Raw genomic sequence first — 108,595 nt, 5'->3', positions numbered from 1 at the left:
CGGATCCGGCTCGGGGCGTACATGCCTGAACTCGTCGATGAGTGGTGCGGGTTCATGCCCGGATCTCCGGACAGTCCGGGACGTATTGACGCGTCGGTACATATGGCGTGGGACTTGTTGAAGGCGCCGCGGTCGGGGCGTGCGATGGGTTCTGCGGTAGGGGTGTCGACGTCGCAGGTTCCGGGTGTGGTGGGTCCGGTACGGCTGGGCCTGTACTGATACCACCACCGTTAATGATCACCCGATTACTGTGTGTTTGTGGCTAGTTCCTCCTGGCCGCCCCAGGGCCCCGGCCGCCCAGCCGACCCGAGCGGCCGGGGCCCACCCCCACCCACCCGCAGGAGGGGCCAACCAGTGCCCGACATCATCACCGCGGACCCTCACCGCGCCCTCACCCACCTCGACCCCGACACCGAATACACCATCACCGTGAGCGCCTGCCGCTACGGCCAGTGCTCCAAGCCCGCCACCACCACCGCCCGCACCGCCCCCGACGGCATCAAGCGGCTGCCGAAACCAGCCCACTTGACGGAACACGGCAAGCACACGAAGACGTCGTTCGCCGTCGAGTTCGACGCCGTCAAGGGCGTTGATGCCAAGCATGGTGATCACGGCTACGAAGTCACGGTCACGTTGAAGGGCGGCGGCGAAGCCAAGGGCATCACCGTCGGAAAGCTCGACTTCACCACCCCCGACAGGCCGTTCGCCACCCTGACCGGCGCCCAGGCCGGGACCGTCTACACGGTGAGCGTGAAGGCAGACGGCGACGGCACCAAAACGAAAACATCCGACCCCGCCACCCTCGACGTGACCACGCACGCCAACGACACGTACGGCGCGGGCGGATACGGCGACACCCCGTACGGAGGCACCGATGGCTGAAGAGCTGCCGAACGAGCCCAAGCTGCCAGCGAAGGGCGATAAGGACTGGGATTCCACTCTCAACGCCTACCTGACGTGGCTGACCGGCCTCGCAAAGGCCGCCGCCACGCAGACGGACATGGACAACGTCCTGGCCCGGCTGCACGGCATCGAAAACTATGCGGGAGCTCCCCGCAAGCTCGACATCGCCCGCCTGGAGCTGAACAAGACCTCCGCCACCGCGTTTACCGCCGTCTGGAACATCACGAGTGGCGCGGACCCGAAGAAGGGCGACAGCGGATACAAGATCACTGTCACCCCGGCCGGGCCGAAGGTCGAAAAGGTGACGAAGAAAGACTCGGCCACGGTCCAGGCCGCTGTCACCGGTTGCACGTCGGGCACCGAGTACACGTTCACGGTCTCCTCCTTCGGCACCCCGCCGAACTTCACGGACTCCGACCCAGTCCATAAGACGATCACCCCCGCCTGACATCAGGAGACCGCTATGACCTCAGACAAGGCTTTCGACGACGCACTTGACCGCCACGTCAACGACACCGGCGACCCGCACTTCGCCGCCGACTACCTCAAGGAAGCCAAGGCCAAGACCGACTATCTCGCCAAGGCCGACGCCGCCAAGGACTACGCGAAAAAGTCAGACCTCGACCCATACGCGAAGACCGAACAGATCCAACAGCTGCTGTCCCTCTACGCCAAGTCCGCCGACGTAGCGTCCAAGGGCGACCTGCAGACGGTGCTCAACAAGCTGGAAGCGCTCGACGCACGACTCCAGGGCCTGGAGAACTACAGCGAACTGCCCGAACAGATCGCTATCAGCCGCCCGGGTATCAAGAGCGTCACTGCTACCTCGTTCACTGCAGAGTGGCAGCACGCTCTCGGCACGAACACTCATCGCGGTGACCAGGGCTACACGCTGACCGTGACCCCGACCGGACCCAAGATCGGGAAGATCGTCCGCAGCGAAACGGGCTTCAACACGGATGTAACGGTGACGGGCTGCACGACCGGCACCGAGTACACGCTCACCATCACCGCACTGGGCACGCCGCCGAACTATCTCGATGCCAAGCCCGTGCAGCTGAAGGCGACCCCGAAGTGAGCGGCGCACGCGATCCGATCACGGATCACCTCGCCGATCACAACAACCCGCACCAGGTGACCGCCGCCCAGATCGATGCGGTCACCCACACGGAGCTGGCCAAGATCCTCGCCGACTACGCGAAGATCAACGACGTCGTCGCGAAGCTCCTCACGTACACGCCGATGCTCACGTTCATCCAGCACGTGGCTGACCATGCGAACCCGCACCACGTGACCGTGCAGGAAACCGGCGGCATCAGCATCCAGACCGGGGACGCCCGCTACGTCCTCAAGGGACGCCCCCTCACCGTCCCGCAGAACATCACCGCCCACGGCGCGGTGAAGGACCATGAGTTCGCGGTGCAGTGGGCGTCTGTGGTGGGTGTGGACCCCTCCAAGGGCTCCAACGGGTACACGGTCACGCTCACCCCGGCCGGGCCGGCTGTTTCCGCAGTCGACGTCACCAGCCCGGCCACGCCGTTCGTCACCGTCACCGGCGCAGCGCCGGGCACCACATACACAGTGCACGTGGTCGCCAAGGGCGACGGCACCGACCGCACCGACTCCGGCGAGGGCACCGCCACGATCACCACCAGCATGACGAAGCCCGCCGCACCGGCAGCGCCCCGCCTCGCCGGTGTGACCGCCACCCCGAACATGGTCGAGCTGAAGTGGGACGCCTACCCACACCCCGACACGATCACCGCCCTCAGGTGGGAGTGCGACGGGCAGGGCAACGGCTGGCCCATCAAGGAAACCGTTGCGAAGGACGCCACCGGCGCAACCTGTAAGCCTTTGACGGCCTTTAGGTCGGGGAAGGTCAGCTTCGCCCTGTACGCGGTCAACGGGATTCTCGACTCCGAGTCGTCGCCGGTGCTGACGATCGTGTTCCCCGAAACCCCGTCGAAGCCGGTCGCGACGTCGACCGGGCCGGGCGAGGCCACCGTGACGTGGACGTCCGGGAAGAAAGACACGACGGGCTATGACATCGAGCGCCGTAAGGACGGCGGCTCGTGGACCACCGTCCAGCACGCCACGAAGGACACGATCAGCTTCAAGAACAGTGATCTGCCGGCCGGTGACTACTACTACCGGATCACCGCGCTGAACGGCGATTCCACGATGGTGTGGTCGCTGCAGTCCGACAAGGTCACCGTCACCCCCGGGCGTACCCCGACACCGGAAATGCCGGTCGTGAAGGATGGGACGGTTACGCGCTCCGCGTTCACCGTCGACTGGGCCAAGGTGTCCGGGACCTCGTATGCGGCGTGGGCGATGCGCTCCGACGGCGTCGGAAGCAAGATTCAGGGCCAGGTCAGTGTGGAGCACGCCAAGGCGGAAGCGGCGTTCACCGGTCTGGAAGTCGCCACTGCCTACGACGTCACCCTGACCGCCACCGCCTCGGGGATGTCGCCGTCGCTGCCTGTGGTGGCGAAGAACATTTCGACGGCCCCGGCGGAGGGCTGACGCTGGGTCCGGCCCCGGGGCATCTCTTCGGCGAAGGGATGCCCCGGTGCCGTGCCGTGCTGCGCAGTGCTGTGCCACCAACCCACCGGTATCACGCAGAGTGTTCAATGCCGGATGAGCGTGGCCCACCTCAAGACTGTTTGATCACAACAAACACTCTCAGCGAATTGCGCTCTCAGCTCGGGGTTCTACGATCAATTCATGATCAATTCTTGTGAGGACTCCACAAGGCGAGTGTGTGCGGTAACACTCCAAGACCATTACCCTCAGTCGCATGGTGCTGTCGTACGCCGCCCTCCACGCCGCCCTGGCCCTCGCCCTGGCCCGCGTACTGCGCGTCCTCTCACACGACACCATCACCAACCGGCTACGCGAAACGCTCCTCACCCGACAGGTCGCCAAGACCCGCCTGGTCATGCCCGAGCGCACCGATACCGCAGCCCTCATCGACACCGCCCAAAAACGCGGCCTGTACGGCTTCCTCACCTGCGCCTGGTGTGCCGGCTTCTGGCTCACCGCAGCCGCCGTGCCCGTGCTCTGGACCTTGTCCGGCATTACTCCCGGCCCTTGGACCAGCCTTCCCACATGGGCCTGGTACGCGCTGACCGTGCTGGCCGTCTCCGAACTCACCGGCCTCATCGCCCGCCACCACCAGCCCGGCGACAAGAAGTAGAGGGGGTCTGGTTGTGGCGTTGCCGCGCCTGTCATTCCGTACCCGCACCCAGCCCGCGCAGCGCGCCACTCGCGCCCTCATCGCCTCCGCCGCACTGATCGACCAGAAGTCCATCCGCACCGCTGTGCGCCCCCAGGACTGGCAACACAAGGTGTGGGCCTACTACGACCAGGTCGGCCCGCTCAGGTTCGGTATCGACTGGAAAGCCAAAGCCTGCTCCCGGGCCCGCCTCTACATCGGCCGCGAAGACCCCACCGGCAACGGCGACCCCGAACCCGCCGACGACGATCCGCGACTGGACAGCATCCTCGCCACGCTCGCCGGAGGGCAGGCCGGGCAGTCCGAACTCCTCACCCGGATGTCCACCCACCTCGCCCTCCCGGGCGAAACGTTCCTCGTCGGCTGGGACGACTCCCAGTCCGGCACCGCGCAGTGGCGGGCCGTCTGCTCGGACGAGATCACCGTCCGCGCCGGACGCACCCTCCTTCAGGTCGGTGAGACCGAACGCATCGAGCTCGACCCCGAAGCTTCCATGGTCGCCCGCATCTGGCGCCCGCACCCGCGACAGAACTGGCAGGCCGATTCGCCCACGCGCGCCCTGCAGACCGACCTGGCGAAACTCTGCGCCCTAGACCAGCGCGTGTTGGCGGAAGTCGACTCCCGCCTCGCAGGCAACGGCATGCTCATCGTCCCCGAGTCCGCGACCGTTCTGCCCGCAAGCCCGCAGCAGGCAGCGGAGGACGTTCACGACGACCCGTTCATCGCCGAGATGACCCGCGCCATGGTCACCCCGATGAACAACCGCGAGGACGCCTCCGCCGTCGTCCCCATCGTCGTACGCGTCGACGATGCCGCTACCGGAAAGTTCGAACACCTCCGCTTCTCCACACCCTTCGACGAACGCACCGCGGAACTCGCCGAAATGGCCCTGCGGAAACTCGCCCTCGGCATGGACGTCCCACCCGAAATCATCCTCGGCATGGCCGACGTCAACCACTGGACCGGCTGGCTCCTGAACCGGCAGGCCGTAGACCTGCACGTCAAGCCGGAACTCTCCCTGATCTGCCACGCACTGACCGAAGCGTTCCTCGCGCCGATGCTCCTCGAAGCGGGCATTGATCCCGACGGCTACGTACTCGCAGCGAACACGCAAGATCTCACCGACCAGTCCACCACCATCGAAGAGGCCCAAACCCTCTACGACAAGGGCCTCATCTCCCGCGAAGCCCTCCTGCGCGAACGCGGATTCGGCGAGAGCGACTACCCCACCACCAAAGAACGCCGCGACCAACTGCTGTGGGACCTCGCCCACATCCCCCAACTTGCCCCACTCGTCCTGAACGAGTTCGGCATCGATACCTCTACGGCCCCCGCTGACGGGCCCGGCAGCGTCCAGGTGGAGCGGGCAGCAGAGGACGGCGGGCAGCTCCCGGACCGGGAGAACCGGGAGCTGCCCGACCAGCCCAGCAGGCCACCCGAACTCGAGGACGGCACCAACAAGCCGTCCGGCTATGCCGTCCTCGCCGACATGGCCGTCCTCCACGCCCTGGAGAAGGCCGGCGAGCGCAGACGGCACCGTCCTGGCGCACCGGCCACGCTGGGCCGGATGCCATCACACGATGTGCACACCGTGTGGTCGCCGAAGCACGACCAGGTCGACGACCTGTTGTCGGGAGTGTGGGACACGGTCCGTGACCGGCTTCCCCGCACGGTCGTCGACACCTTGGACGCCTACACCCGGCACCTGCTCGTCTCCGGCCTGCCGCACCGACGGCGCGCCCTGCACGCCGCGCTCAAGCAGGCCGGGCATGCGGCATGAGCGACGACCAGGCCCTTGACCGGGCGCACCGGAAAATCGGCCGCACCGAAACCACGCTGGCCAGGGCCGCCCGGCAGCTGGTGGGCACCTACCTGCAGCGCGCCCCCGACACGCTCTCTCTCCATGAGTGGACCGGAACTCCCGACGGCACCTTCGCCACCAGCCTGCCGCTTCTGGCCGCCACCCACGGCGCCGCCTCATGGGAAGACGGCGTCGACACATACATGCTTCCGCCGCTGGGCGCCGCCTACGACGAGCAGTACACGGAGCAGACCGCGGGCATGAGCCCGGACACCTCCAGGCCCCTGTTCCTCGCCCAGGTACGCAAGCGTCTGGCCGAGTCGGAACTTCCCGACCGGATCGCCGCCGCCCTGCGCGCACTGCTGGCCATGCCGCGCACCGCCAAGCGCGAGGAACAGCTCCTCGCACTGCTCAACGTCGAAGCCTGGGCGGGGTGGATCAACGCAACAGCCGTCACCGAATCGGTCGCCGGATACAACGCCGCCACCTTGGACGGGGCAACGGCGTGGCAGAAGCTCACCGGGATCCGCTCGCAGTCCCAGTGGCGCTCCACGATGGACGGCCGCACCCGCGCCGCGCACCGGATGGCGAACTACCAGACCGTACCCACCGGCACCCCGTTCCTGGTGGGCGGGGAAATGCTCCGCTACCCCGGAGATCCCAACGGCTCACCCGGGACCACGATCCACTGCCGGTGCGTGCTGCTGGAACTCGACAAGGACTCCCCACTCCTCCTGCCCTCTCCGGGCGGGTCTTCCCGAAGAAGGTGACCCATTTTGGCCACAGCACTTGAGTCCCAGGTCATCGAATACTGGGAAGGACCCTTGGGCCGCGTCGACCGCAACAGCGCTGACGGGCGCCGCCTGGCCGCCCAGAGCACACTCGACGCACGCCCGCTGCCCGTGCCGCTGTACTGGCAGGAGAAGGCCGCCCCCGGACACGACGGAGCCATCGCCATCGGGTTGATCGACCACCTTGAGTACCGGGAGGCATCGGACGGCTCCGGAGACACGGTGGTGTGGGGGGCGGGCCGCTACGACCCGATGGACGCACAGGCGCAGGCCGTTGCCTCGAAGGTGGAGCGCGGCTATCTCGGCTGGGCATCGCTGGATCTGGACCCGTCCGCGTTCGAGATCGACGAGGACGAGGACGGGCAGCTGGTGGAAGTGTTCACCGGCTGGAAGGTCGCCGGAGCCACCCTGGTCGGACACCCCGCCTTCGCGGAAGGGGACCGGATCCGCTCCCGCCGCCCCACCGACGACGACCAAGACGAAGACCAGGACGACGACGGCGCCCGGGGCGACACAGACGACGACAACGACGGCGATGATTCCGACGATTCGAAAGACAAGCCCCGAGTGGCGTCTAAGAATCCAAGGCCCAAGAAGAAGACGGCTGCCAGTGCAACACATGCCCTGATCGCCGCCGCCAGCCCCCGCACGCCCGTGGCCCCGCCGAAGGCATGGTTCGACGACCCACAGCTCACCGAACCCACCGGCATCACAGTCACCGACGACGGCCGCGTATTCGGGCATCTCGCCGACTGGCGGCGCGCTCACGTCTCCAACGGCCGCTACGCACCCCGCAGTTCAAGCGGCTACCAGTTCTTTCACCTGGGCAGTGTCCTCACCGAGGAAGGCGACACCCTCCCCGTCGGAACCATCTGCCTCGACACCCCGCACGCCGACATCCCCCTGTCCGCACACCGGGCATCCGCCCACTACGCCGACACCGGCAACGCGGTTGCCATCGTGCGTGCCGGAGAAGACGCGCACGGCATCTGGCTCGCCGGAGCCCTCACCCCCGAAGCGGACGAGCAGATGGCCGCGAAGCTACGCCGCTCCCCACTGTCGGGGGACTGGAGGGAAGTCGGCGGCCACACCGAACTCATCGCCGCCCTCGCCACGAACAACCCGGCCATCAAGATTCCACGCCAGCGGGCCTACGCGTACGGCACCAGCCAGCGCCTCACCACGTTCATCTCCACCGCCTGGCGGCCCGCGCCCACGACGACGGCGACCGTGGACACCAAGGCCCTCGCCGCGGAACTCCTCGAGGAAATGGACGCCCTGGCCGCACGCCGCCACACTGCCGCCACGCTGGCCGCACAGGTCCGCCAGACCGAAGCCGCATGGCAGAAAGCCCGCGTGGACGCCGCCCTGAAGCTCGGAGGAAACCTCTGATGGGCTGCTGCGGATCCTCACCCCGGTACACCACCCGCGTCACCCAGGGCGGAGAGACCGAGACCGTCACCCACGACGGACGCCCCGTCAAATACCGGGTGACGTTCCACGACGGCTCCAAGTCCGTCTTCGACACCTGGCAGCAAGCCGACGCCGCTATCGCGATGGCCGGCACCGGATCGTGGGAACCCTTCGACCCCGGGAACAACAGCTGATGACAGGCGCCGTCCTGTGCCGTCCGGCCGTGTGGCTGCCGCCGCACACGATCAGCCGGGAACAGACCCTCGCCCTCGCCGACGTCATGCACGCCGATCATCCGCAGCATGCGTTGGCGGCGCGGCTGATCGGCAATACGGGTGTGCGGAAGCGGCATCTGATCAGGCCGCTCTATCAGACGCTGCGCCATGACGGGGTGGAGGAACGTACGCGGGTCTTTACCGAGACGGCGAAGACGCAGCTGCCCCAGCTGGTGACTGATGCTCTCGCCAGCGCGGGGGTGGGCGCCGATGAGGTGTCGGCGATCGTGTTCGTGTCGTGTACCGGGTTCACGATGCCGCCACTCACCGCCTGGATGATCAACAATCTGGGCTTCCGGCCCGACACCACGCAAATCCCGATCGCTCAACTCGGGTGCGCGGCTGGTGGGGCCGCGATCAACCGCGCCCACGACTACGCGAACGCGCACCCCGGCTCTCACGTCCTGGTCGTCGCCGTCGAATTCTGCTCCCTCGTCTACCAGCCATCAGACATCGACGTCGGGTCGCTGCTCTCGGACGGACTGTTCGGCGACGCCATGGCCGCCTGCGTGGTCCGCGGTGACGGCAACGGGCGCGGCATGCGCCTCGTACGCGGCGCCGCCCACCTCGTTCCCGACACCGAAGACTGGATCAGCTACAAGGTCAAGGACACCGGCTGGCACTTCCAGCTCGACAAGCGGGTGCCCGGCACCATGTCGATGCTCGCCCCCATGCTCCACACGTTGGCCCAGGCCGAGCAGTGGGATGCGACGAAGCTCGACTACTACGTCATCCATGCCGGCGGCCCGCGCATCCTCGACGACTTGTGTTTCCACCTGAACGTGGATCCTGAGGCGTTCGCGAACTCCCGTGCCACGTTGGAGAGCTGCGGGAACATCGCCTCCTGCGTGGTGCTGGCGACCGCTGCCCGCCTCTTCGACGATCCCCCGGCCGATGGTGCGCGGGGCCTGTTGGCCGGGTTCGGTCCCGGCATCACCGCCGAAGCTTCCCTCTCCCTCTGGCAGGACGCATGAACACTTCTCCTCCCACGCTGCGTCTCGGCGACAACACCGTTGGCCGTATCGGCTACGGCGCCATGCACTTGACCGGCCCCGGCATGTGGGGGCCGCCCGCCGACCACGAAGCGGCTATCCGTCTCCTCAGGTATGCGGTGCATGAGGCGGGGGTGACGTTCATTGATACCGCCGACTCCTACGGGCCCGGCTACAACGAAGAACTCATCCGCAAGGCCCTGCACCCGTACCCCGAGCAGCTGGTGATCGCCACGAAGGGCGGCATGCTCCGCACCGGCCCAGACGACTGGGTCCACTCCGATGACCGGGCCCCCTACATTCAGGCCCTCGGACGCCCCGAATACCTCCGCCAACAAGTCGAGGTCAGTCTGCTGCGCCTGGGCGTCGAGACGATCGACCTGTACCAGCTGCACCGCATCGACCCGCTCGTTCCGCTGGAGGAGCAGTTCGGTGTCCTGGTCGAGTTGCAGCGGGCAGGGAAGATCCGCCACATCGGCTTGTCCGGTCAGCCTGACGTGCCGCCCGATCAGCTGGATGTGGCGGCGCATCACGCGGACATCGTGGCAGTGGAGTGCCTGTTCAACCTCGCCGACCAGAACGCCCGCCCCACCCTCAACTACGCGGTCGACAACGGGATCGTGTTCATCCCGTGGTTCCCCCTCGGGCACGGCGAACTCATCGGCCATCTCGAAGAGATCGCCCCGTACTTCGGGGTGAACGCCGCACCCCTCGCCCTGGCCTGGCTGCTGCGGGTGGCACCGAACACGCTGCTGATCCCCGGGACTACGTCGATCGCGCATCTCGACGACAACATGCGCGCTTTCGCCGTCGACCTGTCGGAGGCGGACTGGCAGCGCGTTGAGGCCCATTGCGCGAAGTTCGCCCCGTGGCGCCCCACCACCGCTACGGAGGCCTGACATGCACCCCAACGCGCTGACCCTCGCCGCCGTCTACGCCGACCTGACCGGCATCGAACCGTTCCTCGACCCCGATGTTGTGCTGCACCGGGTCGACGGCCACACGTTGACCGGCATCAAGGCCGTCGTGACGCACGAGAAGGCGCTGATGCGCCTGTCGAAGAACACCATGCGCATCACCGTCGACCACCTCACCGCAGGCAAGCACTTCGGCACGATGACCGGCACCCTCACCGCCGACCTTCCCGACCGCATCAACGTGCCGGTATGCGGCCTGTGGCGCTTCAGGGACGGGCTGATTGTTGAGCACTGGGAAAACGCCTACACCGGCACCCCGCTCATCACCTGAACGCACCGCCCGGTTCCTTAACGGAACAGAGTGCGCCCTGAACCTGGCCGAACTCACCGCCGCGCTCTTCACCGCGGCGACCACACCAAGACAAGGAGAACCATCGTGGACAGCATCAACTGGGACACCGCCATCGCAGTCGTGGTCGGACTCATCCTGTGGGATCTGATCCAGGCCGGATTCAAGGCCGGGCTCCGGCATCTGCCCGCCAGGAAGCCGGCAGAGCGCGTCGCGCCGACGTCTGGTGACGTCGACGCGTAAGACCCGGCAGAGACAGCCCCCTTGAACACCGGCAGTGTTCAAGGGGGCTGGGCTACCATCAACATCATCTGGCGGGACCCGACATGTGAGCGGGCTTCTTGCCCCATAACTGAACGTGTAGCGCGGGACCCGACTACGTGAGCGGCGCTCTTGCAACCCCCCACCACACCCCGACATGCGGGTGTGGTCGACGTTGCAGGAGACGACCCGCATGACCGTGAATATCCGGGATCTGCTCGGAAAGCTCGCCGAAGCCGACGACGCCGCACAGGCCCTCCACGACCAGCTGTCCGCAGCCGATGACCTCGAAGCCGTTCAGAAGTCGGCGACGGAAGCGTTCAAGGCGCTGCATGAGGCTGACGGCGACCGTACGGATGCCGAGCTGGTGGAGCTTGAGCAGCTTGCCAACATCATCAAGTCCGTCACCAACCGGCGTGTAGAGGCTGCCGCCCGCGCGGACCGGATCCGGAGTCTGGCCGAAGAAGTCGAGCAGGCCTCTACCCCGGCCCCGAACGCACCCACCACTCCCCCGGCGCCGGATCCGGTCACCGAAGACGCTCCGGCTGCTGACGCTGCGCCTGCCGAGACCACGCCGGTTGCCGATGAGCGGGTGCCGGTCGCGGCCGCGTCGAAGGCGGCGGTTCCGTTCGGGCGGATGCGCAACGACGACGTGAAGACCGGCACCGTTGTGGAAACCGGCTGGTCGATGATCGCCGCCGCTGACATTCCCAACACCCCGGCAGGCCAGCGCCTCACCGACCTGACGGCGGTTGCCGAGGCGGCGCAGAACCGGATGACTGCTCTGGGCCGTATCCCGTCGGGCAGTTCGGGCGTCCATATCGCGCAGTTCACGTTGGACCGGGATCCGTCGCTGGTGACGGACGGATCGTCGGATGCGGAGACGTGGAAGACGATCGAGCACGCCACCAACGAGCGGCGTCTCACGAACGGTTCGCTGATCGCCGCCACCGGTGTGGGGGGCGCACCGGCCACCGACATCTGGTGTTCTCCGAGCGAGACGATCTATACCCTGTGCCCCGACCTCGCGTCGCTGGATGGCATCGTGGACGTTCCGGCGATCACTGTGCGCCGGGGCGGGCTGCGCTGGCCGATCACCCCGTCCTTCACGGACGTGTACACGCAGCTGGGCGGCGGTATCTGGGACTGGGGCGACCTTCCCATGTCGGACCCGTCGAAGGGCCCGAACCCGGGTGGACTCCTCAAGGACCGCCCGGAGCCCGGCAAGACGCTCTTCGACCCGAAGAAGACGAAGCAGGAGAAGGACCAGGCGCGGGCTGATAATCCGAAGCCTTGCCTCGAAATCCCCTGTCCGGAATGGGCAGAGTGCAGGCTTACGCCCCGAGGTCTGTGTATTAAGACCGATATCATGCTTAATCACACGTGGCCCGAGCTGATCCGTGAGTGGATCGCCCGCCTGTTGGTCGCTCACCAGCACCTGATCAACGCGGACACTCTGGCCCGGATGGAAGCGAAGATCCCCGCATCGGAGATCTATAAGTTCGCTGCCGCCGTCGACCGCCAGCAGGCCCTGCTCAAGGGGCAGACCGGCCGGCAGATCGACCCCAAGACCGGCCACCTCGAAGACGCCGCCAAGCCTGCCGCAGAGCCGATCCCGTTCTCCGCCGGGCAGGCTGCCTACGGGCCGGGCGCGACGGCCGGACTGCTGGGTGCGATCGAGGTCATGGTTGAGGACATGCGGTACAAGCACCGCCTGTCCCGCGGCTCGACGCTGGAAGCGGTCATGCCGTACTGGCTGCCCGGCATCATCCGCTCCGACCTGGCCAAGCGGACCGGCGTTGACCTGATCGACGTACCGGATTCCCGGATCAACGCCTGGTTCACCTCGCGCGGTATCCGCCCGCAGTACGTGTACGACTGGCAGAACATCGACCCGAAGGCCACCACCTGGCCCTCCACCGCGAAGATCATGTTGTACACGGCCGGGTACTTCATCCAGGCCCGCCAGGACATCCTGAATCTCGACGGTGGGATCTACGACTCCACCCTTCTCGGGCAGAACAAGATGATCTCCCTGTTCACGGAAGAGGCGTACTGCTTGCAGACGCGCTGCGGTGACGCGCGGATGCTGCAGATCGATCTCTGCCCGAACGGCATGACGGGCGGACCCGACAACGCCGCCCTGATCTGCCCCGCAGCCTGACCCCCACCTCTAGGCCGGGGCCCCGCCTCATCGTGCATGCCACCTCCCCCCGTGGTGGCGAGGCGGGGCCCCTCCCCGAGAAGGAGGGGGTGAACACGCTGTGACAACACCACCGGCCGGACTCGACGAAATCAGTCTTGCCCCGGCCCCGCCCCGCCGCTTCGGCCTCTACTCCGCCGCTACCGTCATCGACGACGCCAAGCTGAAGCTGAACCGCGACTACTGGTGGTCTACCGACACGTGTGCCACCGGAGGTCTGTGGCCCGCGCCGTGCATCGACCCCACAGTGCCGGTCCCGGACCGCAAACTCACCCCCGGCATCGACCACAACTTCGGCCGCCCCTTCATCGCCTACGCCGGAATCGAATGTGACCGGGTCGGGTTCACCGATGCCGGCCCGCGTGCGGCGGCCCGTCTCGCTGCGTCCGAACAGACGCTGGTGGAACGGGCGTTGTGGACCGGGGATGCGGGCGCTTATCCGCATCTCGGTGAGGGCGCCGAGGACATCACGTCGTGGGCGACGATCGGCAAGGACAAGCCGCTCGGTGAACAGCTCGCCGCCGCCCTCGGACTGCTGGAGTACGCGGGCGCTGCCGCGTCGTCGGGGCAGCTGGTCATCCACGCCCCGCGCATCCTCATTCCGATCCTCGCGGAAAACATGCTGACCGTCCGCGAAGGCAACCGGCTCACCACCCCCGCCGGAAGCGTCTGGGCGTTCGGCGGCGGCTACACCGCCCCAAGCCAAGGCCACGACCTCGCCCTGTACGCGACCGGACCGGTCACCGTACGCCGCGGCCCCATCGTGCCTCTCGAGCCGCCGGGCGGCATCGATTTCCGCACCAACCTGGCGATGGCCATCCATGAGCGGGCCTTCCAGGTGGCGTTCGACTGCCCGCACTTCAAGGTCACCCTCACCAACCCGTACCCGATCGTCCCCGGCCCCGCGCCGACCGGCTTGAAGGTCGTGCCGCATCCCGGAAACGAACAGCACCAGCTGGATGCCAGCTGGGATCCAGTACCCGGCGCGGACTACTACACGGTCACGATCACCCCCACCAAGAAGGAAGGCCCCGGCGATGGCTGAGGTTTCATGCTTTGCCCCCGTCCGGGGCCGGCGTCTGCGCGCCACCCGGCTGACCAAGTGCGGCAACGTCGACTACGGCGACCTCACCACCGTGGTCACCAAGGGCGTCATCACCGTCAAGTACAGCTTCGAGATCGACGAGGGCGAAGACATCCTCGTCAAGAACTTCGCCGGTGAGACCTGCGTCGCGGACCCGGCGTGCCCGCAAATCAAGTGGATCAACGTGGAGATCGCGTTCTGCAACATCGATCCCACGCTGGTGCAGATGATGAACCCGACCTGGGTCCTGGAACGGGACGGCAAGGGCAACATCATCGGCTTCCGCGTCGACCAGAACGTGTCCTGCGACCGTGGCGCGGCCATCGAGGTGTGGACGGGCATGAAGTCGTCGGCGAAGTGTGTCGATGGTGAGGGCAATGTCGGCGGCAAGTACGGTTACCTGCTGCTTCCTTGGGTGACCGGCGGTACCCCCAGTGACATTGAGATCGGTAACGAGGCCGTCAGCTTCACGCTCACCGGGAAGTCAAAGGTAGATGCAGGTTGGGGCGTTGGACCGTACAACGTGCTGCTGGGCGCGGATGACAAGCCGGGCCCGCTCCTCGCCCCCGTCTCACCGACACAGCCCATGATCATGTTCGAGACGAACGTCGAGCCTCCGGAACCCAAGTGCGGGGCGCAGCCCCTGCACAAGGACACCCATCCCCTGGATCCGCCGACCGGCCTGAAGGCCACCCCCACCACCGGCAGCGAAGCAACGAGCCTGTCGGTCGAGTGGAATCCCGTCACCTCCGCCGAAACGTATGAGGTCACCGCAGAGGAGACTCACTGATGCCCACCGTCATCGTCGACGCGCCCACCACCAAGACGGCGATCCCGGATTTGAAGCCGGGCACCAACTACACCATCAAGCTGAAGGCCCACAGCAAGAACCGGGCCGACTCCGCCGAGGTGAAGACCACGGCCGACACCAAGAGCCTGCCGAAGCTGACCACTCCGGTGCCGGTGGCGAAGGGCACGCCGACGACGGCCGCCTTCGCCGCCGAATGGCCTGCCGTCCCGGATGCGGATGCGATGAAGGGCGATGCCGGGTACACGGTCACCGTTGCTCCGGACGACGGCCGGGTTGTCTCCAAGGTCGACGTCACCACTCCGGGCAAGCCGTCGGTCAGCGTCACCGGGGCGAAGGCGGATACCTCGTACACGGTGAAGGTCACCGCCCTCGGGGACCTCAAGCAGCACTCGGACTCCGATGAGGGGTCGGTGGCGGTCAAGACCGCGAAGCTGACCAAGCTGACTGGCCCGGATGCGGCGCAGATCGTGAAGGACGCGGAGCCGGAAGCCACAAAGCTTTCGGTGAAGTGGCCCAAGGTCGAGCACGCCAAGGCGGACGCGGCCGGGTACACGGTCATCTGCGGCACCAAGACAGAGCCCACTACACCGGTCGGCACCTACAAGTGGACCGGCACAACCGAACATCCCAAGGGCGAGTTCACCGGCCTTACCGCCAAGACCGAGTACACCGTCACCGTCACCCCGAAGTCCGGGGCAGGCGGTTACAGCGACGGGGACCCGGTCAAGGCAAAGACGCCAATCAAGACGGCGGACAGCTGACCGGCTGTGGCTGAGGCGATCGTCCCGGACGAGGACAACCAGTGGTGCGGCTGGACCGCAGACACCACATGCGCGAAACCTGATGAGTTTTTGCCGCAGGTGTGGGCCAGTGCGCTCGCCACCGCTGTAGAGATCATCTGGGCCTTGTCCGGGCGGCGCTTCGGCCAGTGCGCGGTTGCCCTGCGTCCGTGCAAGCGGTGCTGCGGCAACCCGTGCTCCACCTGTCCCGGGACCGGGTACTGGGGTTCCGGGACAGGTTGGATCCCTGCGCTGGTGGGCGGTGAGTGGTTCAACTTCCGCTGCCAGCAGTGCGACCGCGACGCATGCGACTGTGCGGCCGTCGTCTCCAAAATCGTGCTGCCGGGCCCGGCCGGTGAGATTGCCGCCGTGTGGGTCGACGGCATCAAACTTCCCGACGACGGCTCCGCGTACCGGCTCTACGACAAGCAGACCCTGGTGCGCTGTGACGGCCGTGAGTGGCCGACCTGCCAGGACCTCACCAAGTCCTATACCGAGTACGGGACATGGGCGGTCATCTACCTGCGCGGAGAGCCCGTACCGCCGGGCGGCCAGCGGGCGGTGGGGATTCTCGCCCAGCAGCTGGCGAAGGCCTGCGCCAAGGGCAAGTGCGACATCCCCTTCAACGTCACGCAGGTCACCCGTGACGGCGTGTCCTGGGAAATCGACCCCGCCCAGTTCTATGCCGAAGGCAAGACCGGCATTTCGGGGGTCGATCAGTGGCTGTCCGCCGTCAACCCGAAGCGGCAACTGCGCAAGCCCGGCGTCTACAGCCCCGACATCACCCCCGCCGGACGCGTCGAAACGTGGCCGAGTGCCGGATACGGCAGGTGGATGCGATGACCGGTCTGCCCCCACCCCTGAAATCCGACCGGCCGCTCTCTCGGATCGGCCGGATCCTCGCGCACCTGGTCACCTGCGCCTGCACCATGTTCACCAGGGCCGGGTTCGAAGTCTGCGAATGCTGCCTGCGCCATCAGGCCGATCTGCTGCCGATGGACGGATGCGGCTGCCCCTGCCCCGACCAGTCCAAAGACGGCCACCTGTGGGGACGGGTGCAGTCCATCTCCCCCCAAGACGCCTCCGGCACCGGACTGGGCCTCATCTCCGCGGACAACTGCCCCTCCGGCACGCTGAACGTCGTCATGGAAATCGGCGTGCACCGCTGCATTGCCCTCACCGAAGACGGCTCCGCACCCCCGTGTGACGTCCTCTCACAAGAGGCCTACGACTTCCTCGCGGACGAGGAACTGCTGCGCATGGCGGTGTTCTGCTGCAACGTCGAAGACCTTCCCGGCGAATACCAGCTCCGCGCCGACGCATGGCGGCCCGTGGGCCCGGCCGGCGGGTGCGCGGGCGGCGTGCTGACGGTGATCGCTACGGGTGAGGCGAATCTGATCCTGCCCCCGCTGGTGCGAGGAGTACCCCATGCCTGACCAGACCATGCCGTTGGCCAAGCCCGTGGACCGGGTCACCGTCCGTATCCGCATCCCGTACGCGGGCGCCCCGCCGGTCGGCACGGTGCTCACCAACTGGCCACTGACGCTCGCGAACCGGGCCGCGCTCGAACTCGGCCTGGTCGAAGAGATCCGGGAGGTCTGATGCCGGTCCGGGTGGTCATCAACGAGGCGGAACTGGGGCGGCTGCTGACCGCGCCCGGTTCGCCGCTTGTGACGGCGGTACGCACTGCCGGGAAGCGCGTGGAATCCCAGGCGAAGGTGAACGCTCCGGTGAACAACGGCCGTCTGCGGGCGTCGATCCGGTCGACGACGGTCGCGGTCCCGGGGCGGATCACGGCGCGGATCGGCACCGATCTTCCGTACGCGATCTATCAGGAGAAGGGGACCGGTGTGTATGCGGGCCGGGGCCCCATCCGGCCGCGGCGTTCCCAGTTTCTGCGGTTCAAGCCGAAGGGTTCCAAGGGGTTCGTCTATGCCCGGCAGGTGCGTGGAACACCGCCGGTGAGGTTCCTGGAGCGGGCGCTGCGGACGGCTTCGCCCTGGCCAGTCGTTTCCTCAGGCAACCGTTAATCGTTGCCTGAGGCGACCGCCGAGCCGGGAGGAACCCATATGCCCACCACCGACACCACCACCGCCCCGCTGTCCTTCACCACCCCCAAGAAGGACCAGAAGAACACCCCCAGCCCCATCACCTTCGACTGGGACGGACGCACCGTCACCGCACGCTGCCCCAAGAAGGCCATGTGGGCGCGCCTGGCCACCTGCGCGGCCCCAGGCTCCTCCGACGCGGAAAAGGCCTACGCCTTCGGCGTGTTCGGCGACGTATGCCTCTCCGGCGCCGATGCCGCGTGGCTCGAAAGCCGCCTGCGTGACCTCGATGACGACCTCGACTACGAGGACGTCTCCAAGGTCATCAACACGCTCATCGAAACCTGGTCCCCGGACGTCAACCGCGCCTTCGCCGCCATGGGATCCGAAGCCCCCGGACCCAACCGCGCTCAGCGCCGCACAAAGAAGGCGTGACCACCCCCGATGACGCTGCCCCCACCGAACCCGCATGGCCCCCGCACACCGGGTTCCTCGCCATCGATGTCGACGCAGAACCATACGGTCTGCCCGAACAGCCGGCGGACTGGTGGATCGGCGTGCTCTCCACCAGCGACTGGTGGGCCATCGCCCAGAAGGTGGACGGGTTCGACACCTGGTGTCTGCGCCTGGCCGACGTGGACGACGCCTTCGACCTCGACGACGTCCACGCCATCACCCTCGCTCTCGCGGAGCACGTGTGTGCACTGTCCTGGCCTGCGGCGGTACGTCTCGCGGCAAGCATCCGCGCCCAGTGGCTCCACTTCGACCCATGGGTGGCCACCGAGTGCGGTGGCACCGACCCCCTCACCATGCCGGTCCGGCGGGTGCTGGCCCTCATGTGGCATCTGCTGCGCGCCACCGTTGAGCCCGACAAGGACGGCAAGACCGAGCAGGGCATCGCGCGGCTCGAATCCCAGGTATGGGCTCCCCTCGCCCTGCCTGACAGCACAGACCTACTCGATGACCTGTCCGTCCCGGACCCGGCCGAAGAGGCAGCTTTCAGCGCCGCGATGAACCAGATGGCAGCACTGACCCGCACCTAGACCACGATCAGGAAGGAGAATCCCGGTGGCGCTCGCGACGGCGTTCGTGGAAATCCTGGCCGACACCCGAAGACTGCGCCCCCAGCTGCAGGCACAGATGCGCGCCGCCGGAACCGCCGCTACCCGCTCTTTCGACACGGCCACCCGCGCCGGAATGACAGCTGCGGCCACGACCGCGGCCACGACGTTCGGGTCCCGCCTCGGCCGGGACACCGCAACCCGTGCCGCTACCGCCGGGCGCACTGCGGCGACGGGCTTCGGATCGTCCATGCGCACCGGCCTCACCCACGCCGGAACCGCTATCGCGACCGGCCTTTCCGGCGCATGGAACACGGCCACCATGACGGCCCGCACTGCTGGCGCGCAGATCGCAAGCGCCCTCGGGACGGCTGCGTCGACGGTGCGTCAGCGCTGGTCTGCTGTCGGCACGGCCATGGCCACCGAGATCAACAAGGGGCCTTCGGCGGCGGCGAAGGCCGGATCTGCGATCAGCCGGAACCTGTCTCTCCCGGCGGCTGTTGCGACGGCCGGGATCATCGCGATGTCCTCGAACTTCGAGGCCGGTATGAACCGGGTGAAGGCGGTCACCAACGCCACCGGTCCCGAGTTCACTCAGCTCAACAACCTCGCCAAACAGCTCGGCGCCACTACGAAGTTCTCTGCGTCTGAAGCCGCCGACGCCATGGGCTTTTTGGGCATGGCCGGGTTGAAGACGAACCAGATCATGGCCGCGATGCCGTCCACGCTGCAGTTGGCTGCTGCCGCACAGATGGACCTCGGCCAGGCGGCCGACATCACGTCGAACATCATGACCGGCTATGGCTTCAAGGCCGAACAGCTCGGACGCGTCAACGACGTGCTCGCCAAGACCATGTCGAACGCCAACGTCGACATTTCGATGCTCGGCGAATCGTTCAAGTATGTCGGGCCCATCGCGAAACAGGCGGGCCTGGAATTCTCCGACACGGCCGCCCTGATCGGCCTGTTCGGCAACGCGGGCATTCAAGGCTCTATGGCCGGAACCAGCCTCAGGAACGTGCTGCTGGGTCTGCAGTCGGCCCCGGCGAAGGTGACGACCCAGCTCGACAAGCTCGGTGTCTCGCTGACCGACTCGTCGGGGAAGATGCGCCCGATGATCGACGTCATCTACGACATGGCCAAGGCCGGAATCACCGGCGCGCAGGCCACGAAGATGTTCGGAACCCGGGGCGGCCCCCAGCTTGCGGCCCTCCTGGATCAGGGGTTGCCCGCGATCAACAGGATGCGCGACGCGACCCGCGACAGCGAGGGTTCCGCGAAACGCATGGCCGACACCATGAACCAGGGCGCCAAGGGCGGCATGACCGCACTGAAGTCGGCGGCCGAAGGTCTGGCCATCTCGATCGGCGAGTCCGGGCTGCTGTCTGCGTTCACGAAGGTTGTCGGCGGCCTGACGACGTTCGTGCGGTGGATGACCCGGCTGCCCGATCCGGTCAAGGCAGCCGCATCCGGGTTCCTGGTGTTCACGGCCGTACTCGGCCCTGTCATCCTCATCGCAGCGAAGATCGCGTCTGCGATCGCGGTCCTGAAGGCCGCGTTCATCGCCCTGGGGATCACCGTCAAGGGCGTGCTGATCTCGACCGGGATCGGGGCGCTCCTCGTCGCGATCGGTGTCGCGATCTACTTTGTGTGGACTCGCACCACATGGCTGCAGACAGCCTGGTCAAAGATCGTTTCAGTGGCAAAGTCCGTAGGTTCGGCTTTCGCGTCGATCGGCCGGGCAATCTGGTCCGGTCTGAAGGCCGCCTTCGACTGGATCGTGGAGAACTGGCCGCTGGTGGTCTCCGTGATCCTCGGCCCCCTCGGCATTCTGATCTCCATCGTGACCGGCAACTGGGACAAGCTGAAGGCGCAGACCGCCAAAGCCTTCCAGGCCATCGCAGGGTTGGCGAGGAAACTGCCGGGCTGGATCTGGGACGGCCTGAAGGCCATCGGCGGATACGCCGCACAGTTCGGCTCCCTGATCGGCGAGTGGACTGCGGCGGGGTGGGCGAGGCTCCGCGGCTTCGTCACCGCCCTGCCCGGCATCATCGCCGGCTGGGCTACAACCGCCTGGTCTGCGATCAAGGAAGCTGCGCCGAGGATCGCATCCGCTGTGTGGGAATGGGTCCTCACCGCCACCAGACGCCTGGGCGAAGCGGCTGTCGACATCGGCAGGGCGGTCGCCGACTGGGCACCGCAGGCCGCCCGCTGGCTGCGCGACAAGGCCATGGACATCGCCGTCGCGGTCGCCATGTGGGAGATCGAGGCGGCCCGCACCATCCGCGGCAAGGCCGCCGGGATCGCTTCGGCCGTGGCCGCATGGATTCCCGGCGCCGTCACAGAGCTGGCGAAGTTCACCGTCCGCGCCCCCGGCCTGGTCACCAGCTGGGTGGGGTCCATCACCGCAGCAGCGGCAGGCAAGGCCATGGAGATCGGCGCCGCCGTACAGGACTGGGTGGAGCAAGCGGCAGTACGGCTCGCGGAGTTCGTGTCGAAGGTGCCCGGGGTGATCGCAAGGTGGGCGCAGTCCGCCGCCGACGCGATCAGTCAGGCAGCACCGAAGATCGCCGAGAAGATCACCGAATGGATGCAGTCCGCGACAGACAAGCTCGTCGAGTGGACGGACAAGCTGCCCGACATCGTCAAGGGCTGGACCGATGCCCTCACCCGCAAGATGAGCGAGTGGGCCAACGAGATCCCCAACATCGTCAACGGCTGGGCCGATTCCCTGCAGGCGAAGCTCGTCGAGTTCATCGAGAAAATCCCCGAGTGGATCGGGAGCCTCTTCAAGTCAGACACGGAGAGCCCCGAAGCCAAGAACGCCGGAAGCAGCGCCGGTAAGGCCGTCGGCGACGGCGTGAAGGAGGCCGTCTCAACGTTCAGTTGGGGCGAAATCCTCATGAAAATCGTGATGGCATTCGCGTCGCTTCCGATCCAGCTGATGCAGGCCGGCGGCCAGGCCGCCTGGGCGTTGATCACGTCGATGATGCAGGTCATGGGGCAGCTGCCGGGAATGATCGGCCAGGTGCTGATGTCACTGGGCCCGCTGTTGTGGCAGCTGATGCAGTCCGCGTGGCAGTTGGCCGTCAGCGCGGTATCGGCCGGGGTGTCGATGGTCGTCGACTTCGTCAGCAAGCTGCCCTCCCGCATGTCGCAGATTCTGTCGTCGCTGGGCAGCATGATCGGCAGCCTCCTGCGCTCGGCCTGGCAGATCGGCTACACGGTGGTTTCGTCGAAGGTCACCGAGATCGTCAATTTCGTCAAGCGCCTGCCCACCATGATCACCGGTGCTCTGTCCGGCCTGGGAAGCGCCTTGTCGGGGCTGATGACCCGCGCCTGGGACGCAGCGAAACGCACCGTAACCTCCGCCATCACCTGGATCGTCGACAAGGTCAAGCAGCTCCCCGGACAGCTCGCCAGCATCGCCGGTCAAGCCGCCCGCTCACTGATCGACGGCGTGAAGAACCTCATCCCCTCCGCCCTCCGGAGCTTCATTCCCGGACTCGCACGCGGCGCGATCGTTACCGGCCCTACCTACGCCCTCATCGGCGAAGCCGGGCCCGAAGTCGTCATTCCGCTCTCCGCCTCCAAGCGCTCCAGACGCCAGGAACTGATGGAACAGTCCGGCCTCACCAAGGAAGCAGGCCAGATGAACCCTCGGACTGGCACACGTATCGATGTGGGCGGTATCCACATCCACACCCCGGCCCGCGATCCCGAAGCAGTCGCCATGGCCGCCGTCGCCCGCCTCGCCCGAGCCATCTAAAGGGAGCCGCCGTATGTATCCCGGATACCTGGCACTTGGCGGCGTACCCATCGTCGACAACGCCATGGCCAAACGGCTGGCGAAGCAAGCCGGCATCGGCGGATTCTGGAAATGCGCTCCGTGCCCCGCCCCCGGCAGCGACATGCTCGCCGACCCACCATGGTGGGACAAGGCAGTCCCCGCATCCAAAGAGTTCCTCGGGTTTTGGTGTCTGGAGATGACGGGCATCGACCGTGCCCCCTTCGAGCGGTCCGTGACCAGACTCGCTCACGCCGGGAGTGCGCTCGGCCCGTTGCGCATCGGTGAGCGGGAAATCGGACTGAAGCTGCGGGCCCTGGCCGCATCCGATGCCGGCATGTCGTACGGCATGTCGTGGCTGGCCTGGCAGATGAGCAACAGCGACCGCAACCCGGACACCAGTTGCGGGGGATGCGCCGGTTCCACTGCCCGCATCCTCGCCTATTGCCCCGACCCCTCGGCTTCAGCGCAGGAGCAGCGGCGTGCGTATCTGACCCTGTATGACGTGGGGCTGCTGGACTGGCCTAGCAGTCCGGAGTATCGGTATCTGTCCACCGGAGCATGTGAGGGCAGCGGCAGGCCTGTCACCGCCGAGTTCGAGATCGTTCTGGTGGCCGGGCGTCCGTGGCTGTACGCCGAACCCGTCACCCTCGCCGACCAGATGGGGTTTGTGACGCCGACCAGGTGGCCGTGTCAGGGGTGGGTGGCGCATCAGCCGGGGGTGACCGGCAATCCGATTGACTGCACGATTTCGGTGATGGACGAGTGCGTGCAGTGGACCCCGGCCGACTCCGGGATGTGCACGATTGCCGCGTCGTGCAACACGAGCCGGTCCAATGTGCTGGGGCCTGATCAGTCGACCGGTACCGGCACCACCACTTTGGGCTGGGACCTGTATTTGGCGGAGCGCACCCTCATTGACGATGACATGTCGGACCCGGAGCGGTGGACGGCCGCGTACGGGCCTGTACCGGAACGGGTTGATGATGGGCGCGCCCCGGCCGGGACGGCTCTGGAGTGGAAGGCGTGGGCGGTCGCCGAGTCGAAGACGAAAGTCGCCTACGACGGAAAAGCCCTCTACAAGGTAGAAGCGTGGCTGAAGACGTCGGTGAAGCCGTCCGACCGGGACAACGTCTTCCACACTGGGCTGGCCGGACATGACGAGAAGGGCGACTGGTGTAACACGGTCGGTCAGAACGCCTATTCGCGTCAGCACTACTGCGCGGCCTCGGGGAGGCTCGATGCGTCCTCGGAGTACCGCAAGTTCACCGGCTATCTGCGGGGCTGGGCGGAGCAGGGCACCAGTGGGCCGTCGGCGGATCCGAACAGTCCTGGCCAGATGCACAAGAACGTGCGCACCATCGGCCTGTTGTCGTATGTGCTGTACCAGTCGACTGCGACGGACGGGGCCGCCCGGATCGGGCGCTTCAGGGTGGCTGCCATCCCCAACCCGGCGAAGATGGCCATCCGGGAAGGCCGCATCGGCGTGGTCGGGGCATCAGCTGGGGCGGTCGTGCAGTGGAAGCACCCCACGATGCCCGGATGGCCCGTACGCCCCGGACATGCCGTCGACTTCCATTCGGAGTTGGGGAAAGCCCCGGATGCGATCGCGCAGATCATGTTCAAGGACGCCGACGGCAACAACGTCGGATCCGCCACCGGTCAGCCTGGCACGGGCACCGTGTCCGGGACGGCTCCGGCGGGGGCCGTGTATGCGATGCCGGAAGTCATCCTGCGCGCGAAAGTGCCGGACTGGCAGCCGGTAGGGAAGGCCGAACTCCTCGCCGTCCCGCCATCCCCTCTGCCGGGCGCATCGTGTGACCCGGACCCGTCCGCCCCGGTGCATACGGCGCCGCCGATGCTGCCCGTGCCGACGGATCCGGCCGCCTGCATCGCCACCCTCACCCCCGCCTACGCCACCACCGGCAAGGCCACGCCGGTCATGTCGACACACACCCGCTTCGCCCCGACGATCACCATCACCACCGGAGCGAAACCGGCACGGAAACTGTCCATCCGTATCTACCGGTCCAAGCCCGGCGCCACCTGCACGCCGGAAACACTCGACGAGTGTGATCTGGCCGCCACGTTCGGCGTCCCCTACCTCGGCGCCGGAACCACCCTGGTCATGGACGGGCGGGCGGGCTGCATCACCAAGACCTGCGCGGACGGCTCCGTGGACGAGAACGTGCCGGTCTACAACGACGCCGGACGCCCCATCCGCGAGTTGCCCACCTTCAGTGCGGCTGAAGCGTGGTGTGTGGTCGCGGTCGCCGACCGGGGTTCGATCGTCGACCCCGAGGCCGTGACCGCCATCGTTGATGTGTCGGCCTCGGCGATCTGGGAGGCCGCCTGATGCCCCGCGCTCTCGGATGCCCAGACACATACACGGTCGTCCTGCACTACCGGGGCGGCCCCGCTGCTGGGGTCGCGGCCGTCATCGCCGATCCGGCCGTCATCAAGTGGACGCGCACCCTCGACGACATCTCCCGCTGCGAAATCCTGCTCACGAAACCGGTCTGCGGCCCACTACGAAAGGCACTGGATCCGGCGACCGTCGTCAACCCGGAATGGGCGTACGAGATCACCCTGTACCGGGGAGATGAGGACCAGCCCGTCTGGTGCGGGCCACTCGTCGACTACCAGGAAACCCGCACCAGCCTGAAACTCACCGCAGACGACATGCTGGCCTGGCTGAAAGTCCGCCCCGTACCCCTCGACTACCGCTACACCGGCGCATCAGCACTCGACGCCACCGACCTCGCGGTATGGCTCATGCACGAGGCCTACGCCCTCGACGACCCCGCCGCGTTGGCATTCATCAAGCCCACCCCCGCCGGCATCCCCGCCACACGCCGGGGTCAGGCGTGGTGTGAGTACGCGTGGGACGGCGTCCACTCCCTCGCACAGCACCACATCGACCTCACCACCGTGGCCCGCACCATCCTCATCGGCCCCGAACAACACTCCGTACTCGGCCGCGTCCTGCGTTTGACCGAAGAAGACTTCACCGGCAGCGACAGCAGCAGCGGCCTCGTCCTGGAACGCGACGGCTACACCGCCGCCACCATGTACACCGCGAAAGCTCAAGGGTTGCAGGGAGTTGCCTCGGCGGTAGAGGACAAGCTCCCCGAAATCCCCCCGGATGACCGGGACTTCGAGCACGAATACACCTACGTCACACCCAAGCCAGACGGCCGCACCGTGAACGCCTCCACCCCGGCAAACGTCGCCACCGTCGGAGGAACCGAAACCGGCTGGCGCGGACTCGTCTGGCAGCTCAAATCCATGTCCGGCACCCGCCTCATCGACGAAGTCACCCTCACCGCACAACGGGGCCTGGCCCGCGGCCGGCACCCGCACTATCTGCGCATGTCCGGGCAGCGGCTGCATGCCCGATCCCCCGTCGCCATGGACGAGTTGATCCCCGGGGCGCGGATCGCCCTGTATCTGGATGAGACGTGGATCCGCCCCGCCCTCACCCCGCTACGCCTGACCGATGTGGTGGTCACCTTCGACGAGAACGGGGAACGGGTGGAGATCACCGCGGAGCCAGTATCGGTGAACGTCGAGGACCCCACCGACGAGACCGCCGCAGCCGACAACGACGCCCAGGACGAGGAGGACCAGCGGTGGCACGCGCCGAATCCCTAGCCGGAACCCCCGACGAACTCGCCCTCCCCGACCGCCTCAAAGAGCTACAGGAGCGGTTGGACAGTCTCGAGAATCCGGATACCGCAGTCCTGGGTGGCGGGTTCATCATCACCACGGACGAAAACAACCCCGGCGTCGTCAACTTGGAGACCGCCGACGGGAAGAAGCACCAGCTGTTCCCCCCGTTGGTGACCACCGACCAGATCAAGGAACTGTTCGCGGCGGTCACGCCGACCGTGGTCGACTTCCACCTGGCACGCGGCATGGGCTCCATCACGAAGGTGGGCAACCGGGTGTGGTTGTCCGGGCATTGCGAGCCCATCAACGCTCCTGGCTGGCACACCGGTAAGACGCCGTTGGCTGTGGTGCCGGAGGAGTACCGGCCCGAACAGCGGGTGCGGTTCGCGGTCGCCTGCCAAGCCTGGCCCAACCGACCCCCGACTACCCGTATTGATGTGGAGCCGGACGGGCGGATCTTCTGCTACTCCCAACCGGCCCTGAATACGAAGGTCGGCAAGGAGGACGTGTGGACGCGAGGCGACACCACATCTAGGGGTCACAGCCACAACCTGGGAGGCGCCAACCCCGGTAACAGCGGCAGCACAGCTGCACCTGAGCTACCGGCTCACACCCACACGATCGGCCATGGTCACAGCATCAGCGGCGGCGACCACTCCCACGGCTTCGACCGCCCCTCCACCAAGCCCTTCGTCCAAACCGTCTCCGTCGTCCAGGACGAATCACGCTACCCGAACTGGGTGGACCTCGACGGCGCCACATGGACCCTCACCCCAGCGACCGCAGAAGCCCGATAGGAGGGATGCATACCGATGCGTGGCTGTATCTCGAACGATTTCACGCTGGCCCAGGGCCGTCTCCTCGGCCTCGCCGGTCCCGTCAAGGCCGTGCGTTCGCCGGGAACGCCGTCGGGCCTGTACCGCGACCCGCTGGGCTTGCGCGTTGCCGCCGAGCCGGCCGGTGGCATCACCAGCGTCACCGGCTCGCAATCGACGGCGTCCGGGCCGAGGGTCGATGCCGGCGGCTGGTGGACGGTCCCAGCCCCCACGGTGACGGTCAAGAATCCGTCCGCGTCCCGGCCGTTCATGGTGTCGGGAACATGGTCCCTGTCGTGGTCGGCGACGGTACCGAAGACGCAGGGCGAGATCCGTATGCACGCGGATCCGGCCCTGTACCCGTTCACGCGGCCCGCGCTGGTGTCGCGGTGGCGGCCGGGTTCGATCGGCGTTCCCACGGTGTGGGCGGGCGCCATGTGCTGGCCGGTGACGGAGTGGCTGAACGGCGGGGAAACGCTGCGCCTGTACCTGAACCCGCAGGTCTGCAACGACCTGTACGTCCCGTTGGGCCTGGATTACTGCCGGGTGGTGTTCAACGGGATCGCTACGGCCCCCGACGACACGAGCAAGCGGGACAAGCGGATCGGTGAGGCGATCACGGGCGCGGCCGGGGCAACCGTTGAGGCCGCGATCACCGGCGCGTCCGGTGCCACTGTCCACGATGTTGTTGAGAACTGGAGCAAGCCGTGAAGGAAACCCCCACGCTCAAGATCCCGTATCTGACGGGCGATGACCCGAAGACCAACTGGGTGCCGTACTGGAAGCAGTTGGCCGACAAGCTCGAAGTGCTCTTCGGCCAGAAGCAGGCCGAGACGACGAAGTATGTTGCGTGCAAGCTGGGGACCGGCCCGGAGACCGGCTCCGCGTGGGTGACGCTGCCGCTCACCAAGATCGCAGGAACATCCGGGTTCACCGTCGGCGCCGACGCCATCACCGTTGTCGAGGCTGGCGTCTACCAGATGATGACCACTGCCACGGTCCGGGACAACCGGGTGGGCTCCTCGTATCTGCGCATCGGCGGTACCTCTAACACCTGGGGTGGCGTCCGGCTGAACAACACCGGTTCCATGCTGATGAACAACGTCACCGCCGCCGAGAAGATCGCCGCCGGGCAGAAGGTCTCTGTCCAGTACGCGCAGAACGGCATCATCGAGAACGGCGGCTACTTCCACATGGTGCGCCTCGGAGACCTTCCCTGATGGGCGTCCCGATCATCCCCGACAAGTGCCTGCAGCCCATGCTCGGGGTGGGTACCGAGAACGAGCTGGACGTGCGGATTGGTGACGGCGTCCGGCCGCCGCATCCGCCCGCTCAGGTCGGCGTCTACCTCGACCCCGACCTAGGGTTGTGGGCGGCACCGGCAGCGGTGACCGCGCACGGGCAGAAGACCGACACCACCAGCACCGGCACCCTCGCGGCCGGTAAGTCGATCGCCTACGGCGCCACACAGTTGAGCTTCACGAACTCTCACGCCGGAACACTGCTGGTGTCCGGCACCTACTGGGTGCACCTGCAGATGCAGCGCCAAGGCGATATCGACTCGTGGGGGCAGATCCTTGCCCGCGCCGCCATCCAAGAGAGCAGCGTTCCGACGACGGGGCCGGTCGTGGATACGTGTACGGGGATCACCGAGTGGTGGGAAACATCGTTCACGCTGCCGTTCCGCACGACCGTCCCACCGACCGGGAAGGTCACCGTGTACGGCCGGGTGTGGGCCGACTCGAAGGCATCCGGGCCGTGGGCCATCAAGCAGGCCCGCCGTGTCTTGTCCTTGACCGCTGTCACCGTCAAGGGCGGGTGAAGTCATGGCCGACGAAGTCTCGTACAACCCGGACCTGTTCGCGGTCACCAATGAGGGCGATCTGAAAGTCAGCGCCCAGCAACGCAAATGGCCCTACCCCGGCATCCCCCTCGCCGAGGGCAACGGCCTCAAGTACGACCAGGACGGCCTGTTCGTCGATCTGCCGGCCACCGTCTACGGCATGTCGTACATCCAGCATGCGGCCGATCTGTCGGGGCCGGTCGACATCCCCACGGGTGGGGCTCACGATCTGGGGCCGAAGATTCCCGCTCAGGTGTGGCGGAACCCGGGTACGCGTCCGGCCGTCGTGTCGGGCGGCTGGTCCGCGGTCATCCCCTACACGGTGACCGGCGCAACTGCCTGGTCGGGGACGACGGAGCTGCGCATGTCCGTGGCAGGCCATCCGACAACGGATCCGATCGCCCTCGCTTCGGCGAACGAAGGACTGGTCGGTGTCCTTGCGGCGTATGTACCGGTGCAGTTGGAAGTGCCGCCGGGCGGATCGTTCTCCAACGAGGTCGTGACCTGCTACGTGTCCAACACCAGCGGGGCGACGATCACCATCGACTGGACCGTCATGTTCGCCGCCCACATCCTCGAAGGGCTCACTTCCTGATGGTTTCCATGAACTGCTACGGCAAGTCGCTGACCTACAAGGACGGCGTCCTTGACGTGAAGGGTCCGACTCAGGCGGTGTGGCCGGGCAAGCAGCCGTTGAACGCCGCGAACGGCACGCACGTCGATGACGGCGGGGGTGTGTGGTCGTGGGACTACCAGATGCGGCCCATGAGCCCTGCCCGCTCCGCCCCGGACTGGGAGTTCATCAACATCGAGGGCGCCTACGCGGTGGGCGACAAACGGTACTGGCTGGGCCCCAACTATCCGTGGAACATCCATAACCCGTCGACGACCAGTGAACTGGTGGTCGTCGGCAACTGTGCGGCGAACGGCATTGCCCGCGGGTTGAAGCTCGGCGGATGGGCCGAGCCCATGTTCTGGGTGGACGAGAACCCGCCGCCATCTGCCGGGTCGAACTGGCCGCGCCTGACCGGCGCTGACGTCCAGTACTACGGGGCCGTGTTCTTCCACGGCTGCCTCCCCTTCACCATCACTATCCCGCCCGGCCAGACACGGGCCCTCAACCGAGCGGTGGGGTTCTGGGTCCGGTGGAAATACGACTGGAACCCGGGCCCCGACTCGACGGTCGACCTGACGTTCCGGACGACGGCGATCGGGTTCCTGGGCCAGCCCCCGCCCACCGGCCAGGGATCCTCCCCGGCCCGTACGGCGGCGGCGATGGCCAGGCCCATGATCTCTGTCGAACCCCCGGCGCCGTGGGACATGGAACAGGGCGACGTCGAGGACCAGGACGTGTCCGACGTCGAAGCCGTCGAGGGCGGTCAGTGATGGCGGGGCAGCGGATCTGTACCGGTCCCGCGTTCGGCACCGACAACCAAGGCATTCTGCAGCTGCGTCAGCCCCGCCCCGGCGCCTGGCCGTACGACGCGCCTATCCGGGACTTCAACGGCCTGTACGAAGATCCCACGTTGGGGGTGTGGGCGCCGCCGCAGGACCGGTATGCGATCCGCCGTAATCCTGACAACTACGAGAAGGCCAACCAGGCTGTTGTCGAGGTCCCCCCGAAGGGGATTGCCGAGTACCCCTTCGACGACATCGCTGTGACGAACCGGTCCGGGGCCCGCATGCGCGTCCACCTGCTCCTCCACATGCGCAGTTACGTGACCATGTACGGCGGTAAGGGCGTCGGCAACGTGGGTGCGATCGACGCGAAAGTCTGGTTCGACACGCAGGCCGCTACGCCCTGGCAGGAGTACGCGACCGCCTACTCAGGCGGGTTCACGTGGCGTGAATCGTTCATCGTGGACGGCTCCACGTGGGCGGAACCCGGCCAGACCCGCACCATCCACTCCGCCCTCCGCTACAGGAACGCGGAGGGCAACGTGATCCAACGGATCCAGGCGATCGAGATGCGGCCGTGCGGCATCGCTTTCGTCCCCTTCCCCCAGGCGGCCTGAACATGGCGCAGATGGACAACGCACAGATCCAGCTCTGTGTCTCCAACACGTTCACGATCAACGAGACAGCCGATTTCCAGCTGCGTGCCCCCGCCCCCGGAGTGTGGCCGTATCCGGGCGAGCTGGTCGAGGACAACGGGCTGATGGCCGACCCGCACGGCTTGTGGCTGCCCCCCGGGGATATGGGCGTCATCGACCAGGACTGGGAATCCGCAGGCGGCTGGGGCTACGTCAAACCGAAAGCGCACCGCACCGCGACATTCAAGCCGATCGTGGTCAACAACCCTTCGTGTGCGCCGATGCGCGCCGAAATCCTGCTCATGTTCCGCGTCCACGCCCACATCCCCCAATACGGCGTCGCCGTCTTCCACACCCGCTTCTGGTACGACGACGAGCCGGTACCCGGCTGGGACGAGACGCAGACGGTGTGGTCGGGCGGTTTCGACTGGCGCAAGACCCGCACGGTGGACGCCTCGATGTGGATCCCGCCGGGCCGGTCGCGGACGGTGCACTTCGAGTTCCGCTACCGCAACGCCGAGGGCGCGGCGACGCACACCGTGGCGCAGATGGAAGGCAAGGCCGTCGGCCACACTTTGGTGCCGTATCCGCTGCAGGACGAGTACGCATCCCGGGTGACACCGCCCCTGCCCGATCACGATGTGTGGATCACCGACTTCGGGGCTGTCGACACCCACCAGCCGACGCTAGAGATCGCGCAGGCGAACACGGCCGCGATCCAGAAGGCCATCGACACAATCGCCGCACGCGGCCAAGGCGCGGTGCGGGTCCCGGCCGGGAACTTCGCCATCGCCTCACGCGGCGGCACGTACGGCACGCCGATGCTGGTCATGAAGACGGGCGTCCACCTGCTCCTCGACGACGACGCGGTCATTCAGCGGGCATTCACCCCGTACCCCATGGTCGTCACCTTCGGGCCCACCGACACCTTCGGCGGGTATGACGGGCCCTCGTACTGGACGATCGAGGGCGGAACCATCGACGCCAACGGTTCGATGATGAAGGCCAAGAACTGGAACTCCCCCACCTTCGAACTCTCCCACTCACGCGGCGGCACGATCCGCGGCGTCCGCTTCCTGAACGTGTACGGCAACCATGCCGTCGACTCCACCGGCAACAAAGACCTACTCGTCGAAGACTGCCGCTTCGAGGGCTACCTGCCGCCCAACGAGGCCACTTCGGGCGAGTGGGCGGGCACCGTGTGGGGCACGCACGGCTGGCCCTACATCGAAGCCATCCAAATCGACCGCGCCTTGAAGGCCGGAGGCGCAGGCGGTGCGCACGACGGCACCCCCACCGACGGACTGACCGTCCGCGACTGCTGGACGGGCCCCTCAGACACCCAAGGCCCGTGGCCCGTGTTCGTCGGCGGGCACGCGGCCGGCATCAAGGACGGGCCCACCTACCGCAACGTGACGGTGGAGAACAACACGGTCGCCGACTACCTCGGCGCGGGTGTGCGACTCATCGGTGTGGACGGTGCGTTGATCCGCAACAACGTGCTCGCATCCAGCCACGATCACCCGAAGCTGGGGCGGATCGATGAGGGCAGCAAGGGCGCGATCATCGTGCACTCTCCGTACTTCACCGGCTGGGAATCCCATCCCACCAGCAACATTCGGATCGAGAAAAACCGCATCCAGGACAGCGGCAACCCCAACTGCCAGTACGCGGCCATCAGCATCAATGAGCCGTGGCGGCACTACAACGCCGACGGCAGCGTGCGCCTGTTCCTGGTCGGCCAGACGTGCCGGAACGTGCACGTCATGTCCAACCATGTGGCCCGCCACCAGGGCACTGCGGTCATCTCGTCGGCGCACGTTCCGGGCGTGGAGATCCGGCACAACCGGTGGCGGCAGTCGGTCCTTTCCGGCGACTCCATCGTCTCGGACGACATGACGAACGTGTCCGACAATGAGGCGGACTCCGATCAGGACGTGTGGATCAACGACGTCGGCGCCACTGCGGGCGACACCGTCACGGACGCGGTCGCTGAGGCCAACTCGCGCGCCATCCAGAAGGCGATCGATACCGTCCACGCCCAGGGCCGGGGCAAGGTCCGTGTCCCGGACGGCGTGTACTGCGTCAAGGACCAGCCTGGCAGCGGCAGGACACCAATGTTCAAGATCCGTACCGGGGTGCACATGCTCCTCGACGACGGCGCGGTGATCCGCCGCCAAGGGCATTACATGGTCGTCGCGAACTTCGACAAGAACGACACCTTCGGCGGCTACGACGGCGACTCCGGCTGGGTCATTGAGGGAGGCACGTTCGACGGCAACGGGGCCGTGGCCGCAGCCCATAACTGGGGCTACACCATGGTCACATTGTCCCACGCCGCCTCCGGAACGTTCCGCAACGTCCGATTTCTCAACCAGTTCGAAAACCACGTCATCGACTCCACCGGCAACAAAAATGTTCTCGTCGAAAAATGCCGCTTCGAGGGCTACATCCCAGGCGACGAGACCCACGACTTCCCCTGGGCGCCCGGAACGCACTGGCGTAACGAAGGCTGGCCCTACGTCGAAGCGATCCAGATCGACCACAGCTTCAAGGGCTCCGGAGCTGGTGGGGCCGCCGACGGCACCCCCACCACGGGCCTCAAGGTCAGGGACTGCTGGGTCGGCCCGTCCAACACCGCAGGCCCGTACGGGGTATTCGTCGGCGCCCACACCTACCCCGCCGCTACTCCCCGGCACACAAGCATCCTGATCGAGGGCAACACGGTCACCGACTACCTCGGCGCCGCGGTACGGATCATGCACTGCGACGGCGTGATCATCCGGGGCAACCAGTTCGCGTCCAGCCACGATCACCCCAAGGTCGGGACGCTGGACGACGGCACCAAGGGATGCATCCTCGTCCACTCCCTGGGCACGAAGGCCGCGTTCAACACCGTCAACAACGTCCTCATCGAGAAGAACACGCTGCAGGACACCGGGCGCACCGGATGCCAGTACGCGGCCATCTCCATCAACCAGCCCTACTCCCGGTACGCGCCCGATCCGACAGGCACTCAGCCTGTCGTCGACCCGGTACCGATCACCCTGACCGCCACCAACATCCGCATCCTCGACAACCACTCCGCCGGCAACTGGGGCACGAACGTCATCCACGCCGTGAAATCCCCCGCCGTGGAGATCCGCCACAACCGGTGGAGCGCAGCCCAGTCCACCCAATCCGACCTGTACGCCGAGGACATGACCAACGTGTCCGACAACACCCCCGAATGAAAGGCCCCCAGTGAACGACAACCCCGGGCCACTCCCGCCCCGCCCCGTTTACATCGGCTCGGATGTCCACTACGTATCTCGAGGATCGGCGGACGGCGTGTATCCGCCGACGTGCCGGGCCGCTGAGGTCGTGGCCGTCGAAATCGGCAGCCACGACCCATCCGACGCGCAACAGGTGTTGTTCATCAAGACCATGACCGGCCAGCACACCGAGGCCGTATCGGAGCATCAGGGCACCAGCCGGCCAGGCCGCCCCGATACGTGGGTGCACTGCACGGACACCCCTGACCGGGGGCCGAAGTTCGAGCCGGGTACCTGGCACTGGCCCACCCGACAGCAGTAGAAAACGACTTCGCCTCCTGACTGCGTTCAGGAGGCGAAGTGCGAAGCGATGACCCGGAGTTAAGGCCCGCTGTACCGTTCTGAGTGTCTAGGTCAGAACAGGAGCCAGTATGCCCGAGCAGCATGAACCTCCGAACCCCCCTCGCACATTTGGGGACCGCGTTCGCCGTGCGCGTGAAATCCGCGGCATGACTCGTCCCGTCCTCGGCGGCCTGGTCGGACGCAGCTCCGAGTGGGTCAAGGGAATCGAGAACGGCCGTCTCGGCGTTCCGCGCCTGCCCATGCTGTTGTCGCTGGCAGACGTGTTGAACGTGTCCGATCTGGCGGAGCTCACGGGAGATGAACGATTGTCTGCCTCCACGTACACCAAGGCCGCCCACCAAGCTTTGCCCGTTGTCCGTGAAGCGTTGACCACGTTCACCCTCACCCCGCCCGACACGGCGCCGCCCACGGTCGCTGAGCTCACGTCCCGGGTACATGAGGCGTGGAAGTTGTGGCACGGCCCCTACGATCACCGCACACGGATTTCGATGCTGCTGCCCGACCTGTTGGCGGACCTGCAGCACGCCTCCCACGTCCTCGACGGCATCGAGCGTCGCAAGGTGCTGGTCCAGCTCGCCCAGACCTACCATCTCACTCAGCTGTACCTGTCGTTCCAGCCGGTGCCGGAACTGGTGATGCTCACCGGCGATCGGGCCATGGCAGCCGCCCAGGATGCTGACAGTCCACGCGCCATCGCAGCAGCGGCCTGGTACATGAACCATGTTTTCCGGGATGCCGGCGAACGCCATGAGGCCCGCGTGGACCTGGCGATGAAAGCGGCCGGTCTTCTCGACCGGGACCGCTCGCCGGAGGAACAGGCGTTGTGGGGTCTGCTGCATCTCGCCGGAGCTCTGTCGTTCGCGAAGGTGGGTCGTAAGGGAGACGCGGAACGGTTCTGGGACCAGGCCGACGACGCTGCGAAAAAGCTGGGGTCCGGGTACACGCATCCGTGGCTGATCTTCGGCCGGGGGACGGTGGATGCGTACGCGATCACGATGAACACGGATCTCGTGCAGTCCGGCCCGGCCGTCGCGGCAACCGAAGTGGACGTCGAGACGATCCCGTCGGCGACCCGCCGCAGCTTCCATCTCATCGAGGCCGCACGCGCTCACCATCTGGCGAAGAACGATGTAGCGGCCGTGTCCCTGCTGAAGATGGCGCACGAAGAGTCGCCGGAGACCATCCGCTACAACCTGTTCACTCGGGGCATCGTCGGTGAGCTGGAGACGCGGGGCCCGAAGTTGCTGCGTGCGGATGCCCGCTATCTGCGGCAGAAGATCGGCGCCCCGCTCGCCGCATGAGGTCACGACAGGTCCAGTCTGTACCCCTCGGTGAGGGGGTAGCGGCTGTACCTGTCGCCGTATCCGTACGCCTTTAAGGTCGTGTCTCCACCAAGGGACGGCGTAGAGGGGCAACCGCGGTGAGCATCGTGAGCGACGAGCAGACGAGTACAGACCTTGATGTCGAGCAGTTGCGGCGTGACATCGACTGGGTGTTGGCCGTGCGCCTCAGTGTCCCCGACCGGGCCCAGGTCACCCCGAGGGCTATGCGCCTGCTCGCCGATCTGAAAGCCCTGGGCGAGCAGCTGGACGGACGCCAGCGTCTGGAAAACCGTGCCCTGTTGATGGAGGCGAACAGCCTGGCCCGGTCGGGTCCGATCCACATGTCCGATGCGGAGTTCGCCTGGCACACACAGGCCAGTGCGCGTGTGGCGCGGGCACTGGCACACATCAGCGGGGTACTGCCGTGAACAGTACTTTCGGCCAGTGGGCTGACTTTGAGTCAAAGAATGTGGGGGAAGTGAAATCAGCCGCGTCTGTCTCGTCGCAGCTGCTTACGATCACGGCTCAAAGTGGGCTTGACGTGGCGGCCGACGTGCACGAATCGCGTGTGGCGCCGAGAAAGGGGCCGGTCATGAAACAGGTCGCTTCAGTCGTCTGCCGTCACTGCCGCCGCTGCATTCCGGACGATCCCGGTCCCTGCTACTGCGGCAGGCAGCCATGACATCCGGAACGCCGCAGGAGCTGCGCATGAACTCATCGTGGTGCAAGTACGAGAGCAAGACGGTCGTGTACATCTATCGCATTCACACGGCGCCGTGCGACAACTGCCACTCGGAGACCCACGCCCGCTGCGTGTGCCCCGATGCCCCCAAGCCCCCGCCCGACGGAAGTCCAGCTCCGACGGCGGGATGAGCGCAACACCCCGGGAGTGGGCTTCCCGGGCCTGCGCTGCCGGGGGCCGTTCTCTCCTACGCCGACAGGACGGTCCCCGGCCCTCACACTCCCCGATTGTGCCGCCTGGTCGTCACGGACCTACCCCCGGCGGTGCAGGCGGGGCCGCCCCGCTCGCAGGAACCATCCGACGGCATTCGGCACCTGCGAGCGGGGCATACCTCTGCCCCTTTCCCGAGAGGGAACCAGCTGCGATGAGCGATCACATACCCCACCAGCACGAACCCGGCTGCCACCTCTGCAACGAGCAGGCGCACCGTGAAGCAGACGAGGAGCAGGCGAAGGCCGACAAGGAGGCCGCCGCCGTCAGCGGCCCGGCCATCTTCTGGGGATGCCTCGTACTGCTCGTGGTGGCCGGCCTGTGGGCGGTGTTCGTGTGGCTACTGATCCAGGTCTCTTGAAAGGAGTGATTGTGTGGCGGACACAAAGGCGAAGCAGAAGTCGGGCGGCGGCCTGCTCCTCGTAGGTCTGTTCATCTTCGGCGCCTACGCGTACTCAGGAGGCGGCAGCAGCAGCACCGACGGCAAGCGCGGCGGTGACGATGACTCTTGCCGTGTCACCAGTGCGCCCGATCCCCGCCTGACGCCCGCCGGTCTGGTCCAGGGCACGGGGGTGGTGAGCTGTTTGCGGCCCCCGCGAGAAGTGCATGTGACACTCCGCCTGCAAAAGCTCGAAGGCGGTCGGGCCGTGACCGTATTCGACGATGACCAGGAGATCAGCGGGGGTCAGATGTCGGCGAACCTCCAAACAGGAGGACCCTGCACGGAGGGATCGTGGAAGGTAGTGGTGACTGCGGTAGGTACGACGGCCAGTGGCAAGCCGGTGAACATCAAGGACGAGAGCGAGGGATGGACATGGCTGGACTGCTGAACCGCGAGGGCCTGTACGCGGCCCCGTACCTCAAAGGACTGGAGCTAGTCAGGCGTCCGGGTATCGGCTGGCGCAGAGGAGAAGGCTTCCACCTGTCCAGCCAGTCAGGCGGTGCTGGCCCCGAGTACATGGCGACGGTGGATTACGCCCCGATGGCCGAGCTCTATCTGCACGGAACCTTCGACTTCGCCAAACCGGAAGCAACTGATGCGAAGGAGTGGGATACCGCCGTAGCGGCCACTCCTCTGACAGTCGGCGAACTGCTCCTGGAAGGCCAGCGTCTGACGACCAGGCGCCGCACATTCGGCGGCTACCGCAGCGATGTCGCCGACGTGTGGGACGGCTGGATCGTGGCCCTGTACGTACCCGACGACTTCCAGGCCCGATACGGGCATGAGCCTGAGCTCACCCTGCAGTGGTTCAGCGAGGCACAGATTGAGACGATGCGAGCGCCCGTGAGTGCCGAGTGAACCGCCGCGATCTGTACGCCACGTGTGAAGAGTTCCGGGCCGTCTTCGACATCGACTGTGCGACGGATCCTGACTTCAGTACGGCACCGCCGGAGGAACACCACCACCGGATGGGCGGGCGCGGGACGCGCATCCGGCCGTCGCGCTGGTGGCAGCGGCCCTTCCAGCGACGCGCAGCCTCCGCATGAACCGGCGGCAGATTCCGATGCTGTCCTGTGCCGAGTATCTACAGGTGAGCGGCGTCGACTGCCAGGATCCGGAGCAATTTCAAACTGATCAAGAGCCGGGACATCCGGATGGACACCACGACCCGCGCTACCTAAAGCCGCGCTACCGAAAGGGCGGGACGCGGATCCAACCGTCGCGGTGGTGGCAGGGTCGTTGACGTACGTACGGGCGACCACCGTTTAGCGTTCAAGCAAATGGTGGATCATCGACAACCATCAATATTCCACCGGTGGCCGAACACCCGTCGCCCACTAGCGGCGGGTCGACTCCACGTGATGCCGCAACGCCAGAATCCACCCGGCCAACTGCTGGGCCACATGCGAACCCGCGCTCGGCGCGAACTTCAACTCGTACCCCCCACGGCCGGTCACCACCATGGCACCCGACAGCTCGGTCAGCCGCAGCGCATCGCGACGGAAGTCAGCGCCCGTCACATCAACTAGAAGCATCTGCCGGTTCACCCGCACCCCAAGACCGGCACCGCAGGCAATCAGGCGCCGGTCGGTGACGACGAGGACACCGAGCGCGCTGTGATCCTTGCCGTTGTCGTCACCCCACGCCGCACCCTCCCACACGCCCGACACGGTCTCGCCCTGCATGAGGTACGCCGTCGCCTCAAAGAAATGCTTGCGCGCCCGCGGGCCGAGATGCGCGGCCACCGCAGGAACCTCGGATGCCGGCTGATGGCCGGGAAGGGTCCATCCCTGGTAGTTGGTCGTGTGGTTCATACCTTCGAAGCTACGGTCCGGCCGGCATAAAGAGTGGGGGTCGTTTGGCCTGCGCATCAGGGCCGAGCGTCCCTTTACGCGGGGTCGGGTGTCCCGTGGTCGGCGATCAGGTGTAGCCAGACGGCATCCCACCAGGCTTCGCCGCGTACCTCGGGTTGGGTGCAGCTGGTGCGCAACAGGTCGAGGCAGATCGGACACGACGTGTCGGCGGTCGTCTCGGGCACGGCAGTCAGGCGACGTCGAAGAGGAGGCCGCGGGCCTGGGCGCGTTCGGTAGCGATCTGCTCGGCGTAGGCGGCGACCCCGAAGGCCGCGTCAAACTCCGCGACCGCGTCCCGTACATGGGTGGCGGTCACCTGGTACAGGCCGTCGCGTACGCGCTCATTGGGGTCCATGCGCAGCTGGTAGGCGGTCGTGTGGAACGTCTCGGATGTGCCGTCGGCGTAGGTGAGGGTGCGGTGCAGGGACATGTTCTGCAGGGCGATGGCGGCGGCGACCTGGCGGCCGGTGAAGCCTTGCATGTCGCGGCATCCGGGCCGTCCGCAGGTGACGGTCTGCCATTCGGGAGTGCCGCGTTCACGGACGTCGGCGAATGATCCGACGTGGCATATGGGGGCCGGAACACGGACGCCGCGCCATGTGGCGGCACTCCATGCGTGGATGGCTCCCCCGGGGCGGATCCGCATGTTCTTGCCGGTGTAGTCCTTCGCGGACGTCTCCGCGATGGCCCGTATCGGCCCGTGACTGTCGTACAGCGACGTGTTCACCATGGCCCCCTCTCCGGTATTTCTATACCACTCCAGTATGACAAGCACGCCTAGCGGATTGCTATCCGTTTCAGGCGCCGAAGCTCCGCAACGCCTCCATGGCGATACGGTCCCCGTGCTCGCCCGTCGCCGCGATCCTGAGGTTGACCCACTTCTCGAAGCGCCGGATCAGCACCTCGTCCATCGACCACTGGCCTGCCGCGACCTGCTCTTCGCCGTCCTGGGCCGGATCCCCTGCCGTCCAGACGGGATGGTTACGGATAGCTTCCGCCATCCCGCTGAGATCAGTTGGGGGTTCAGCATCGGTCGGCTCGGCTGGTGCCGTGTGCTCTGGTTCAACCCGTGGTGAAGGGGATTCCAGAGCGGCGCGTACCGAGGTTTCCAGCTCTTCGTCAGGGTCCTCGACGAGGCGCACCACAAGACGGCTCACTACCCGCTCGGTGACCTTCAGCTGATGCTCGGCGGCGTAGTCGACCAGCTCTTTGTAGCGGGCTGCGATGGCCCGTTGGTGCAGCGTTCCCTCAAGCGGGAGCAGGGCGCGCACGTGGCTGTCCGGCGGGGTTTTCTCCAAAATTTTGGAGACCACGGCGCGCATCCGCCATTCCTTGATGTGCCAATGGGCGTTCTGCGGGGCCATGTCCCACGCCTCGCGTACGTACTCGTCCCAGGTTCCGTCGCCGTCGTCGCCCCGGTACAGGCGACGCTTGTTGATGGATTCCAGGGCCATGCCGATCATCCATCGGGCGGTGCCGTGATGCTCCCGCGCCGCCTCGCAGTCTGCGAGGGTCTTGCGTTCCTTCGGCTTGAGCGCCCCGGTCGCGTCCAGTTCCTCAACGGGCGGGCGCGGGATGCTGCGCGGAGTCAGCCCTGTCTCGCGGTCGTTCTTGTCGCCGATGAACTCGGTGATGTCGACAAGCCCGACGATGCTGCGGACGGCGGGAAGGTTCGCGTTCATGCGGTGGGGTCTTTCAGATATCCGAGACGGGCAAGTTCAGTGACCAACGCGTCGTAGGGGTGGCGTCGTTCGGGTTTGTCGCAGGGGAAGCCGACCGCCGATGCGATCGCTTCCCGGCGCCCGATACGCGTGGTGAGGACCTGCCAGCCGTCAGCCCGCAGCTTGGCCGCGTACTTGTCCGGCGAACCGGAAGACGCCTGGCAGCGGTTCAGCAGCACATGCGTTGCGGGGGCCTTGCCGGTGTCCCGCATCGGTGCGGACCGTTTGATCATCTTCGCTAGTGGTGTGCCACGTTCCGGGCGTGTGAGACGGGCATAGTCGGTGCTCGTCGGCGACACGGTGACAATGACGAGGTCGGCGACTTCGAGGACCGAGTCGACAATGTCCCCATGGTTTTCGGCGTGCCCGGCGTCGACGAGGTGCACTGTGTCCCGATCCATGTGCGGATAGATTTCCTCGGCGAAGAACTGCGTATCCGCCTTCGTCACCTCGCACGGAAAGTCACCGGCGTCCCGCCCCCATGCCGACAACTGCAGGGACTCGTCGGCATCCCAGCACGCCACGGGGTAGCCGGCACGGTGCAGGGCGTAGGCGAGTAGGCCGGTGTTGGTGGTGCCGCCCATGGTGCGGGGTTTGACTGAGGCGATGAGCATGTCCGCCAGGGTAGCGGCGTTGATATGACGATTGGGCGGCCCTATCGCGGGCCCGCATGGTGGGGGTGGGCGCGCATACGCTGGGGGTGTTCAACACCCCACGATCTAGCGGCAGGTGTCCCGGTGGTTGATGCGCTGGCCAATCTGGAATTCGCCTGGGCTCCGCCACGCGCTGACCCGGGTGAGCCGGAGGTGGCGGTGCCGGATCACTATCTGCTGCGGATGACGGCATCCCTGTCGGGGACGTGGCTGGAGACCAGCACACCGGCCACCGAATTGACCGTGTCGGCGAAAGACCTGGCCGACAAGCTTCATGTGAGCCCAGGACAGAGCGTGTGGGGGCAGACGGCCGCGGTCGACGCGCACGGCGCGACAGCGGCCCTGCAGCCGGTGGAGTTCCCGGTCCTGCCTGCCAGCACCAGCCCGCTCATCGTCGGCTACGACGACCATTACGCGCAGCACAACGACCGGTACTCGTACACGCTCGCCTACTTCTTCCCCCCGCTCCATGAACCGGAGACGGTGACCGGCTATTCGGGACGGCTGCAGCGGGAAGGCACCACCGATTGGCGGGCGGCCGAAATCTACGAAGGCGGCCCGGGTCAGCCGCGACAGGCCATGTGGTATCTCGCCGATGCCTCATGGCCAGTGAAGGACGGGCAGGCCGTCACGCTGGAGTTGTTCGCCGAACGCCCCTCGGGGAAGTCACCGGCCGCAACGATCACCGTCCGCAAGCCGGGTGTGCTCGACTATCCGCGAGTGTCCAGCGGCGACGAGAACGGCTTCACCCTCGTCTGGCCTGCCGTGCCGGACGCGGTCGCCTACGAGATCAACACGCTGCAGGGCCGCTGGCCTTTCCGCCGCATGCCCCCCACCACCGGCACATCGATCCGGTTGGCGTGGCAGGACATCTGGCATCCCGGCGCCCCCGACTACCAGCATCTGGTCAAGGGCAACGGGCAGCTGCAGTTGCGTGCCCTGTTCGCCGACGGCTCCAGCAAGATCACAGGTTCCATGGAAGTGCGATGGCCGCCGCCCCCGGCCCGCCTGCACGCGGCGCCGCCGGTACCGTCACCGCCGCACTTCTGACTAGCCCCTGCTACTCCTCGGGCTCGTCGGTGCCCCGGGCCGCTTCAAGGCGCAAGCGTTCCAGGCGCACCTCGTGTTCGCGCTGAAGGCGGTTCTGCTCCGCCTCATGCATACGCTGCCGCTGAGCTTCCTCCCGGTCGAGACGCTTCTGCTCAGCATCGTGGGCGCGGTCGCGTTTGCCCTTCCACACGACCCCGCCCAGGCTCAGAGCTCCGGCCATGCTTCCTCCGATCGCTGCGCCAGTGCCCGGATCCAGTCCGAACGTGTCACTGTCTTGGGTGGTGCCGTGCCAAGTCGAGGGCCTCGGTACGGGCTTGGGCGTAGGCTGCTGTTCAGCATCTTCGTTGGTCACACAGCTGATGATGCCGCGCCCTGGAACCCATTCGGTTTCGGGGCGCTGTGCTTTCACCGCATCGAGCGGCCCCGGGCCCTACTGCTTTTCTGCCGCAGCGCCGTCCCGGGCCGCTTGATTCCACACGCGGGCGAAGTCGCCGTCACGTTTGCGGCGTTGGTACATGGCGGCTGGGGTGACCCCGGCCAACGCGCAGGCGTCCTTGACCATGCCGCCCTTACGCAGCTCGGTAAGGAACCGTTCGATCGCGTCCGGCGTGATCCGTGGGCGCTTCGGCTGCGCGTAAGCCTGGGACGCTTTGGCGACGACTTTGCAGGCGAGGGCGAAGTTGGGGTCCTGGCCGCGCCACTTCCCGGCGTTCATCGACCCGATGGCCTGTTCCGCACGGGCGGCAGGCAGACCGAGCGCGATCAGATAAAGGTAGTGGGCGCGTTCCATGCGGCCCTGCTCTCCGAGGTCGTCCGGATCGCGTCCCGCCAACGCGACCGCGAGGCGTGGGCTGGTGGCGGCGGTGTGCCACACATCGGCCGGATGCAGCTTCAAGTCCGTGAGAGCAGCCTCGAGATTTACGCCCAGGCGTAGGAGCCGTATGAGGACGTCCTGCGCCTGTTGGTCGAGACGTTGGGGAGTGCGGGTCGGCATCAGGCTGGTTGCCTGTCCTCGTCGTCGATGAGGACGTGGGAGGTGTCGACGATGTGCACGACCAGGACGATCAGCAGTCCGTCAGAGATGACGTACTCCAGGGCGAGGGTGTGGGTCAGGGCCACGCTGCGCGTGTTCTCGTCGCCGCCGATCGGCGAGGACACCTTCGTGCGGGGGTCCCGGGACAGGGTGGCCAGGCCCCGGGTCAGCAGTTCCTGCCGTTCGGCGGGGAGGCTGTCGCGTATCCGGGCGGCCTGCTCGGAGAAGATCACGTTGTAGACGGGGTTCATCACGGGGCCCTTTGGTAGTCGTGGCTTTGAGGGTAGCGGGAGGCACTGACTACGGGCGCAGTGTCGGTGGTTCCGGCTCGGAGTCGAGGCCGGCATGGGTGCAGAGCTGTGCGATGAGGCGTTCGTGCCGGGCCACGGTGGCGACCAGCTCGGCGTACGTATCAGCCTTGACCGGCATCCAGCGGTCGCCGTCCATCTGGGCTTGTGGCCGGGCCGTCTCGGCGGACGCCGCCACCATGTGGGCGGCGTCCGCGAGGGTGCTCGGGTCAGTCACGCGGATACCTGCTTGATCACATCGTCCGGGCCGGTGACGGGCTGCGCGTAGGAGCGGCCCAGGCGCATGTCATAGAGAGTCCAGCGGTCGGGGTGGTGGCGCAGTTCGAGGATGAAGACGCCTTTGTGGTGGTGGAGCAGCCAGCTGTCCGGCCACGCGGTGGCATACGTGCTGTGTCCGAGGTGGGCGAGCTGGTCGCGCATTTCCTTGGGGCTCATGCTGCAGCCTGCTCCGGCTTGGGTGTGGCCCTGTCGAGGGTCGCCTGCACGGTGGCGGCGGTGGTGCCGTCGGCATACAGGGACAGTCCGAACTGGTCACCGAGATTGACGGCACAGCGTTTGAGGGCCTGCGATTCGGCGGTCTTCATCGCCATGTCGTGCGCGTCCCCGAGACTGGGCTGGTTCACCGCATCTCCGGCCGCGTACTCCTCGAAGTGGGCGAGTTCGTTGCCGTGCGGGTCTCGCACGATGAGGCGCACCTTGGCCCGGTAGACGACTGTCCACGCGGTGAACTTCGGCCCGTACGGTTCGCCGGTCTTGTAGTTCTTCTTCTGGTGGTCGTCCTTGCGGTGCTCGGCGACCAGCTCGGCGCTGGTGGTGTACGACCAGCCGCCGAAGCCGAAGAACCGGTTCAGGTGACGGCGGATGTCCCACGCTTTCAGGTGTGACTGGCCTTGCGTCTCAAAGACTCGGTTCGGGTCGATGGGGCGCAGTAGGTAGTCGAGCTGTACGGGGTTCAGTCCGCGGCCCGTAGGCTGGGGGGTGGAAGGCTCGGTCATGCTGGGTCCTTTCGTGGGGTGCCGGTTCAGATGTCCAGTCGGGGCCGGCACCCTGTCTTGTGCGCGGTCTGCTCGGGTTAACGAGCGGACTCCGCATCCGTTTTCGTAGTTCTCAGCTTACACGCTCTCGGGTGTTTCCGCAGGTCGCCGGGCCTTCTCGTCGAGGTGGCGTCCCTCACTCTTCGCGCAGCGGCGCAGCGTCGGAAGATGGAACGCCGGGTAACGGCCTGCCTTCTCGTCGGCCTTCAGCTTTCCGCGGTTCACCCACGCATGAAGCGTGTTCAGTGAGATTCCGAGCATGGCTGCGGCGTCTGGGTAGAACACGCGCAGCTTGCCGCTGGTGGGCGACTGGTGGGGGTACGGGACTGGAGGCTTGTTGCCGTGGCGCGGCGTGGGTTTGCCCTCGTCGTCGAGGAATCCTTTGATGCGGCCGACGCGGACCACGGTGGCTTTGGTCCAGCGTGGGCGCGGCGCTTGCGGGTCGGCGGGTTCGCCGAGGTCATCGCGGGCGCGGAGGACGGCAGTGCGTGCGCACTGCCAGACCTCCGCGATCTGGGTCTGATTCAAGGTGTCGTCGTTACTGGTCATTCCTGCCCCGGGACGCTGTGATGTCGCTCTCAGCGTACGGGCAGTGTTGCGCTGGACCTACACGGACGCCTGGAAGGCGAGGTCTTCGCACCGGCACCCCTCAGACGCGCACGGGATCCGCCCGTCCCGCGTTATCCGCCGCTCATGGTTGATGCCGCTGCAGCCGCACACACAACGCGCCGCAACGTTCTTCGCCCCCGCTATGGCCGCCCGCGCCTGCGCCTCGTCCCAACGGGCCTGCGCCGCCGCCTCGTCGGCCCAGGCGCCGGCCGCGTCGCGGAGCTCGGCGACGTCGACTTCGTCGAGGAATTCGTCGAGAGGGTGGGATCCGGCGAATGAGGCGAGGTCGGCTTCGCGGAGTTCGGGGTAGTCGGTGATGAGGTCGGCGAGCAGGCGCAGAGCTTGGGCGCGGCGCGTGTAGGTGGCGGCGGTGGGGGTGTCGGTCACGGGGGCTCCGTCAGTGGGTGAAGTCGAGGTCGGGGCAGTGGCGGCGCAGTGTGTCGTGGGCCCAGTTGATGAGCTTGGACTCTTCCTCGGGGTTGAGGTCGTCGTTCCAGCCGTCGAGGTTTTCCCATCCCTTGGCGGCGATCTGGTCGCGGATCGCGGCGAGCATGGCGGGGCCTGTCAGGCGGGGCGGTAGGTCGTCGGAGCGGTATTCGTGGGACCAGGCCAGCCAGCGGACCAGTTGGGGGCCGGTCAGGTGGTGGCTGACGCGTATTTCGGTGCGCCATACGCGGTCGGCGCCGAGTCTCAGGGGCAGACGCATGCGAGGTTCCCTTCGGATGGTTGGCCGGGGCCCGGCGCAGCAACCCGCCAAGGTGTGTTGGATGCCGGACCCCGGAGATTGATGGTGCCGCCCGCCACTGACAGCGGGCGGCACGGCGCGTTAGAGGCGGATGAGGGAGGAGCGGCGCACGCAGTGCGCCGTGGGCTCTTCGGTGTCGTCGAAGCCGAGGGAGTCGCCGTGGACGCTGATGAGCTTGTAGCGCAGCTCGCCGATGTCCCAGCAGCGCCAGCAGTGGCAGGCGTAGGCGCGGAAGCGGCGACCCCGGTAGCGGGTTATGGAGCCCTCGTAGCGGACGCGGGCCGCGGGGCGCAGCGGGCCGGTTTCGCGGGGGCGCTCGCAGTGGCAGTGGTCGTCGGTGTGGCCGTGGCGGGTGATGGTGGCGGTGTCCATGGGGGGTGTTCCTTCCGGTGGGGCGGTCAGTCAGTGGTGGACTGGCAGTCAGGACAAAGTTCGGGGCAGGCGGCGTACGGGTCGAGCTGGTAGTGCGCGCCGCATATCAGGCAGTTCATGGGGGCCTTTCAGTAGCCGAGGTAGGCGGCGGTGTTGGCGTCGTCGGTGGCGCAGTTGTCGTTGCAGTCATGGCAGTCGGGGCACCAGGCGCACGAAGTGGTGGGGCCGCAGCATCCGAGGCAGTCGGTGATGATCTCGATCTCACGCTCGTAAATCTCGGTGATGGCGTTCATTGCTGCGGTCCGTTCCGTTCGCTCGCTTCGTTGCACTCAGCTTACGACATGGCGAGTCCGCAATGCAAGTCGAGCGCAACAGTTGTGACGGCCGTCGCATTCTCCGGAAATGCACTTCTCAGCTTGCGGACGGCGCAAGTGGTGCCGTAAGCTGAGTGCAACGAAGCAAGCGAACGGAACGGACCGAAATGCTCCTCATCACCCGCGCCGCAAACGACATCGAAATCGTCCAGTGCGGTGACGACTGCGAGTACTACGCCTTCCGTGACGAGTGCGAAGACCTCGGCTGGGTGTGGGACGAGGCCAACGGCCAGTGGCGCTGCGAGGACTGCCACGCCGCGTACGCCGACATGTGGGGCCTGCGCGTCTACGCCGCCTGACCTCCCCAGGGGGCCCGCACGCCGGGCCCCCTCCCAACTCCCGAAAATTCGCGCAGAAAAAGGAAGCCCACCGCCGTGATCAACCTCGACAAGACCGAGTGCCGTGACACCCGCTGCAACGAGACCTCCGCCTGGCTGGTGCGCTACGGAATGTCGGCCATGCTCCTGTGCCCCACCCACGCCGTGCACGCCACCCGCCGCCTGACCGGGGCCCGGATCATCGCCCCGGCCGCCGACACCAACCCCAGTGCCGAGCTGACCGCCTCGCTCGCCGCCGACTGCGCCTGAAGGATTCCCCGCCATGTCTGAACTGCCCTACTTCCACAACCCCGAGCCCACCCACGTCTACCGGGTCCGTGACGGCCGCCCCGGTCGCGTCCTGGGCGCGGTCAACGCTTCCGGCCACATGCGCTATGTCGCCCTCATCGACAACCCGGGCGGCGATCCCGAGCCGGGCCTGTACGGGCCGGGCGAGCTCACCCGCACTTTGCCGACGGAGAGCGGCCGATGAACGAGCAGGACTACGCCGGGCGTGCGGTACGGCGCATCGCGGACGGCCCGCACGGGCCTGTCGGGTACGTCGTCGACATCATCGACAACGCCGAGGAGACGGGCCGGGAAGCGGTTGTCCGGTTTCCCGGGGAGCCGTTCACCGAGTACGCCTTTGACCTGCTGACGCTTGAGATTGGAGCCTGACCCATGAGCATCGAACCCGCCGTCCTGGCTGAGCCCGTCCGCTTTGAAGTCGTCCTGACCGATCAGGAGACCGGGCACCAGCTCGACACCTTCACGTGGGCGCAGGACATAGATGAGGCTGTCCGGCGCATGGAGGACCACCTGGCGGCGTTTCCAGGAATTTGGGACAGCTGGACGGCCGTGATCTGGGACCCGTGCCAGGTGAACGCCTGATGCGGATCTACACGGTGCGGATCACCGAAACGTGTACGTACGAGGTCGACGTGCGGGCGCCCGGCGAGGACGAGGCCCTTGAGACGGCCGAGGAAGTGTTCTGCGAGACCGGCGGGACCTGGATAGCAACTGATGAGCGGGGCATGGAGATAGCGGCATGAGCGGCAAGCTGCAGCGGTACACGGTGGTCGGCGCGGACTGGGACTGCGCCGCCGGATATACGGCGCTGGTCGTGTTCGAGGGCCTGCACGAGGCCGTGCACCTGGACGCGGACGACGAGATATCCGGCAACGTCTGCCACGTCGAAGCATTGGACGCGGACCGGGCGATCGCCGTAGCGCTGGCCGCGAACGGGATGGACTGACCGTGTGGGACGACGAGGACATACAGGTGCGGTACCGGTGCGCACGCGGCTGCGGGCGTCACGTCGTCGATGACATCGGCCACGACGAAAAGCAAGTGGTGTGCGCATGGTGCCGGGCCGGGCACTGCTGTACCGGGACGATGTACGGCGGGGACGTGCACACGTGGTGGAAGTGCTGGAGAGACGGCGGGAAGCGCGCCGAGGGGTGAGCCGCGGCCGGCGATGTGGTGGAGGCCACATCCACCTGGCCTGAAATAGGTTCACGACGTGAACGCATCTGAGGTATGGTTGGTATCAACAGGGCGGGAGAACAGGGAGTACCGCCCCCGACAGGGAGGGGCAAAGGTGGACGAACGAAAGATCGGCCTTTACGCGCTGATCGTTTCGATCATCAGCACCTTTATCTCCCTCCTGGCCTGGCTCTTCCCCAAGAGCTAGACAGGAGGCCCCGCGTCCGCCGCACTAGCACTGTGGCGGCCGGGTGCCTCCTGCGAAACCAGCATCCCACCAAGGAGCCCCTCGTGAGCGCTTCCCGCATCGCTTTGTGGACCGGCACCGCCTGCGCCCTGACCGCCGCGGCCACCACGCTGCGCGTCTCCGATGCCCACCCCGCCTACTGGACGGCATGGGGCGCCTGCGCTCTCGCCTGGTGCGCCCTGGCCGCCACCGCCGCCGTACGGACCCGCCGGTGACCATCCCCAAACCCGATGGCCGCCCCTTGCGCCTGGGCGGCCTCTCCGAAGCCGCGAAAGTACTCGACCTCACCAAACAGGCCGCCGCCCGCGCCCTGCGCCGCCCCGGCGCGCCGGCACCGCTCGAAACGCTCGACATGGGGCCCGTGTATGACCTGGACGACATCGAGGAGTGGGACATGACCCGCAAGAAGACTCCCGGACCGAAGAGCCTGCACGACGTGCTTGAAGACCTCAACGAGACAACCGACCGGGCCACCACTGCGGTCAAGAAGCTCACCGAGACCCTGGACCAGGACGGGCGGAACGCTCAAGCGAAGAGCAGGGCGAAGACGGACTGACCGGCTGACAGTCCGCGTCCCGGGCTGTTAGCGTCGAAGTCGTCCGGGTCGCTCCCGGGCATGACCGGTTCTCCGCGCAAGCGGAGGTGAGCCGTCTGATGTTTGATCGCATCGGAACACCGGTTTCCCCGCCGACGCGGGGGTTGTCCGGGCGCGTCCCTGGCAGGCAAGACTTCGGCCCCGCCTACGCGGGGGTGAAAGGCCCTCAACTCCGGTTGGGGGCCTTCACTGTTGCCGGGCACACTGGCGGCCATGGACATCCAGCACCGGATCGGCACGACTCCCGCGCAGCGAGGCTCCCTCTCGGGCGGCAACTGCCCCGACGTGTTCGAGCTCGATACCGGAGACTGCGCCATCATCGGCACCGCCCTTGAGACGCATCCCGAAGTGCGTCCGCTCGCCGACGGAGAACGTCTCATCGTCATCGACCGGCGAACCATGCTCGACGCCCTCGCCGACCTGTAAGGACTTTCGGTCCTGCCGGCCTCGAGACTTTAGTCCCGCCGCGGAGCTATTCGGTCCAGCCGCAGTAGCAGGGGCCGGGTGGGTCGAGGGGAACGTTTCTGCGGCAGGCCGGGTTTTCGCACAGGCGTGAGGGCACGTCTTTCACGGCATGCTCCTGTCTCCCCTGCACGGGGTGAGGGCGGGGTCGTCGGGGTCGACGCCGTTGGCGATGGCCATGTCCCGGTAGTTGTCGTACAGAGGGACGTCGGAGTGCACGCTCGACAGGTCCTCACGCCACATGCGCACGCCGAGGTTGTCGGACGCTCCGCGCAGTAGGAATCCGGCGCATGTCTGGGCGCGTTCGTGCGGGGCCTGGTGGCATCCAAACGTGCGGCGTGCCAGGTCGTAGGTGGTCGGGGCTGACAGGCGGTATGCCTCGGCCGGGTACTCGCCCGGTACGGCGTCCAGGCGCCACGGGCAGGCGGGCATGCCGGGCCGGGCCGAGCAGGGTGTGCGGCGGTATGAGGGGCGTTCGCCGGGCCCGGATTCGACGGTCACGACCTGGTGGTTGTCGTCGGCCGCACGGACACGGACGATTTCCTTCACTGTGGCTCCTGGTCGTGTTCCTGAAGGTGGGCGTGTGCGCATTCGGCGAGGTGGTGCAGTCTCTGTCCGGCCAGGATGCTCACGCCCTGATGCTGGAGACGGCACACGATGTCCCTGGGTGTTCCGTGGTCGAGGCTCATGCCGACGGCGAGGAGCGACAGTGCGCGGGCCGCTTCGACGAGCACAAGGGTGATGTGGCAGCGTCTGCGTTCCGGCTCGGGGGCCTGCGGCGGCACGGTCATCGACCAGTAGTCGGCCGGGGTGTCGGCGATCGCGTCCGCTGCGTCGTGCAAGACCTTCACCAGGCCGTCACGGATCTGCTCCGGGGTCATCGGACCGGGCACGGTCACTGCGGTACCTCGTCGAGGCGCTGCTGCCGGGCGAGAGCGGCGGCCCGCTCGATGGCCTGATCGTTCGTCTCACCCTCACGGACGCGTACCGTCGCGGACCCGACGAGGCGCCCGTCGGGCCGCTCGAACGTGATCGTGACCTCAAGGCCCTCGGGATAGGTCACTGCTGCTCCTGGCGGGTGTGGGGGTTGGTGGGGCATCCGGGCCAGGGACAGTCCCGGTCCGCCTGGTAGTGGCCGTGCAGGCAGCGCGCCCGGTTGTAGCGCGGATGATCGTCGCTGCGGGGCGCCTTGCGGACGTCCCCCTTGCGTTTCACATAGCCGGGGGGTTCGTTCATCGTTTCCGGGTCGAACATCGTGATGGCGGTGAGGGCTACGTGGTGGCTGGGGTAGTCCCACGCATACTCCTCGGGCCATCCGTTCTCCGTGATCGGGCATCCGACGATCCGCCACGTGAAGATCATCTGTTTCAGATACCAGCGGCTACCGGCATGCTCGCCGAGGAGGTAGGCGCCGGTGTCCGGATCCGGGGTGAGCACGTCGGGCAGCTTCACGGCTGCTCACCGGCCACGGCCCGGATGCGTTCCTGCTGCTCGGCATTCAGACCACGGGCTTCATCGACGCCGTTCCAGGCGAAGAGGGCCACATGTCCGCGCCACGGCTGCACCGGGCCGCCCAGCATCGGGATGATCCGTTCCGCGAGCGGGTTCGGCGCGTACTTCTCGGGCATGGCGAGTGCCACATCCGCTCCGTAGCCGCGCATCACGGCACGTCCGGTCGCGTCGTACAGCATGAACCCACTGATCGCCCCGTGATGCGGGTCGACCACCGTGGCGACGCCGTACGCGGTGCCCTGCTCGAAGGTGACGTGCCCTTCTGGGTGGATGAGCGCGAACACATCTGCGGTGACACGCGGATCGTCTGCGGCCTGCTCGTGGAAGCGCTGGTACGGGTTGCTCACAGCTCGGCCTCGATGTCGTGGGGGTGGATGTGGAGGGTGTCGGCCCACTGGTGGCCGCCCATCGCGTGCGCGACCGCGTCGAGGACCAACAGCTTGTTGATGTCGTCCAGGCTCGACAGGGCGTCGCGCAGGTCGATGGGCATGCCGGCGCCGAGGGCGCAGGCGAGGCGCAGGATGCGGGCCGCGGATCCGGAGCAGATCAGCTCGTCATAGGTTTCATCCCACGGCCCGTCGTCGGCAGCGCGGCGTGGGGGGCCGTCGAGGCGGTCGAGGACGTCGCGCCATTTCACGGCCGCGTACTGCCGGTCGTCGTCCCACAGCACCAAGCCTGCGCGGTCGAGGCGGTCGGGCCACTGGTCGTGTCCGGTCAGGAGCAGGACGGCCGCCACCTGGTGGTAGACGCCCTCGGCGCCGTTGGTCAGGGCCGCATGGAGTTCGGGGGTGGTCACCAGGGGTTCCGTCCAGTCGGGATAGGGCCAATGCCGTCAACAGGTGTGGCGTCGGGCTTGGTGAGTTCGAAGGTGGGGCCGAGCAACTCGGCCAGCGCGTGCGGGGTGCGGTGTTCCCACCGGATGCCGCCCCCGGGGACCGGCAACTGCTCGGCGTAGTGCTCCTCGTCGGGGGCGCCCGTACCCGTGGGCCAGTGCTCGATAATCCGGACCGGGTCGGCCCACGGCCGGGCGCTGGTAAGGCCCCGGCGGATCTCGTCGGCCGCGGACTCAATGCTGCGCGTCGGCTCCGAAGTCTCGGTGACCACCGACACGACATCGCCGTGCTCGGTCTCCCACGTGCGGCAGGGCCGCCACACCAGGCCGGTGCCGGGCGAGAGATAGCAGATCGGGCCGGTGTCGATCAGGCGGGCGGTCACCGGCTGATCTCCTTGCCGTGCGCATTCGCCAACTGCCCGACGGCTTCTTGCAGGGCGAGGATCTGCGCGCCCCGTACGTTCTGGTCAGGGTTGAGCATCACGGACAGGCCGTCGAGGTCGAGGCCGAGCGCTGAGGCGACGGGCCGCCCGTCTGGTTCGGTCCACGGCGGGTTGATGTGCGCGTGGATGCGGTCGGTGCCGTCGAGGAGGACCGTGGCGGTGATGATGCGGGTCAACGGTTGCGCCTTCTGGAGATGGTTGTGGTCTCGGTGCCGGTGACGCAGCCCCACCTATGGGGTGTCTTCCGGGAGTTGGGGGATGGCTGACATGAGTTGCCGCATCGCTGCCATCTGCTGCTCCTGGTGCCGGAAACGGGCATGCAGGCGCGCCATTTTCTCGAGAAACGCTTCCGGGTCGACGGTCAACTGCTGACGCAGCAATTCGACGGCTTCGGAGCCCAGTTGCTCGATGACCGGCACGTGGGCGGTGGTGCCTGAGAGGGAGGCGCCGGGGAGGGCGCGGGCGGTGGCGCGGGCAACGCCACGGTCGGATTCGATGTAGTCCTCGGTGGTGCCGGCCGAGTCGTGGCGGGCCTGGTCGCGGGCGGCAATCAGGTCCTTTTTGACGCGGTAGGTCCAGGTGACGAACCAGTGGCGGAGCTGGTGGATGGAGGCGGGTACACCGGCTTTGGCTTTGGCCCAGTACAGGAATCTGCTGGTGACGGTGTTGCCGGTGACGTAGCGGCCCAGGACGTATCCGCCCGCGGCGATCTCGGGGGCGAGTTCGTCGATGAGGAGTTGGTCGACCTGTACGTCTTCGGTCTTGTCGCCTTTGCCGTCGTGGACGGTGAGGATTCCGCCGGTGCCGTCGGGGTCGGGGAGGATGTGTTCGCCGCGCAGCTGCCCGATCTCGAAGGCCCTGAGCCCGGCGTAGAGGGCGAGTAAGGCGGCGACGTACATGGGCCGGTTGTGGGTCTTGAGGTAGTCGAGGAGCTGCAGTCGCTGGGTTTCAGTGACGGGCTTGGGGCGGCGCCTCGCACGCTTGGGGCGTTTGATCTTCGCGGTGGGATCGGGGATGCCTGCCCAGGTGGCGAAGGATTTCACGGCGGTCAGGTAGGTGCGCCGGGTGCTGGGCTTGGTGCCGCGTTCGGTGAAGAAGGCGCGGATGTGGGCTTCGGTGAGCTGGTGGGGATCGGTGAGCTGGTGGTGGCGGCAGATGCGTTCGACTACGCGGATGCGGCCGTCGATGGTGCGGGCGGCGTAGTCGTTTTCGGTGTCGTTCTTCCAGCAGTCCCAGATGTCGGGGAGTTGCATGGAACAAGCGTGCGGTTTTACATCAGCCTTATTTGCCCCGAAAAGGTCATCTGGTGTGCTTCTGGTCTGCCCATGGCCTGCGGGGCTTGCGGCGCCCTCCCCGGATGCCGCAAGCCTCTGGACAGTGGGCGTGTGCGTTGCGCTCACCGGTCACCCCCGCCCGCTATGGCGAGCGGGCCGGGCGCCATAGCGGCTGGTGGGGGTGTGGACAACTGCGGGTTTTCATACTTCCGGTGGAGTACGTCCTGCTCGGCGGGGCGCGGCGCCTCACTCAGGCCGAAGCGGCGGTGCAGTGTGCGCAGCGGCTTCGGCGCCCACCAGTTGGCCCGCCCCGCGAGCCGCATCGCCACCGGCAGCAGCACCACGCGGATCAAGGTCGCATCGACGACGATCGTCAGGGCCGCGCCGACGCCGAGCTCCTTGAGGAAGACCACTCCCCCGCTCGCGTAGGCCAGGAACGACAGCGCGAGGATCGCGGCCGCCGCGGTGATCAGGGGTGCGCTGCGCCGGATCCCTTCGCCGACCGCCCGCCCGGTGTCGCCGGTGGCCTCGTACTCCTCCTTGATCCGGGCGAGCAGGAACACCTCGTAATCCATTGAAAGGCCGTACGCGACACAGAACATCAACACCGGAATGCTCGGCTCGATCGACCCGGTCGGAGTGAAGCCGAGCAGGTCGGACAGGTGCCCGTCCTGGAAGACCCAGACCAGGCAGCCGAACATCACCGACAGGCTGAGCAGATTGAGGAGCGTCGCCTTGGCGGGCAGCAGCACGCTGCCGGTCATCAGGAACAGGATCAGATACGTCGCCGCCAGGACGAGCCCGACCGCGAGCGGCAGCCGCTCCAGGAGGACGGAGCGGAAGTCGCTGGTCTCGGCCGGGTAGCCGCCGACCAGTACGGGGACGGGGGCGCGGGTGTCCCGGACGCGTTCGACCAGGGCGGGCACATCCGCGTACATCGCGGCCTGCGTGGGCACGACGGCGAGGCGCGGCAGGCCGCTCGCGGAGGTCAGGCCGGGCTGCGGGGGCGTCGGTGTCAGGTGGCCGCGTCGGTACGTTCCCTCGGGGGCGTCAACCTGGAAGATTCCGGAGATCCGGGAGAGGTCGGCGGCGTACGCCTTCGTGTCGGCCCGCGCGCGCAGAACGACCTGAAGGGTGTCGGTGGGCTCGGCCGGGAAGGCGGCGTGGACGCGTTCGGAGGTCGTGCGGGACGAGGCGCCCGCGGGCAGGGTCCGCTCGTCGGGCAGCCCGAACTTCAGGCCGAGCAGCGGCGATCCGGCCAGCAGCAGGACACCGAGGACGGCCGTGCCCGCGGCGGCCGGCCGGCGCATCGCGGCCAGGGCGGTCCGATGCCAGAACCCGCTCTCCCGCGCCGGTTTCGCGCGCTCGACGCGGTGGCCCCAACGGGCGAGGGCCGCGGGCAGGAAGAGCAGCGCTCCGCCGACGGCGGTGAGCACGACGAGGACACCGGCGTACGCGAACGAACTGAGGAAGAAGAACGGGAAGACGAGCAGCGCGGACAGCGACACGGCCACCGTGACCCCGCTGAACAGCACGGTTCGCCCGGCGGCGGCCGTGGCGCGGACCACGGCATCGCTCTGTGGGCGACCCGCGTACCTCTCCTCGCGGTAGCGGTTGATGACGAAGAGGCTGTAGTCGATCCCGAGTCCGAGGCCGAGCACGAGCGCCAAGTTGGCGGCGAACGTGGACACTTGGGTCACCTGCGCGAGGGCGCGCAGCCCCGCGAGCGTCCCGACGACGGACAGGAGTCCGACGCCGACGGTGAGCAACGCGGCGACGGTTCGCCGGTACAGCAGGATCAGCAGCAGCAACACCCCTGGCAGGACGAGCAGTTCGGCACGGAGGAAGTCCTGCCGGGCCTGCTCGCCGACCTGCCGGGAGATCTCCTCCTGCCCGCCGACCGCGACGGTCAGTTCGGGTGTGGTGCGGGTAAGCCGGGGTGGGAGCTCTGCGAGCCGCTCGCGGGTGTCGGTGGCGGAGCCTTCGAGCCGGGCCAGGATGAGCGCGCCGGCGCCGTCGGAGCTACGCAGGGCCGGGCTCTTGCCGCTCCAGTACGAGGCCACGTCCGTGACGCCGGGCAGTCCGCGCACCTCGTCGGCGAGGGCCCGCGCGCCTTGGGCCGTCTTCGGTGCGTCTACGTTGCCGCCGCGTGCGGTGACCAGCAGGGCGAGGTTCGGGTTTCCGGTGCCGAACTCCTCGCGCAGCACGTCGGCGGCGGCCACGGACTCGGTGCCGGGCGCATCCCAGCGCGACAGCTCCAAGTCGGCCTGCGCGCCTGCCCCGTAGGCACCGAGACCGAGGAAGACGAGCAGGACGGTGATCAGTACGGCGCGGCTGTGCCGTACGAGGCGATGACCTAGACGAGTCAGGGCGGTGGGGCGGCCTTGGGGCGATGGGCGGGGCGGGAAACTTGGGGAAGACATGCCGCCCACGTTCGGCCGGGCCGCTGACCAGGCGCTGGAAGAGCCACTGGAAGGCCCCCTGGAAGATCAACAACTGTGGGGCTTCACACCGGGTTAGGCTCGGCCCATGGGTGAGGGGATGCGCTTCGAACTGCTGGGCCCGCTGCGGGCGTTCCGCGACGGCACACCCGTGGACCTCGGCCCGCCGAAACAGCGCGCCGTCCTCGCGGTGCTGCTCCTGCAGGACGGCCGGGCGATGTCGTACGACGCGCTGGTGGCGGCCGTGTGGGGCGACGAACTACCGGCCCACGTACGCAATCTCGTCCAGAAGTACGTCTCCGGTCTGCGCCGCGCCTTCGCCGACGCCGGGCCCGAACTGGCCTGGACGGGCACCGGTTACCGGCTGACCGGGGCGGCCATCGACGACCTGCGGGACCGGCGGGCCGTCCTGCGTGAGGCGGTCGCCGCGCGGGACGCCGGGGATCTTCGGCGGGCCGGGCTGCTGGTGCGACAGGCCGAGGCGATGTGGCAGGGCGATTTCGCCGAGGGCCTCGCGGGGCCCTGTCTGGCAGCCGAGCGGCGCCGGTTCGCGGAAAAGCGGCTGATGGTGTTGGAGGCCCGCATCGAGGCGGAGCTCGAACTCGGCCGCTACCACGAGTGCCTGCACGAACTGGTCCACCAGGTCGCGGCCCACCCGCTGCGCGAGCGCCCCGTATGGCTGCTGATGCTCGCCCTGTACCGCAGCGGCCGTTCCTCGGACGCGCTGCTCGCCTACGAGGAGGCGCGATCCCGCATCGCGGACGCGATGGGCGCCGATCCCGGGCCCGCGCTGCGTGCTTTGCACGAGCGGGTGTTGCGGCAGGATCCGGCGTTGCTCGGGGGCGGCTCGACACCGGTGCTGCTCGGGGGCGGCGGCGCGGCCCCGGCGGCCTGACGCGACGGGCCTACGCCCCTAACTGCCTCCCCTCTCTTGATTGTTAGCCTGCTCGGATGACTGCGATCTTCGACGAAGCCGTCCGCGCCCGCCTTGTGGCCCCCAACATCTGGTACGTCGGCACCGTGTTCGCCGACGGGGCGCCGCAGGTCAGCCCGATGTGGGTGGACCTTGAGGGAGACGGGGAGCTGATGTTCAACACCTCCGTGGGCCGGGTCAAGGAGGAAAACCTGCGCCGCGACCCCCGCGTCTACCTCTCCCACGCCGACGCCACCGACCCCTTCGACCGCGTACAGATCAGCGGCGAGGTGGCCCGCTTCATCGAGGGCGAGGAGGCACGCGGGCAGATGGACCGCCTGGCCCGGAAGTACCTGGGCAGCGAGCGCTTCGAGTGGCTGATGCCGGGAGAGGAACGGGTCGCGGTGATCGTGCGGCCGGTCAAGGTGCGGCACATCGTGGGGGTGGAGCGGTTTCGGGCCGGGGGGCCTCGTCCTGCTTCCTGAGCGTCGTGGCGGACACCGGGCCGTCCGGTCGCCGAACCAGGCGAAGTGCTCACGTGAGTGCTGTCGGGCGTGGTTCGCCCTGCGGCGGCGGTGCGGGATGACGGTCAGGGAGCCAGCTCCCGGATGAGTTCCGCGATGTCCTCGGCTTCGGGAACCGCCAGGGCGGTGTAGAGCTCGCGGGCCTGGAGGGCGTGGGCGTGGGCCTGGCCGGTGTCGTTCCGAGCCTGGTGGGCGCGGGCCAGGCCGTCGTGGGCGCGGGCCTGTTCGGGGAGGTTGCCGTGGTCGCGGGCCAGGCCGAGGGCTGCCAGGTGTTCAGTGAGGGCGCGCGCGGGTTCGCCGGCCGCCCGGGCCACGTCGCCGAGGCCGTTGAGTGTCTCGGCCTGGTCGCTGACGTAACCGAGGTCGTGGTAAAGGTCCTTGGCCCGCTGGTAGTGGGCGCGGGCCTCCTCGTAGCTGCCCGTCCGGCGGTGCATGCCGCCGAGGCCGTTCAGGACCGAGGCCTCGCCGCCACGGTTGCCGAGTAGGCGGTGCAGGGCCAGCGCGTCGGTCAGATGCCGGTGCGCGGCGTCGAGCAGGCCCTGCCGCTCGTAGACGGCGGCGAGGTTGCCCAGGACGTGCGCTTCGCCGATCCGGTTGCCGCTGTCGCGGCAGAGCGTGAGCGCGGTTTCGAGGTGATCGCGGGCGGTGGGGTAGTCGCGCTGCCTGCACAGGACGTTGCCGAGGGTGTTGTGGGCGCGTGATTCAAGGAGACGGTCCCCGCTCTCGCGGGCCAGTTGAACCGCGGTCTGCGAGTGTGTGATGGCCTCGGTGTACCGGCCCAGGCGCCAGCACTCCCATCCCAGGTCGGTGAGGGCGCGTGCCCGATCGCCGCAAGTCCGGGCCGCCTGCAGGGCCTGGGCGTGCACGGCCAGGGCGTCGGATTGGTGGGCATGGCCGAGGTAGGGCCGCAGGATCGATGCCAGGTGCCCGGTGTGGAGGGGCCAGCCGTGCTCGGCGGTGTGGCTTCCCGAGGCGATCAGGTTGGCACGTTCCGTTTCGAGCCAGACGGTCGCCGCGGCCGGATCCGCCAGGTCGACGAGCGGGGTGTCCGGTCGCGGGATCACCGGACGCTGGCCGGCACCGTAGGGGTGGATCTTGTCCATGGCTGTGCGCGCGGTGTAGAGGTAGTGGTCGAACAGCCTGGTCAGTGCGTCGTGCCTGGCTTGCTCGGACTCCGTCGCCGCCGCGGTGGCCAGGGCGTGCTCGCGCAGCAGTCCGTGGAAGGTGTACCGGCCCGGTTCGTGCTGCTGCAGCATGTGCGCGTCGAGCAGGTCCTCCAGCAGATCCTCGGCCCGGTCCAGCGTCGTGTCCGCCAGAGCCGCCGCCGCGTAGGGATCCACGTCGTGCCCGGGATGGAGACCGAGCAGGCGGAACATCCGCTGCTGGTCCTCGTCGAGGTACTGGTGGGACAGGGCGAAGGCGGCGGTCAATCCGCGTTCCGCGGTCGACAGTTCGGTCAGCCGCCGCTTCTGGTCGCGCAGCCGGCCCGCCAGGTACTGGACGGTCCAGCGCGGCCGGTTGTGCAGCCGCGCCGCCGCGATCCGGACGGCCAGCGGAAGGAACCCGCACAGCTGCAGCACGTCGAGGACGGCGATCGGCTCGGCATGCGCCCGCTCCCCGATGATCCGGGTGAACAGTTCGACGGCGTCCCTGGCAGGCAGCAGATCCACCGTCAGCGCCTCGATGCCGTCCAGGTCGGACAGGCGCCGTCGGCTGGTGATGAGGACCAGGCTCTCCGTCGCCCCCGGCAGCAGCGGCCGGACGTGGTCGGCGCTGGCCGCGTTGTCGAGGACGGTGATGACGCGCCGGCCCGCCAGTCCCGACCGCCACAGCGCCGAGCGGCCGACCAGGCCGGACGGGATCGCCTCGGCCGGCAGGCCGAGTTGGAGCAGCAGCACCTCCAGCGCCGCCTCGGGCTCCAGCGGTGCCTGCCCGGCGGTGTGCGCGTGCAGGTCGACGAAGAACTGCCCGTCCGGATAGGCGTCGGCCAGTCGGTGCGCGGCATGGACGGCCAGCGCGGTCTTCCCTATGCCGGCCATCCCGTCGATGGCCGCGAGAGTCACCACGCCGGACGCGGCGCCGAGGCGGTCGAGTTCGTCGTCGCGCCCGGCGAAGTCCGGGATGTCGAAGGGCAGGAAGTTCGCGCGCCTCACCATGGCGGGTGCCGGTCGGGGCGGGCTCGGCGTGAGGTGCAGGCCCGGATCGTCATTGAGGATGGACTGCTCCAGGACGACGAAGGCCCGTCCCGGGTCCAGCCCTTGGTCCTCGGCGAGCCTGCGGCGGAACCGGCGGCCCGCACCCAGGGCGTCGCCTTGGCGGCCCGCCCGGTGCAGGGCGAGCATCAGGTGACGGCAGAGCCGCTCTCGTAAGGGGTGGGCTGCCGCTTCGGCCGACAGCTCGTCGAGAACCTCCCGGTGGCGGCCGAGCGACAGCTCCAGCTCCATCAGGTGCTCGACTGCGGCGAGGCGGCGCTCCAGCAGCCGGGCCCGCGCATCGGCGACATAGTCGGCGTTGACGTCGGCGAACGGCTGACCGCGCCACATCGTCAGCGCCTCGCGCAGCAACACGGCGGCCTTCTCGGGTTCCTCCGCGGACGCATCGGCGACGGCGGCGTCGAACTCCCTCGAGTCGAGCTGCCCGGGCCGCGGAACGATCACGTAGCCGGACGGCCGGGTCTCCAGGACCTCCGCCGTCCCGGTGCCGCGCAGGACCCGGCGGATCGCCGTCACCGCGGCATGCACCTGCGCCCGCGCCGTGTCGGGCGGCGTCAGGCCCCAGACCGCGTCGATCAACCGGTCGGCGCTGAGGACCGTTCCAGCGTGCAGCAGCAGGTACCCCAGGACAGCGCGATGGCGGGGCGCGGTCCCGGCCAGGGGCCCGTCATCGTCCGATATCTCGACCGGACCGAGGATCGAGAACCGCACCGAACTCCCCCCGATAGCGCACCCATTGCGGACGCATCGCGAATCTATCAACCCGGGCGCCCAAGATCCTCCTCATGAACGGACTTCCCCTGATCGACCCCGAGACCGCCACCGGTGAGACGGCAGAACTGCTGGCCCTCGCGCAGAGCGCCTGCGGGCTCACCCCGAACCTGTCGCGGGCGATGGCCAACAATCCGGCCGTCCTGCGGGGTTACCTGGATTTCGGGCTCGCATTGCGGGAGCGCGGATGCCTGCCCGACGCGGTACGGCGACGGGTCGACCTGTTCGTCGCTCAGCACCACTCGTGCGAGTACGTCCTGTCGGCGCACACCTACGTCGGCACGAAGGTCTCCGGGCTGAGCGAGGAGGAGGCCGAGCGTGCCCGTCGCGGCGAGTCCGGCGATCCGCAGGCGGCCGCCGCGCTGGCCCTCACCGCGGCGCTGCTGAAGGGAGGGGAGCCCGAGCCCGGCATGGGGATCGAACCCGCCCATGTGGTGGAGATCGTCGCGGAGGTCGCCCTGGCCACGCTGCTGGTCCACCTCGCCGACGCGGGACAGGTGCCGGTCGACTGGCCGCTGGTTCGGCCCGACGACTGATTCCCGCAGGTCCGTGTCACACCTCCGGCCAGACCCCACGGATTCACCGGCGAACACCCGCGCCGGGCCGGCGTCCGGGCCCTGCCCGGATTCCCCAACAACCACCCATGAACAGGGAGTCAAGACATGAAGGCACACGTCAGCTCGATCCTTCTCGGTGTCCGGGACATGGACCGGGCCAAGCAGTTCTACACCGAGGGGCTCGGCTGGAAGATCCAGAGCGACTTCGGCATCTCGGTGTTCTTCGCATCGGACGGCGCCTCGCCGGTCGGCTTCTACAGCCGCGAAGGCCTGGCAGACCAGGTGGGCACGGCCCAGGAAGGCAGTGGCTTCAGCGGACTGGTCATGACCTACGTCGTCCGCAGTGAGACGCGGGTCGACGAGATCATGGCTGAGGCCGAGAAGGCCGGCGCCACGGTCCTCAAGCCCGCCGGCGCTCTGCCGTGGGGCGGATACGGCGCCACCTTCGCCGACCCGGACGGCTACATCTGGAGTCTCGGCCACAGCGCCCAAGGAACCGACCAGCCCTACGCGGAGTAGCCGCGATCGTCGTCTCACAGCAGTGCGGGTCGGCGGGGGCGGCCTGGAAGAGCCGGGTCGCCCTCCTACGCCGACGACCTCACCGCCCGCGTCGCATACGACGACTTGCCTACAGCCACAGGCGCGAGCATGTGCGCGCCGTCGAGAACACGAAGAAGCCCGAGACCCATCGTCCTGCCCACCCCTCCGAAGGGAAAGAGATGTCGAAACGCCTCATGACCGGCCTGTACTGGTTCCTCGCCTTTGAGTTCGCTCTGGGCGCCGTAACCAAGTTCTGGCCGGGCGACACGATATTCAGCTCGGCGTACTCCGTGAAGTTCGCCGAGTGGGGATACCCGTCCTGGATGCGCTTCCTGGTCGGTGCCCTGGAAGCTGTGGCCGCCGTCCTGCTGGTGATCCCCGACAAGCGGGCGCGCTTCCTGGGTGCCACGGCGCTGATGTTCGTGCTCACCGGCGCGGCCACCACCCACATGGTCAACCACGACCCGGCGGTGGAAAGCTGGGCCGCGCCGACCCACCTCGTCATCATGGGCATCCTCGCACTGGCCAACTGGCCTGCCGACTGGCGAGACCTCCTGCGGGCCCCCGCCCCACCGACAGGAACACCACGTCCGGCGAAGCAGGCAGCGGGCTGAGCTCCGTGGCCCGGCGGAGCGAGCCCATGCCAACTGCTTCGGGGCCGATGTACGCATGACGGGATGGTCGGTGGCTGTGGATTCGCCGAAGGCGGGGCCACAGCCTGAGACATGCGGAGGCAGGTCCGGCCGGCGTTTCGGACAGCGGTACGAGGCGCAATCCAGCATTGCCCCGCCTGTCACGCCGCCAGCACGATGGCCTGCGTGGGAAACCTGGAGGAGTTGTCGCCGGATACCGCCCAGACCGCTGCCGACCTGGTCGTGCTGATGCAAAGACTCAAAGAGCGTTCGGGTCTCACCTATCGCGAGTTGGAGAAACGGGCCGGCCGAAGCGGCAGTGTGCTGGCCCGCAGCACACTGGCCGATACCCTGCGGCGGACCAACCTTCCTCGCCCCGACGTCCTGGCCTCTTTCGTGCGCGCCTGCGGAGACGAGACGCAGGTCGGTTCCTGGCTGGGTGCCAGGGATCGGATCGCGGCGGCGCTCGCTGCTGATACCGGCACCAGGACCGATAGCAGGACCGGGACCGGTATTGAGCCGCGGCCCCCGCAAGCACAGATCAAGCGCCCCACGGCATGGCGGCCGCGCTGGGCCAAGGGCCCGAGAATCATGCTCGCCGCCCTGCTCACCCTCCCCCTGCTCGCCTTGGGCGCATGGCGATTACTGCCCAGCGGCTCGCACGGAACGGGGACACCTGCGGCCGCGACGCCCGCCGACGGCTGGGTCACCATCCGCCCCGCCCGGACGCCCGACCTCTGCCTGACCGACGGCCGTGACCGCGACGGCGCCTACGACAGCGCCGTTGCCGTCCAACTGCTGTGCTCGCAGGCCACCGTGCCGCGCACCTACGTCGAGCCGGTCGGGGAAGATCTGTACCGCATCCAGTGGCATCATCCCGAACACGGGAAAGGATGCCTGACGATCATGAGTGACGGCCCGGTGAGGGGCATGCTCGAACCTCGGACCGACTGCGCCCAGGCCACACTCTTCCGCCTGGAACCCGTCGCCGCCGGCTCAAAGGCCTTCCGGCTCCGCCCGACCACCAGCACGCGTTGCGTCGGCATCGCCGGCAACGACACCGCAGACGGCGCCGAAGCGGTCGAGGAACGGTGCACCGGCGCGGCCGACCAGCGATTCCTCATCCGGGCAAGCTGACGGCCGACGCTGCTCGTTCACCAACCCCTTGGCAGGGTGACCGGCTTGCGCAGCCACCACCAACGGGTCTCGCGGCCATCCGCCAAGGCCCGCCAGTAGTAGGCCAGTTCGGCACCGCCGTCGGCCGTGGTGACGTTCATGTATCGCTCGTCCAACGCGTCGAGCGTACGGCGGACCTTCGCGGCGACCGGGTCGGGCAGCGCCTCGACGTACCCCTCCAACTTGTCCCGCACGGTCAGGTCGTTCAAGTACTCGTAGACCATGTAGGAGTTGTTGGTCCGCCAATCCTGTTCCATGTCGCCGATGGTGACGTGCCACATGCGTAGGCAGGACACGACGCCGTGCCTCGGCAGCAGCATCTGTCGAGCGATCTCTTCGCTGACACCGGCCTGCTCGACTTGAAGCTGCCGCAGGTCGAGCAGACCCATCGCCGCGCGGTCCTCGTCGGTGAGCCGGCGGACGAGGGCGTCGACCTCCACAGATCTCGCGTTGCTCATCCGCGGACGCCCGGCCCCACCAGCCCCACCTCGTACGCCAGTTGCCCCGCCGCATGCCCGAAGAACGCCGCCCGGTCCTCGATCACGCGGTTGAACTGGCCGAACAGCTCGAAGGACACCATCCCGAACAGCTGCGACCAGGCACGCGCCAGCGCCAGGCCGGTCGCCGGTGGCAGGTCGGGGGCGATGTCGGCGGTGAGCCGCTCGGCCTCTGCGTGCACCGTCGGGGGCAGCTTCGCGACGGCCAGGCCGTCGGGGCTGCGATGGGCGTCCCGGGCGATCGAGATCAGGACCTGGCCGACTCGTGAGGCGGGGCCGACAGTGGCCTGCGGGGCGGTGTAGCCGGGCACGGGCGAGCCGTAGATGAGGCCGTACTCGTGCGGATGGGCCAGCGCCCACGCACGTACGGCACGGCAGACCGCGACCCAGTGCTCGGCCGGGGCGCCCCTGCCCCGCGTGGTCTTGGCGGCTTCGGTGCGGGCGGACTCGGCGGCCTCGCCGAGGGAGTCGTAGGCGTCGACGATGAGTGCGGTGAGCAGGTCGTCGCGGCTCGGGAAGTAGCGGTAGAGCGCGGAGGAGACCATGCCGAGCTCGCGGGCGACGGCGCGCAGGGAGAGCTTGGCGGCGCCGTCGGCGGCGAGCTGTCTGCGGGCCTCGTCCTTGATGGCGGCGGTGACCTCTACGCGGGCGCGGGCCCGGGCTCCTTGGGTGGCTCCTTGTGCGGCAGTCATGCGGACAGTCTGCCAGAGCAGTGCGCCGAAACGTGAGCGCCGACAACTTTCGAGAGCACTGCTCTTGCTTTGGCGCACCGCCCCGTGGAACACTCTTCTCAAGCGAGAGCAGTGCTCACAGTTTGGGGCGGTGCTCACGCCGGTGCTCACACAGGCTCGGTACTCACATCACTCAGCGGAGGTCACCATGTCGCAGTCCCCGTCGCAGCCCACGCCCCAGCCCTACTACCTGCAGGCCGGCCGCACCGCGAACCGCTTCAACAACTTCGTCGGCTGGCTGGCCCGCCACGGCGTCAGCCTGATGGGCTCCGCCGAACTGTCCGTGCGGGGCCGCAAGAGCGGCAACATGCAGCGCATCCCCGTCAACCTGCACACCCACGGCGGCGTGCAGTACCTGGTCTCCGCCCGCGGCCACTCCCAGTGGGTGCGCAACATGCGGGTCGCCGGCGGCGGCGAGCTGCGGGTGGGCCGCAAGGTGCGCACCTTCACCGCGGTCGAGCTCGACGAGGCGGACGGCGCCGCGAAGCTGCCGATCCTGCGCAGCTATCTGGAGAAGTGGGGCTGGGAGGTCAACCAGTACTTCCAGGGCGTGACCGCCAAGTCCACCGACGAGGAGGTCATCGCCTGCGCCGCCGACCACCCGGTGTTCCGGATCACCGTCGACAAGTAGGCGGGTCTGCGGGTTCCGGCAAGCCCCGCAGCCCCAAGCACCCCTCCCTGAGCCGGAGTTGCGAAGTTATCGCCCGTCCAGCCGAGACAGCGCCCGCCGCGCCATCGGATGGTCCCGGACGATCTCGGTGAGCGAGGTCGAGCCCCGCGTGATGCGTGCGAAGGCGTTCCACGCGGGCCTGAAACCCGTGATCGCCGCGTGCAGCAGACCGGGGCGGCGCTCGAACGCGGTCAGCATCCGCCGTCCGAGGCTCATCTCCACGCCGAGCCCCGCCTTGATGGCGAAGGCGTAGTTCAGGGCCTGCCGGCGCGCGTCCACCGCGTCGCCCGCCTCGGCGATCCGTACCGCCCACTCCCCCGCGAGCCGCCCGGACCGCAGGGCGTACGAGATGCCCTCCCGGGTCCACGGCTCGAGGAGCCCCGCCGCGTCACCGCACACCAGGACCCGGCCGCGCGAGAGCGGCGAGTCCTCGGTGCGGCAGCGGGTCAGATGCCCGGACGAGATCGACGGCTCGAACCCGGCGAGGCCGAGCCGTCCCACGAAGTCCTCCAGATAGCGCTTGGTCGCCGCGCCCTCGCCGCGCGCGGAGATCACGCCGACGGTGAGGGTGTCGCCCTTGGGGAAGACCCAGCCGTAACTGCCGGGCATGGGGCCCCAGTCGATGAGCACGCGGCCCGCCCAGTCCTCCGCGACGGAGTCCGGCACCGGGATCTCGACCTCCAGGCCGAGGTCCACCTGGTCGAGCTTCACCCCGACGTGTGCTCCTATCCGGCTGGCACTGCCGTCGGCGCCGACGACCGCGTGCGCCAGGACCGTCTCGCCGTCGGACAGGACGATCGCGACGGTGCGCCGGTCGGGCACCGCGGGGCCGTGCTGCTCGACGCGCGAGACGGTGACGCCGGTGCGCAGTTCGGCGCCCGCCTTCTGGGCGGTCTCGACGAGCTGCTGGTCGAACTCGGGCCGGTTGATCAGGCCGAAGAGCGTCTGCTTGGAGCGGCGGGTGCGGGCGAACTTGCCGTCGAGGGAGAAGGTCACGGCGTGTACGCGGTCGCGCAGCGGCAGTTCGAAGCCGGGCGGCAGGGCGTCGCGCGAGGGGCCGATGATGCCGCCGCCGCACGTCTTGTAGCGGGGTAGTTCGGCCTTCTCCAGGAGCAGCACACGGCGGCCCGCGACGGCCGCGGCATAGGCGGCCGAGGCGCCCGCGGGTCCGGCGCCGACCACGACGACGTCCCACATCTCGCCGGCCTCGTCCATCTCGCCGGTCCCGTCGTCGGTGACGCCCTCCGCGACCTCCGAGACCTCCGCGACCTCGGCGTCGGGCTGCTCCGCCGCCGCGTCAGGGGCCTCGTCGCCTGCGTACTCGCTCGGGTTCTCGCTGCTCACGATGGGCTGCCGCTCCGATCCAGCTGGCCTTGCGCCGCTGCTGTTGTCACGTCTTGTCACATCCGCTGACACGTCCACCGACACGTCTGCCGACGTGTTCGGTGACACGTCCACTGTCGCGTCCACCGCATCCTACGGCGGGCGCCGACCCGCCCCCGTTATGGGAAGATCGGCAGCGTATTCGGTGTACGAACATCCACGCCGCACACGCATACACACAGACAACGTCGCACCCACCAGGAGCGTGCCCATGACGCCGACCGAGATCGCAGAGACCGTCGCCTCGCTGATGACCCGCGCGAAGGCCGAGCTGACCGAACTGGTGGCGTTCAAGTCGGTCGCGGACTTCGAACAGTTCCCGAAGAGCGAGAGCGAGGCCGCCGCGAACTGGGTGGCCGACGCCCTGCGCGCCGAGGGCTTCCAGGACGTCGCGCTGCTCGACACCCCGGACGGCACGCAGTCGGTGTACGGCCTGCTGCCGGGCCCCGAGGGTGCGCCGACCGTGCTGCTCTACGCGCACTACGACGTGCAGCCGCCGCTCGACGAAGCGGCCTGGCAGACCCCACCGTTCGAGCTGACCGAGCGCGACGGCCGCTGGTTCGGGCGCGGTGCGGCCGACTGCAAGGGCGGCGTGATCATGCACCTGCTCGCGCTGCGCGCCCTGAAGGCGAACGGCGGGGTGCCGGTGAGCGTGAAGTTCATCGCCGAGGGCTCGGAGGAGCAGGGCACTGGCGGTCTGGAGGAGTACGCCGAGGCGCACCCGGAGCTGCTCAAGTCCGACACGATCGTCATCGGCGACGCCGGCAACTTCCGCGTCGGTCTGCCCACCGTCACCGCGACACTGCGCGGGATGACGATGCTGCGCGTCGAGGTCGACACCCTGGCGGGCAATCTGCACTCCGGCCAGTTCGGCGGGGCTGCGCCCGACGCGCTCGGCGCGCTCATCCGCGTACTGGACTCGCTGCGCGCCGAGGACGGATCGACGACCGTCGACGGTCTCGACAACCGGCAGAGCTGGGACGGGCTGCAGTACCCGGAGGACGACTTCCGCAAGGACGCCAAGGTCCTGGACGGCGTGGAGCTGATCGGTGACGGCACGATCGCCGACCGGATCTGGGCCCGCCCGGCCGTCACGGTCCTCGGCATCGACTGCCCGCCCGTGGTCGGCGCGACGCCGTCGGTGCAGGCGAGCGCCCGCGCCCTGATCAGCCTGCGGGTGCCGCCGGGCGAGGACGCCGCCGCCGTGACCAAGCTGTTGCGGGCCCACATCGAGGCGCACACCCCGTGGGGCGCACAGGTGCGGATGGAGCAGATCGGGCAGGGCCAGCCGTTCCGCGCGGACACCAAGAGCCCGGCGTACGCGGCGATGGCCGAGGCGATGGCGGTGGCGTTCCCCGGTGAGGAGATGCAGTACGCGGGGCAGGGCGGCTCCATCCCGCTGTGCAACACCCTCAACTCCCTCTACCCGCAGGCGGAGATCCTGCTGATCGGGCTGAGCGAGCCGGAGGCGCAGATCCACGCGGTGAACGAGAGCGTGTCGCCTCAGGAGTTGGAGCGGCTTTCGGTGACGGAAGCGTTGTTCCTGCAGAAGTACGCGGCCAACTGAGGCTCGGGTAGGGGTTCTTCGGGGGCGACACTGCTCACCCCGGCCTCCGGACGTCGCCAGGCCCAACACCGAGGCCCGTTCAGACAGTCGCGGAGATCTACGGAGGCCCCCGCCTGCGAAATTCTCGCCACACCAACTACGGGAGTACGCGGCCACGCAGTCGGCCCGGCCCTCAAGGATGCGCAGCCGGCCCGGCCCGCAATCACGCGAGCCGGGCCGCGCGCCTCCGCCCGCCTATTCGGTCCGCAACGCGACAGCCGTCCGAGCCCGCGCCGCCCACCCCGCCGGCAACAGCGCGCCGAGTACCGCGATGGCCAGACCACCGAGCCCGAGAAGCAGCAACTGCGGTGCCTGGAAGACCGAGATGACCGACTCGGGCAGGGTCAGGCCGGCGCTCTCGCCCATCGCGGGCATGATCCAGCGGTGCAGCAACACGCCGAGCGGCACGCCGAGGGCGCCCCCGGTCAGGCCCGTTGCCACGACCGAGGTGAGGACCATGGTGATGGTCTGTCGTGGGGTCATCCCGAGCGCCTTGTGGATGCCGAGCTCGCGGACCCGTTCGCGGGTGTCGAGCACGACGGAGTTGAGGACGCCGAGGGCGGCGACGGCGACGAGCATCAGGGTCAGGAGGGCGGACAGGGCGTTGAGGGTGACGACCATTTCGCTGCTGCCCTCGGAGCTGCCGACCTGCGCGGTCAGGCCGAGGGGGCGCAGGTCCCGGTTGAGGGTGTCCGTGTAACTCGCCGCGTCCGTGCCGGATTTGAGGGCGATGTGGTGGGCGGTGGGTGTCAGGTCCGGTTCGGCGGTGTGCAGCGTGGCGGCGTCGGTGAAGATCTGCATGCCGTCGTAGCGGGGGTCGAGGACCTCGCCGACGATGCGCAAAGTGACCGGGCCCTTGCGGCCGTTGAGGGTGAGGCGGTCGCCGACGTGCTTGCCGGTCGTGGTCAGGAGGGGGGTCGGGACAACGGCCTCGCCCGGCTTCGTGAGCCAGCGGCCGGAGACCATGGCGTAGCCGCCCCACGAGGCATCGCCGGTGAACGCGGTGACGGTGGTGCTCCCGGAGGCCCCGGCGACGGTGGCCCAGGTGGTCGCCGTGCCGTAGTGGGCGCGGGTGCCGGGCTGCGCCTCGATCGCCTTGCCCGGGTCGGCGGCCGGTTTCGTGTCGCGGGCGGCGCCCGGGCCGTGGCGTGGGCCGAGGACGCCGATGGTCACGTCGGCGGCGCCGTGGTCGCGGGCCGTCATGATCTCGCCGAGGGAGGAGCCGAGGCCCACGGTGAAGGTGACCGCGGCGGCCCCGAACAGGATCGCGGTCCCCATGGCCAGGGTGCGGGCGGGCCGCGCGAAGGGCCGGGCCAGGCCGAGGCCGACCGGACGGGGCAGCGGGAGGCGCCCGGTCAGCCGCACCGCCCAGCGGCCGCGCGCGGGACGCGGGGCGGCGCCCACGGCGAGGGCGTCGACGGTACGCAGCCGCCCTGCCCGGGCCGCACTGGCCCATGCGGTCACCGTCACCAGGCCGAGGACGCCGCCGATCACGGCCGCGTCGATCCAGGGGGCGATGCCCAACTCGGAGGTGCCGTAGGCGTTTTCGGCCTCGGCGAGGATCGGGATCGCCAGCACATGGCCCGCCAGCACCCCCACGGCCGTGCCGAGCGTCGCCGGGAGCAGCGCCTGCCCGATGTAGGCGCGCACCACCTGGGCCGGAGTGAAGCCGAGCGCCTTGAGGATGCCGATCCGACGCAGCCCGGCGCCCACGGTGGCCGCGACCACGTTGCCGACGATGAGCACCGACATGACCAGACCGAGGACGCCGAACGCGATGAGGAAGGGCACGTACAGCGCGGTGTCGCGTTCGACGTGCTTCTTCACCGTGAGCCAGGACTGCGATCCGGCCACCGCCTTGGCCGGGAGGCCCGCGGTCACGGCCTTTCGTCCCGCGGCGATCTGCGCGGCGGTGTCGGCGCGGTCGAAGCGGTAGAGCATCTGGAGTCCGGGCGCCCGGCCGGGTGGTGTCAGCGCGGCGATCTGCGCCGGGGTCACCCAGGCTTCGGCGGTCCCGGTGGCCGAACGGGCCGTGCCGACCACCCTCAGGGACGGACTGCCGGGCAGGCCGGGGAAGTTGACCTTCGCGCCCACGACCGGGAAGCCTCCGGAGGTGGCGGCGAGGACGATCTCGCCGGGCCGGTTCGCCCAGCGTCCGTCGGTGAGGGCGAGCTTGTCGACATCGCCGTCGGGCCCGGCCCGCCCGACGATCGTCATGGGCAGTTCGGGAGCCCCGCTGTCCGGCCCCGAGGCGGCCGTCGCCTTCCCCTGGACCGAGGGAGCCTGCACTCCCGGCACCGGAGGAACCGTCGCCTCCGCCACCACCGACAGAGCCGTCGTCGTACGGAACGGGCCTGCGGATGCGGCCACTTGGGCCGCTTCGGCGCCGGCCCGCAACTGTGCTTCGCCACCGGCCCCCGCGGCGTACTGCACGGACAGATGCGCGCCGTGCTGGCGGGCGAAGGCGTCGTCGAAGGGGCCGCTGGAGGCCACGAGCAGCGATCCCGCGAGGACGGATGCGGCCACGGCCATCATCGCGGCCAACGCGATCACGATGCTCTGCACCCGGCGGCGTCCCGCGCCGGAGCGGACCACCTGGCTCAGCGCGCTCAACGTACGGCCTCTGCGGGTACGTTGATGCCGTCCGCGGCGATCCGGCCGTCGACCACCTCGATGGTGCGCGTCGCACAGGTCCGGGCCAGGGCCAGATCGTGGGTGACCAGGACGACGGTCTGACCGTCGGCGTGCAGCTCGCTCAGCAGCCCGCGTACGTCCTGCCCGGAGGCCGAGTCCAGGGCGCCGGTCGGCTCGTCCGCGAGGAGCAGGGGCGGCCGGTTGATCAGGGCTCGGGCCACCGCGACGCGCTGGCGCTCACCGCCGGAGAGCCGGCCGGGGTAGGCGCGGGCGTGCCGGTCGATGCCCAGGGTCTCCAGGAGCTCCGCCGCGCGGCGGTGGGCGGTGGCGCGGTACATGCCGGCCAGTTGGGCGGGCAGGGCCACGTTGTCCGCGACGGTCAGGTCGTCGAGGAGGTTGAAGAACTGGAAGATCATGCCGATCTTGGCGCGCCGGTAGCGGGCGGACGCGGCCTCGCCGAGCCTGTCCACGCGAACGCCGTCCACGGTGACGGTGCCCGTGTCCGGCCGGTCGAGACCCGCGATCAGATTGAGCAGCGTGGACTTGCCGCTGCCCGACGGCCCGAGGATCGCGACGGCCTCACCGCGGTGCACGGTCAGCGAGGCGTCGCACAGTGCGGGCGGCCCCTCGGCGGCCGCGTCGTATCTGCGGCTCACCTCGCACAACTCGATCACCGGTGTGCTGGGCATGAGGGTCTCCTTCGGTCCGTGCGGGCTGCCCGGTCGGGCGGCCCGTTCGACGCTAGGAGCGGGCAGGCCGGTGCCGCGTCGGCAGCCCGAGCCATATCCGGTACGGCGCACGGACGAGGGGCCCATGGGGTCCTCCTTGAGAAGTAGTCGACAGGCGTACGTGACGTGATCACCGTGATCACTGGGAGGGATGTGGGGCACCCGCGCGGTCGGCGACAATTGAGCGGTGAACATGGCGTCAGTGGCAGACCGGCTGCGGGACGGGATGGCGCTGCTGCGCCGCCCGACCGGTCCGCTGCCCTGCCCCACCCGGCGCGGCCTGGTCTTCGACGCGCTGCTCGCGCTGGCCGTCGGCCTGGACGTCCTGTACTGGGCCGCGGAGAACGGCGCCGATCTGATCCACGACTCGGCGGGCGGCATCGGCCCGTTCGGGCAGCTCTCCCGCAGCGGCAGCCTGGTAGTGGCGGTGCTGCTCACCGTCTTCGCGTACGCGCCCCTCGTCCTGCGCCGCAGATATCCGCTCGGCGTGCTGTGGCTCGTGACGTGCGCCGCGGCGCTCACCCCGCCCGAGGCGCAGCGGCTCAGTTTCTACGCGGTCGTCATCGCCGCCTACACCGCCGCGGCCTACAGCCCCTACCGGCCGGCCACCCTGGCCACGCTCGCCGTGACCGTGACGGCCGTCGGCACGGACGACCACACGCGGATCATGGGCGTGATGGCGCGCCCGCCCATCGTCCCCACCCAGTACGTCCCGCTGCTCATCCTCATCCCGCTCATCTTCGCCGCCCACGGACTGCGCACCTGGAAGCTGCGGACCGCCGAGGGCCAGGAACGGATGTCCGCCCTCGAACGCGAGCAGAGCGAGAAGCTGCGCCGCGCGACCGAGCAGGAGCGGGCCCGGATCGCCCGCGAGCTGCACGACGTGGTCACGCACAACGTCAGCATGATGACCATCCAGGCCGGCGCCGCCCGCAAGGTCATGAACATCGACCCCGCCGAGGCCCACGAGGCCCTCCTCGCCGTCGAGGCCGCCGGCCGGTCCGCTCTGGCCGAACTGCGGCACACCATGGGCCTGCTGACGATGAACGCCGAGGACGCCACGGACCCGGCGGGCACCGCCGACCTCGCCCCACAACCCGGCCTCGACCAACTGGAGTCCCTGGTGGCGGGCGTACGCCACACCGGCGTCCCCGTCACCCTCACCACCACCGGCACCCCGCGCGACCTGCCCTCCGGCATCGAGCTCACCGCCTACCGGGTCGTCCAGGAAGCCCTGACCAACACCGTCAAGCACGCCACCGGCGCCCGCGCGGATGTGACCCTCGCCTACCGGGACGACCACGTGCACGTCGAGATCACCGACTCCGGAGGCAGCCCCTCCGCCGCCGCGGCGACCGGCAACGGCCACGGACTCCTCGGCCTGCGCGAGCGCCTCACCGTCTACGGCGGCACCCTGCACACCGGCCGCCGCCTCACCGGCGGCTACCGGGTCGAGGCCCGCATCCCCCTGGAGACGACGTGACCGACCCCCTGCGCGTAGTGGTCGCCGACGACCAGGCGCTCGTCCGCACCGGTTTCCGCCTGATCCTCAAGGCCGACGGCATCGACGTGGTCGCCGAGGCCGCCGACGGCGCAGAGGCCGTGGACGCGGTCCGGCGCACCCGCCCCGACGTCGTCCTGATGGACATCAGAATGCCGGGCCTCGACGGCCTGGAGGCCACCCGCCGCATCCTCACCGGCGCCGCCGACGCACCCCGCGTGATCATGCTGACCACGTTCGACCTCGACGATCTGGTGTACGCGGCCCTCTCGGCCGGGGCCAGCGGCTTCCTGCTCAAGGACGTCACCCCCGAGCACCTGGTCGCCGCCGTACGCATGGTCCGCACCGGTGACGCGCTCCTCGCCCCGGCCATCACCCGCCGCCTGGTCGAGCGCCACGCCCGCACCGCCGCTGCCGCCGACCCGGAGGCGACCGGCCTGCACCGCGACCTGGAATCGCTGACCCCGCGCGAACTCGAGGTCCTGCGCCTCCTGGCCCAGGGCCTGAGCAACGCCGAACTGGCCGGACGCCTCTTCCTCTCCGAGACCACCGTCAAGACACACGTCGGCCGCATCCTCGCCAAACTCCAGCTCCGCGACCGGGTGCAGGCGGTGGTCACCGCGTACGAGACCGGCCTTGTCCGGGCGAACGGGCAGCCGGGAACCTGAACTGCCAGGCCCACAGCCCGACTTCAGGCCGACTTCGACCCGGCGTCAGGTCAGCGAGGCCAGCGCCGCATCGAGCCGCCGGGTGGCCTCGGCGGCGACCGGCTCGAGGGCGGGCAGCCCAGTGAAGGCCACCATGGCGGCCGGGTCGAGCGCCTGCACGACGGTGGAATCGCCCTCGGTGCGCACCACGACATTGCACGGCAGCAGCAGCCCGATGGCGCGATCGGCCTCCAACGCCCGGTGCGCCAACGGCGGGTTGCAGGCACCGAGAATCAGGTAGTCCTCCATCTCATGACCGAGCTTGGCCTTGAGGGTGGCCTGTACGTCGATCTCGGTGAGCACCCCGAAGCCCTGCTCGGCCAGTGCCTCCCGGACGGCCTTCACGGTGGCGGTGAACTCACTGCGCAGGCGCACGGTGCGGTCGTAGCTCATGGTGTGGGCCTCCCTCGTGTGATGGGTGCCTGGATTCCCGTACGGCAGCGTCTTCCCGTCTGACGGAGCACGCAAGGCGAGCGGCCCGGCAACGTGCCTTGCCGGGGCCATCGAGAGCGGGTCGTTAGCGAGAAGAGAGCTGCCGATTATGCCCCCCTGCTTCAGTGATACCGCAGCGCAGGAACGGAATTTCGATTCCGCGTTGCGGAAGTCAGTGCGTCCATTGCATCTGCGCCTGACTGGCCCCGCCCCGGCAACAGGAGGAGCAACACATGACGGTCGCACCCGAGTCCGTGGAGAAGCTGCCCGGTGAGTACCGCATGGACGACTACGGGCTTTCCTACGCAGGCATCCACATCACTCTCGACCTCTGGGGGGCGGAGCACCTCGACGACGAGGACATAGTCTCCGCGGCGCTGCGTGACGCGGTCGACGCCTGCGGCGCCACCCTGCTCGAACTGAAGCTGCACCGCTTCGCACCGCAAGGCCTCACCGGGGTTGCCGTGCTCAGCGAGTCGCACCTGTCCATCCACTGTTGGCCGGAGAACGGCTATGCGGCGATCGACATCTTCACCTGCGGCGACTCCGACCCGCGCAAGGCCATTCCCGTGCTGCGCAAGGCATTCAACCCGGAGCAGGTGCAGGTGGCCGAACTGAAGCGCGGAATCAACCCCGCCTGACCCACGTCTCCCTGACTTGATCAGGCAAGCACGAGCCAACTGAGCACGCCCGACTCATGCAGTGAAAGGGGAAGCATGGCCACGAGCAAGAGGGTGTCCGTACTCAAGGAGACGCGAGCCGGCGAGAAGCGCGTCATCATCCTGCCCGACCAGGTGACGGAGTTCAGGAACGCCGGATTCGACGTGCTCGTGGAGGAGGGAGCAGGCGCGGAGACCGGCGCGTCCGACCTGACCTACAAAGAGGCCGGCGCGAACATCGTCACGACCGAGCAGGCGTGGCGGGAGAGCGACTTCGTGCTCAAGTACAAGGCGCCCGGACCGGACGAGTACAAGTACCTGCGCAAGGGACTGCGCCTCGGCGCCTTCTTCCACGCCGAAGGAAATCCGGAACTCACCTCGAGGCTCCTGGAAACGGAGACCCAGGCCTACGCATACGAATTCTTCAAGACCCCCGAAGGCATATTCCCGCTGGCCGTACCCGACAGCGAGATCTCGGGAAAGCTCGCCGTTCTCTTCGCGGCCTACCACCTGCAGAGCCACATGGGCGGCTCGGGCGTGCTGCTGGCGGACGTCTCCTACGTGAAGCCGCCACGTGTCCTCGTCATCGGTTACGGCAATGCCGGTGCGGCGGCCGCCCGTACGGCACACGCACTGGGCGCCGAGGTCGTCGTCCTGGGCACCAACCGCGAACGTCTGCGCCGCTTCGCCGCGTCCGTGCCGGGTGTCACCTGCCGCCTCAACACTCCGGACGCCCTCGAACGGGAGGTGGAGCAGGCCGACTTGGTGGTCGGAGCGATTCTGATCTCGACCTACGACACCCCGCCGATGATCGACGAGAACCTGGTCCGCCGGATGAGGCCGGGCTCGATGATCGTGGACGTCACCGTCGGCTACGGCAGTGGATACCTCCCCACGTTCCACAGCCAGACCACTCACACCGACCCGGTCTACGAACGGTTCGGTGTCCTGCACTGCAAGATCGACGCGATGCCAGGCTCCGTTCCCCACACCGCGGCCCGGGCCGTCAGTCCGCTCATCACCCCTTACCTCATCGAGCTCGGCAACTCCCTGTACGAGGGCGTGCCCGCACCCACCGCGGCGAGCGGCATGATCACTGACGGCGGGCGGATCACGCATCACGAGATCGAGCGGCACATGGTCCACGCAGACGCGGCCGCACCGGCGGGAGCCCACTGACATGGCCACTCCCTCCACTGCCACCAGCGGGCCCGTCCCCGAGGCCGGGTACGAACAGCGGGCCCGGTACTACGAAGTCGAGTACCGGACCACGGTGGACCAGGCCTTCCTGCAAAGCCTGGTCACCGACACCACCACATCGATCCTGGAGATTCCCTGCGGGGCCGGGCGCAATACGGACTGGCTCATCGCCGCCGGCCGCGAGACGGTCTGCGTCGATCTCGAACCCGCCATGGTCCGACGGGTCCGGGACCGCATCGCGGCAGCCGGGGCGAACGCCCTGGTCACCGCCGTCCAGGCGGACCTGCGGGAGCTGGACCTCGGCCGCCGCTTCGATCTGATCATCGTGCCCCAAGAGGCGTTCCAACTGGTGGAGAGCCACCAGGACGCCGAGCGTGCCCTGCGGCGCCTGGCCCACCACCTGGCCCCGGGCGGCTCGCTCCTGCTCGACCTGCACAGCTTCGGCCCCGACAACGCGCCGGGCGGACAGGGGACTTCGGCCCTTCCGGACTACTTCGACCCGGCGCTCCCGGACGGACTGCCGGTGACCGAGTGGCGCCGCGACATCGCGCCCTCCGGCTGGCTTGAGCGCTCGCGCGTGCAGCACGACGAGGGGACCCACATGCGGATCGACTATCTCTACCGGCGGGGCGAGGGCGACCGCGTACAGGAGCAGTGGCAGTCCTCGATCCGGTTGCGCCGCTACCGGCGCCCCGAGGTGGAAGCGATGGCCGACCGCGCGGACCTGTACATCGATCGGACGGCCCGGGACTACACCGGCGCCCCGTGGACGCCGGGATCGGCGCGAATGATCACGCTGTTGCGCCCCGCTTCCTCCGCCACCGACCGCCGGGAGGACTCGTGACGGACCGCCTGCTGGACCTGGACCCCACCCAACTCGCCCACTACCGCGGATACTTCGCCGACTTCTTCCACGGCGACTTCTGTCCGGGCATGGGGACCGAAGACATCCTCGACACCCTGGCCGCGTCCGACGCCAAGGGCGACTGGCTCGATCTGGGGGCAGGGCCCTGCACGCTGTTCTGGTCCATCGCCCTGTCGGACATCCGGTCGATCCACAGCTCGGACGCATCCCCCGAAGCCCTCGCCGTGCTGCGGGACGTGGTGGAGGGCGAGGAACTTCCCCGCGCCTTCGAGCAGGTACTCGAGCGGCACGGTCGCGACGTCGGGCACCTCGCCCGCATGCGCTCCCGCATGGCGGGCTACCACGTCTTCGACGCCATGCGCGCCTGGCCCGACAGCTTCGCCGAGCAACGCTTCGACCTCATCACGGAGTTCGGCCTCTTCGGCCTGTCCCCCACCACCGACGGCTACCTCGCGTGCTTCGAGCGGCTGAGCGGTCATCTGCGCGCCGGCGGAAAGGCCATCGGCGCGGACTGGATCCGCAGCGAGCCGTACATCGCCTCAGCCGGCCATGACAACACCTATCTGACCGAGGAACTGGTCGCTGCCGCCGTCGGCGCGGCCGGACTGCGGCTGACCTCCAGCCGGCTGTGCCCCATTGCCGGCGACGAGTTGTACGACGCGCTCATCGTGTGGTCGGCCGAGTCCCCCACCTGACCCCGGCCCAGGGCCACCACGCACCGACACCCAAGAGAGGACGACATGACGGCTCCCCTCCTGCCGCCCAGCCTGATGGCGACGCTCCCCGGGCGCTACTACAGCGACCCGCAGATCTTCGACCTGGAGCAGGACCGGCTCTTCCACCAGTTCTGGTACGGATTCACCCATCTCTCCGACCTGGATGCGCCGGGCAAGTACCGCACGGCCCAGGTCGGCAAGGAGAACGTGATCGTGGTCCGGTCCCACGACGGGACCTTGCGCGCGTTCCTGAACGTCTGCCGGCACCGCGGCACCCGTCTCTGCCCGGAGGAGTTCGGTCAGGTCAAGCGCAACTTCCGCTGCAGCTATCACTCCTGGACGTACAGCCTCGACGGCCGGCTCGTCACCGCCCCGCACATCGCGAAGATGCCCGACGTCGACCCGCTCGAATGGGGGCTCAAGCAAGTCCATGTGCGCGAGTACCTCGGCTACGCATGGGTCTGTCTCGCCGAGGAGCCGCCGTCGTTCGAGGACACGGTCAGCCGCACCGTGACGGAGCGGTTCGGCGATGAGGAGGCCGTCGGCAGCTGGGCCATTCCCGACCTCAAGGTCGGCCGACGCATCAGCTACGAGGTGAAGGCCAACTGGAAGATCGTCGTCGAGAACTTCATGGAGTGCTACCACTGCGCCTCCATCCACCCGGAGTTCGTCGGCGTGGTGACCGAGTACGCCAAGGGATACGCCGCCCAGCACTACGTGGGCCGCGGCATCAGCTTCGGTGAGGACGCCGAGGCGTTCACCGTGGACGGCACCGGCGGCTTCGGCAAGCTTCCCGGCGTCACGGAGGAGCAGGACCGCAAGTACTGGGGCGTCACCATCAACCCGCAGGTCTTCATCAACTTCGTGCCGGACCACGTGATCTTCCACCGGATGTTCCCCGTCGCGGTCGACCGGACGATCGTCGAGTGCGACTGGCTGTACGCCCAGGACGTGCCGGACTCCGGGCCGGAGCTGGACCATTCGGTCGAGCTGTTCCACCGCATCAACCAGCAGGACTTCGATGCCTGTGAGCGCTGCCAGGTCAACATGAAGTCCCGTGTGTACGAGCCCGGCGGAGTCCTCGTGCCGCATGAGCATCACATCGGTGAAGCCTTCCACGATTGGTTCACCAAAGCATTCGGAGCACCGTGAGCAGGGGAGCGCAGATGAACCAGACCGCCGAGGCGCCGCTGCGGGCCGGCGTTGAACCCGAGCGGGGCCACATCGCCGCCGTCTGCCGTGACTTGTTCCGGCGCGGCTGGATGCCGGGTACCGCCGGCAACGTGTCGGTGCGGGCCGGGAACCACGTCCTCATCTCGGCCAGTGGACGCGCCAAGGGCACGATGTCGCGCACCGACACCGTCGCCGTCTCGCTCGCCGACGGCGCGCCGCTCGCCGATGAGCAGGCGCGCCCGTCGGCCGAGACCTCCATCCACCTCGCCGTCTACCGGACGGTTCCGGGCGCCGGTGCGGTCGTGCACACCCACGCCCCGTACGCGACCACGGTGGCCTCGCACGGCCACGCCGCGGGCCGGGTCGACTTCATCGACTGGGAGTTGGCCAAAGGGCTCGGCGTACCCGACGCCTCGCACGTCTCGGTGCCGGTCTTCGCCAACTGGGCCGACGTCCCGCGCATCGCCCGGGATGTCGTGGCCCATCTGGGCACGGGAGCGGGCCCGGCGGTGCCCGCACTGCTCATCTCCCGTCATGGCGTGACGACTTGGGGGCGCGATCTCACCGAGGCCACCAACCGCATGGAATGCGTCGAGATGCTGTGCCGGCTCCTTCTGCTGGCCGGCAACGCCACCGAACAGAGTGAGGACATACGGTGACCCACCTTCACGTGATCCCGGTGGACCAGCCGCGGTCGGTGCAGCTGCGCACGCGGTCCGCCGAGCGCATCCGCTCGGAACTGGACGGCATCGGCGTCCAGTTCGAGCAGTGGGAGGCCCCCCGCGATCTGGCCGAGGGGGCGGACGCCGAGGCGATCCTGGACGCCTACCGGCCCCACGTCGACCGCATTTCCGACAAGGGGGGCTACCGCCTGGTCGACGTGGCCCGGCTGCGGCCCGACTCCGGTGACCCCGAGTGGCCCGCGCGGGCGCGTGCGGCACGGACCAAGTTCCTCGAAGAGCACTTCCACACGGAAGACGAAGTGCGGTTCTTCGTCGAGGGTTCCGGCTGCTTCTACTTGCACGTCGAGGATTTCGTCTACGCCATGGTGTGCACTGCCGGCGACCTGATCTCGGTGCCTGCGCGCACCGTCCACTGGTTCGACATGGGCAACAGCCCTGATTTCACTGCCATCCGCTTCTTCCAGGAGGAGGACGGCTGGGTCGGGAACTTTCTGCCCGACAGCATCGCGAGCCGCTTCCCGACGCTGGATGACCTCAACGCGGCGGTGGGGGCTGCGACATGACCGACGCAGTGGTGCTCGATGTCGAAGGCACCACCAGCGCCGTCGAACACGTCCACGCCGTGCTCTTCCCCTATGCGCGGGCCCGGCTGGCGCAGTGGGTGGCGCGGCACGGCGACGAAAGGCAGACGCGTGCGCTCCTCGACGAGGTCGACCGCAGCTGCGGCCGCCCCGCGGGCGGCGACGACGAGGCCACGGTGGCCACTCTGGTCGAGTGGGCGGACTCCGACCGCAAGCACGCGTCCCTCAAGGCCCTGCAGGGACTGATCTGGCACGAGGGGTACGTCAACGGCGACCTGTCGGGGCATGTGTACGGCGACACGCTTCCCGCACTGCGCACCTGGCGCGGGCGTGAGGCGCGGATCTACATCTACTCGTCCGGTTCCGTCCAGGCGCAGCAGGACTTGTTCGCACATACGCAGTTCGGCGACCTGCGCGCGTGGCTCACCGGCTACTTCGACACGAGTTCCGCCGGCGGCAAACTGTCCACGGCCTCGTACCGGAGCATTGCCCGCAGCATCGAAACCCCGTCGGCCCGAGTGCTGTTCGCCTCGGACAGCGTGCCGGAGCTCGACTCCGCGCGGGCCGCGGGGTGGCGCACGGCATGGGTGGCACGGCCGGAGGAGTGTGGCTCGCCGAACGGCCCGGACCGTTCGCCCGCTGCGGACCATCCTCGCTATCGCAACCTGCTCGACCTGGCCGAGGAGATCGGCCGATGACCGCGGATGTCACGGTGCGCGCCGCCCGGCGCACTGCCGCATGGGGCACGACCGTGTTCACCGAACTGACCGAACTGGCACAGCGGACGGGCGCGATCAACCTCGGCCAGGGCTTCCCCGATTCCGATGGCCCGGCGTCAGTGATCAGCCGGGCCCGGCAGGCACTGGCTTCCGGCGTGAACCAGTACCCGCCCCTCGCGGGCGCGCCGGTCCTGCGGCAGGCCATCGCCCGCCAGCGTGTTCGACGCCATGACAGCTCGTACGACCCCGTCGACGAGATCGTCGTGACGACCGGTGCCACGGAGGCCGTCACCGCCGCCGTGCTGGCCTTGTGCGACCCGGGCGACGAGATCGTGGTCTTCGACCCCTGCTACGACTCCTACCAGGCGGCCGCGGAACTGGCCGGCGCGGTGTGCCGTCGGGTACCGCTGCGCCCCAGCGCCGGGCGTTTCGTCTTCGATCCGCAGGACCTGCACCGGGCTCTGTCGTCCCGCACCCGCGTCCTGCTGCTCAACACCCCGCACAACCCCACGGGCAAGGTCTTCACCCGAGACGAGTCGGACATCATCGCCGAGGTCTGCCGGCGACACGATCTCATCGCGGTGGTCGACGAGGTGTATGAGTACCTGACCTTCGACGGTGCCCTGCACGTCCCGCTCGCCGGCCTGCCCGGTATGCGCGAGAGAACCATCTCCGTGTCCTCCGCGGGCAAGACCTTCAGCCTCACTGGCTGGAAGGTGGGCTGGGCGTGCGGTCCTGCCCACCTGATCCGCGCGTTGCGGTCGGTCAAGCAGTACCTGACCTTCGCGGGTGCGGCTCCCCTGCAGGGCGCCGTCGCCTGGGCACTCGATCACGAGGAGGGCTGGGTCGCCGGCCTGCGGGAGCGCCTTCAACAGCAGCGCGATGTGCTGGCTGAGGGCCTGCGCCTGGCCGGTCTCGATGTGATCCGTGCGGAGGGCGGCTACTTCCTCCAGGCCGACGTGGCGACGGCGGGGCGGGGCGACGGCGCCCGGTTCTGTCGGGACCTGCCCGCACGCTGCGGTGTCGTGGCGATCCCGACCAGTGCGTTCGCCGGGGATCCCGAGCCGTACCGGGAGCTCGCACGCTTCGCCTTCTGCAAGGACCTCGATCTGCTCACCAGGGCGGCCCGGGCGATCGCGTCGCCTCCGGAAACCAGGTCCGCCCTGCCCCATCCATCACAGGAGTTGACATGACCAAGTCCCGGCCACAGATCGGGATCATCGGCGGGTCCGGCCTGTACTCGCTGTTCACGGACGCTCGGGAAGAGTTTCCCGATACTCCCTATGGCAAGGCCAGTGCGGCACTCACCATCGGCCGGCTGGGCGGCCGCGAGGTCGCCTTCCTGCCCCGGCACGGCCGCCACCACCAGTACGCCCCGCACGGGATCAACTACCGCGCGAATGTGTGGTCGCTGCAGGCGGCCGGTGTCCAGCAGATCATCGGCGTCGGCGCGGTGGGCAGCCTGACCCCGTCGATTCCGCCCGGCAGTCTCGTCGTACCCGATCAGCTCGTGGACCGTACGACGAGCCGCGTCCAGACCTATTTCGACTGCCCCCGCGTCGCCCACGCCTCGTTCGCCGACCCCTACTGCCCAACAGGTCGCCGCACGGCGTTGCAGGCGGCCGAGAAGTGCGGTTGGCCGCCGGTCGACGGTGGTGTGCAGGTCGTCATCGAAGGGCCCCGGTTCTCCACGCGGGCCGAGTCCCAGTGGTACGCGGCCCAGGGCTGGTCGACCATCGGCATGACAGCGCATCCCGAGGTCGTCCTCGCTCGTGAACTCGGGCTGTGTTACACGCCGTTGTCGCTGGTCACCGATCTCGATGCCGGTGTCGAGGAGGGCAACGGGGTGACCCAGCACGAAGTCATGGAGGCCTTCGCGACCAGCCTGGGGCGACTGCACGGCGTGCTCGACGAACTGGTCCCGCTGCTCGCCGAGGAGCGCGAATGCGCCTGCGCGTCGTTGCGGCCCGGCGCGCTCTGACCCGCACTCCCATCGAACAGCTGAAGGGCACCCCGTGACTTCTTCCTACCTTTTCACCTCGGAGTCCGTGACCGAGGGTCACCCCGACAAGATCGCTGACCAGATCAGCGACACCATCCTCGATGCGCTTCTGCGGGAGGACCCGACTTCCCGGGTCGCCGTGGAAACGCTGATCACCACCGGCCTGGTGCACGTGGCCGGCGAGGTCACGACCAAGGCGTACGCGCCGATCGCGCAGCTGGTGCGCGACAAGATCCTCGAGATCGGCTACGACTCCTCGAAGAAGGGCTTCGACGGCGCCTCCTGCGGCGTCTCGGTGTCCACCGGCGCGCAGTCCCCGGACATCGCGCAGGGCGTCGACACCGCGTACGAGAAGCGGGTCGAGAGTGCCGCCGCAGGTGAAGGAGGAGACGAGCTCGACAAGCAGGGCGCGGGCGACCAGGGCCTGATGTTCGGGTACGCCTCGGACGAGACGCCCGAGCTGATGCCGCTCCCGATCCACCTGGCGCACAAGCTTTCCAAGCGCCTGTCCGACGTGCGCAAGAACGGGACCATCCCCTACCTGCGCCCCGACGGCAAGACCCAGGTCACCATCGAGTACGACGGCGACAAGGCCGTCCGCCTCGACACGGTCGTCGTCTCCTCGCAGCACGCGTCGGACATCGACCTGGACTCGCTGCTCGCGCCCGACATCCGCGAGTTCGTCGTCGAGCCCGTTCTGGCCCAACTCGCCGACGACGGCATCAAGTTGGAGACCGAGGGCTACCGCCTGCTGGTCAACCCGACCGGCCGCTTCGAGATCGGCGGCCCGATGGGCGACGCCGGCCTGACCGGCCGCAAGATCATCATCGACACCTACGGCGGCATGGCCCGCCACGGTGGCGGCGCCTTCTCGGGCAAGGACCCGTCCAAGGTCGACCGCTCGGCCGCCTACGCTATGCGCTGGGTCGCGAAGAACGTCGTCGCCGCGGGTCTCGCCTCGCGTTGCGAGGTCCAGGTCGCGTACGCGATCGGGAAGGCCGAGCCCGTCGGTCTGTTCGTGGAGACCTTCGGCACCGCCACGGTCGACGTGGACAAGATCGAGCACGCCATCGCCGAGGTCTTCGACCTCCGCCCGGCAGCGATCATCCGCGACCTCGACCTGCTCCGCCCGATCTACGCCCAGACCGCCGCGTACGGCCACTTCGGCCGTGCGATCCCGGACTTCACCTGGGAGCGCACCGACCGCGTGGACGCGCTGCGCAAGGCCGCGGAGCGCTGAAGTGAAGGTCGCGATCACCGGATCCATCGCCACCGACCATCTGCTGACGTTCCCCGGGCGGTTCGCGGAACAGCTGCTGCCCGAGCACCTTGCCCATCTGTCGCTGTCGTTCCTGGTGGACGGTCTGGAGGTGCGCCAGGGCGGCGTCGCGGCGAACATCGCGTTCGGACTGGGCGCCCTGGGCCACCGAGCCCTACTCGTGGGCGCCGTCGGCCCCGATTTCGCCGATTACGGTCGCCGGCTCACCGCCCGGGGCGTCGACCTCGCGGCGGTGCGGGTTTCGACCACACAGCACACGGCCCGTTTCACCTGCACGACCGATCAGGAGGGCAATCAGCTCGCGTCCTTCTATCCGGGAGCCATGGCCGAGGCCTCCGGGATAGACCTCACCACCGTCCTGCGCGAACACGCCCCGGGTCTCGTCCTGATCGGGGCGGACGATCCGGAGGCGATGCTGCTGCACACCCGGGCATGCCGGTCTCTGGGCATCCGCTTCGCCGCCGACCCCTCGCAACAGCTGGCCCGGCTGGACGGCGCGATGTGCCGCGAACTCGTCAGCGGCGCCGACCACTTGTTCACGAACGAGTACGAGGATGCGCTCCTTCTCCGGAAGACCGGCTGGACCCGCGGCGAGGTGCTCGGCCGCGTCGGCACCTGGGTCACCACGCTGGGCGAGCGGGGGTGCCGCATCGAAGCGGCGGACAGGCCCGCCACCGAGGTCGCCGCCGTGCCCGTCGTCACGGTCGTGGATCCCACCGGTGCCGGGGACGCCTTTCGGGCCGGTTACCTGGCGGGACTGAGCTGCGGCCTGGACGCCGGCCGCTCCGCCCGGGCCGGATCCACCATGGCCGCCCTCGCACTGGAGGCGGCGGGCACACAGACGTATGAGGTCGTGCCGGAACGCGTGGACTCGCTGCTGCGCACCACGTACGGCGCAGTCGCTCCCCGGCTGAGGGACTTCGGGTGGACGGAGGGAGCACGGCCGCCGTCCGTCGCCGGATCCACACACGGATAGAACGTTCCGTCTATCATGTGCATAGAACGTTCCGTATAGTCACCGTCATGATCCTCCACCCCTCCGAGCAGGCCCCCCGGCCCTCCGCCCGCGAACGCCTGCTCACCGCTGCCGACGACCTCTTCTACGCGCAGGGGCTGGACGCCACGGGAGTCGACGCGATCATCGAAGCGGCCGACGTCGCACGGATGACGTTCTACAAGCACTTCCGCGGCAAGGACGCCCTGATCGTCGCCTACCTCGAGCAGCGCGACATCCGCTGGCGACGTCTGCTGGCCGAGACCCTGACCGCGGCCGGGCCGGACCCCCTGGCCCGAATCCGCTCGGTCTTCGAGGCGCTGGCCACCTGCCACACCGAACCCGGCTTCCGGGGCTGCTCGTTCGCCAATGCCACCGCTCAGCTGGCCCATCGCGAGCACCCGGCACGCGCCATCGTGACGGGGCACAAGGCGGCCCTGCGCACCGAGCTCGCCCAACTCGTCGACCAGGCGGGCTTCCTGAGCGCCGAGGAACTGGTCGACACGCTCCTCATCCTCTACGAGGGCGCCAGCACCACCCAGGCGCTGGGCACCGTCGAGGACTCCATCGCGAAGGCGCGCACAGCGGTGGACCGGCTCCTGGACTCCTGGCCCCGGACCGGCCGCGCGGAGGGCGTTCAGGACACCCCGTAGGACACCCACCTGTCCGGATCAGCAAACTCCCCCACACAGAAGGCGTGATGCCACGATGAGCCGTCGCAATCCTCGACTGTCCATCGCCTGGAAGGTGGGCATGGCAGGCGTCGCGGCCCAGGGCGTCACCTTCGGGTTCGCCCGCTATGGATACGGCCTCTTCCTGCCGGAGATACGCCGCCAGTTCGACCTGTCGGTCTCCCTGGTCGGAGTCATCGGCAGCGCGACCTACGTCAGCTACCTGATCGCCCTGCTGCTCGTCGGCGTCCTCTCCACCCGATGGGGGCCCCGCCCCCTGGTCATCTGCGGCGGCATGTCGGCGGCGGCGGGCATGCTCCTTGTGGCGTACGCACACGGGACCGGGATGCTGATCGCCGGGCTGGTCATGGCCGGACTGAGCCCAGGGTTCGCCTGGGCCCCTTACTCCGACGCCGTGGACCGCATGGTCCCCGTCCACCAGCGCGAGCGGGTCATGGCACTGATCCCCAGCGGCACGGCATTCGCGGTCATCATCGCCGGACCTCTGGCCATCGTCGCCCAGGGCCCCACATGGCAGTACGCGTGGACGGCCTTCGCCGTGGCCGCACTCGCCGTCACCCTCTACAACGCCCGCATCCTGCCCGGCGGATCGCACCACCACGCTCCGCGCACACCCCAACAGCGCCTCGGTCTGCGCTGGTTCGCCCGGCGGCCGGCCGTACCGCTGTACGCCACAGCACTGTCCTACGGACTGATCGGCGCGGTCTACTGGACCTTCGCCGTGGACGCCGTGTCCCAGGACCTCAAGGACAACGACCCCACCGGTCCGCTCTTTTGGACCCTGATGGGCCTGGCGGGCACGGCGGGGGTGTTCACCGGCTCCCTCATCCAGCGCCTGGGACAGCGCCGCACCCAGATGCTGCTCTTCCTCGCCATGGCCGTCGCCATCGCCCTGCTGGGCGTGGCGCCCGGGGCGATCCCCGCCGTAGCGGCCTCGGCCGTGCTCTACGGCCCGGCCTTCATGGCCGGTTCGGGTCTGCTCGCCGTCTGGAGCTACCAGGTCTTCCCCGAACGCCCGTCGACCGGCTTCAGCTCCACGGTGTTCTTCCTCGGCATCGGCACCATCATCGGCCCCACGGCCCTGGGGGTCGTCGCCGACCGCTTCAGCCTGAGCGCGGCCTTCCTGCTCACCGCCGCCATCGCGGTACTGACACTGCTCGCCGGGCCGAGCCGCCCAGTAGGTGCCGTCCGGGGCGCGGAACACGAGACGGTCGACGCTCAGCACGCAAAAGCCGAGTACCGCAGCGGGACACACAGCTGATACGTGAACAGCGCACGCCCATAGACACCACGCAGTATCAAAGATGGGAAGGAATTCTCATGACAGAGCTGCTCCATCGCGTGATGCGATTTATCAGGGACATCACCTACGGAATCGACGCGGGTCACGCGATACGCCATGGACTGAAGCCGCGGATTCCCTGCAATTCATCTCCGTGGACGAGTTCCTCTGTACGCATCTGTAACCGACGCGAAATCAGGTAGGGCCACTTCGCCCGTTTCACATCACCGCAGGCCAAGCCGCAATGGCGGCAATTTCCGCATGCCGGAACACCTTTCGCGAAACTTGCGGGACGCCACTCCCTTGTCATGACTCAAACGAGCCATACCCGTGGCGCGAACAAACTCTTGACCATGGCGACCGTCGGATGAATATGCTACTGACTGTTGCCCGGTCAACCGAAAGAGAAAGAGCAGCGAGCCGCACCACACCCGCCATCGGCAATGCGCCAGATCCAAGAAAGCGCTATGGCCCGTTTTGGGAGAACCAATGGAATTCAGGGCACTAGGCCCACTTGTCATGAATGACGCCGGAGCCTGCCGGCTCCCCTCGGCCCCCAAGACGCGCCAGCTGTTAGCGCTGTTCGTCCTGTACAACAACACTCCGGTCTCCATGGCCATGTGCCTGGAGGAACTGTGGGGCAACCACGGCCCACGGAGCGCCGTCCAGAGCCTCCACACCCGCATCATGCACATCCGGCACGCACTGGCCGCATCCCCGTCGATCGGCTCGCACGAGGGCGCCAAGCAGGCTCTGACCACCCAGCATCGCGGCTATCAACTGCACGCCGCTCCGGGCAGCGTCGACCTCCACCACCTCGAACGGCACGTCGCGGAATCACGCCGCGCCGAAGCCGCAGGCGACGAGCGCAGACTGCGGTTCGCCCTGCGCGCGGCACTCCAGCTCTGGCACGGTCCGGCCCTCACCGACGTCGAACTGGGCAGCTACCTCCAGGCCCGCGTCACGGGACTGGAAGAGCTGCGCCTCACCCTCCTCGACCAGCGCATCGAGGCCGAACTGCGCCTCGGCATGCACCATGAACTCCTCCCCGAACTCAGCCAGTTGGCCGCCGAGTATCCGGCGCACGAGAACTTCCACGCGCAGTACATGCTCGCCCTGTACCGCTCCGGCCGAGCAGCCCAGGCCCTCGATGCCTACCACCTGCTGCGAGGGTCCCTCAATCAGAACCTGGGCATCGACCCCTCACCGAGGCTGCGCGGCATTCACAGCGCCATCCTCAACGCCGACCCCGAACTGACCACGCCGCCCTCACGCGGCCGGGCACTGTCACTGGACCTGTTCAGCGCCTGACACCGAACGGAAAGGACCACCCTGGTGGAACGCTCCATCACCTGGGACAGCGGCACCATTCGCACCCTCGACCAGCGAGCTCTCCCCCATGAACGACGCATCATGCGGCTGACCACCGTCGATCAACTCGTCGATGCCATAGAGACTTTGGCGATACGCGGCGCACCTGCCGTCGGAGTGGCCGGCGCGCTCGGCGTCGCGCTGGCCGCCCGCCACCACACCGTGGACGGCCTGCTCGACCGGCCCGCCGTCCAGGTACAGGCCGAGCGCATCGCCACCGCGCGCCCCACGGCGGTCAACCTCGCCTGGGGCGTACGACGGGCACTGACCCGGCTCCCAGAAGGTGCCGACGCCGTGCTCGACGAGGCGCTCACCATGCTGGACGAGGACGAACAGGCGAACCGCGATGCGTCCGCCAGGGCCGCGCGATTCCTGCGCGAGCAGTGCGGACCGGGGCCGTTGCGGATCCTGACCCACTGCAACACCGGGCGGCTGGCCACCGTCGCCTGGGGTACGGCGCTGGGCACGATCCGCGAACTGGCGGCGGCCGGCCAGGTGCAGGAGGTCATCGCCGGCGAGACCCGCCCGCTGCTCCAGGGCGCGCGCCTGACCGCGTGGGAACTCGCGGAAGAGGGTATTCCGCACCGCCTGTGCGTGGACTCGGCCGGCCCGGCTGCCATCGCCACGGGCATGGTCGACTGCGTGATCGTGGGAGCCGACCGCATCACCGCCCGAGGCGATGTGGCAAACAAGATCGGCACCTACCCCCTCGCCATTGCCGCGCAACGCGCCGGGATCCCCTTCGTCGTCGTCGCGCCCGAGTCCACCGTGGACGTGACCGTGCTGGACGGCGCCGGCATCCGCATCGAGGAGCGCGCCGACGAGGAAGTGACGCACCACGCCGGACAGCTCATGGCACCGGTGGGCACCCGAGCCTTCAACCCGGCGTTCGACGTCACCCCTGCGGACCTGGTGACGGCCGTCGTCACCGAATCACGGACACTCAGGCCCGGCGGCGAACTGGCGGAGCGCGTCGCCGCACGCATCCAGGTCGTGGCGGACTTTCCCACACCCGGCGTCAGCTTCCAGGACCTCGGCCCGCTCTACGCGGATCCGGCGCTGGTCCGGGATACGGCCACGGCGATATGGCGGCAGTTTCAGGGCCGGTTCGACTGCGTACTGGCCCTGGAAGCCCGCGGGTTCCCGATCGGCAGCGCCGTCGCGCAGCGGGCCGGTGCCCCCCTGATCCTTGCCCGCAAGCCCGGCAAGCTCCCCGGCGAGGTCGTCTCCGTCAGCTACGGCCTTGAGTACGGGAACGATCGCCTGGAGATGCAGTCCGACGCGCTGGCTCCCGGTGCACGTGTCCTGATCATCGATGACGTACTCGCTACCGGCGGCACGCTGGAAGCCGCGGCCCAGCTGGTCAAAGGCAGCGGGGGACACATCGGCGGACTCGCCGCCATCGTCGAACTCGGCGGGCTCGGCGGACGCGGCCGGCTGACTCCCCACGAGGTCTTCTGCGTCCACGACGTCACGTGATGCGCGAACTGCATTTCAGCCCCACGGCCCGCTCGGCCACCTGCGTCACCGACTGACGCGTACTCCGCAAGCTGAACCAATCCGCCCACAGCGAAGGCCCCTCGCCACCCGGCGAGGGGCCTGCCTAGTGTCGCGCCATGGACCTCATCAAGATCCTTCCCGAGCTGCACCTGCTCCGTTTCCCCGTCGGCCAGGCCTATCTGTGGCGTGACGAGGACGAGTTGACGCTCATCGACGCCGGGGCGGTGGGCGCGGGGCCGCAGATCGCGGGCGCCGTCACGCGGCTCGGGCTGCGGCCCGTCGACGTACGCCGCATCGTGCTCACGCACTTCCACGAGGACCATGCGGGCGGCGCCGGCGAGTTCGCCGCGCTCAGTGGGGCGCAGGTGCTCGCGCACCGGCTCGACGCGCGGATCGTACGCGGTGAAGTGCCGGGCCCGGCGCCCGTGTTGGAGGAGTGGGAGCTGCCGATCTGGGCCGAGGTGGCGCCGCAGCTGCCGCCCGCGCCCGCCGAGCCGGTCGTGCCCGACGTGCTGGACCTGGAGGACGGCGACGTCCTCGACTTCGGCGGCGGCGCCCGCGTGGTGCACGCGCCCGGGCACACGGACGGCAGCATCGCCCTGCATCTGCCGCGCCACGGCGTGCTGTTCACCGGCGATGCGGTGGCGGCCTCGCCGGTGGACGGGCAGGTGATGCTCGGCGTGTTCAACCTGGACCGGGAGCAGGCCCTGGCCTCGTTCCGCGAACTGGCGGCCCTCGATACCCGGGTCGCGTGCTTCGGGCACGGCGACCCGGTGACCGAGGACGGCGGCGCGGCGCTGCGGGCGTCGGCCGACGGGTACGCCCACCTCTAGGTGCCGAGCGGAATGCCCGCCTCCAGGTAGAGCGCGGCGCCCTGTTCGCGGGCCCGCAGGGCCCAGCGCAGCCGCTCGTAGCGGACCGGTGGCAGCAGGTCGGCCGCTTCCTGTTCGCTGACGAAGCGGCAGCCGCGGAGTTCGGGTCCGGGCAGCAGCAGCCGCTCGGTGGCACCGCTGTCGAGGCGTCCGCCGTCGAACAGCAGGCGCATCCCGCCGTATCCGGGGGGCTTGGGCGGCTCCCAGTCGACGACCAACAGGCGGGGCAGGCACTCCAGTTGGATGCCGGTCTCCTCGGCCACCTCGCGCACGCCCGCGCGTGCGGGTGCCTCGCCGGCCTCGACGACGCCTCCGGGGAATTCCCAGCCCGCCTTGTACGTGGGGTCGACGAGCAGGACCCGGTCCTGTTCGTCGAAGAGGAGGACGCCGGCGGCGAGGGTCTCGGCGGTGGGTTCGGGGGTCTGCACGATGTCGCTGACGCCGGCCGCTCCGGTGCGCACGGCGTCGGCGATGCGTCGGGCGGTCTCGTGCGGCGTGAGGGCGCCGGTGTCGACGACGTACGCATCCGCCGTGAGCCAGTTCGCCAGGGCTTCGCGGTAGGGCTCGATGTGGCCGTACGACCACTGGGTCACGCGCGCCGCGAGGTCTTCGCCGGCTTCGCCGCTCTGCTCGATCGCCGTCTGCCGGGCGGCCATTCGCTCGCGCAGGATCGTTTCCGCCGGGGCGAGGAGGACATGCCGCACGGTGATCCTGCGGGAGGCGAGCCCGCCGAAGATCTCGTCGCGGTAGTCCTGGCGCAGCAGCGTCATCGGCACCACGAGCACGCCCCCGACCTCGGCGAGCAGCGCGGCCGCGGCGTCGACGACGAGGCGCCGCCACAGGGCCAGGTCCTGGTAGTCGCTCACGGCGGCGAGGCGCTTGGCGGGCAGCAGGTGCGCCAGGCCGCCGCCGATGACCTCGGGGTCGAAGAGCGTGCTGTTCGGGATCAGGTCGACCAGTTCCGTCGCGGCGCTCGACTTGCCCGCGCCGAACGCGCCATTGACCCAGACGATCACGTTTCCCCCTCTTCTGCCGGCCCGCGGTGGCCCTGCTACCGCTGGCTCTGGCTTGCCCGCTTCACCCTGCCGGGAAAACCCTGTTCCGCCGCCCTGACCGGTGACGACCGGTGCTGCGAGGATAGACACCGTACGCAATGACGTGAGGGCGAAGTCCTGTGAGGGGGAAGCGCGATGGAGCGGGGAACGGCAGGTCCGGGGACTGTGGCGATCACCGGTGCGGCGGGCAGCATCGGCGCGGTGGTGCGCAGGGCGCTGCGCGGCGAGGTGGGGCGGCTGGTCCTGCTCGACCGGGTTCCGCTGGAGGCGGAGACCGCCAACGAGGCGGTCCACACGGTCGATCTGCTGGATCCGACGGCCCTGGAGTCGGCGCTCGTGGGCGTGGACGCCGTGCTGCACCTGGGCGGCATCGCGGACGAGGCCCCGCTGCCCGACCTGCTGCAGGTCAACGTCCTGGGAACGCACCACGTCCTGGAGGCCGCCCGCAGGCTCGCGATTCCCCGTGTGGTGCTGGCCGGCAGCAACCGCGTGGCCGGTTTCTACCCCACCGCGCACCGCACCAACTCGCAGGACCCGGTGCGGCCCGACGGCCTCTACGGCGTGAGCAAGGCGGCCGTCGAGGCGCTGGGGCAGCTGTACGCGGACAAGTTCGGCCTCTCCGTGCTCTGCCTGCGCATCGGCAGCTTCGAGGAGGCCCCCAGCGAACCGCGCCACCTGGCCACCTGGTTGAGTCCGCGCGACGCCATCGGCTTCTGCCGCGCGGCCCTCACCGCCGCGCCCGCCCCGGGCTTCACGACGGTGTACGCGGTCTCCGCCAACTCACGCCGATTCTGGGAACTCCCGGCCCCCTTCGAGCTGGCGTACACGCCCGTCGACAACGCCGAGGATCACGCGGCGCACATTCCGGGAGCGGACGTTCCCGCGGATCCGACGGCCGCGCAGGCGGGGCCTTATGCGCGGCCCGAGTTCACTTTGAAGCACCTTCGCCCCTGAGGGACGGCCGTTCCTTACGTACGTTCGTCCCTGAAGCTCCATCCGTGTCTTGAGCAGCGGGGCCGCGGCGCAGGGCAAGCAGGATCAGCAGGGCGAAGGCGGCGAAAGCGGTGGCCGTGCGGGCGTAGTTGAACGCCTCCCAGCGCGCCAGGATCTCGGCGTGGTCGGCGGGTGCGGAGGTGGCCGCCCACTCCTTGATGCGGCCGTTGATGGGGACGTTGCCGAGGCGGGTGATGAGGAAGGACGCGACGGTGAGGAGTCCGGCCACTGCGGCCGACCGCCGTGCGGTGCCGCGGGTGATGACGGCAAGGGTGAGGGCGCTGAGTGCCGAGATGCCCATGGCGCCTTGCATGGTGATGCCGTTCATCTGCATCAGCTGGGCGTGGAAGTGCAGCCTCATGTCGAGCGGTACGGCGTTGAACGTGGGGACGAGGTTGGCCGCCCCGTAGCCGAAGGCGCCGGCGAGGGCGCCGGTGGACAGCAGGGCGAGGCCCTGGACGAGCCGGACGGTTGTGCTCGACGGCGTCTTCACGCGGTGGGGTTCTCGGTGCTGTGCTCGGTGCCGTTCGCGGCGTCCAGGTTGCGGCCCAACTGGTTGACGCGCCGCACCCGTCCGTCCGCGGCGACCTCGCCGATCAGGATCAGCTCCATCACCACGCGCCCGAGCTTGCGGTGGTCGGCGCTGAGTTGGCAGCGCGCGGCGAACCGGTTGCCGTCGACAAGGAGGTCGTCCACGCGCATGTCACCGGCAAGGACGTTCTTGCGGGCCGGGCGGGCATGCGCGATCAGCTTGTCTCGGGTCAGTTCCGCGCCGCCGGTCACCCAGACCGCGTCCTCGGTCAGGGTGCGGTCCACGATCTGCGCCGGATCCTCGTCGGAGAGGGCCATGTCGCGGGTGTAGTCGATGAGGAGGCGGCGTGCGGCCGCCGCAGTTATCTCTGACATATGTGTCATCTTTGAGGCGCGCTGTTAGCATTGTCAACTGTGTCAGAGATAAGGCGTCGTCGTCAGCGCTCCGAGGTCGGACGGAACCGTGCAGCCCTGGTGGCGGCGGCGATCCGCACGCTTGCCGAGCGTCCCGAAGCGAGCATGGCCGAGATCGCGTCCGCGGCAGGCGTGGCACGGCAGACCGCGTATGCGCACTTCGGCACGCGCGAGGCGCTCCTCGCCGCGGTGCGCGACGAGTTGAGCCGACGGGCGGTCGCCGTATTGGACACGGCCCACATCGAGTCCGGCACCGCCACCGAAGCCCTCGCCCGGTTCCTCGACGCGACCGCCACCTTGATGACCGAGCGGTCGGCATCCCCTCACGCGGACGCCGACTCGGACGCCGACTCGGACCGGGACGCGGAACGCCACCTGCCCGTCGAGGAACGGCTGGCGGCCCTGATCCGCCGCGGCCGCGACAGCGGCGAGTTCACCACCGACCTGGATACCGCCTGGCTCATCACCGCGACGATCACGCTCGGCCACGCCGCCGACCGGCAGATCCGCACCGGGCGCCTGAGCGCACGGGTCGCGGCACACCAGTTCCGGACCTCGGTGATGCGGTTGTACGGCGCCGACGACCCCAACCCCGCCGGGTGATGGGCGGCAGGGGCAGGCGCAGGCGGCACCACTCGGCCGCCCCCACTCGGCCGCCCCCAACCGGCGGCAGCGACAGTTGGCGAGCACACCCTCTACCGGGTGCCGGTGGCGAGTCCGGCCGGGGTCGGGTGATCCGCCGACGGCGCCTGGTCCTGCTGGGCCTTGAAGAGCGCGATGACGACGGCGATGGCCGCAGGGACCAGGACCGCGACGGCCACGGCCGGCATCCATGCCTTCAAGTCGAAGGAAGCGGCGGTGAGTTGACCCCAGCGCCCGACGGCCACCGCGGCGGCGACGCCGGCCAGGAGGCTGGTCTCGATCACGTTGAGATGTTCGTTGAGGCGCACATGGAATCCGGCAGCCATCAGGCTGACCAGGGCGATCCCGACCGCGGCCACGGGGGTGAGCCACGGCAGGGTCGTGGTCGCCAGAGGCAGGACGAGCCCGGCGGCGGCCAGCACTTCGGCCAGGCCGGTGACGACCACCTGGGAACGGGGCAGTCCGGAGAAGCCCGTCCATCGATCCAGACCGCGACCGAGGACCTTGGGGGCTCCGGCCCCCAGGAAGAACAGAGCGAGAAATCCTTGCGCGGTCCACAGAGCTACGTTCACGAACGTGTCCATCGTGGTGCCCTTCCCTTGGATGTTCGGCTTGGGCCGGTCTCGGCCCGGCACCCGTCAATGCGGATGCCGTATCATACGAGAACGATATCAACTCGTACGGGAGTCGTGCAATATGAGTTCCAAACAAGATGGGGCGCAGGGGCGCCAGCAGCGGGTCCGGACCGTCAAGGAGGCCCTGCGCGACCTCAACATCCAACTGTCGCTCCTCAACCGGCAGTTCGGCGCGCACGTGGACCTCAAGGACGCCGACTGGAACTGCCTGGACCTCATCAACCGGCACGGACCGCTCAGCCCCACGGCGCTGGCGCGCAAGGCCGGCCTGCACCCCGCCACCATGACCGGCGTCCTGGACCGCCTCCAGCGCGGCGGCTGGATCACCCGCGAACGCGTGCCGGAGGCCACCGACCGCCGCGCGGTCACCGTGCGGGCGCTCCGCGAGCGCACGCCCGAGCTGTTCCGGCTCTTCGCCGGCATGAACGCCGAGATGGACACGCTGTGCCAGGACTACAGCGACGACGAACTCGACCTCATCGCGACCTTCCTGCAGCGCACCACGGCCGCCGGTGGCATCGCCACCGACCAGCTCGCATCCGACTGACGCAGCCGTGCCCCCGAACGGCTCCGGCTGAGCCAGCACCACCCCGGCTCGTCCATCCGGGCGCATTGACCGCGGCCCCGGATGTCCTCACCATCACGGCAGGGCCCGGCTCCTAGCATCCGGCCCCATGATCCCTTCGGCCGAAACGCTCCCCCGGCCCGCCCCCGCACCCGACTCCGCGGACCCGGCCGGCGCCCGCCCGCGCCGTCGGGTGCCGCTGTGGTGGGGCTGGGCCGGGGCCCTCTTCGCCGTGTACGCCGTGCTGTCCGTACGCCGCCACGCGCTGCTGCGCTCGCACGGGTACGACCTGGGCATCTTCGAGCAGGCCGTACGGGCGTACGCGCACTTCGAGGCCCCGGCCGTGCCGCTGCTCGGGGACGGCTTCAACCTGCTGGGCGACCACTTCCACCCGATCCTCGCGGTGCTCGGCCCGTTCTACCGGGTGTGGCCCTCGCCGCTGTGTCTGCTCACGGCGCAGGCCGCGCTGCTCGCGGTGGCGGTGGTGCCGCTCGCGCGGTGGGCGCACCGGGTCCTCGGGGCGGGTGCGGCGCATGTGGTGGCGTTCGGATACGGGGGCAGCTGGGCGATCGCGCAGACCGTGGCGTTCGACTTCCACGAGGTCGTGTTCGCGGTGCCGCTCCTCGCGTGCGCGCTCGAGGCGCTGGGACGGGAGCGCTGGGGGCGGGCCGTGGCGTGGGCCGCGCCGCTGGTCCTCGTGAAGGAGGACCTCGGGATGACGTTGGCCGCGGTGGGCGCGTACGTCGCGCTGAGGGGTCCACGACGGCTCGGGCTGATCACTGCGGCGGCGGGTGTGGCGGCCAGTGTGCTCACGGTGAAGGTGCTGCTCCCGGCGGTCAACCCTGCGGGCCGCAACGCGCATTGGGACCGGGTCAGCGGTGCCGCCGAGGCGGGCGGCGCGCGGGACGGGCTCGTCTCCACTCTGGCCCACCTGCCCTTCGACGCGCTCACTCCGCAGGTCAAGCCGATCCTGCTGATCCTGGTGTTCGCCCCGACCGCGATGGTGGCGCTGCGCTCACCGCTGGCGTGGATCGCCGTGCCCACGCTCGGCTGGCGACTGCTCTCGCACCACCCCTTCCACTGGAACCCCGACTTCCACTACGGCGCGGTGCTCATGCCGGTCGTCTTCGCCGCGCTCGTCGACGCGTTGGCCCGCTGGCGCGGCGTCGACCATCCGCTGGCCCGCCGCCATGTGCGGGCGACGCTCGCGACGGTGGTGGCGGTCACGGTCGTCACGCTCCCGTCGTTCTCGTTCGGGCTGCTCGCCAAGTCCGGTACGTGGCGTACGCCGCCGCACGTCGAAGCGGCCCGCGACCTGCTGGCCAAGATCCCCGACGGGGCGAGTGTCGCCGCCTCCAACCGCCTTGTCCCCCAGCTCACTTCGCGCTGCGAGGTGGTGCTCTTCCCCGGTTATCCGGAGCCGGGCACCCACGCCGAGTGGATCGTTCACGACCGGGTGCCGGCCGACGACTGGCCCAAGCCCGAGGGGCATTGGCCGCAGTCGCTGGACGAGCAGCTGCGCGCGCTCGCCGACGCTCAGCGGTCGGGGGCGTACGACGTCGTGGCGGCCCGCGACGGGATCACCCTGCTGCGGCGCAGGTCCTGAACAGGGCAGACTGGCCTCATGTCGTCTTCTCCGCGTCGCCCCTGCCCCGAGTGCGGCCGCGATGTCGCCGTCGTCGGAGGCCGGCTGGCCCGTCATGACCCGCCCACCGGCCGGGGCGGCGCCGAGCTGGTGTCCTGCACCGGCTCCAAGCGCCGCATGACCCTCGACAACTCCCGGCCCGTTCTGGAGGGTTGGGCCCCTCCTCCGGTGCCCGGGCAGATGCCCCTGTGGTGAACGCCCGCCGCTGAATCAGTGCCTCAATACAGCTCGGCCGCCGACGGTGTGCGGGCCCGCTGCCGGTCCGCGGTGGTGTAGGCGAAGTTCAGCACCGCACGGCGCAGGCCCGGCCGGCGCAGCGGGGTGACACGGTGGGCGGTGGTGTCGGCCCGCAAAAGGTAGGCGTCACCGGGCCGGTGCGCCGCATGGCGGGCATCGGAGGTGTCGAGCGCGCCCAGGCCGCCGGCGTGCGGCACGTACTCCAGGAGCCCGCCGTCGGCGGGGTCGGCCGGTGCCTCGGTGAACAGGACCAGGGCCAGCGGGTAGTCGTCGGTGTGCGCGCCGTGGGTGTCGCCCCGCTCGTGCAGGATGTTGATGACATGCCGCTCCAGCGGATCGGCCACCTCGACGGCCGCGAGCCGGGCGACCCGTCCCAGCCAGCCGATCAGCGGCCCGTCCCGGTAGAGCCTCGGGATCAGCTCCGACTCCTGCGCGATGACGTGCCCGCCGAGGGTCGTCATGTGGCGCGGCGAGTGGTCCATGGAGGCCATGGCGAAATCCCGCCGCACCGCCAGCTTCTCCAGCCGCCCGACCTCGGTCGCGAGCGCGGCGAGCAATCCGGCGGGGACGAGCGACGGCAAGGGGAGATAGCCGTCGCGGGCAAACCGGTCGCTCAGGGCCTGGGTGTACTCGGGTAAGGACAGCACCGCCGGGCCCTACCCGGCCCGCCACCCCCACAATCCGCGCCGCCCGCTGCCGCACCGAGATTGGCCTGAAGGCACCGACACCCGAGGTCAGCGGCCGACCCGCTTCCGCACGAAACCGGCCGAGGACTGGCAGCCGGTCGCACCGCCCGCCGCCGCACCGACGCGAGCTGACCACAGCTCCCCCGTCCCCGAGATCCGCCCGGCGTACGGTGGAGGCCATGACCGCCCTCCTGCCGTACCTGATAGTCGTCGGCTGTCTGGCCCTGGTCATGGGCTTCTTCTCCTGGCTGGCCGTGCTCGTACGCCGCCGCGGCTCGGCGGGTGCCGGGATCCGCGCGGCCTTCGCCTCGCACGACGAGGCCTTCTACGGCACGGCCCATGCGGCGCACTACGAGATCCAGGCCCAGGCCGAACGCAAGGCACCGCTGCTGTCGCCGGACGACGACTGGCGACGCCGCCGCCCCACCGAGGATGCTCGGGCTGCGGCTCACTCCCGCCGGACGCCTTCTCGGCGTAGCCGTCGGGGCGTCGCCCGGTGGGCCGCCCGGCTGCGGCGCGCGGGACGCTGACCGGCCCGGTCAGCCGGTCGGGCCGAGGGCGACGGAGCGTACGCCTTCGGTGAAGTCGTCGAACGACTGCGTCCAGCTCTCACTCGGCCAGTGATAGGTCACCCGGCCCTCGCCCGGCCGGTAGTGCGCGGTGTACAGCGTGCCCAGGCCGTCGTCGTACGCGCCCTGGTACAGCGGCGGCCGCAGCATGGCCGCGACGTCCGGGCCCGCCGCACGCACGGCGGCCAGCCGCTCCTGGGTGCGGGTGAACTGCTCCTGCTCGGCGGGGACGGGACGGTCCTGGTGGTTGGCCGCGCAGGCGTCGGGGGCCTCGGTCATCGCGATGTCCGGGCCTACGTACACCGTGACGGCTCGGGCTGCGTCGACGAGGGTGACGTTCTGCGGGATGCAGATCGGGATCGGGGCGAGCTTCGCCAGGGCCTGGTCGACGGTGTCGCAGGTCTCCAGGAGGTAGCGCAGCACGATGAGGATCGCGAGGCCCGGGCGGTGCACGAAGCGGCCGCCGAAGGTGAGGGAGACCGCGAGCCCGGCGTCGTTCATGCCGTCGAGCAGGCCCCAGCCGGCGTCCTGCATGCCGATGACCGGGCGCAGGAAGTGCGAGGAGACGAGGGTGCCTTCGCAGTCGGCGGGGTTGAAGTCGTAGTTGCACAGGAGGGATTGGCGGGTGCCGATCTGGGTGCAGCCGGAGAAGAAGGGCCGTATCGCGGCGTGGGTGAGCAGGGTCTCGCCGTCGGGGCGGTCAACTTGGGCGGACAGCCGGTCGAGCACGGGGACCAGCTCGGGCAGATGCGCCTCGAACAGGGCACGGGCCTCGGTCCGGCCTGCCGGAGTGCGGCCCTCCTCGGTCAGCCAGGTCTCCATCTGAGGCCATTGGGCCTGCACATGGGCGGCCCAGCGGCCGTCCGCGCCGTCGCCGACCTCGATGGCACGGAACGTCTTCTTCTTCTTCTTCTTCTGCTGCTGCTGCTGGGCCATGGGACTCCTGGGTGGGCGCCGGACGACCGGCGAGTGGGCGGGACGTCGGCAACGTAGCGAAATTCAGGGGCAATTCACCAGAACCCCGTACACACCGCGATGGGCAGCCGCGCGCGCACTGACCCCGTCCAAAGCATTGACTATGATTCAAACCTGCCAGTAACTTCAGCGCGGCCCAGCCGAAACCCCCATCCCCACAAGGGTGTTGGGCCCAGCTCGAGCCCGCCCGTGCCGCGTTCGAAGGAGTCCGAGATGCAGCTCCGTATGCCCCTGCGCCGACTGACCACGACGATTGCCGCAGCCGGCACCGTCGCCGCCCTCGGCGTCGCCGTGCCGGCCCAGGCATCCGCCACCGAGCGGCTGCCGTACGTGGCCCTCGGGGACAGTTACAGCGCCGCGTCCGGCAACTTCCCGCTGGACCCGACCGCGCCGCTGCTGTGCGCCCGCTCTACGGTCAACTACCCGCACGTCATCGCCCGGCGCACCGGCGCCCAACTGACCGACGTCAGCTGCGGCGGGGCCCAGACCAAGGACTTCGCCGGATCCCAATACCCGGGTGTCGCCCCACAGTTGGACGCGGTGCGCGGCGACACCCGGCTGGTGACGATGACCATCGGCGGCAACGACAACAACACCTTCATCAGCGCGATCCTCGCCTGCGGCTCGGCCGGGATTCTCACCGGCGGCAAGGGCAGCCCCTGCAAGGACCTCTACGGCAGCAGCTTCGACGACAAGATCGAATCGGGTACGTATCCGGCGGTCAGGGCCGCATTGAAGGCGGTCCGGGCCAAGGCTCCGGACGCCCGCATCGCCATCATCGGCTACCCGTGGATCGTGCCGGCGAAGGCGGACCGGTCCTGCTTCGCCAAGATGCCCGTCGCGGAGGGCGACGTGCCCTACCTGCGCAACCTGCAGGGCCATCTCAACCAGGTCATCGAGCGGGCCGCCGCCGAGACCGGCACCATGTTCGTCGACATGGCGGCGGCCTCGGAGGGCCACGACGCCTGCCGGCCCATCGGCACCCGCTGGATCGAGCCGGTGCTGCCGCACGCCAGTCTCGCGGTCGTGCATCCCAATGCGCTGGGTGAGGCGGGGATGGCCGACCGGACCGTTGGTGCGCTCGGCCTCGGCTGACGCTGCGGGGGCGCGAGGAGGCGCCGTGTGCGTGAGGAGGGGGTTGTCCGTCTGCGGCGGACGATCAAGGAGAGGAGGAGTTCTCACTCCTTTCCACTCCTAAGTTATAGCTGGTGGGGGGCCTTGCGGCAAGGCCCCCGTGGTGCCGCACAATCATCGATCTGAGCCACAACCTGCGGAACCATCCTCCACCACCTGCACCCGGAGCTAATGACTTGAGTCCCGTGCCCACCAGCGCGTTCAACCTCCCCGACCGTCTCTCCCCCAAGGCCGACCCGACGCTGATCACCGATGACGAGAAGCACTTCGCGGCTATCGCGCAGTGCCTCGAGGAGTCGATCACCGAGCTGTCCGACCGCCTCGACGCCGCGCTCAAGGCGCCCGGTGGTGTGGGCCAGCAGGCGATGGACCGGGACATGGAGATCCACCGGCTGACCTCCCGGCTGCGTACGCTGCGGCGCTTCGGCCTGGATCTGTGCCTCGGGCGCATGGTCGGCGCGGACGGTGCCGACGTGGCGGACGGCACGGAGCCCGTGTACGTCGGACGACTGGGTCTGACCGACAGCTCGGGCCGTCAGCTGCTGCTCGACTGGCGCGCGCCCGCGGCCGAACCCTTCTTCGGAGCGACCCACGGCAACCCGATGGGCCTGGCCAGCCGGCGCAGGTATCGCTGGACCGGCGGCCTGATCAGCGACTACTGGGACGAGGTCTTCACCTCGGACGCGTTCGCCGGGCACGCCGCGCTCGACGACCAGTCCGCGTTCATCGCCAGCCTGGGCAGCAACCGCTCGACGCAGATGCGCGACGTGCTCAGCACCATCCAGGCCGACCAGGACGCCATCATCCGCGCGGGCTCCCAGGGTGCCCTCGTCGTCGACGGCGGTCCTGGTACGGGCAAGACCGTCGTCGCCCTGCACCGCTCCGCCTACCTGCTGTACTCCGACCCGCGCCTCGGTCACCGTCGGGGCGGCGTGCTGTTCGTCGGTCCGCACGAGCCGTACCTGGGCTACGTCGCGGACGTCCTGCCCAGCCTCGGCGAGGAGGCTGTGCAGACCTGCACCCTGCGCGACCTCGTGCCCGAGGGGGCCGCGGCGCCGGTCGAGTCGGACCCGGAGGTGGCGCGACTGAAGTCGTCGGCGGGCATCGTGAAGGCGATCGAGAAGGCCGTGCGGTTCTACGAGGATCCGCCCGGCAAGGGGATGACGGTCTCGACCCCGTGGTCGGACATCTGGCTGAGCGCGGAGGAATGGGCCGAGGCGTTCGCGGCACCAGGGCCCAGCATTCCGCACAACGAGGCGCGCGAGCAGATCTGGGAGGAACTGGTCTCCATCCTGCTGGACAAGCACGACGGCGACGATGTCTCGCCCGAGCTGTTCCGCAAGTCGCTGCAGCACGACGAGGAGTTGGTCGGCGCCCTCAACGGCGCGTGGCCGCTGCTCGAAGCGGCCGACCTCGTCGGCGACCTGTGGTCCGTACCGGCCTACCTGCGGATGTGCGCTCCCTGGCTGAGTCCCGATGAAGTTCGCACGCTCAAGCGGACGGACGCCCAGGCCTGGACGGTGTCCGACCTGCCGCTCCTGGACGCGGCACGCCAGCGGCTCGGCGACCCGGAGGCGGCACGGCGCAAGCGTCGGCACGATGCCGCTGTCGCCGCCGAACGCGAGCGCATGGCCGGCGTGATCGAGGACGTGGTCGCGGCCGACGCCGACGGTGAGGGCGCGGTGACGATGCTGCGCGGCAAGGACCTCCAGGACAGCCTGATCGACGAGAGTGCGCTGCCCGGTGCGGACCGCGATGTGCTGGCCGGGCCGTTCGCCCACATCGTCGTGGACGAGGCGCAGGAACTGACCGACGCGGAGTGGCAGATGCTGCTGCTGCGCTGCCCGTCCCGGAGCTTCACCATCGTCGGGGACCGCGCCCAGGCCCGGCACGGGTTCACCGAGTCGTGGCAGGAACGCCTCGAGCGGGTCGGCCTGGACCGGATCACCATGGCGTCCCTGACCGTCAACTACCGGACGCCGGAAGAGATCATGGCGGAGGCCGAGCCGGTCATCCGGGCCGCGCTCCCGGACGCCAATGTGCCGACCTCCATCCGCAGCAGCGGCATCCCCGTCGAGCGCGGCGCCGCCTCGGAGTTGGGCGCGGTGCTCGACGACTGGCTTGCCGCACACGCCGACGGAATCGCCTGCGTCATCGGCGATCCCACCTTCCGCCCGGGGCCCCGCGTGCGCTCGCTGACCCCTCAGCTGTCGAAGGGCCTCGAGTTCGACCTGGTCGTCCTCGTCGATCCGGAGCAGTTCGGTACGGGCATCGAGGGTGCGGTCGACCACTATGTGGCGATGACCCGGGCGACGCAGAAGCTCGTGATCCTCACGAGTTCCTGATTCCGAGGAGCTCATCCCGGCGCCACCACGATGCGGGTGGCGCCGGGCCGCGTCGAGGGGCGGGCAGGGGCGCGTCGAGCTATGGGCATGGACGCGTCGAGGGCCAGGCGCCGCCCACGATGCCGCAGTTGGTGCGGACGGCGTAGAACTGACCGAGATAGGCGTAGAACTGACCGAGATAGTGGCCGCCGGTGGTTCAACCCGAGGCGCCCAGGGTGAATTCGTGCCACCGGATGCCGTCGGCGGATATGCGGTAGGAACCATTTCCGAAGCTGTCCGACCACAGATATCCGAGCGGCGTGGTGGTCATATAGCCCGCCGGTTCGCGCACGGGTGAGGTGCGGGTGAAGGTCCGGGCGCCGTCGGTGCTGCGCCAGATGCCCTCCTCGCCGTACACCGTGAGGCTGCCGTCGTGGGCTGCGACCGGGGCTCCGAGGAGAGAGTTCAGCCCGTCGTCCTTGCCTTGCCGGTAGCGCCACACCCGGGTCCACGTACGGCCGTCGTCGTTGCTGGCATGTATCGACAGCAGGCCGTTCTTCACTTGGGGCGCCGTCCGGGGAAGTTGGCCTCGCTCCGCCGCGTACAGGGTGTCCTTGCCCTCGGCGAGTACGAAGCCCCAGGTGTGCTCGGAGGTGCCCCGCAACCGGGTCTTGGTCCAGCTGCGGCCGCGATCATGGCTCACCACGGCTGCGGGCCGCGCCGACTCGGGGTCCTTGCCGGTGACCAACAGCACGTTTCCCGTGGGGTGTTCGGCCGGCTGGAGCATGCCCTTGAGGGGTGGTTGCTCGGCCAGGACGCGATACTCGCCGCTGCCCGGCGTGATCATCACGAGGCGGGAACGTACGCAGCCGTTGCCGTCACGACCCGGCTTCAGGCAGTCGGTCACCAGGGTGCCACCCTTCGGAACCTCGGATGTGGTGCCGGTCGCTGTGGACGTGCCGGTCTTCCAGGTCCGGCCGCCGTCGCGGGTGAACCAGGTCCGGTCGCCTCGTGGCGAGGACAGGCCCTCGGCGATCAGGGCCCGGCCGGGGCCCAGGACGACGAGGTTCGACGAGATGCCCGAGTCGTTCCCGACGGCGGGCAGCGGCGACCGGCCCTGCCGCCAGGCCTTGGCTCCCTTGTCCAGCACGGCGACGAACTGGCGGCATTTCCCCGGGGATTCGTCCTCGGGGCAGTCCGCGAGAAGGGCGAACCCGGAGCCGTCCGCGGCGAAGCCGAGACTGTGGGACCAGCCCGGAAGCCTGTCCGCCGACGGGATCCGCGCCGGGGCCTTGCCCACCGTCTTGAGCGGCGCGGTGGTGGATGGCTTCGGCTCCGCCTTGCCCGGTGGCTTCCCGTCCCCGTCCGTCGCGTCAGCGCAGGCCACGAGCAGCAGCGCGAGGGCCGTCGCTGCCGCTGCTTGCTTCGCGCGTGTCCAACGGCGCTGCTTCGAGCTCTTGTCCATGAGGCCATCCGATCCGCGGTGAGTGAGCAACTGCCTCTGATACACCGCGGATCGCAGCCAGGTTCCCCTTTTCATGGGCTCAGATGCGGAATCCGATCTCCGACTTGCTCGGCGGGTGTCGGCATGCGTGCCCGGTGGAATCCTTCGGCACGTGGCCAGGAGCGCCGCACGCCAATTCTGTTGCGTACTGCCAGATGCAGGGACTACTACAGCAACCGGACTGGGTCCGACGAGCCGCAAGCCCAGTCCGAGCGTCCGAGCAGGCGTCGCGGCACCGAAGAGGAGCCCATGTCAGCCGTAGTCGTTGTCGGTGCGGGAATCGTCGGCTCCTCGGTGGCCTACCACCTGGCGTGCCGGGGAGTGCCCGTGACCTTGCTCGACCAGGGGCCGTCGCCGGCCACGGGAGTGACAGGAGACTCCTTCGCCTGGATCGGGAACGCCGGAAGGCAATGGCCCGGCGGAGCAAGGGACTTGCGCGCATCCGTTCTGGCGGACCACAGGAGGCTGGAGACCGAGCTGCCTGAGATCGCCGTCCGCTGGACCGGCTCCCTGACCTGGACCGACGCTCTGCTTCAAGGCGGGCAGAACGGGCAGCACGCACAGCCGGGGCCGGGGCAGTACGTGGTCGGGCCAAGTGACATCGCAGCGCTGGAGCCGCACCTCCAGGACCCGCCCCGGCTGGCCATTCACACCCCGAGCGACGGAGGAGTCGATCCAAGGGCGTTGGCCGCAGCACTGGTGAACGCGGCCCGCACACACGGGGCAGAAGTGATCTACGGAGCGGCGGTCAGATCGCTCAAGATGGCGGGCTCACGCGCCGTGGGAGTGCTGTCCTCGGCCGGTTTCCACCCAGCCGAGACCGTCGTGCTCGCCGCCGGAACCAACGTCACGACCCTCGCCGAACCGCTGCAGCTCGACCTGCCCGTAGCCGCCTCCCCGGCCTGCCTGGCGCACCTCACCGCACCGCCGGGGCTGGTCAGGACCATCACCGCCGGCCCGGGTTTCGAGGTCCGCGAGGTACGCGACGGACACCTCCTGCTGGTCTTTCCGCACGCCGAAGGCGACCCGGCGGCAAGGCTCGAGCAGGCCGCGCGCCACGCGCTAAGGCGCCTGCAAACGGTCTTCAGCGGCGGTGACGCATGCCGTTTGGTGGACTACCGCATCGGCAGACGCCCGATGCCCGCCCACGGACCGATCGTGGGATACGCGACACAGGATCGATCCGTCTACGTCGCCGTCATGCACTCGGCAATCACCTTGGCACCCACCGTCGGACGTCTGGTCGCGGACGAACTCGTGAGCGGGAAGCCGACCGCCGAACTGCGGCGCTGTCGCCCTCGCGGTGTGCCGCAGTGAGGAGCGCTTCGCTGCACGGACCGGGCGCTGGTGAGGGCGGCCGTAGAAATCCGCGGGATCCATATGATCAAAGCGACGGCCGCCCTCACGGGCAGCGTAATGCCCCACCCCGTAAGGCCCCGGTCAACGCCGAGCGTTGCCAGTCAGCGGGGCTCTTCCCGCCGGCTCGAGGCCGACAGCGTTCACTGATCGCCGTCCAGGTGGGAGAACAGGGCCTTGCAGAATCCAGAGTCTCCACTAAATTTAGACTGCTCTCTAACTTTATCGCGAACGGGGTACGCAGATGGAGACGGCCGAAGGCGGGCTGCGTGAGCGGCACAAGGCTCAGCGGCGCAGTCGGATCCTCGAGGCGGCGCGTGAACTCCTGCGGGACAGCCCGGAGTCGGCGCTCAGCACCGAGCGGATCGCCGAGCGGGCGGAGGTGGCCCCGGCCACCGTGTACAACCTGATCGGACCGCGCGACAAGGTCTGGGAGGCGCTCGCCACCGGGTTCATGGACGAACTCGACCGCCGCCTCGCCGTGTTGGGAGGGGGCGACCCGCGAGAAGTCGTCAGGTCGACCGTCCAGCTGTTCGTGGGCGATCCAGTCGTTTCGCGTCGCATGGTGCGGGAGTGGGAGGCGAGTGGCCTGGTGCTCGACCGCAGCCCGCTCACCCAGCTCCGCCAGGCGCTGGCTGACGTACGGACACAGGGCCTGCTGCGCGCCGACATCGACACGGACGCGTTGGCCGCCGTTGTCGGCACCGCGTGCGTGGGGGCGCTGCATCAGTGGGTCGCCGCCCTGATCGATGACGACCGGTTCCTGGCGCGTGCGCTGTTCGCGCTGGACGTCGCGCTCGCCGCGGCGGCTGCGGATCCCCACCGTGACCGGCTCCTTGCGCCGCTGCGCACCGAAGGCGGCGCGGTATGACGCCCGGCGAACTGCCGCGGCCCCGACGCTTCCTGGGCCACGGCGGGATCCTGCTCACGGCGGATGTGTGGGGCTCGGATTCCGCGCCTCCGCTCGTCCTGCTGCACGGCGGCGGCCAGACGCGACACGCCTGGGGTCGGACCGGCCCTCGCCTGGCCGCCCTGGGGTGGCAGGTCATCGCCCCGGACCTGCGCGGGCACGGCGAGAGCGGATGGTCGGCCGATGGCGGCTACGACCTCGACCTGTACGCCGAGGACGTCCGGGCGCTCGTCGCCGAACTCGGCGGCCGGCCGCTGCTCATCGGCGCCTCGCTCGGCGGCCTGAGCGCGCTGCTCGCCGCCGGAGAGGCACCCGAGGCGGCGATTCGCGCCCTGGTGCTGGTCGACGTCGCCCATCGGCCGGATCCCCGCGGGGTGCGCCGGATCACCGAGTTCATGCGCGGCCGGCCGGACGGATTCGCGAGCGTGGCGGAGGCGGCCGCGGCGGTCTCCGCCCACCTGCCGCATCGCGTACGTTCCGACAACCCCGAGGGGATACGGAACAACCTGCGGCCCCACGGCGATCGCTGGCTCTGGCACTGGGATCCACGGATGCCGGCCGGCTTCGAGGGCAGGATGGACCCGCCCGGCATGGCAGAGCGTCTGCTCGACGCCGCATGCCACACCGACGCGCCGATCCTCCTCGTCCGCGGCGGAAGCAGCGACGTGGTGCGCGACGACATCGCCGAGCAGTTCTGCGACAGGGTTCCCCATGCGCGGCGCGTCGATGTGGCCGACGCGGGGCACATGGTGGTCGGCGATCGGAACGAGCACTTCCTCGATGCCATCGTCCCGTTCCTCGAAGGGATCGCGTGAGCGTGGGACGGGGACCGGGCCTCACCCGTACCT

The 108,595-nt window shown here is 68.8% G+C and carries 130 protein-coding genes (1 of these 130 running past the window's edge); 90 read left to right on the top strand and 40 right to left on the bottom strand.

Annotated elements, in window-relative coordinates:
- The 41 genes from OG430_RS44850 to OG430_RS44650 form a co-directional block, all read left to right on the top strand.
- Positions 1 to 219 carry the 3' end of a terminase large subunit domain-containing protein gene (locus tag OG430_RS44850; protein ID WP_327358453.1) on the top strand. It extends 1,302 nt beyond the left edge of the window, so the window shows 219 of its 1,521 coding nt (coding positions 1,303–1,521); the start codon falls outside the window, past its left edge; the stop codon is at positions 217 to 219.
- Between the two features lie 135 nt (positions 220 to 354).
- Positions 355 to 882 (top strand): fibronectin type III domain-containing protein, encoded by a 528-nt coding sequence (locus tag OG430_RS44845; protein ID WP_327358452.1) that lies wholly within the window; start codon positions 355 to 357, stop codon positions 880 to 882.
- On the top strand, positions 875 to 1,351 hold the full coding sequence (locus OG430_RS44840) for a fibronectin type III domain-containing protein (protein WP_327358451.1): 477 nt from the start codon (positions 875 to 877) through the stop codon (positions 1,349 to 1,351). The genes OG430_RS44845 and OG430_RS44840 overlap by 8 nt, the downstream gene beginning before the upstream one ends.
- Positions 1,352 to 1,366: 15 nt before the next feature.
- Positions 1,367 to 1,981 carry a fibronectin type III domain-containing protein gene (locus OG430_RS44835; RefSeq protein WP_327358450.1) on the top strand — a complete coding sequence of 205 codons (615 nt, stop codon included), beginning with the start codon at positions 1,367 to 1,369 and terminating at the stop codon, positions 1,979 to 1,981.
- A complete protein-coding gene (locus tag OG430_RS44830) occupies positions 1,978 to 3,429 on the top strand; it encodes a fibronectin type III domain-containing protein (protein WP_327358449.1) in 1,452 nt (483 codons plus the stop codon). The genes OG430_RS44835 and OG430_RS44830 overlap by 4 nt, the downstream gene beginning before the upstream one ends.
- Positions 3,430 to 3,703: 274 nt before the next feature.
- The gene (locus OG430_RS44825) at positions 3,704 to 4,102 is read left to right on the top strand and encodes a DUF1360 domain-containing protein (protein ID WP_327358448.1); all 399 of its coding nucleotides are present in this window, start codon (positions 3,704 to 3,706) and stop codon (positions 4,100 to 4,102) included.
- Positions 4,103 to 4,115: 13 nt separating this feature from the next.
- Positions 4,116 to 5,921 (top strand): hypothetical protein, encoded by a 1,806-nt coding sequence (locus OG430_RS44820; RefSeq protein WP_327358446.1) that lies wholly within the window; start codon positions 4,116 to 4,118, stop codon positions 5,919 to 5,921.
- Positions 5,918 to 6,712: a hypothetical protein gene (locus OG430_RS44815; RefSeq protein ID WP_327358445.1), complete on the top strand. Its 795-nt coding sequence runs from the start codon at positions 5,918 to 5,920 to the stop codon at positions 6,710 to 6,712. The genes OG430_RS44820 and OG430_RS44815 overlap by 4 nt, the downstream gene beginning before the upstream one ends.
- A 6-nt stretch (positions 6,713 to 6,718) precedes the next feature.
- On the top strand, positions 6,719 to 8,125 hold the full coding sequence (locus OG430_RS44810; protein WP_327358444.1) for a hypothetical protein: 1,407 nt from the start codon (positions 6,719 to 6,721) through the stop codon (positions 8,123 to 8,125).
- Positions 8,125 to 8,340 (top strand): hypothetical protein, encoded by a 216-nt coding sequence (locus OG430_RS44805; protein ID WP_327358443.1) that lies wholly within the window; start codon positions 8,125 to 8,127, stop codon positions 8,338 to 8,340. Before OG430_RS44810 ends, OG430_RS44805 begins: the two co-directional genes overlap by 1 nt.
- Positions 8,340 to 9,395 carry a type III polyketide synthase gene (locus tag OG430_RS44800; RefSeq protein WP_327358442.1) on the top strand — a complete coding sequence of 352 codons (1,056 nt, stop codon included), beginning with the start codon at positions 8,340 to 8,342 and terminating at the stop codon, positions 9,393 to 9,395. Before OG430_RS44805 ends, OG430_RS44800 begins: the two co-directional genes overlap by 1 nt.
- The gene (locus OG430_RS44795; RefSeq protein WP_327358441.1) at positions 9,392 to 10,312 is read left to right on the top strand and encodes an aldo/keto reductase; all 921 of its coding nucleotides are present in this window, start codon (positions 9,392 to 9,394) and stop codon (positions 10,310 to 10,312) included. Before OG430_RS44800 ends, OG430_RS44795 begins: the two co-directional genes overlap by 4 nt.
- 1 nt (position 10,313) lies before the next feature.
- The gene (locus OG430_RS44790) at positions 10,314 to 10,661 is read left to right on the top strand and encodes a nuclear transport factor 2 family protein (protein ID WP_327358439.1); all 348 of its coding nucleotides are present in this window, start codon (positions 10,314 to 10,316) and stop codon (positions 10,659 to 10,661) included.
- 105 nt (positions 10,662 to 10,766) lie between these two features.
- On the top strand, positions 10,767 to 10,922 hold the full coding sequence (locus OG430_RS44785; RefSeq protein ID WP_327358438.1) for a hypothetical protein: 156 nt from the start codon (positions 10,767 to 10,769) through the stop codon (positions 10,920 to 10,922).
- A 211-nt stretch (positions 10,923 to 11,133) separates the two neighbouring features.
- Positions 11,134 to 13,104 carry a major capsid protein gene (locus OG430_RS44780; protein WP_327358437.1) on the top strand — a complete coding sequence of 657 codons (1,971 nt, stop codon included), beginning with the start codon at positions 11,134 to 11,136 and terminating at the stop codon, positions 13,102 to 13,104.
- Between the two features lie 100 nt (positions 13,105 to 13,204).
- Entirely contained in the window at positions 13,205 to 14,188 is a 984-nt protein-coding gene (locus tag OG430_RS44775) for a hypothetical protein (RefSeq protein ID WP_327358436.1), read from the top strand.
- Entirely contained in the window at positions 14,181 to 15,017 is an 837-nt protein-coding gene (locus tag OG430_RS44770; protein ID WP_327358435.1) for a hypothetical protein, read from the top strand. The genes OG430_RS44775 and OG430_RS44770 overlap by 8 nt, the downstream gene beginning before the upstream one ends.
- Positions 15,017 to 15,799 (top strand): fibronectin type III domain-containing protein, encoded by a 783-nt coding sequence (locus OG430_RS44765; protein ID WP_327358434.1) that lies wholly within the window; start codon positions 15,017 to 15,019, stop codon positions 15,797 to 15,799. The genes OG430_RS44770 and OG430_RS44765 overlap by 1 nt, the downstream gene beginning before the upstream one ends.
- Positions 15,800 to 15,805: 6 nt before the next feature.
- Positions 15,806 to 16,660, top strand: a complete 855-nt coding sequence (locus tag OG430_RS44760) for a hypothetical protein (protein ID WP_327358433.1) — start codon at positions 15,806 to 15,808, stop codon at positions 16,658 to 16,660.
- Positions 16,657 to 17,253: a hypothetical protein gene (locus OG430_RS44755; RefSeq protein ID WP_327358432.1), complete on the top strand. Its 597-nt coding sequence runs from the start codon at positions 16,657 to 16,659 to the stop codon at positions 17,251 to 17,253. The genes OG430_RS44760 and OG430_RS44755 overlap by 4 nt, the downstream gene beginning before the upstream one ends.
- Positions 17,246 to 17,419 carry a hypothetical protein gene (locus OG430_RS44750; RefSeq protein ID WP_327358431.1) on the top strand — a complete coding sequence of 58 codons (174 nt, stop codon included), beginning with the start codon at positions 17,246 to 17,248 and terminating at the stop codon, positions 17,417 to 17,419. Before OG430_RS44755 ends, OG430_RS44750 begins: the two co-directional genes overlap by 8 nt.
- Positions 17,419 to 17,847, top strand: coding sequence for an HK97 gp10 family phage protein (locus tag OG430_RS44745; protein ID WP_327358430.1), 429 nt, complete (start codon positions 17,419 to 17,421; stop codon positions 17,845 to 17,847). Before OG430_RS44750 ends, OG430_RS44745 begins: the two co-directional genes overlap by 1 nt.
- A 39-nt stretch (positions 17,848 to 17,886) precedes the next feature.
- Positions 17,887 to 18,300: a hypothetical protein gene (locus tag OG430_RS44740; protein WP_327358429.1), complete on the top strand. Its 414-nt coding sequence runs from the start codon at positions 17,887 to 17,889 to the stop codon at positions 18,298 to 18,300.
- Positions 18,297 to 18,908, top strand: coding sequence for a hypothetical protein (locus OG430_RS44735; RefSeq protein WP_327358428.1), 612 nt, complete (start codon positions 18,297 to 18,299; stop codon positions 18,906 to 18,908). The genes OG430_RS44740 and OG430_RS44735 overlap by 4 nt, the downstream gene beginning before the upstream one ends.
- 25 nt (positions 18,909 to 18,933) lie before the next feature.
- Positions 18,934 to 22,695 carry a phage tail tape measure protein gene (locus OG430_RS44730; protein ID WP_327358427.1) on the top strand — a complete coding sequence of 1,254 codons (3,762 nt, stop codon included), beginning with the start codon at positions 18,934 to 18,936 and terminating at the stop codon, positions 22,693 to 22,695.
- Complete coding sequence (locus tag OG430_RS44725; protein ID WP_327358426.1) at positions 22,607 to 25,069, top strand: hypothetical protein; 2,463 nt, start codon at positions 22,607 to 22,609, stop codon at positions 25,067 to 25,069. The genes OG430_RS44730 and OG430_RS44725 overlap by 89 nt, the downstream gene beginning before the upstream one ends.
- Positions 25,069 to 26,367, top strand: a complete 1,299-nt coding sequence (locus OG430_RS44720; RefSeq protein WP_327358425.1) for a hypothetical protein — start codon at positions 25,069 to 25,071, stop codon at positions 26,365 to 26,367. Before OG430_RS44725 ends, OG430_RS44720 begins: the two co-directional genes overlap by 1 nt.
- Positions 26,346 to 27,182 (top strand): hypothetical protein, encoded by an 837-nt coding sequence (locus OG430_RS44715; RefSeq protein WP_327358424.1) that lies wholly within the window; start codon positions 26,346 to 26,348, stop codon positions 27,180 to 27,182. The genes OG430_RS44720 and OG430_RS44715 overlap by 22 nt, the downstream gene beginning before the upstream one ends.
- 15 nt (positions 27,183 to 27,197) lie before the next feature.
- On the top strand, positions 27,198 to 27,911 hold the full coding sequence (locus OG430_RS44710) for a hypothetical protein (protein ID WP_327358423.1): 714 nt from the start codon (positions 27,198 to 27,200) through the stop codon (positions 27,909 to 27,911).
- Positions 27,908 to 28,420, top strand: a complete 513-nt coding sequence (locus OG430_RS44705) for a hypothetical protein (protein ID WP_327358422.1) — start codon at positions 27,908 to 27,910, stop codon at positions 28,418 to 28,420. Before OG430_RS44710 ends, OG430_RS44705 begins: the two co-directional genes overlap by 4 nt.
- On the top strand, positions 28,420 to 29,022 hold the full coding sequence (locus OG430_RS44700) for a hypothetical protein (RefSeq protein WP_327358421.1): 603 nt from the start codon (positions 28,420 to 28,422) through the stop codon (positions 29,020 to 29,022). Before OG430_RS44705 ends, OG430_RS44700 begins: the two co-directional genes overlap by 1 nt.
- 4 nt (positions 29,023 to 29,026) lie before the next feature.
- Positions 29,027 to 29,638, top strand: coding sequence for a hypothetical protein (locus OG430_RS44695; protein WP_327358420.1), 612 nt, complete (start codon positions 29,027 to 29,029; stop codon positions 29,636 to 29,638).
- The gene (locus OG430_RS44690; protein ID WP_327358419.1) at positions 29,638 to 30,429 is read left to right on the top strand and encodes a hypothetical protein; all 792 of its coding nucleotides are present in this window, start codon (positions 29,638 to 29,640) and stop codon (positions 30,427 to 30,429) included. The genes OG430_RS44695 and OG430_RS44690 overlap by 1 nt, the downstream gene beginning before the upstream one ends.
- Positions 30,429 to 31,058 carry a hypothetical protein gene (locus OG430_RS44685; RefSeq protein WP_327358418.1) on the top strand — a complete coding sequence of 210 codons (630 nt, stop codon included), beginning with the start codon at positions 30,429 to 30,431 and terminating at the stop codon, positions 31,056 to 31,058. Before OG430_RS44690 ends, OG430_RS44685 begins: the two co-directional genes overlap by 1 nt.
- An 11-nt stretch (positions 31,059 to 31,069) precedes the next feature.
- On the top strand, positions 31,070 to 34,309 hold the full coding sequence (locus OG430_RS44680; protein WP_327358417.1) for a hypothetical protein: 3,240 nt from the start codon (positions 31,070 to 31,072) through the stop codon (positions 34,307 to 34,309).
- 130 nt (positions 34,310 to 34,439) lie between these two features.
- Positions 34,440 to 34,652 carry a hypothetical protein gene (locus tag OG430_RS44675; RefSeq protein WP_327358416.1) on the top strand — a complete coding sequence of 71 codons (213 nt, stop codon included), beginning with the start codon at positions 34,440 to 34,442 and terminating at the stop codon, positions 34,650 to 34,652.
- Positions 34,653 to 34,761: 109 nt separating this feature from the next.
- On the top strand, positions 34,762 to 35,994 hold the full coding sequence (locus tag OG430_RS44670; protein WP_327358415.1) for a helix-turn-helix domain-containing protein: 1,233 nt from the start codon (positions 34,762 to 34,764) through the stop codon (positions 35,992 to 35,994).
- 119 nt (positions 35,995 to 36,113) lie between these two features.
- Complete coding sequence (locus tag OG430_RS44665) at positions 36,114 to 36,443, top strand: hypothetical protein (RefSeq protein WP_327358414.1); 330 nt, start codon at positions 36,114 to 36,116, stop codon at positions 36,441 to 36,443.
- Positions 36,444 to 37,121: 678 nt separating this feature from the next.
- Entirely contained in the window at positions 37,122 to 37,328 is a 207-nt protein-coding gene (locus OG430_RS44660; RefSeq protein WP_327358413.1) for a hypothetical protein, read from the top strand.
- A 13-nt stretch (positions 37,329 to 37,341) separates the two neighbouring features.
- Entirely contained in the window at positions 37,342 to 37,797 is a 456-nt protein-coding gene (locus OG430_RS44655) for a hypothetical protein (protein ID WP_327358412.1), read from the top strand.
- Positions 37,782 to 38,267 carry a hypothetical protein gene (locus OG430_RS44650; protein WP_327358411.1) on the top strand — a complete coding sequence of 162 codons (486 nt, stop codon included), beginning with the start codon at positions 37,782 to 37,784 and terminating at the stop codon, positions 38,265 to 38,267. Before OG430_RS44655 ends, OG430_RS44650 begins: the two co-directional genes overlap by 16 nt.
- Before the next feature lie 479 nt (positions 38,268 to 38,746).
- On the opposite strand, the gene OG430_RS44645 is transcribed toward OG430_RS44650, so the two are convergent.
- From OG430_RS44645 to OG430_RS44625, 5 genes are all read right to left on the bottom strand, one after another.
- Positions 38,747 to 39,223, bottom strand: a complete 477-nt coding sequence (locus tag OG430_RS44645) for a hypothetical protein (protein ID WP_327358410.1) — start codon at positions 39,221 to 39,223, stop codon at positions 38,747 to 38,749.
- A 74-nt stretch (positions 39,224 to 39,297) separates the two neighbouring features.
- On the bottom strand, positions 39,298 to 39,447 hold the full coding sequence (locus OG430_RS44640) for a hypothetical protein (protein WP_327358409.1): 150 nt from the start codon (positions 39,445 to 39,447) through the stop codon (positions 39,298 to 39,300).
- A gap of 5 nt (positions 39,448 to 39,452) precedes the next feature.
- Positions 39,453 to 39,992 (bottom strand): hypothetical protein, encoded by a 540-nt coding sequence (locus tag OG430_RS44635; RefSeq protein WP_327358408.1) that lies wholly within the window; start codon positions 39,990 to 39,992, stop codon positions 39,453 to 39,455.
- A gap of 67 nt (positions 39,993 to 40,059) precedes the next feature.
- Positions 40,060 to 40,944, bottom strand: coding sequence for a hypothetical protein (locus tag OG430_RS44630; protein WP_327358407.1), 885 nt, complete (start codon positions 40,942 to 40,944; stop codon positions 40,060 to 40,062).
- Positions 40,941 to 41,597 (bottom strand): plasmid partition protein, encoded by a 657-nt coding sequence (locus OG430_RS44625; RefSeq protein WP_327358406.1) that lies wholly within the window; start codon positions 41,595 to 41,597, stop codon positions 40,941 to 40,943. Before OG430_RS44625 ends, OG430_RS44630 begins: the two co-directional genes overlap by 4 nt.
- Positions 41,598 to 41,720: 123 nt before the next feature.
- Here OG430_RS44625 and OG430_RS44620 point away from each other — a divergent pair, with 123 nt between their 5' ends.
- Positions 41,721 to 42,686 (top strand): hypothetical protein, encoded by a 966-nt coding sequence (locus OG430_RS44620; protein WP_327358405.1) that lies wholly within the window; start codon positions 41,721 to 41,723, stop codon positions 42,684 to 42,686.
- A 10-nt stretch (positions 42,687 to 42,696) separates the two neighbouring features.
- On the opposite strand, the gene OG430_RS44615 is transcribed toward OG430_RS44620, so the two are convergent.
- From OG430_RS44615 to OG430_RS44565, 11 genes are all read right to left on the bottom strand, one after another.
- Positions 42,697 to 43,038 carry a hypothetical protein gene (locus OG430_RS44615; RefSeq protein WP_327358404.1) on the bottom strand — a complete coding sequence of 114 codons (342 nt, stop codon included), beginning with the start codon at positions 43,036 to 43,038 and terminating at the stop codon, positions 42,697 to 42,699.
- A 78-nt stretch (positions 43,039 to 43,116) separates the two neighbouring features.
- Positions 43,117 to 43,581: a hypothetical protein gene (locus tag OG430_RS44610; RefSeq protein WP_327358403.1), complete on the bottom strand. Its 465-nt coding sequence runs from the start codon at positions 43,579 to 43,581 to the stop codon at positions 43,117 to 43,119.
- A gap of 98 nt (positions 43,582 to 43,679) precedes the next feature.
- Positions 43,680 to 43,970, bottom strand: a complete 291-nt coding sequence (locus tag OG430_RS44605; protein WP_327358402.1) for a hypothetical protein — start codon at positions 43,968 to 43,970, stop codon at positions 43,680 to 43,682.
- Positions 43,971 to 44,019: 49 nt separating this feature from the next.
- Positions 44,020 to 44,244 (bottom strand): hypothetical protein, encoded by a 225-nt coding sequence (locus OG430_RS44600; RefSeq protein ID WP_327358401.1) that lies wholly within the window; start codon positions 44,242 to 44,244, stop codon positions 44,020 to 44,022.
- Positions 44,241 to 44,462: a hypothetical protein gene (locus OG430_RS44595; protein ID WP_327358400.1), complete on the bottom strand. Its 222-nt coding sequence runs from the start codon at positions 44,460 to 44,462 to the stop codon at positions 44,241 to 44,243. The genes OG430_RS44600 and OG430_RS44595 overlap by 4 nt, the downstream gene beginning before the upstream one ends.
- The gene (locus tag OG430_RS44590) at positions 44,459 to 45,022 is read right to left on the bottom strand and encodes a Rad52/Rad22 family DNA repair protein (RefSeq protein ID WP_327358399.1); all 564 of its coding nucleotides are present in this window, start codon (positions 45,020 to 45,022) and stop codon (positions 44,459 to 44,461) included. Before OG430_RS44590 ends, OG430_RS44595 begins: the two co-directional genes overlap by 4 nt.
- A gap of 117 nt (positions 45,023 to 45,139) precedes the next feature.
- Positions 45,140 to 45,610, bottom strand: coding sequence for a helix-turn-helix domain-containing protein (locus OG430_RS44585; RefSeq protein ID WP_327358398.1), 471 nt, complete (start codon positions 45,608 to 45,610; stop codon positions 45,140 to 45,142).
- A 57-nt stretch (positions 45,611 to 45,667) separates the two neighbouring features.
- Positions 45,668 to 46,057 (bottom strand): hypothetical protein, encoded by a 390-nt coding sequence (locus OG430_RS44580; RefSeq protein WP_327358397.1) that lies wholly within the window; start codon positions 46,055 to 46,057, stop codon positions 45,668 to 45,670.
- Positions 46,058 to 46,067: 10 nt separating this feature from the next.
- Entirely contained in the window at positions 46,068 to 46,376 is a 309-nt protein-coding gene (locus OG430_RS44575) for a hypothetical protein (protein ID WP_327358396.1), read from the bottom strand.
- A gap of 120 nt (positions 46,377 to 46,496) precedes the next feature.
- Positions 46,497 to 46,787: a hypothetical protein gene (locus tag OG430_RS44570; protein ID WP_327358395.1), complete on the bottom strand. Its 291-nt coding sequence runs from the start codon at positions 46,785 to 46,787 to the stop codon at positions 46,497 to 46,499.
- A gap of 128 nt (positions 46,788 to 46,915) precedes the next feature.
- Positions 46,916 to 47,080 carry a hypothetical protein gene (locus OG430_RS44565; RefSeq protein WP_327358394.1) on the bottom strand — a complete coding sequence of 55 codons (165 nt, stop codon included), beginning with the start codon at positions 47,078 to 47,080 and terminating at the stop codon, positions 46,916 to 46,918.
- 188 nt (positions 47,081 to 47,268) lie between these two features.
- On the opposite strand from OG430_RS44565, the gene OG430_RS44560 reads away from it, so the two are divergent.
- The 10 genes from OG430_RS44560 (at position 47,269) to OG430_RS44515 (ending at position 50,231) form a co-directional block, all read left to right on the top strand.
- On the top strand, positions 47,269 to 47,460 hold the full coding sequence (locus OG430_RS44560) for a hypothetical protein (RefSeq protein WP_327358393.1): 192 nt from the start codon (positions 47,269 to 47,271) through the stop codon (positions 47,458 to 47,460).
- A gap of 75 nt (positions 47,461 to 47,535) precedes the next feature.
- Complete coding sequence (locus OG430_RS44555; protein ID WP_327358392.1) at positions 47,536 to 47,748, top strand: hypothetical protein; 213 nt, start codon at positions 47,536 to 47,538, stop codon at positions 47,746 to 47,748.
- A gap of 13 nt (positions 47,749 to 47,761) precedes the next feature.
- Positions 47,762 to 47,971, top strand: coding sequence for a hypothetical protein (locus OG430_RS44550; protein WP_327358391.1), 210 nt, complete (start codon positions 47,762 to 47,764; stop codon positions 47,969 to 47,971).
- Entirely contained in the window at positions 47,968 to 48,156 is a 189-nt protein-coding gene (locus OG430_RS44545) for a hypothetical protein (protein ID WP_327358390.1), read from the top strand. Before OG430_RS44550 ends, OG430_RS44545 begins: the two co-directional genes overlap by 4 nt.
- A 3-nt stretch (positions 48,157 to 48,159) precedes the next feature.
- Entirely contained in the window at positions 48,160 to 48,369 is a 210-nt protein-coding gene (locus OG430_RS44540) for a hypothetical protein (protein ID WP_327358389.1), read from the top strand.
- Entirely contained in the window at positions 48,369 to 48,530 is a 162-nt protein-coding gene (locus OG430_RS44535) for a hypothetical protein (protein ID WP_327358388.1), read from the top strand. The genes OG430_RS44540 and OG430_RS44535 overlap by 1 nt, the downstream gene beginning before the upstream one ends.
- Positions 48,527 to 48,733 (top strand): hypothetical protein, encoded by a 207-nt coding sequence (locus OG430_RS44530; protein ID WP_327358387.1) that lies wholly within the window; start codon positions 48,527 to 48,529, stop codon positions 48,731 to 48,733. Before OG430_RS44535 ends, OG430_RS44530 begins: the two co-directional genes overlap by 4 nt.
- 521 nt (positions 48,734 to 49,254) lie before the next feature.
- Positions 49,255 to 49,425: a hypothetical protein gene (locus OG430_RS44525; protein WP_327358386.1), complete on the top strand. Its 171-nt coding sequence runs from the start codon at positions 49,255 to 49,257 to the stop codon at positions 49,423 to 49,425.
- On the top strand, positions 49,422 to 49,766 hold the full coding sequence (locus OG430_RS44520; RefSeq protein ID WP_327358385.1) for a hypothetical protein: 345 nt from the start codon (positions 49,422 to 49,424) through the stop codon (positions 49,764 to 49,766). Before OG430_RS44525 ends, OG430_RS44520 begins: the two co-directional genes overlap by 4 nt.
- A gap of 252 nt (positions 49,767 to 50,018) precedes the next feature.
- Positions 50,019 to 50,231, top strand: coding sequence for a hypothetical protein (locus tag OG430_RS44515; RefSeq protein ID WP_327358384.1), 213 nt, complete (start codon positions 50,019 to 50,021; stop codon positions 50,229 to 50,231).
- Between the two features lie 141 nt (positions 50,232 to 50,372).
- On the opposite strand, the gene OG430_RS44510 is transcribed toward OG430_RS44515, so the two are convergent.
- The 10 genes from OG430_RS44510 to OG430_RS44465 all read right to left on the bottom strand — a co-directional run bounded on the left by OG430_RS44510 (position 50,373) and on the right by OG430_RS44465 (position 56,751).
- Complete coding sequence (locus tag OG430_RS44510; RefSeq protein ID WP_327358383.1) at positions 50,373 to 50,816, bottom strand: DUF6283 family protein; 444 nt, start codon at positions 50,814 to 50,816, stop codon at positions 50,373 to 50,375.
- Positions 50,813 to 51,160, bottom strand: a complete 348-nt coding sequence (locus OG430_RS44505) for a hypothetical protein (RefSeq protein WP_327358382.1) — start codon at positions 51,158 to 51,160, stop codon at positions 50,813 to 50,815. Before OG430_RS44505 ends, OG430_RS44510 begins: the two co-directional genes overlap by 4 nt.
- Before the next feature lie 2 nt (positions 51,161 to 51,162).
- Positions 51,163 to 51,330, bottom strand: a complete 168-nt coding sequence (locus tag OG430_RS44500; RefSeq protein ID WP_327358381.1) for a hypothetical protein — start codon at positions 51,328 to 51,330, stop codon at positions 51,163 to 51,165.
- Entirely contained in the window at positions 51,327 to 51,719 is a 393-nt protein-coding gene (locus OG430_RS44495; RefSeq protein WP_327358380.1) for a hypothetical protein, read from the bottom strand. Before OG430_RS44495 ends, OG430_RS44500 begins: the two co-directional genes overlap by 4 nt.
- Positions 51,716 to 52,126 carry a hypothetical protein gene (locus OG430_RS44490; RefSeq protein WP_327358379.1) on the bottom strand — a complete coding sequence of 137 codons (411 nt, stop codon included), beginning with the start codon at positions 52,124 to 52,126 and terminating at the stop codon, positions 51,716 to 51,718. Before OG430_RS44490 ends, OG430_RS44495 begins: the two co-directional genes overlap by 4 nt.
- A complete protein-coding gene (locus tag OG430_RS44485) occupies positions 52,123 to 52,575 on the bottom strand; it encodes a hypothetical protein (RefSeq protein WP_327358378.1) in 453 nt (150 codons plus the stop codon). The genes OG430_RS44490 and OG430_RS44485 overlap by 4 nt, the downstream gene beginning before the upstream one ends.
- Positions 52,572 to 52,994 (bottom strand): hypothetical protein, encoded by a 423-nt coding sequence (locus OG430_RS44480; protein WP_327358377.1) that lies wholly within the window; start codon positions 52,992 to 52,994, stop codon positions 52,572 to 52,574. Before OG430_RS44480 ends, OG430_RS44485 begins: the two co-directional genes overlap by 4 nt.
- A complete protein-coding gene (locus OG430_RS44475; RefSeq protein WP_327358376.1) occupies positions 52,991 to 53,230 on the bottom strand; it encodes a hypothetical protein in 240 nt (79 codons plus the stop codon). Before OG430_RS44475 ends, OG430_RS44480 begins: the two co-directional genes overlap by 4 nt.
- A 54-nt stretch (positions 53,231 to 53,284) precedes the next feature.
- The gene (locus OG430_RS44470; RefSeq protein ID WP_327358375.1) at positions 53,285 to 54,307 is read right to left on the bottom strand and encodes a tyrosine-type recombinase/integrase; all 1,023 of its coding nucleotides are present in this window, start codon (positions 54,305 to 54,307) and stop codon (positions 53,285 to 53,287) included.
- Between the two features lie 143 nt (positions 54,308 to 54,450).
- Complete coding sequence (locus OG430_RS44465; RefSeq protein WP_327358374.1) at positions 54,451 to 56,751, bottom strand: MMPL family transporter; 2,301 nt, start codon at positions 56,749 to 56,751, stop codon at positions 54,451 to 54,453.
- A 106-nt stretch (positions 56,752 to 56,857) separates the two neighbouring features.
- Between OG430_RS44465 and OG430_RS44460 the strand changes: the two genes are divergently transcribed.
- Both OG430_RS44460 and OG430_RS44455 read left to right on the top strand, forming a co-directional pair.
- A complete protein-coding gene (locus OG430_RS44460) occupies positions 56,858 to 57,664 on the top strand; it encodes an AfsR/SARP family transcriptional regulator (RefSeq protein WP_327358373.1) in 807 nt (268 codons plus the stop codon).
- A 56-nt stretch (positions 57,665 to 57,720) separates the two neighbouring features.
- Positions 57,721 to 58,167 (top strand): TIGR03618 family F420-dependent PPOX class oxidoreductase, encoded by a 447-nt coding sequence (locus OG430_RS44455; protein ID WP_327358372.1) that lies wholly within the window; start codon positions 57,721 to 57,723, stop codon positions 58,165 to 58,167.
- A 104-nt stretch (positions 58,168 to 58,271) separates the two neighbouring features.
- On the opposite strand, the gene OG430_RS44450 is transcribed toward OG430_RS44455, so the two are convergent.
- Positions 58,272 to 61,130: an AfsR/SARP family transcriptional regulator gene (locus OG430_RS44450; RefSeq protein WP_327358371.1), complete on the bottom strand. Its 2,859-nt coding sequence runs from the start codon at positions 61,128 to 61,130 to the stop codon at positions 58,272 to 58,274.
- A 74-nt stretch (positions 61,131 to 61,204) separates the two neighbouring features.
- On the opposite strand from OG430_RS44450, the gene OG430_RS44445 reads away from it, so the two are divergent.
- From OG430_RS44445 to OG430_RS44430, 4 genes are all read left to right on the top strand, one after another.
- Positions 61,205 to 61,726 (top strand): carboxymuconolactone decarboxylase family protein, encoded by a 522-nt coding sequence (locus OG430_RS44445; RefSeq protein ID WP_327358370.1) that lies wholly within the window; start codon positions 61,205 to 61,207, stop codon positions 61,724 to 61,726.
- A gap of 126 nt (positions 61,727 to 61,852) precedes the next feature.
- Positions 61,853 to 62,266, top strand: coding sequence for a VOC family protein (locus tag OG430_RS44440; protein ID WP_327358369.1), 414 nt, complete (start codon positions 61,853 to 61,855; stop codon positions 62,264 to 62,266).
- Positions 62,267 to 62,466: 200 nt separating this feature from the next.
- Positions 62,467 to 62,901 carry a DoxX family protein gene (locus OG430_RS44435; protein WP_327358368.1) on the top strand — a complete coding sequence of 145 codons (435 nt, stop codon included), beginning with the start codon at positions 62,467 to 62,469 and terminating at the stop codon, positions 62,899 to 62,901.
- Between the two features lie 195 nt (positions 62,902 to 63,096).
- A complete protein-coding gene (locus tag OG430_RS44430) occupies positions 63,097 to 64,056 on the top strand; it encodes an RICIN domain-containing protein (RefSeq protein ID WP_327358367.1) in 960 nt (319 codons plus the stop codon).
- Between the two features lie 17 nt (positions 64,057 to 64,073).
- Here OG430_RS44430 and OG430_RS44425 read toward each other — a convergent pair whose 3' ends face one another.
- Entirely contained in the window at positions 64,074 to 64,553 is a 480-nt protein-coding gene (locus tag OG430_RS44425; RefSeq protein WP_327358366.1) for a hypothetical protein, read from the bottom strand.
- Positions 64,550 to 65,284 carry a TetR/AcrR family transcriptional regulator gene (locus OG430_RS44420; protein ID WP_327358365.1) on the bottom strand — a complete coding sequence of 245 codons (735 nt, stop codon included), beginning with the start codon at positions 65,282 to 65,284 and terminating at the stop codon, positions 64,550 to 64,552. Before OG430_RS44420 ends, OG430_RS44425 begins: the two co-directional genes overlap by 4 nt.
- Positions 65,285 to 65,471: 187 nt before the next feature.
- Between OG430_RS44420 and OG430_RS44415 the strand changes: the two genes are divergently transcribed.
- Positions 65,472 to 65,954, top strand: a complete 483-nt coding sequence (locus OG430_RS44415; protein ID WP_327358364.1) for a nitroreductase family deazaflavin-dependent oxidoreductase — start codon at positions 65,472 to 65,474, stop codon at positions 65,952 to 65,954.
- A gap of 66 nt (positions 65,955 to 66,020) precedes the next feature.
- Here OG430_RS44415 and OG430_RS44410 read toward each other — a convergent pair whose 3' ends face one another.
- A complete protein-coding gene (locus OG430_RS44410) occupies positions 66,021 to 67,208 on the bottom strand; it encodes a geranylgeranyl reductase family protein (RefSeq protein WP_327359474.1) in 1,188 nt (395 codons plus the stop codon).
- Between the two features lie 379 nt (positions 67,209 to 67,587).
- On the opposite strand from OG430_RS44410, the gene OG430_RS44405 reads away from it, so the two are divergent.
- Positions 67,588 to 68,943 (top strand): dipeptidase, encoded by a 1,356-nt coding sequence (locus tag OG430_RS44405; protein WP_327358363.1) that lies wholly within the window; start codon positions 67,588 to 67,590, stop codon positions 68,941 to 68,943.
- Positions 68,944 to 69,177: 234 nt separating this feature from the next.
- Here OG430_RS44405 and OG430_RS44400 read toward each other — a convergent pair whose 3' ends face one another.
- Positions 69,178 to 71,595, bottom strand: a complete 2,418-nt coding sequence (locus OG430_RS44400; RefSeq protein ID WP_327358362.1) for an ABC transporter permease — start codon at positions 71,593 to 71,595, stop codon at positions 69,178 to 69,180.
- Complete coding sequence (locus OG430_RS44395) at positions 71,592 to 72,305, bottom strand: ABC transporter ATP-binding protein (RefSeq protein ID WP_327358361.1); 714 nt, start codon at positions 72,303 to 72,305, stop codon at positions 71,592 to 71,594. The genes OG430_RS44400 and OG430_RS44395 overlap by 4 nt, the downstream gene beginning before the upstream one ends.
- A 232-nt stretch (positions 72,306 to 72,537) precedes the next feature.
- Between OG430_RS44395 and OG430_RS44390 the strand changes: the two genes are divergently transcribed.
- The gene (locus OG430_RS44390; protein WP_327358360.1) at positions 72,538 to 73,827 is read left to right on the top strand and encodes a sensor histidine kinase; all 1,290 of its coding nucleotides are present in this window, start codon (positions 72,538 to 72,540) and stop codon (positions 73,825 to 73,827) included.
- Positions 73,824 to 74,513 carry a response regulator transcription factor gene (locus OG430_RS44385; RefSeq protein WP_327358359.1) on the top strand — a complete coding sequence of 230 codons (690 nt, stop codon included), beginning with the start codon at positions 73,824 to 73,826 and terminating at the stop codon, positions 74,511 to 74,513. Before OG430_RS44390 ends, OG430_RS44385 begins: the two co-directional genes overlap by 4 nt.
- Before the next feature lie 45 nt (positions 74,514 to 74,558).
- Here the strand turns inward: OG430_RS44385 and OG430_RS44380 are convergent, their stop codons facing one another.
- Entirely contained in the window at positions 74,559 to 74,945 is a 387-nt protein-coding gene (locus tag OG430_RS44380; protein ID WP_327358358.1) for a DUF302 domain-containing protein, read from the bottom strand.
- Positions 74,946 to 75,217: 272 nt separating this feature from the next.
- On the opposite strand from OG430_RS44380, the gene speD reads away from it, so the two are divergent.
- The 17 genes from speD (at position 75,218) to OG430_RS44295 (ending at position 91,533) form a co-directional block, all read left to right on the top strand.
- A complete protein-coding gene (gene speD, locus OG430_RS44375) occupies positions 75,218 to 75,625 on the top strand; it encodes an adenosylmethionine decarboxylase (RefSeq protein WP_327358357.1) in 408 nt (135 codons plus the stop codon).
- Between the two features lie 75 nt (positions 75,626 to 75,700).
- Positions 75,701 to 76,822, top strand: coding sequence for an NAD(P)-dependent oxidoreductase (locus OG430_RS44370; RefSeq protein WP_327358356.1), 1,122 nt, complete (start codon positions 75,701 to 75,703; stop codon positions 76,820 to 76,822).
- Position 76,823: 1 nt separating this feature from the next.
- A complete protein-coding gene (locus OG430_RS44365) occupies positions 76,824 to 77,687 on the top strand; it encodes a class I SAM-dependent methyltransferase (protein ID WP_327358355.1) in 864 nt (287 codons plus the stop codon).
- Positions 77,684 to 78,403, top strand: a complete 720-nt coding sequence (locus OG430_RS44360; protein WP_327358354.1) for a class I SAM-dependent methyltransferase — start codon at positions 77,684 to 77,686, stop codon at positions 78,401 to 78,403. The genes OG430_RS44365 and OG430_RS44360 overlap by 4 nt, the downstream gene beginning before the upstream one ends.
- Positions 78,404 to 78,448: 45 nt before the next feature.
- On the top strand, positions 78,449 to 79,576 hold the full coding sequence (locus OG430_RS44355; RefSeq protein WP_327358353.1) for an aromatic ring-hydroxylating oxygenase subunit alpha: 1,128 nt from the start codon (positions 78,449 to 78,451) through the stop codon (positions 79,574 to 79,576).
- 14 nt (positions 79,577 to 79,590) lie between these two features.
- Positions 79,591 to 80,256, top strand: a complete 666-nt coding sequence (gene mtnB / locus OG430_RS44350) for a methylthioribulose 1-phosphate dehydratase (RefSeq protein WP_327358352.1) — start codon at positions 79,591 to 79,593, stop codon at positions 80,254 to 80,256.
- A complete protein-coding gene (locus tag OG430_RS44345; RefSeq protein WP_327358351.1) occupies positions 80,253 to 80,843 on the top strand; it encodes a 1,2-dihydroxy-3-keto-5-methylthiopentene dioxygenase in 591 nt (196 codons plus the stop codon). The genes mtnB and OG430_RS44345 overlap by 4 nt, the downstream gene beginning before the upstream one ends.
- On the top strand, positions 80,840 to 81,559 hold the full coding sequence (gene mtnC, locus OG430_RS44340) for an acireductone synthase (RefSeq protein ID WP_327358350.1): 720 nt from the start codon (positions 80,840 to 80,842) through the stop codon (positions 81,557 to 81,559). Before OG430_RS44345 ends, mtnC begins: the two co-directional genes overlap by 4 nt.
- Positions 81,556 to 82,773, top strand: a complete 1,218-nt coding sequence (locus OG430_RS44335) for an aminotransferase class I/II-fold pyridoxal phosphate-dependent enzyme (RefSeq protein ID WP_327358349.1) — start codon at positions 81,556 to 81,558, stop codon at positions 82,771 to 82,773. Before mtnC ends, OG430_RS44335 begins: the two co-directional genes overlap by 4 nt.
- The gene (locus OG430_RS44330; protein ID WP_327358348.1) at positions 82,770 to 83,561 is read left to right on the top strand and encodes an S-methyl-5'-thioadenosine phosphorylase; all 792 of its coding nucleotides are present in this window, start codon (positions 82,770 to 82,772) and stop codon (positions 83,559 to 83,561) included. The genes OG430_RS44335 and OG430_RS44330 overlap by 4 nt, the downstream gene beginning before the upstream one ends.
- 34 nt (positions 83,562 to 83,595) lie before the next feature.
- Entirely contained in the window at positions 83,596 to 84,822 is a 1,227-nt protein-coding gene (gene metK, locus OG430_RS44325; protein WP_327358347.1) for a methionine adenosyltransferase, read from the top strand.
- Between the two features lies 1 nt (position 84,823).
- Positions 84,824 to 85,837 (top strand): carbohydrate kinase family protein, encoded by a 1,014-nt coding sequence (locus OG430_RS44320; protein ID WP_327358346.1) that lies wholly within the window; start codon positions 84,824 to 84,826, stop codon positions 85,835 to 85,837.
- A 47-nt stretch (positions 85,838 to 85,884) separates the two neighbouring features.
- The gene (locus tag OG430_RS44315; protein WP_327358345.1) at positions 85,885 to 86,508 is read left to right on the top strand and encodes a TetR/AcrR family transcriptional regulator; all 624 of its coding nucleotides are present in this window, start codon (positions 85,885 to 85,887) and stop codon (positions 86,506 to 86,508) included.
- Between the two features lie 55 nt (positions 86,509 to 86,563).
- On the top strand, positions 86,564 to 87,808 hold the full coding sequence (locus OG430_RS44310; protein ID WP_327358344.1) for an MFS transporter: 1,245 nt from the start codon (positions 86,564 to 86,566) through the stop codon (positions 87,806 to 87,808).
- Between the two features lie 540 nt (positions 87,809 to 88,348).
- Positions 88,349 to 89,140, top strand: a complete 792-nt coding sequence (locus tag OG430_RS44305) for an AfsR/SARP family transcriptional regulator (protein ID WP_327358343.1) — start codon at positions 88,349 to 88,351, stop codon at positions 89,138 to 89,140.
- A 24-nt stretch (positions 89,141 to 89,164) separates the two neighbouring features.
- Complete coding sequence (mtnA, locus tag OG430_RS44300) at positions 89,165 to 90,679, top strand: S-methyl-5-thioribose-1-phosphate isomerase (RefSeq protein WP_327358342.1); 1,515 nt, start codon at positions 89,165 to 89,167, stop codon at positions 90,677 to 90,679.
- A gap of 137 nt (positions 90,680 to 90,816) precedes the next feature.
- Positions 90,817 to 91,533: an MBL fold metallo-hydrolase gene (locus OG430_RS44295; RefSeq protein WP_327358341.1), complete on the top strand. Its 717-nt coding sequence runs from the start codon at positions 90,817 to 90,819 to the stop codon at positions 91,531 to 91,533.
- On the opposite strand, the gene OG430_RS44290 is transcribed toward OG430_RS44295, so the two are convergent.
- The gene (locus OG430_RS44290) at positions 91,530 to 92,588 is read right to left on the bottom strand and encodes an NUDIX hydrolase (protein WP_327358340.1); all 1,059 of its coding nucleotides are present in this window, start codon (positions 92,586 to 92,588) and stop codon (positions 91,530 to 91,532) included. The two genes, OG430_RS44295 and OG430_RS44290, sit on opposite strands and share 4 nt — an antisense overlap.
- Positions 92,589 to 92,762: 174 nt before the next feature.
- On the opposite strand from OG430_RS44290, the gene OG430_RS44285 reads away from it, so the two are divergent.
- Positions 92,763 to 93,581, top strand: coding sequence for an NAD-dependent epimerase/dehydratase family protein (locus OG430_RS44285; protein ID WP_327358339.1), 819 nt, complete (start codon positions 92,763 to 92,765; stop codon positions 93,579 to 93,581).
- Here OG430_RS44285 and OG430_RS44280 read toward each other — a convergent pair.
- Positions 93,556 to 94,113 carry a DUF1772 domain-containing protein gene (locus OG430_RS44280; protein ID WP_327358338.1) on the bottom strand — a complete coding sequence of 186 codons (558 nt, stop codon included), beginning with the start codon at positions 94,111 to 94,113 and terminating at the stop codon, positions 93,556 to 93,558. The genes OG430_RS44285 and OG430_RS44280 overlap by 26 nt on opposite strands.
- The gene (locus OG430_RS44275; RefSeq protein WP_327358337.1) at positions 94,110 to 94,526 is read right to left on the bottom strand and encodes a nuclear transport factor 2 family protein; all 417 of its coding nucleotides are present in this window, start codon (positions 94,524 to 94,526) and stop codon (positions 94,110 to 94,112) included. Before OG430_RS44275 ends, OG430_RS44280 begins: the two co-directional genes overlap by 4 nt.
- A gap of 39 nt (positions 94,527 to 94,565) precedes the next feature.
- On the opposite strand from OG430_RS44275, the gene OG430_RS44270 reads away from it, so the two are divergent.
- Positions 94,566 to 95,168 (top strand): TetR/AcrR family transcriptional regulator, encoded by a 603-nt coding sequence (locus tag OG430_RS44270; protein ID WP_327358336.1) that lies wholly within the window; start codon positions 94,566 to 94,568, stop codon positions 95,166 to 95,168.
- Positions 95,169 to 95,260: 92 nt separating this feature from the next.
- Here the strand turns inward: OG430_RS44270 and OG430_RS44265 are convergent, their stop codons facing one another.
- Positions 95,261 to 95,779, bottom strand: coding sequence for a DoxX family protein (locus OG430_RS44265; protein ID WP_327358335.1), 519 nt, complete (start codon positions 95,777 to 95,779; stop codon positions 95,261 to 95,263).
- Positions 95,780 to 95,903: 124 nt separating this feature from the next.
- Between OG430_RS44265 and OG430_RS44260 the strand changes: the two genes are divergently transcribed.
- From OG430_RS44260 to OG430_RS44250, 3 genes are all read left to right on the top strand, one after another.
- On the top strand, positions 95,904 to 96,389 hold the full coding sequence (locus OG430_RS44260; RefSeq protein WP_327358334.1) for a MarR family transcriptional regulator: 486 nt from the start codon (positions 95,904 to 95,906) through the stop codon (positions 96,387 to 96,389).
- A gap of 127 nt (positions 96,390 to 96,516) precedes the next feature.
- Positions 96,517 to 98,013 carry a DUF2079 domain-containing protein gene (locus OG430_RS44255; protein WP_327358333.1) on the top strand — a complete coding sequence of 499 codons (1,497 nt, stop codon included), beginning with the start codon at positions 96,517 to 96,519 and terminating at the stop codon, positions 98,011 to 98,013.
- Between the two features lie 18 nt (positions 98,014 to 98,031).
- Complete coding sequence (locus OG430_RS44250; protein ID WP_327358332.1) at positions 98,032 to 98,247, top strand: hypothetical protein; 216 nt, start codon at positions 98,032 to 98,034, stop codon at positions 98,245 to 98,247.
- 23 nt (positions 98,248 to 98,270) lie between these two features.
- Here the strand turns inward: OG430_RS44250 and OG430_RS44245 are convergent, their stop codons facing one another.
- Positions 98,271 to 98,936: a HalD/BesD family halogenase gene (locus OG430_RS44245; protein ID WP_327358331.1), complete on the bottom strand. Its 666-nt coding sequence runs from the start codon at positions 98,934 to 98,936 to the stop codon at positions 98,271 to 98,273.
- A 218-nt stretch (positions 98,937 to 99,154) separates the two neighbouring features.
- Here OG430_RS44245 and OG430_RS44240 point away from each other — a divergent pair, with 218 nt between their 5' ends.
- Positions 99,155 to 99,505 (top strand): hypothetical protein, encoded by a 351-nt coding sequence (locus tag OG430_RS44240; RefSeq protein ID WP_327358330.1) that lies wholly within the window; start codon positions 99,155 to 99,157, stop codon positions 99,503 to 99,505.
- A gap of 9 nt (positions 99,506 to 99,514) precedes the next feature.
- Here the strand turns inward: OG430_RS44240 and OG430_RS44235 are convergent, their stop codons facing one another.
- Positions 99,515 to 100,480 carry a C45 family peptidase gene (locus tag OG430_RS44235; RefSeq protein WP_327358329.1) on the bottom strand — a complete coding sequence of 322 codons (966 nt, stop codon included), beginning with the start codon at positions 100,478 to 100,480 and terminating at the stop codon, positions 99,515 to 99,517.
- A gap of 252 nt (positions 100,481 to 100,732) precedes the next feature.
- On the opposite strand from OG430_RS44235, the gene OG430_RS44230 reads away from it, so the two are divergent.
- Both OG430_RS44230 and helR read left to right on the top strand, forming a co-directional pair.
- On the top strand, positions 100,733 to 101,614 hold the full coding sequence (locus tag OG430_RS44230) for an SGNH/GDSL hydrolase family protein (RefSeq protein WP_442816666.1): 882 nt from the start codon (positions 100,733 to 100,735) through the stop codon (positions 101,612 to 101,614).
- Between the two features lie 215 nt (positions 101,615 to 101,829).
- The gene (helR, locus tag OG430_RS44225; protein ID WP_327358328.1) at positions 101,830 to 103,998 is read left to right on the top strand and encodes an RNA polymerase recycling motor ATPase HelR; all 2,169 of its coding nucleotides are present in this window, start codon (positions 101,830 to 101,832) and stop codon (positions 103,996 to 103,998) included.
- Between the two features lie 196 nt (positions 103,999 to 104,194).
- Here the strand turns inward: helR and OG430_RS44220 are convergent, their stop codons facing one another.
- Positions 104,195 to 105,442, bottom strand: a complete 1,248-nt coding sequence (locus OG430_RS44220) for an exo-alpha-sialidase (RefSeq protein ID WP_327358327.1) — start codon at positions 105,440 to 105,442, stop codon at positions 104,195 to 104,197.
- 288 nt (positions 105,443 to 105,730) lie between these two features.
- Between OG430_RS44220 and OG430_RS44215 the strand changes: the two genes are divergently transcribed.
- From OG430_RS44215 to OG430_RS44205, 3 genes are all read left to right on the top strand, one after another.
- Positions 105,731 to 106,798: an NAD(P)/FAD-dependent oxidoreductase gene (locus tag OG430_RS44215; protein WP_327358326.1), complete on the top strand. Its 1,068-nt coding sequence runs from the start codon at positions 105,731 to 105,733 to the stop codon at positions 106,796 to 106,798.
- 283 nt (positions 106,799 to 107,081) lie between these two features.
- Positions 107,082 to 107,708, top strand: a complete 627-nt coding sequence (locus tag OG430_RS44210; RefSeq protein ID WP_327358325.1) for a TetR/AcrR family transcriptional regulator — start codon at positions 107,082 to 107,084, stop codon at positions 107,706 to 107,708.
- The gene (locus OG430_RS44205; RefSeq protein WP_327358324.1) at positions 107,705 to 108,562 is read left to right on the top strand and encodes an alpha/beta fold hydrolase; all 858 of its coding nucleotides are present in this window, start codon (positions 107,705 to 107,707) and stop codon (positions 108,560 to 108,562) included. The genes OG430_RS44210 and OG430_RS44205 overlap by 4 nt, the downstream gene beginning before the upstream one ends.
- Positions 108,563 to 108,595 lie beyond the last annotated feature (33 nt).

This window comes from Streptomyces sp. NBC_01304 (assembly GCF_035975855.1).
GTDB lineage: Bacteria > Actinomycetota > Actinomycetes > Streptomycetales > Streptomycetaceae > Streptomyces.
Note: the sequence above shows the minus strand (reverse complement) of the source record. Positions and strands in the feature narration are given on the sequence as shown.

Excerpts from the sequence above, each read along its gene's own strand:
- mtnC (WP_327358350.1), top strand. The coding sequence starts at position 80,840 with ATGACCGACGCAGTGGTGCTCGATGTCGAAGGCACCACCAGCGCCGTC.
- OG430_RS44550 (WP_327358391.1), top strand. The coding sequence starts at position 47,762 with ATGTCTGAACTGCCCTACTTCCACAACCCCGAGCCCACCCACGTCTAC.
- OG430_RS44670 (WP_327358415.1), top strand. The coding sequence starts at position 34,762 with ATGCCCGAGCAGCATGAACCTCCGAACCCCCCTCGCACATTTGGGGAC.
- OG430_RS44545 (WP_327358390.1), top strand. The coding sequence starts at position 47,968 with ATGAACGAGCAGGACTACGCCGGGCGTGCGGTACGGCGCATCGCGGAC.
- OG430_RS44230 (WP_442816666.1), top strand. The coding sequence starts at position 100,733 with ATGCAGCTCCGTATGCCCCTGCGCCGACTGACCACGACGATTGCCGCA.
- OG430_RS44570 (WP_327358395.1), bottom strand. The coding sequence starts at position 46,787 with ATGGACACCGCCACCATCACCCGCCACGGCCACACCGACGACCACTGC.
- OG430_RS44835 (WP_327358450.1), top strand. The coding sequence starts at position 1,367 with ATGACCTCAGACAAGGCTTTCGACGACGCACTTGACCGCCACGTCAAC.
- OG430_RS44560 (WP_327358393.1), top strand. The coding sequence starts at position 47,269 with ATGCTCCTCATCACCCGCGCCGCAAACGACATCGAAATCGTCCAGTGC.
- OG430_RS44700 (WP_327358421.1), top strand. The coding sequence starts at position 28,420 with ATGGGCGTCCCGATCATCCCCGACAAGTGCCTGCAGCCCATGCTCGGG.
- OG430_RS44740 (WP_327358429.1), top strand. The coding sequence starts at position 17,887 with ATGCCCACCACCGACACCACCACCGCCCCGCTGTCCTTCACCACCCCC.
- OG430_RS44425 (WP_327358366.1), bottom strand. The coding sequence starts at position 64,553 with ATGAGCAACGCGAGATCTGTGGAGGTCGACGCCCTCGTCCGCCGGCTC.
- OG430_RS44650 (WP_327358411.1), top strand. The coding sequence starts at position 37,782 with ATGGCTGGACTGCTGAACCGCGAGGGCCTGTACGCGGCCCCGTACCTC.
- OG430_RS44585 (WP_327358398.1), bottom strand. The coding sequence starts at position 45,610 with ATGACCAGTAACGACGACACCTTGAATCAGACCCAGATCGCGGAGGTC.
- OG430_RS44465 (WP_327358374.1), bottom strand. The coding sequence starts at position 56,751 with ATGTCTTCCCCAAGTTTCCCGCCCCGCCCATCGCCCCAAGGCCGCCCC.
- OG430_RS44635 (WP_327358408.1), bottom strand. The coding sequence starts at position 39,992 with ATGGTGAACACGTCGCTGTACGACAGTCACGGGCCGATACGGGCCATC.
- OG430_RS44250 (WP_327358332.1), top strand. The coding sequence starts at position 98,032 with ATGTCGTCTTCTCCGCGTCGCCCCTGCCCCGAGTGCGGCCGCGATGTC.
- OG430_RS44790 (WP_327358439.1), top strand. The coding sequence starts at position 10,314 with ATGCACCCCAACGCGCTGACCCTCGCCGCCGTCTACGCCGACCTGACC.
- OG430_RS44515 (WP_327358384.1), top strand. The coding sequence starts at position 50,019 with ATGGACATCCAGCACCGGATCGGCACGACTCCCGCGCAGCGAGGCTCC.
- OG430_RS44460 (WP_327358373.1), top strand. The coding sequence starts at position 56,858 with ATGGGTGAGGGGATGCGCTTCGAACTGCTGGGCCCGCTGCGGGCGTTC.
- OG430_RS44235 (WP_327358329.1), bottom strand. The coding sequence starts at position 100,480 with ATGGCCCAGCAGCAGCAGCAGAAGAAGAAGAAGAAGAAGACGTTCCGT.
- OG430_RS44795 (WP_327358441.1), top strand. The coding sequence starts at position 9,392 with ATGAACACTTCTCCTCCCACGCTGCGTCTCGGCGACAACACCGTTGGC.
- OG430_RS44415 (WP_327358364.1), top strand. The coding sequence starts at position 65,472 with ATGTCGCAGTCCCCGTCGCAGCCCACGCCCCAGCCCTACTACCTGCAG.
- OG430_RS44815 (WP_327358445.1), top strand. The coding sequence starts at position 5,918 with ATGAGCGACGACCAGGCCCTTGACCGGGCGCACCGGAAAATCGGCCGC.
- OG430_RS44630 (WP_327358407.1), bottom strand. The coding sequence starts at position 40,944 with ATGAACGCGAACCTTCCCGCCGTCCGCAGCATCGTCGGGCTTGTCGAC.
- OG430_RS44355 (WP_327358353.1), top strand. The coding sequence starts at position 78,449 with ATGACGGCTCCCCTCCTGCCGCCCAGCCTGATGGCGACGCTCCCCGGG.
- OG430_RS44535 (WP_327358388.1), top strand. The coding sequence starts at position 48,369 with ATGCGGATCTACACGGTGCGGATCACCGAAACGTGTACGTACGAGGTC.
- OG430_RS44595 (WP_327358400.1), bottom strand. The coding sequence starts at position 44,462 with ATGAGCCCCAAGGAAATGCGCGACCAGCTCGCCCACCTCGGACACAGC.
- OG430_RS44575 (WP_327358396.1), bottom strand. The coding sequence starts at position 46,376 with ATGCGTCTGCCCCTGAGACTCGGCGCCGACCGCGTATGGCGCACCGAA.
- OG430_RS44240 (WP_327358330.1), top strand. The coding sequence starts at position 99,155 with ATGACCGCCCTCCTGCCGTACCTGATAGTCGTCGGCTGTCTGGCCCTG.
- OG430_RS44530 (WP_327358387.1), top strand. The coding sequence starts at position 48,527 with ATGAGCGGCAAGCTGCAGCGGTACACGGTGGTCGGCGCGGACTGGGAC.
- OG430_RS44430 (WP_327358367.1), top strand. The coding sequence starts at position 63,097 with ATGGCCTGCGTGGGAAACCTGGAGGAGTTGTCGCCGGATACCGCCCAG.
- OG430_RS44690 (WP_327358419.1), top strand. The coding sequence starts at position 29,638 with ATGGTTTCCATGAACTGCTACGGCAAGTCGCTGACCTACAAGGACGGC.
- OG430_RS44370 (WP_327358356.1), top strand. The coding sequence starts at position 75,701 with ATGGCCACGAGCAAGAGGGTGTCCGTACTCAAGGAGACGCGAGCCGGC.
- OG430_RS44780 (WP_327358437.1), top strand. The coding sequence starts at position 11,134 with ATGACCGTGAATATCCGGGATCTGCTCGGAAAGCTCGCCGAAGCCGAC.
- OG430_RS44380 (WP_327358358.1), bottom strand. The coding sequence starts at position 74,945 with ATGAGCTACGACCGCACCGTGCGCCTGCGCAGTGAGTTCACCGCCACC.
- OG430_RS44285 (WP_327358339.1), top strand. The coding sequence starts at position 92,763 with ATGGAGCGGGGAACGGCAGGTCCGGGGACTGTGGCGATCACCGGTGCG.
- OG430_RS44305 (WP_327358343.1), top strand. The coding sequence starts at position 88,349 with ATGAATGACGCCGGAGCCTGCCGGCTCCCCTCGGCCCCCAAGACGCGC.
- OG430_RS44660 (WP_327358413.1), top strand. The coding sequence starts at position 37,122 with ATGAGCGATCACATACCCCACCAGCACGAACCCGGCTGCCACCTCTGC.
- OG430_RS44745 (WP_327358430.1), top strand. The coding sequence starts at position 17,419 with ATGCCGGTCCGGGTGGTCATCAACGAGGCGGAACTGGGGCGGCTGCTG.
- OG430_RS44755 (WP_327358432.1), top strand. The coding sequence starts at position 16,657 with ATGACCGGTCTGCCCCCACCCCTGAAATCCGACCGGCCGCTCTCTCGG.
- OG430_RS44275 (WP_327358337.1), bottom strand. The coding sequence starts at position 94,526 with ATGTCAGAGATAACTGCGGCGGCCGCACGCCGCCTCCTCATCGACTAC.
- OG430_RS44260 (WP_327358334.1), top strand. The coding sequence starts at position 95,904 with ATGAGTTCCAAACAAGATGGGGCGCAGGGGCGCCAGCAGCGGGTCCGG.
- OG430_RS44295 (WP_327358341.1), top strand. The coding sequence starts at position 90,817 with ATGGACCTCATCAAGATCCTTCCCGAGCTGCACCTGCTCCGTTTCCCC.
- OG430_RS44565 (WP_327358394.1), bottom strand. The coding sequence starts at position 47,080 with ATGAACGCCATCACCGAGATTTACGAGCGTGAGATCGAGATCATCACC.
- OG430_RS44540 (WP_327358389.1), top strand. The coding sequence starts at position 48,160 with ATGAGCATCGAACCCGCCGTCCTGGCTGAGCCCGTCCGCTTTGAAGTC.
- OG430_RS44445 (WP_327358370.1), top strand. The coding sequence starts at position 61,205 with ATGAACGGACTTCCCCTGATCGACCCCGAGACCGCCACCGGTGAGACG.
- OG430_RS44335 (WP_327358349.1), top strand. The coding sequence starts at position 81,556 with ATGACCGCGGATGTCACGGTGCGCGCCGCCCGGCGCACTGCCGCATGG.
- OG430_RS44805 (WP_327358443.1), top strand. The coding sequence starts at position 8,125 with ATGGGCTGCTGCGGATCCTCACCCCGGTACACCACCCGCGTCACCCAG.
- OG430_RS44470 (WP_327358375.1), bottom strand. The coding sequence starts at position 54,307 with ATGCAACTCCCCGACATCTGGGACTGCTGGAAGAACGACACCGAAAAC.
- OG430_RS44680 (WP_327358417.1), top strand. The coding sequence starts at position 31,070 with ATGGACAACGCACAGATCCAGCTCTGTGTCTCCAACACGTTCACGATC.
- OG430_RS44420 (WP_327358365.1), bottom strand. The coding sequence starts at position 65,284 with ATGACTGCCGCACAAGGAGCCACCCAAGGAGCCCGGGCCCGCGCCCGC.
- OG430_RS44210 (WP_327358325.1), top strand. The coding sequence starts at position 107,082 with ATGGAGACGGCCGAAGGCGGGCTGCGTGAGCGGCACAAGGCTCAGCGG.
- OG430_RS44205 (WP_327358324.1), top strand. The coding sequence starts at position 107,705 with ATGACGCCCGGCGAACTGCCGCGGCCCCGACGCTTCCTGGGCCACGGC.
- OG430_RS44645 (WP_327358410.1), bottom strand. The coding sequence starts at position 39,223 with ATGAACCACACGACCAACTACCAGGGATGGACCCTTCCCGGCCATCAG.
- OG430_RS44590 (WP_327358399.1), bottom strand. The coding sequence starts at position 45,022 with ATGACCGAGCCTTCCACCCCCCAGCCTACGGGCCGCGGACTGAACCCC.
- OG430_RS44695 (WP_327358420.1), top strand. The coding sequence starts at position 29,027 with ATGGCCGACGAAGTCTCGTACAACCCGGACCTGTTCGCGGTCACCAAT.
- OG430_RS44255 (WP_327358333.1), top strand. The coding sequence starts at position 96,517 with ATGATCCCTTCGGCCGAAACGCTCCCCCGGCCCGCCCCCGCACCCGAC.
- OG430_RS44220 (WP_327358327.1), bottom strand. The coding sequence starts at position 105,442 with ATGGACAAGAGCTCGAAGCAGCGCCGTTGGACACGCGCGAAGCAAGCA.
- OG430_RS44455 (WP_327358372.1), top strand. The coding sequence starts at position 57,721 with ATGACTGCGATCTTCGACGAAGCCGTCCGCGCCCGCCTTGTGGCCCCC.
- OG430_RS44315 (WP_327358345.1), top strand. The coding sequence starts at position 85,885 with ATGATCCTCCACCCCTCCGAGCAGGCCCCCCGGCCCTCCGCCCGCGAA.
- OG430_RS44825 (WP_327358448.1), top strand. The coding sequence starts at position 3,704 with ATGGTGCTGTCGTACGCCGCCCTCCACGCCGCCCTGGCCCTCGCCCTG.
- OG430_RS44330 (WP_327358348.1), top strand. The coding sequence starts at position 82,770 with ATGACCAAGTCCCGGCCACAGATCGGGATCATCGGCGGGTCCGGCCTG.
- OG430_RS44770 (WP_327358435.1), top strand. The coding sequence starts at position 14,181 with ATGGCTGAGGTTTCATGCTTTGCCCCCGTCCGGGGCCGGCGTCTGCGC.
- OG430_RS44390 (WP_327358360.1), top strand. The coding sequence starts at position 72,538 with ATGGCGTCAGTGGCAGACCGGCTGCGGGACGGGATGGCGCTGCTGCGC.
- OG430_RS44725 (WP_327358426.1), top strand. The coding sequence starts at position 22,607 with ATGTGGGCGGTATCCACATCCACACCCCGGCCCGCGATCCCGAAGCAG.
- OG430_RS44365 (WP_327358355.1), top strand. The coding sequence starts at position 76,824 with ATGGCCACTCCCTCCACTGCCACCAGCGGGCCCGTCCCCGAGGCCGGG.
- OG430_RS44435 (WP_327358368.1), top strand. The coding sequence starts at position 62,467 with ATGTCGAAACGCCTCATGACCGGCCTGTACTGGTTCCTCGCCTTTGAG.
- OG430_RS44800 (WP_327358442.1), top strand. The coding sequence starts at position 8,340 with ATGACAGGCGCCGTCCTGTGCCGTCCGGCCGTGTGGCTGCCGCCGCAC.
- OG430_RS44710 (WP_327358423.1), top strand. The coding sequence starts at position 27,198 with ATGCGTGGCTGTATCTCGAACGATTTCACGCTGGCCCAGGGCCGTCTC.
- OG430_RS44395 (WP_327358361.1), bottom strand. The coding sequence starts at position 72,305 with ATGCCCAGCACACCGGTGATCGAGTTGTGCGAGGTGAGCCGCAGATAC.
- OG430_RS44410 (WP_327359474.1), bottom strand. The coding sequence starts at position 67,208 with ATGGACGAGGCCGGCGAGATGTGGGACGTCGTCGTGGTCGGCGCCGGA.
- OG430_RS44720 (WP_327358425.1), top strand. The coding sequence starts at position 25,069 with ATGCCCCGCGCTCTCGGATGCCCAGACACATACACGGTCGTCCTGCAC.
- OG430_RS44685 (WP_327358418.1), top strand. The coding sequence starts at position 30,429 with ATGGCGGGGCAGCGGATCTGTACCGGTCCCGCGTTCGGCACCGACAAC.
- OG430_RS44405 (WP_327358363.1), top strand. The coding sequence starts at position 67,588 with ATGACGCCGACCGAGATCGCAGAGACCGTCGCCTCGCTGATGACCCGC.
- mtnB (WP_327358352.1), top strand. The coding sequence starts at position 79,591 with ATGAACCAGACCGCCGAGGCGCCGCTGCGGGCCGGCGTTGAACCCGAG.
- OG430_RS44765 (WP_327358434.1), top strand. The coding sequence starts at position 15,017 with ATGCCCACCGTCATCGTCGACGCGCCCACCACCAAGACGGCGATCCCG.
- OG430_RS44625 (WP_327358406.1), bottom strand. The coding sequence starts at position 41,597 with ATGCTCATCGCCTCAGTCAAACCCCGCACCATGGGCGGCACCACCAAC.
- OG430_RS44215 (WP_327358326.1), top strand. The coding sequence starts at position 105,731 with ATGTCAGCCGTAGTCGTTGTCGGTGCGGGAATCGTCGGCTCCTCGGTG.
- OG430_RS44840 (WP_327358451.1), top strand. The coding sequence starts at position 875 with ATGGCTGAAGAGCTGCCGAACGAGCCCAAGCTGCCAGCGAAGGGCGAT.
- OG430_RS44440 (WP_327358369.1), top strand. The coding sequence starts at position 61,853 with ATGAAGGCACACGTCAGCTCGATCCTTCTCGGTGTCCGGGACATGGAC.
- OG430_RS44605 (WP_327358402.1), bottom strand. The coding sequence starts at position 43,970 with ATGAACCCCGTCTACAACGTGATCTTCTCCGAGCAGGCCGCCCGGATA.
- speD (WP_327358357.1), top strand. The coding sequence starts at position 75,218 with ATGACGGTCGCACCCGAGTCCGTGGAGAAGCTGCCCGGTGAGTACCGC.
- OG430_RS44750 (WP_327358431.1), top strand. The coding sequence starts at position 17,246 with ATGCCTGACCAGACCATGCCGTTGGCCAAGCCCGTGGACCGGGTCACC.
- OG430_RS44310 (WP_327358344.1), top strand. The coding sequence starts at position 86,564 with ATGAGCCGTCGCAATCCTCGACTGTCCATCGCCTGGAAGGTGGGCATG.